This is a genomic window from Micrococcus sp. 140720015-1, assembly GCF_053627595.1.
Genome location: NZ_JBSEYC010000001.1, coordinates 112,184 through 225,278, shown reverse-complemented (window position 1 = coordinate 225,278; position 113,095 = coordinate 112,184). Strand labels below are relative to the sequence as shown.

The following is a 113,095-nucleotide window of genomic DNA, read 5'->3' as shown; positions in this document are numbered from 1 at the left end:
AGATCGCCCGGGGCCAGGGCGCGGAACACCCGTCCGGACCGCAGGCCGAGGTGCGCGGCCCGGGCTGCCAGGGCGGCGGGCAGGCCGACCGCGCCCGAGACCACGAGGGCCTCGACGGGACGCTCGGCCGGCCGCGGGGCCTCGGCGTCGTCGGGCTGCAGGCCCCGGTCCGCGAGCAGGCGCAGGGCGTGCGCGGCCACGAGCGAGCCGTACGAGTGGGCCTCCACGGCCCCGTGCACGGCGGTCCCGCGGGCGCGCAGGGCTGGGGCGGCGTCGTCCTCCTCCCCCGGCCCGTGGCGCAGGAACTCCCACCAGGCCCGCACATCCGCGGCGAGCATCGCGCCGCCGCGCCGGCCGGGGCCGTCGAGCACCACCCGCCAGGGCGTGGGCGCGGGGTAGCCGAGCCACGCGATGACGACGGGGCGGGGTGCGCCGGCGGCGCGCTGGGCGGCGGCGAGGTGGGCGGCCTCCCGGGCCGTCCCCCACATGGCCGTCTGGGGGCGGATGCCCATGCCGGAGACGAGCCAGGTCAGGTGGGTGGCGGTCGCGGGGTCCCCCGCTGCGACCACCGCGCGCGGACCGTCCGGGCCGTCGAGGACGTAGTCCAGCAGATGCCGGGCGGGCAGGTGCGGGTCCATGCCCTCCGGCTTGAGGGCGTGGACGATCCCGTCCAGGGCGCTGCGGGCCTGCCGGCCGAGGCCGTCGCGCCGGGCCATGTCAGCGCGCAGCCGCTCCTGGACGCGGGACCGCGCGGCCGCCCCGAACGACGCCCGGCTCAGTCCTGCTCGGGCTGCCACGTGAGCACCCGTCGGGGGCGGGCGCCGCCGGAGGGCAGCATCCGCAGGACGCCCGGGGAGGCCTGGCCCGCGGCGTCCGCCTCGGTCCGTGCCGCGGCCTGGCGGCGGGCGGCCATCCGGTCGGCGTACCGGGCCGAGACGTCGCCGCCGGAGCCCACGGTGAAGACGCGGGCCAGGCGGGAGGCGTGGTGGAGGCGGTCCACCTGGGCCGCCAGCTCGACCACGGTGTCCTGCAGCTGCTCGACCTCGCGCTGCAGCGCGATCACGCGGCGGATGCCCTCCAGCGAGATGCCTTCGCGGCTCAGGGCCTGCACGGTCTGCAGCCGCTCGACGTCGGCCAGGGAGTAGCGGCGGTGCCGTCCGCCCTGGCGGGCGGGGACCACGAGGCCGAGCCGGTCGTACTGGCGCAGGGTCTGCGGGTGCATGTCCGCCATCTCGGCGGCCACGGAGATCACGAAGACGGGGGCGTTCCGGTCGAGACCCCGCTCGCGGCCCCGGTCCGCGCGGGCGGCGCCGTCGCGGGCGCTCACCAGGCGGCCTTCCGGGCCAGCTCCCGCCGCGGATCGTCGCCGGCCGTGGCGGACTGCAGGGCCTCGACGGCGGCGCGGGCGTCGTCGTCGAGCTCGGTGGGCACGGTGACGTGCAGCTCCACGAGCAGGTCACCCGTCGTCGTCCCGCGCTCGACACCGCGGCCCTTCAGGCGCAGCACGCGGCCGGACTGGGAGCCCGCCGGCACCTTCACCTTCACGGGGCGCTCCAGCGTCGGCACCTCGATCGTGGCGCCGAGGGCGGCCTCGGGGAAGGTGACGGGCACGGTGATGCGCAGGTCGTCCCCGTCCCGGTGGAAGAACTCGTGCTCGCGCACGTGCACGGTGACCAGCAGGTCGCCGCGGCCGGCCGCGCCGGGCGCGCCCTTGCCGCGGGCCCGGACCTTCTGGCCGTCGCGGATGCCCTTGGGGATCTTCACCTCGATCGTCTCGCCGTCCGCGGCGCGCAGGGACACCGTGGTGCCCTGGATCGAGCCGCGGAAGGAGATCGTGGTGGTGGCGGTGCGGTCCGCGCCCTTCGTGGGGCGCGGCCGCGCGTAGCCGGCGTCACCGAAGCCGCCGGGGCCGAAGCCGCCGGTCTGGCCGGCGGCGCCGCCGAACATCCCGCTGAACAGGTCCGACAGGTCGGGCCCGGACTGCGTGGTGCGGGGGCCGCCCCCGCCGCCGAACATGCCGCCGAAGACGTCCTCGAAGCCGCCGCCGCCGGCACCGCCCGGGGCGGAGAACCGGGCGCCGCCGCCCATCGCGCGGATCGCGTCGTACTCCTGGCGCTCCTGGGGGTCGCTCAGGACGGCGTACGCCTCCGAGATCTCCTTGAACTTCTTCTCGGCCGCCTCGTCCCCGGGGTTCTGGTCCGGGTGGTGGGTGCGGGCGAGCTTGCGGTAGGCCTTCTTCACGTCCGCATCGGAGGCGTCCTTGGACACCCCCAGGGTCGCGTAGAAGTCCTTGTCCATCCAATCCTGCGAGGCCATGGTGCCTCCTCTCGTGTGCATCGGTCAGGGGGTCGGCCGGCGGCGGGGCGGGCCGCCGGCCGACGGGGTCACTCGTCTCCGGCGGAGACCATCACCTGGGCGGCGCGCAGCACGCGGCCGTCCCGGACGTAGCCGTTGCGGAAGACCTGGACCACGTGGTCCGCGGGCACCTCTGCGTGCGGCTGGCGCATCACGGCCTCGTGCACGGCCGGGTCGAACTCGACGCCGGCCAGCGCCTCCTGGTCGTGGCGCTCGAGGCCGAGGCCGGCCAGGGCGGTGTCGAGCTTGGTCGCGATGGCGGCGAACGGACCGTCCGTCAGGTCGCCGGCGGCGCGGGCGGCGTCGATGTCGTCGAGCACCGGCAGCAGCGCGGTGACGGCCTTGAGCACGCCGGCGTCCCGGGCCAGGTCGCGGTCGCGGTCCACGCGACGCTTGTAGTTCACGTACTCGGCCTGCAGACGGCGCAGGTCGGTCTCGAGCTCGGCCTCGCGGTCCGAGGCCGCGGGCTGCGGCGCCTCGGCCCCGGCCTCCGCGCCGGCCTCGTCGAGGATGCGCTCGGCCTGGGCGAGGGCGTCGCCGTCCTCGGTCTGCTCGGCCGCGCTCTCGGCGGAGACGCGGGGCTCACCGGTCTCGGGGTCGATGCGGCGACGGTCGTTGAACACGATGGGCTCCTCCTCGGAGCCGCGCTCGGCGTCGGAGGAGCCGTGCGGACGCTGCTGGTCGGCGCTCATGGTGTGTCCTTTCGAAGCGGGTGGTGGGTGCGGCGGGTCCGCCGCGCGGGGGTGGTGCGGGAAGGCCGGCGGGCCGGCCCGGCAGGGGCGCTGCCGGGCCGGCCCGCCGGCGTCGTGGGCCTCCGGGCGGGGCGGGCGTGGACGCCCGCCCCGCCCCGGGGTGTCAGGCCTTCTTCTCGTCGTCCTCGTCGACCACCTCGGCGTCGACGATGTCCTCGTCGTCGCCCTGTGGGGCGGCGGACTCGGCGCCGGCGTCGGCCGACTCCGCGCCCTGCTGGGCGTAGAGGGCCTCGCCGATCTTGACCTGGGAGGCCTGGAGCTTCTCGAACGCGGCGGCGACCTCGTCGTCGTTGTCCTGCTTCTCCAGGGCGGCCTTCAGGGCGTCGACGTCGGCCTGCACCTCGGTCTTGACGTCCTCGGGCAGCTTGTCCGCGTTGTCCTGGAGGAGCTTGTCCACGGAGTACGCGGACTGCTCCGCCTGGTTGCGGCGCTCGGCGGCCTCGCGGCGCTTCTTGTCCTCGTCCGCGTGGGCCTCGGCGTCCTTGACCATGCGGTCGATGTCCTCCTTGGACAGCGAGGAGCCGCCCGTGATGGTCATCGACTGCTCGGTGCCGGTGCCCTTGTCCTTCGCGGAGACGTGCACGATGCCGTTCGCGTCGATGTCGAAGGTGACCTCGATCTGGGGCATGCCGCGCGGGGCCGGGGCGATGCCGGTCAGCTCGAAGGTGCCCAGCGCCTTGTTGTCCCGGGTGAACTCACGCTCGCCCTGGAAGACCTGGATGGACACGGAGGGCTGGTTGTCCTCGGCCGTGGTGAACGTCTCGGAGCGCTTGGTGGGGATGGCCGTGTTGCGCTCGATGAGCTTGGCCATCACGCCGCCCTTGGTCTCGATGCCCAGCGACAGCGGGGTCACGTCGATCAGGAGCACGTCCTTGCGCTCACCGGCGAGCACGCCGGCCTGCACCGAGGCGCCGATGGCGACGACCTCGTCCGGGTTCACGCCCTTGTTGGGCTCCTTGCCGCCGGTCAGCTCCTTCACGAGCTCGGAGACGGCGGGCATGCGGGTGGAGCCGCCGACGAGGACCACGTGGTCGATGTCGGAGACCTTGACGCCGGCCTCCTTGATGACGTCCTCGAACGGCTTGCGGGTGCGCTCGAGCAGGTCCTTGGTGAGGTCCTGGAACTTGGCGCGGGAGAGGTGCTCGTCCAGGTGCACCGGGCCCTCGGGGGTCACGGACAGGTACTGCAGCGAGATGTTGGTGGAGGTGGCCGAGGAGAGCTCCTTCTTGGCCTGCTCCGCGGCCTCCTTCAGACGCTGCAGGGCGATCTTGTCCTTGGACAGGTCCGCGCCCTTGGACTTGGCCTGCTGGAGCAGCCAGTCCACGATCCGCTGGTCCCAGTCGTCGCCGCCGAGGCGGTTGTCGCCGGCGGTGGCGCGCACCTGGATGGTGGCGAAGTCGTCCTCGTCCTTGGCGACCTCGAGCAGGGACACGTCGAAGGTGCCGCCGCCCAGGTCGAAGACCAGGATGAGCTCGTCCTCCTTGCCCTTCTCCAGGCCGTAGGCCAGCGCGGCCGCGGTGGGCTCGTTGATGATGCGCTTGACGTTCAGGCCCGCGATCTCGCCGGCCTCCTTGGTGGCCTGGCGCTCGGCGTCGTTGAAGTAGGCGGGCACGGTGATCACCGCGTCGGTGACCTTCTCGCCCAGGTACTCCTCGGCGTCGTGCTTGAGCTTCATCAGCGTGCGGGCCGAGATCTCCTGCGGGGTGTACTTCTTGCCGTCCACCTCGGTGGTCCAGTCGGTGCCCATGTGGCGCTTGACGGACGCGTAGGTGCGCTCGGGGTTGTTGACGGCCTGGCGCTTGGCGACCTCGCCGACCAGGACGTCCCCGCCCTTGGAGAACGCGACGACGGACGGGGTGGTGCGGGCGCCCTCGGCGTTCGCGATGACGACCGGGTCGCCACCCTCGAGGACGGCGACGACGGAGTTGGTGGTGCCGAGGTCGATGCCGACTGCACGGGACATGGTGGGGTCCTTCCTGTCTGACGGTGAAGCGGGGGCCGGACCCGCGGGCCGGGGGCACCGGCACCGCAGGGACTTGAGCCTTCATGACTCAGGTTGCCACCGGGGTGGTGGACTGTCAAGTGAACCTGAGTCGACTTCACTCACTTCTGCTTCTGCGGGGGTCAACGCGGGCCGTCCACGATCCATTCCCGAGGCCCCGGATTCGCCTGCGCTCCGTTCCGGTGCAGGCGCCCGGCCCTGGCAGCGCGGGGGTCTCGCGCGGTTGGATGGCGGATCACGGGGCGTCGCCGACGGCGCGCCCACCCCGACGGAGAAGGAGCACCACCATGGCCGAGAAGAACGCCGCCGAGTACACCGTCCCGGGCCTGTCCCTGAGCACGGGCCGCCGCACCGCCGAGATCCTCCAGGGCCGCCTGCACGCCCTCAACGACCTGCAGCTCACCCTGAAGCACGCCCACTGGAACGTGGTGGGCCCCGGCTTCATCGGCGTGCACGAGATGCTCGACCCCCAGATCGAGCTGGTCCGCGGGATGGTGGACGTCCTCGCGGAGCGCATCGCCACCCTGGGCGTCTCCCCCGCCGGCACCCCGGGCGCACTCGTGGCAGCCCGCGCGTGGGACGACTACACGCTGGGCCGCGCGTCGACCCTGGAGCATCTGGCCGCGCTGGACCTCGTCTACGACGGCGTCGTGACGGACCACCGCGCCGCCATCGACGCCACCGAGGACCTCGACCCGGTCACGCAGGACATCCTCATCGACCAGGTGGCCCAGCTCGAGCTGTTCCAGTGGTTCATGCGCTCGTTCCTGACCACCGACGACGGCCGGCTGAGCAGCGCAGGCACCACCACCGAGGCCGCCGCCGCGGGCCGCGTGAAGGGCGCCCAGTCCGCGCCCGCCCCGAAGGCCGGGCGCACGAAGAAGTCGGACGCGAAGAAGTCCAAGAAGAAGTGACCGCGCGCCACTGAGGCGCCCGTGCACCGGAGGGGCCCGACCGCACTGACGGTCGGGCCCCTCCCTCCTGCGCGGTTCAGTCGACCTTCGCCGGCCACCACACCTTCGGGCCGATGTCCCGCACGAGCGCCGGGATCAGCAGGGAGCGCACGATCAGCGTGTCCAGCAGGACGCCGAACGCCACGATGAACGCGAGCTGCACCATGAACATCAGCGGGATCACCGCGAGCGCGGCGAAGGTGGCCGCCAGCACGACGCCGGCCGAGGTGATGACCCCGCCCGTGACGGTGAGGGCGCGCAGCACGCCCGCCCGCGTGCCGTGCCGCGGGGTCTCCTCCCGCGCCCGGGTCATCAGGAAGATCGTGTAGTCGATCCCGAGCGCCACGAGGAAGACGAAGCCGTACAGCGGCACGGTGGGGTCGGCGTCCTCGAAGCCGAACACGTGCCGGAACACGAGGGCCGAGACGCCCAGGGCCGCACCGAAGCTGACCACGGTGGCCGCGACGAGCAGCACGGGTGCCAGGAGCGAGCGCAGCAGCACCGCGAGGATGACCAGCAGCATCGCGAGGATCAGCGGGATGACGACCCACAGGTCGCGCTGCGTGGTGACGTTCGTGTCCAGCGCCTGGGCCGCCGGGCCGCCCACGAGGATCTCACCCGACGTCGAGAGGTCCGCGAGCCGGTCGCGCAGGCGGGCCACGGTCTGCTGCGCGGCGAGGGACTCGCCCGGGTCCGCCAGGGTGGCCGAGACCAGCACGCGGCCGTCCACCACGCGGGGCTGCGGCTCCGGCGCGGACGCGGCGCCCGCCCCGCCCTCCGCGTCGGTCACACCCGGGGGTGGGCCCGCGGCGGCCTCGGGGGCGTCCGTGGTGACCTCGGCCTCGGCCACGCCGGGGTCCTCCGCGACGGCGGCGAGCACCGCCTCCGCGTCCCCGGCCGGGGCGAGGATCTGGGCGGGGGCGCCCGCGCCGGCGTCGAAGTGCTCGCTCAGCAGGGCCTGGGCCTGCCGGGCGTCGGAGTCGCCGAGCAGCACGTCCTCCTGGGCGACGCCGTCCGCGCGCAGCTGCAGCAGACCGCCGCAGAGGGCGAGGAGCACGACCGTCGTGGCGACCCAGACGAGACGGGGCCGGCGCGCGACGACGGCACCCACCCGCGTCCACACCCCGTGGTCCTCCTCGAGGCCGGCGACGGGACGGCCCGCCCCGTCGCGCGGCGGGGTGAAGGCCCGGCCCCGGGCGGCGCGACGCTCCGTGCGACGGCGCGCGCGCTCGGGGGACGGGATCGTGGGCCAGAAGGCGGCACGCCCGGTCAGCCGCAGCAGCGCCGGCAGCAGGGTCAGGGCGGCGAGCCACGCGAACGCCACGCCCGTGGCGGCCACGGGGCCGAGGGAGCGCGTCGAGTTGAGGTCCGAGGCCATCAGGATCAGCAGGGCGAGGGCCACGGTCGAGGCGGACGCGGTGATCGCGCCGAAGGACCCGCGCAGGGCGGCCCGCAGCGCCTCCCCGACGTCCGCCCGGACCAGCAGCTCCTCGCGGTGCCGGGCCACGAGCAGGAGGCAGTAGTCCGTGGCCGCCCCGATCACGAGGATCGAGAGGATGCCCTGGGCCTGGCCGTTGAGCTGGATCCAGCCCGCCACGGCCATCCCGTAGACGGCCACGATCGCGCCGCAGAGCGCGGCCACGGCCGTCAGGAGCACGAGGACCGGCAGCAGCACGGAGCGGTAGACCGCCACGAGGATCACGAACACCACGACGAGCGCCACGAGGAGCAGCAGCCCGTCGATCCCCGCGAACGCGCCGCCCAGCTCCGCGACCAGGCCCGCCGGACCGCCCACGTGCCACTCGATGTCCGCGGCCACGGTCCCGGCGAGGGCGGGGTCGGCGGCGGCCGGGTCCGCCACGACCTCCCGCAGGTCGGCCACCACGTCGGCCACGGGCCGCTCGGCCCCGGCCGAGGAGTCGACGAAGGCCAGGAACTGCACCGCCGCGCCGTCGTCGGAGGGGATCGGGCCGGCGACGTCGGCCACGCCCGGCACCTCGCCCAGCCGGCCCGCGAGGTCCGCGAGCGCGGGGAAGGCGGCCGCGGGGTCCGCGGTGCTCGCCGGGCCCACGACGACGGCGGGCACGGCCTCGCCGTCCTGGAACGCCGCCGCCTCCGCCCCCGCGCGGGTGGACTCGGCCGACGCCGGCAGGAAGGTGGCCTGGTCGTTCGAGGAGACGTCGCCGATCTTGCCGAACACGGGCCCGCCCAGGCCGAGCACGGCGAACCAGACCACGGCGAGCGCCACGGCCAGGCCCAGCCGCAGCCCCCGAGGGGGACGCCCCGTGGCGGCGGGGGTGCGGTAGGCGGAGAGGTCAGGCGGGGTGGGCATGCCACCGAGCGTAGGGGATGGTTCGATGATCAAACAACCATGGGGGCTGGCTAGACTCCCGGCCATGACCACGCAGCCCCCCTCCGCCCCCGCGGAGCACCTCGCCGTGGTCCACGCGCTGCGCGTCTTCAGCGAGAGCGCGGAGCACGCCGTCGACGAGGCCGGCCGCGGCGTCGGCCTGCACCGCACGGACCTCAGAGCCCTCGCGTACCTGATGGCCCGCGCGGCGGCCGGTGAGCCCGTCACGGCCTCGGACCTCGGCGCCCACCTGCACCTCACCCGGGCCTCTGCCACCGCCCTCGTGGACCGCCTGGCCGCCGCGGGCCACGTCCGCCGCCGCCGGGACGAGGGCGACCGGCGGCGCGTGCTGGTGGAGCACACGGACACGGCCCGCCGCGACGGACAGCGCGCGTTCGAACCGATGTCCCAGCGACTGAGCGCCGCCCTCGAGGGATTCTCCGCCGCGGAGCTGCGGGCTGCGGTGCGGGTGCTCGAGGCGGCCACCGCCGCACTGACGGACCCCGCCCCGGAGGACCCGTGACCCGACCGGCGCTCATCGGCCTGGACGGCCGCTCGGGGTCGGGCAAGACCGTCCTCGCCGCCGCGCTCGCGGCCCGGATCGCACCGTTCGCGCGGGTCGAGGTGATCGAGATCGAGTCCATGTACCGGGGCTGGGACGGGCTGGCCGCGGCGGTGGGCGACGACGGCCCCTACCCGGCCGTCGTGCGCGCCCTGCGGGAGGGTGGCACGGCGACCTGGACCACGTGGGACTGGCACCGCGCCGCCCCCGGCCCGCCGCGGCGGACCGCGCCGGCCGACGTCGTGGTGTGCGAGGGCGTGGGCGCGCTCAGCACCGCCGCCCGACCGCTGCTCGACCTGGCGGTGTGGCTCGAGCTCGAGACCCCCGCGCGACGCACGCGGGCCCTGGCCCGGGACGGCGAGACCTTCGCCCCGCACTGGGACCGCTGGGCCGCACAGGAAGAGGACTACCTGGCCCGGCATGCCCCGCGCGCCGCGGCGGACCTGGTCCTGCGCCCGCCCTCCGCCTGACCGCGACGCCGCCCGGGGTCGGGGGCGTCGGGGTCTGCGTGCGGGCCGGCCAGGCGCCCGCGCCGGGACCGGAGCGGTTCGCTCCGCTTAGGTGTAGCATCGGAGGCGGCGCGCCGCGTCCGGCCGCGTCCCACCCCAGCGCACGGAGACCTCCCCTTCCCATGGCGACACTGCTCTACCGTCTCGGCCTCGGCGCCGCCCGCCGCCCCCTCCTCGTGATCCTCGCCTGGGTGCTCGCCCTGGCCCTCGCCGTCGGCGGGTTCCTCGCCTTCGGCGGCACGCTCTCCTCCACCGTCACCATCCCCGGCACGCCCACCGCCCAGGTCACGGACCGCCTCAAGGAGGAGTTCCCCGAGGCCTCCCGCGGCAGGGGCCAGGTCGTGTTCACCAGCGAGGACGGCTCCCCCCTGACCGACGCCCAGCGCGAGCAGATCACCGCCCTGCTGGACGACGTCGCCGAGCAGCAGGCCGTGGAGGGCGTCGTGGACCCGTTCGAGGCCCAGGCCCAGCGGGACGACGCCCGTACCCGGCTCGACGAGGGCCGCACCGAGCTGGCCGACGGCGAGCAGCGCCTCGCGGACGGACGCCAGGAGATCGAGGACGGCCGGGCCGAGCTCGAGCGGCGCGCGGCCGAGGCCGACGCGGGCGAGCAGCGCCTCGCCGAGGCCGCCGCCCAGCTGGACGAGGGGCAGGCCACGCTCGACGCCGCGCGCGCCGACCTCGAGGAGCGCGGCCTGGAGGCCCTGCCGGCCGATGCCCTGGCCCCGCTCCGGGAGGCCGAGCAGAAGGTGGCCGACGGCCAGGAGCAGCTCGACGCCGGCCGTGCCGAGCTCGAGGAGCAGGCGGAGCGTCTCGAGGCCGGCCAGGCCGAGATCGACGCGCGGCGTCAGGAGCTCGAGGCCGGGCAGGCCGAGCTCGGCGACCGGTGGACCGAGCTCGAGGCCGGGCAGGCCGAGCTCGACGCCCAGGCCGAGCAGCTGGCCGCGGGCCGCGCCGAGCTCGAGCAGGCCCGGGACGCCGCGCTGGCCGAGGCCGAGGCCGCCGGCATCCCGGCGGAGCAGGTCGCCGCGCAGTTCGCCGACCAGGAGGCGCAGCTCGCCGCCGGCGAGGCACAGCTGGCGGCCGGTCAGGACCAGGCCGACGCCGCCCGCGCGCAGCTGGAGGCCGCCCAGGCCGAGGCCGACGCGGGCGCCGAACAGCTCGCGGCCGCCCAGGCCGAGGCCGACGACGGCGCCGCCCGACTCGCCGCCGGCCGGCAGCAGCTGCTGGAGTCCGAGGCCGAGCTCGAGGCCGGCCGCGAGCAGGTGGCCGCGGGCCGGCAGCAGGCCCTGGACGCGGCCGAGGCCGAGCTCGACGCGCAGCAGCAGAAGATCGACGAGGGCCGGGCCGAGTACGAGCAAGGCGTCGCCGAGCTCGAGGACGGCCGGGCCCAGCTGGCCGCCGGCGCGGAGCGCCTGGACCAGGCCGAGGCCGACCTCGCCGACGGCCGCGCCGAGCTGGACGACGGCCGCGTCGAGGCCGAACGTGGCGAGCGCACCCTGGCCCTCGCGGAGGACTTCCGCACCGTGTCCGAGGACGGCAGCACCGCCGTCGGGATCGTCACCTTCACCACGCCGACCCTGGACGTGACCGCCGAGGACAAGGAGGCGGTCACCGGCGCCCTCACCGGCGCGGACATCGACGGCGTCGCCGTGCATCCCTCCCAGGAGCTCAACGCCACCGTGCCCTCCCTGCTCGGCCCGGGCGAGGTCGTGGGCCTCGTGGTCGCCGCGATCGTGCTGATGGTCATGCTCGGCACCCTCGTGGGCGCGGGCCTGCCGCTGGTCAACGCGCTGGTGGGCGTGGGTGTGGGCGCCGCCGGGGCGCTCGCGTTCTCCTCCGCCGTGGAGATGATGTCCGTGACCCCGGTGCTCGGGGTGATGCTGGGCCTGGCCGTGGGCATCGACTACGCGCTGTTCATCGTCAACCGGCACCGCCAGGAGCTGCGGCGCGGCACGGGCCTGCACGAGTCGATCGCGCTGGCCACCGGCACCTCCGGCAACGCCGTGGTGTTCGCCGGCGTGACCGTGGTGATCGCCCTCGCGGCCCTGAACGTCACCGGCATCGGCTTCCTGGGCCTGATGGGCACGGTGGGCGCGGTCTGCGTGGCCATCGCCGTGCTCGTGGCGGTGACCCTGACCCCGGCCCTGCTGGCCCTGGCCGGCCCGCGCGTGCTCTCCCGCCGGGAGCGCGCCCGGCTCACCGACACCTCCCCGGCCGTCGGCGAGGGCGCCCACGCCGTGCGCCGCGCCCACCGCCGCGCCACGCTGTCCACGCCGACCGCCCTCGCCACGGCGCTCGCCTCCGTGGCCCTGCTCGTCCTCGTGGCCGTGCCGTTCTGGTCCATGCGCCTGGGCCTGCCGGACGGCGGCTCCGAGCCCGAGGGCTCGGACTCCCAGCTCGCCTACGAGCTCACGGCCGAGAAGTTCGGCGAGGGCTACAACGGCCCGCTCGTGGTCACCGTGGACCTGCCCGCCGGCCTCGACGAGGGGCGCGCCACGGACGCCCAGCTCGACGTCGGCGAGCAGCTGGCCGCCCTCGACCACGCGCACGCCGTGGTGCCGGCGGGCTTCAACGAGGACCGCACGGTCGCGATGTACCAGGTGCTGCCCGAGGAGGGGCCCAACGCGGTCTCCACGGAGGAGCTCGTGCGCGAGCTGCGGTCCCTGGACCCGGCCGGCGAGGCCTCGAACCCGGGCGTGGCGGGGGTGACCAGCGGCTTCATCGACGTCTCGGACACCCTGGCGGAGGCCCTGCCGCTCTACCTCGGTGTGGTGGTGGGCCTGTCCCTGCTGATCATGATCCTGGTGTTCCGCTCCATCCTGGTGCCCCTGATCGCCACCGGCGGCTTCGTGCTCTCGGTGTTCGCGGCGATGGGCGGCGTGGTGGCCATCTATCAGTGGGGCTGGCTGGGCGCCCTGTTCGGCGTCCACAATCCGGGGCCGGTGCTCAGCTTCCTGCCGACCATCATGGTCGGCGTGCTGTTCGGCCTGGCCATGGACTACCAGCTGTTCATCGCCTCCGGCATGCGCGAGGCCTACGCGCACGGCCTGCCGGCCCGCCAGGCGGTGCTGTCCGGCCTGCGCTCGGGCCGCGCGGTGGTGATGGCCGCGGCGATCATCATGATCTCCGTGTTCGGCGGCTTCATCTTCGCCGAGGACGCGATGATCCGCCCGATCGGCTTCGGCCTGGCCTTCGGCGTGCTGCTGGACGCGTTCGTCGTCCGGCTGCTGCTGATGCCGGCCCTGATGCACCTGCTCGGGGACGCGGCGTGGTGGCTGCCCCGGTGGCTGGACCGCATCATGCCGGACGTGGACGTGGAGGGCGCCCAGCTCGAGCGCGCCCACGCCCCAGCGCACCCCTCCGGCCCCGCCCCGGACGGCGGCGCCCACCGGGCCTGACCGCCCCCGCCTGACGCCCGCCCCCGGCCCCGATCGGCCGGGGGCGGGCGTCTATCCTGGGCGGATGCGTCCCACCTCCTTCTCCCCCGCCGCCGGCTCGCCCGTCCTCGTCCTGCTCGAGACGGACGCGGACGGCGCCCCCGCCCCGCGGCTCGCGGACCCGGCCGTCCCGCACCTGAGCGTCACGGACCAGGGGGTCACGCGCGGCGACGGCATCTTCGAGACGGCGCTCGCCGTCGCCGACGGGCTCGGGACCCTGCACATGCGCAAGCTCGGAGCCCACCTCGGCCGGCTGGCCGCGTCCGCCGCCGCCCTGCAGCTGGCCGCCCCCGAGGCGGCGGCATGGGAGGCCGCCGTCGCGCTCGGCCTGCGGGCGTTCACCGAGGCCAACGACGTCGCGCCCGGGGACCGCCTCGCCGTGCGCCTGACCGTCACGCGCGGCCCGGACGCGGCCCCCGGCGCGGTGCCCACGCCCACCGCGTGGGCGCTGCTGAGCCCGGCCCCGGCGGTCGAGGACGAGGAGCGGCGGCGGGGGCTGCGGGTGCTGCTGCTGGACCGCGGCATCGACTCGCTGGCCCCCGAGCGCTCCCCGTGGCTGCTCACCGGCGCGAAGACCCTCTCCTACGCCGTGAACATGGCCGCCCTGCGCTACGCCCGCGCCCACGGCGCCGACGACGTCGTCTTCACCAGCGCGGACGGCTACCTGCTCGAGGGCCCCACCTCCACGGTGCTGATCGTGCGCACCGGGGAGGACGGCGTCCGCCGCCTCCTCACCCCGCTGCGCCAGAAGGGCATCCTCGCCGGCACGTCGCAGGCCGTGATCTTCGCGGCCGCCCACGCGGACGGCTGGGAGCTCGGCTACGGCCCGCTCGTCCCGGCGGACCTCCAGGGCGCCGAGGGCGTCTGGCTCGTCTCCTCGGTGCGCGGCGTCCTGCCGGTGCGCGCCGTCGACGGCGTCGAGATCCCCGTGGACCACGAGCTCACCGGCATGCTGCAGGCCCATCTGGACGCCGACGGCGACCCCGGCCGACACGTCAGCGGCGACCCGGTGCCCACCGCGGGCTAGGCTGGGGACCGGCCCGTCCGACGTCGTCGGCCGCGGCCGTAACCGCACGTGAGATCCCCGACCACGGAAGGCGCACCATGAACACGCTCGTCCAGAAGGCCCTGTCCGCCGGCATCACGCTGGTCGGCGGCATCGTCGGCTCCCGCGTGGTCGCGGGCGGCTGGCGGCTCGTCACCGGCCACAGCGCCCCGGACGACGCGGCCGACGAGACGCTGCCCCTCGTCGAGGCCCTGTCCTTCGCGTTCATCTCCGCGGGCGTCGCGGCGCTGCTGAAGGTCGCCGGCCAGCGCGGCGCCGGCGCCGCGATCCGCAAGGTGTCCGAGTCCACCGCGCACCGCGTGGACCACGAGGTCTGAGCCGCCCCGCCACCACCACGACGACGGCCGCCGCCCGGAGGGATCCGGACGACGGCCGTCGTGCTGTGCGGGGTGGTGTCAGCGGCGGCCGCGCGGCCGGGCGCCGGCGCGGCGCGGCCCGGGGTCCGCCGGGGGCTCGGCCCGACGGACGACGGCGGCCAGCTCGTCCCGGTGCAGCAGCTCACGGCGGGCGTGCTTGGTGCGGTAGCCCGTACGGCCCACCAGGTGGGAGGCCACCGGGGCCGTGACCATCTGGGTGACCCACGCCAGGAACAGCACGGGCACCCACACCCACGACCGCCACTCGATCGCCAGCCCGGCGAGCATGAGCAGCAGACCGAGGACCTGCGGCTTGGCGGCGGCGTGCATGCGGGCCAGCAGGTCCGGCAGCACGAGCAGGCCCACGCCGGCCACCAGGGAGAAGAAGGCGCCGCCCACGAGCAGGAACGCGGCCAGCCAGTCCAGGAGCGTGGCGGTCTCGGTCATCGGCCCTCCTCCCCGCCCGGCACGTCCGAGGTGCCGGGCACGCGCGCCTGGTCCTCGAGCGAGTGGTCCGGGCGCCGGTCCTCCGCGAAGCGCGCCACCGTCACCGAGCCGACGAAGCCGACGGCGGCGGCCAGCACCACGAGGACCACGTGGTGCGTGTGGCGGTGCACGGCCATCTCCAGGACGAGCATCCCGGAGAACACCACGAGCAGCACGTCCGTGGCGATCGCCCGGTCCAGCAGCGAGGGGCCGCGCACGATCCGGTAGAGCGCTCCGAGGGCACCGACCGCGAGCAGCGCCCCGCCGGCCCACGTGGCCAGGTCCATCGGGTCCATCAGGACTCCTCCTTCGGGGGGCGGGCGGCGGACGGGTCCGCGGGGCCGCGGCGGTCCTCGGCCCGGGCGGCGGGGGGCGCCGAACTCGGGAAGCGGCGGACCAGCTCGAGGTCCTCCCGCGTGCCGACGGCGCGGATGATGCCCGCCTCCACGTCGAGGGCCGTGGCGCGGAAGCCCTCCACGTCCTCGTCCGTGGTCGCGTCGAGCACGTGCAGGTACAGGACGGAGCGGACCCGGTCCACGTCGAGCACGATCGAGCCGGGCACCAGGGCCAGGGCGTGGCTGACGAGCGTAATGATGAGGTCGTCGTGGCTGCGCAGCGGGACGCCCACGATCGAGCCGCGGGCGCGGCGGCCACGCAGCAGCACCACTCCGGTCACGTGGACCGAGGCGCGCACGACGTCGACGAGGAACCGCACCGTGAACACGAGGGACCACCAGGGGTCCAGCCGGCCGCTGAACGGGATGCTCGGCATCGGGAAGAGCACGAGGATCAGCAGCGCGAAGGCGAGGCCGGCCAGGGCCACGTGCGGGGCGAAGTCCTGCCACAGGGCGCACCACACGGCCACCAGCACGAGGATCAGCGGCCACTGGGCCACGATGCCCCGGATCCGGTCGGGGCGCACCACGTCGCGGCGGGCGGAGTCAGTTCCGGGCATCGTGCACCTCCGTCGGGTCGACGCTGAGGGTGGCCGCGGCCCGCTCCGCCGCGGCGTCGTCGAGCACCGCCGCGATGTAGGGCGAGCGGTCGAGCATGTCCGTGGCGGCCTCGTCGGACAGGGCGAACAGCGGGCCGGCGGCCACCGTGAACACCAGCGTCAGGCCCACGAGCGCCGTGGTGGGCAGCACGAGGCCCGGCTCGAGCGGGCGGGGGCGCTCGCCACGGGCCACGGCGCGTTCGTAGGCGGCCACGAGCTGGGCGGGCGGGTGCTCCACGTCCTCGAGGCGGCGCCAGAACGCGCGGGTCCACACGCGCACCACCACGAGCAGGGTCAGCAGGGACACGAGCAGGGACACGCCCACCAGCGTGTACGCCAGGGGCGTGGCCTGCTCGACGCCGCCGCGCAGCAGGCCGACCTTGCCGAGGAAGCCGGAGAACGGCGGGATGCCGCCGAGGTTGAGCGCGGGCACGAGGAACAGGACGCTCACGAACGGGGAGACCTTCGCCAGGGACCCGAGGCGGTCGATGTTCGCGGTGCCGGCGCGGTTCTCGATCAGGCCCGTGACGAGGAAGAGCGCGGTCTGCACGGTGATGTGGTGGGCCACGTAGTACACGGTGGCCGCCAGCCCCGCCTCCGTGGCCAGGCCCAGGCCGAAGATCATGTAGCCGATGTGGGAGACGAGGATGAAGGACAGGATGCGCTTGATGTCCGTCTGGGCCAGCGCGCCGAGGATGCCCACCACCATGGTCAGCGCGGCCACCACGAGCAGGAGCGCGTTGACGTGCTCCCCGGGGAAGAGCAGCGTCTCGGTGCGGATCATCGCGTACACGCCGACCTTGGTGAGCAGGCCCGCGAACACCGCGGTCACCGGGGCGGGCGCGGTGGGGTAAGAGTCCGGCAGCCAGAACGACAGCGGGAACACGGCCGCCTTGATGCCGAAGCCCACCAGGAGCAGCACGTGCAGGACCATCTGCACGTCGGTGGGCAGCTCGCCCAGCTTCACGGCCAGGTCCGCCATGTTCACGGTGCCGGTGGCCGCGTAGATCATCGCGATCGCGATCAGGAACACCACCGAGGAGAGCACGGAGACCACCACGTAGGTGATGCCCGCGCGGATGCGCTGGGCGGTGCCGCCCATGGTCAGCAGCACATAGGAGGACGTCAGGAGGATCTCGAAGCCCACGTAGAGGTTGAACAGGTCGCCGGCGAGGAACGCGTTGGACACCCCCGCCACGAGGATCAGGAACGTGGGGTGGAAGATCGAGACCGGCCCGCCCTCGTCCCGGTTGATCAGCCCCTGCGCCGAGGCGTACAGCAGCACCGCCAGGGTGATCAGCGCGGACACCACGAGCATCAGGGCCGAGAGCCGGTCCACCACGAGGGCGATGCCCAGCGGGGCCGGCCAGCCGCCGAGGTGGACGGCCGCGACCCCGCTGTCCCAGACCGAGGCCAGCAGCAGCGCGTCCAGCACGAGGGTGAGCACGAGCGCGGAGACCGTGACGGTGATCTGCGCGCGGGGGCGGCGCACGAGCATGAAGGTCACGGCCGCGCCCAGCACGGGCAGCATGACGGCCAGCGGGGCCAGGTCGGTCAGGGGGAGGGTGCCGATGCTCACGGGCGCGGCCCCCCGTCGGCGCGGTGGGCACGGACGGCGGACGCCGGGCCGGGATGGGTGGGTGAGGCGTGGCGCACGTGGGGTCGGGACTCCGTGGCGTGCTCGTAGTGGGCGTTGGGGTCCGCGGCGTCGTCCAGGAACTCGGAGGACTCCTCCACGAGCTCCGCGTCGTCCTCCGCGTCCCAGGCGGGCATCCGGGCGATCTTGACGTCCTCCGCGTCCACCTCGACCTCGTCCTCGCGGATGAGCAGCCACGAGCGGTAGATCATGGCGGTCAGGAACGCGATCACGGCGAAGCCGATCACGATCGCGGTGAGGATCAGCGCCTGCGGCAGGGTGTCCGCGTACTCGCGCGGGTCGCGGCCCGGCACGAACAGGGGGGCCGCACCTGTGCCGCCGGCCGCGAGGAACAGCAGCAGGACGGCGGCGTTGTTGATCAGCATGACGCCGATCAGGATCCGGGTCAGGTTGCGCTCGAGCACGAGGTAGATGCCGCCGGCGAACATCACGCCCATCGCGGCGAGCAGGGCCAGGTCGACGGTCGTCACGGTGCGGCCCCCTCGGGCTTCGGGTTGGACGGGGTGGCCATGCGGGGATGGCGACGGCGGGACGCCGCGCGCGCCCGCGCGCGGCGGGCCTCCTCACCCCGGCGGTCCACTTCGCCGCCGAGCGAGCGCAGCACGTCCATCACGAGGCCCACGACCACGAAGTACACGCCGATGTCGAACGCGGTGGCCGAGACGAGCTTCAGGGAGTCGCCGAACAGCGGCAGGTCGGTGAACTCGACGACGGCAGACTGCAGCACCTGACCGCCGAAGAACAACGGCGCCAGGCCGGTGGCCGTGGCGATCGCCAGGCCCAGGCCGAGCATGGCGCCGGCCGGGATGAGCGAGGCCTCCTGCAGCTCGAAGCGGCCGCCGGCCAGGAACCGCAGCGTCAGGGCCAGCCCGGCCAGCAGGCCGCCCGCGAAGCCGCCGCCCGGCGTGTTGTGCCCGGCCAGCAGCAGGTACACGGACAGCAGCATCATGATCGGGAACAGGAAGCGGGTGACCACCTCCAGGATGATCGAGCGCCGTTCGGGGGCCATCGTGTGCCCCGCCACGAGCCACTGGCCCTTCCGGTCGTCCACGGCGAAGCTGCGCACGACGGACAGTTCGCGGGCGCCGAGCGAGGAGTCGGCGCCGAAGTCGCCGACGGAGCCGGGGGCGACGTCGTCGATGCTGCGGGTGAGCCCGTCCCGGTGCTGCAGGAAGATCAGCGAGGCCACCCCCGTGGCCGCGGCCGCGAGCACCGTGATCTCGCCCCACGTGTCCCACCCGCGCAGGTCCACGAGGGTCACGTTGACCGCGTTCAGCCCGTGGCCGTGGACGTAGGCCTGCTCCGGCATGGCCAGGGAGATGGGCTCGGCGGTGCGGGCGGTCAGGGCGGTGGCGGCGATCCACATCATGGACACGGCGAAGCCGACGGCCACGGTCAGCCGCGGGATCCGCCGCGACCCGGTGCGGCGGGTGTGCCAGTCCGGAGGCAGCACGCGCAGGCCCAGGACCACGGTGACCAGGATGATCGACTCCACGAGCACCTGGGTGATCGCCAGGTCCGGGGCGCCGCGCAGGGCGAACAGGGCGGCCGAGCCGTAGCCGGTCACGGACACCAGGATGATCGCCATGAAGCGGCGGCGGGCGCGGACGGCGAACACGGTGGCCACGGCGATCATGAGGACGACGACCAGCTGCGCCGGGCTCTCCGCCCAGAGGAGGTCCCCGTCGAGGAACGCGGTGGCCAGGACGCGGTCCTCCCGCCCGACGGGGAACAGGAGGAAGGCGACGGGCAGGCCGGCCGCCGTCGTGAGGATGATGGCCAGGTAGCGGCGCAGGGAGCCGGTCTGGGTGCGGCCCGTGACCCAGACGGCGGCCTCGTCGAGGGCGCCGGTGATCTTCCGGTACGTGCGCAGGGCGTCGACCGGGAACTCGACGCGGCGCTGGAACGCCTCGACTCCCGGTCGGCCGAGGGCGAGCAGGGCACCGAGCAGCCACACCGCGGCGGAGACGGCGAGGGCGGGCGTCCAGCCGTGCCAGAGGGCCAGGTGCGCCGGAGAGGCGGCCGGGTCCAGGGCCGGAATCGCGGCCGTGTGGGCGGCCAGCAGGCGCTCGAGGGGCCCGGGCAGGACCGCGAGCACCAGACCGGTGAGCGCCAGCAGCCCGGCGGGGGCCAGCTCGAGGAAGGTCACGCGCGTGTGGAAGCGGGTGGCGGGCACGGCGACGCCGTCGGGGGTGTGCTTGGTGGCGAAGGCGCCCCAGAGGAAGCGCCACGTGTAGGCCACGGTGAGCACGGATCCCGCGGCCATCAGCACGAGGGGCGCCCACGCGAGCAGGCCGCCGTGGGCCGCGCCGTGGTCCGTCAGGCTCTGCAGGACCGCCTCCTTGGCCACGAACCCGAAGAACGGGGGCAGGCCAGCCATGGAGGCGGCGGCCAGGACGGCGACGGCGGCGAGCACGGGGTGGCGGCGGCCGATGCCGGAGAGCTCGCGCAGGTCGCGGGTGCCGGCCTCGTGGTCGATGATGCCGACCACCATGAACAGCGGGGCCTTGAACAGGGCGTGCGCCAGGAGCATCGCGAGGCCGGCCAGCGCCGCGTCGCGGACGCCCAGCCCGTTGGCCACCATGAGGAAGCCGAGCTGGGAGACCGTGCCGTAGGCGAGCACGAGCTTGACGTCGGTCTGCCGCAGGGCCCGCCAGCCGCCCAGCATGAGGGTCCACAGGCCCAGGCCGAGCACGAGCACCTGCCACGTGGCCAGTTCGTGGAAGGCGGGGGCCAGACGGGCCACGAGGAAGACGCCGGCCTTCACCATCGCGGCCGCGTGCAGGTAGGCCGAGACCGGGGTCGGGGCGGCCATCGCGCCCGGCAGCCAGAAGTGGAACGGCGCCTGGGCGGACTTGGTCAGCGCACCGATCAGCACGAGGCCGACGGCGACCTCGAGCAGGACGCGCCCGCCGTCGTCCGCGAGGAGGCCCGGGGCCGCGGCCAGCACGCCGGAGATCCGCCAGGAGCCGGCCATGTGGGCCAGCATGATCAGGCCCGCCAGCATGGCCAGGCCGCCGACCGTGGTGACGATCAGCGCGGTGATGGCCGAGCGGCGCGCGAAGATGCGGTGGCCGGAGTAGCCGATCAGCAGGAAGGACAGGACGGAGGTGACCTCCCAGAAGGTGTAGAGCACCATGAGGTCGTCCGTGGTGACGAGGCCGAACATCGCGCCGGCGAAGGCCAGCAGCTGGCCGCCGAACACGGCGTCCTTCGCCTCGTGCTCCCGGAAGTAGCGGGCGCAGTACGCCAGCACCAGCGCACCGACGCCGAGCACGATCAGGGACATGAACGCGGCGAGCGCGTCCATGCGGAACGCGAGCGTGATGTCCAGGGACGGCACCCAGGGCACGGCCCGGTCCAGGTGCGCCGCCGAGGCCGGGACCGGCCGGCCGGCGTCGAGCGCCTCCTGCAGCGCGAACACGTGCGGCAGCTGGGCGAGCAGCCAGACGAAGCCCGCCGCGGGGGCGGCGGCGAGCAGATAGAACCCCTGACGTCCCGTCCACCGGAAGATCACCGGGGCGGCGAGCGCCACGACGAAGAGCGCGGTCAGGATGACGAGCATGCGGTCCCTTCGTCAGGCACGGGCGAGGGTCCGGTCCAGCCTAGCGGAGGGGTGCGCCCCACCCGGGGTCAGCGGACCGATTCCGCGCTCCGCGTGATCGGCTCCGTGACCCGGGCGAACAGCAGCCCACCGGCCACGAGCACGACGGCGATCACGGGGATGACCACCCGGTTGTCCGGGTGCAGGGCGAGCGCGAGCGTCACGAGCGCGGGCGTGATGAACCCGACCGCGCGGCCCGTGGTGGCGTACAGCCCGAACACCTCGCCGGCCGTCCGCGGCGTGGTGAGCCGGCCCAGGAACGCGCGCGAGGCCGACTGCACCGGGCCCACGAACAGGCACAGCGCCAGCCCGCCGACCCAGAACGCGAGGGTGCCCGAGGCGAAGAACAGCGCCCCGGCCACGAGGACCATGGCGGCCAGCGAACCGAGGATCACCCGGCGCGGGCCGACTGCGTCGTCGAGCCGCCCGCCCACGAAGGCGCCCAGGGCGGCCACCACGTTGGCCGCGATCGCGAACAGGATCACGTCCGAGGCCGCCAGCCCGTAGACCGTGGTGCCCAGGATGGCGCCGTAGACGAACACCGCGCCCACGCCGTCGCGGAACACCGCCGAGGCCACGAGGAACCACAGCGTGTTCCGGTCCTCGCGCCACATCCGGGCCAGCGTGGCCCCGAGCTCGCGGTAGGAGCCCAGCACCGACTCACGGCGCGGCCCGCCGTCCGCCGCCGGGGCGGGGGCCGGGTCCGGCACGGCCACCAGCACGGGGATCGCGAACACGAGGAACCACGCGGCGGCCACGAGCGCGACCACCCGGATGTTCAGCGCCGCGTCCTCCGTGACGCCGAACCAGTGCGCGTCCCCCGAGACGAAGCCCACGAACACGATCAGCAGCAGCAGGATGCCGCCGAGATAGCCCGCACCCCAGCCGATGCCCGAGATCCGGCCGATCGTGGCCGGCGTCGAGATGTGCACGAGGATCGCGTTGACCTGCACCTCCGCGAACTCGAAGAACACCGTGCCCAGGGCGATCAGGGTGACGCCCAGCAGGAGCGAGGACTCCTCCGGGGTGACCCAGAAGCAGGCCGCGGTGCACGCGATCACGGCGCCGGTGGTCAGCCCCAGCCCCCGCCGGCGCCGCCCCGCGCCGTCCGCCCGACGCCCCAGCACGGGCGCGGTGACCGCGATGACGGCGCCGGCCACCGCCATCGCCGTCGAGAGCCAGGCCGTGCCCCGCTCGTCCGGCCCGAACGCGTCCGAGGCCAGGTAGGTGCCGAACACGAAGGTGACCATGACCGCGTTGAACGCGGCCGAGCCCCAGTCCCACAGCGCCCACGCGGCCACCTGGCGGCGCGGGGCGGCCGAGGCGACCGGCGGGAGCGCGGCGCCGGTCATCGCTCGATGCGGGTGAGGTGGAAGTCGCGGTGCGCCCGGGAGGCCGTGGGCCCGCGCTGACCCTGGTACCGGTTCTGGTTGGCCCCGGTGCCGTACGGCGACTGGGCCGACGAGGAGAGCCGGAAGAAGCACAGCTGGCCGATCTTCATCCCCGGCCACAGCGTGATGGGCAGCGTGGCCACGTTGGACAGCTCGAGCGTGACGTGCCCGGAGAACCCGGGGTCGATGAACCCGGCGGTCGAGTGCGTCAGCAGGCCCAGCCGCCCCAGCGAGGACTTGCCCTCGAGGCGGGCGGCGAGGTCGTCCGGCAGGGTGACCTGCTCATAGGTGGAGCCGAGCACGAACTCCCCCGGATGCAGGATGAACGCCTCGTCCGGGTCCACCTCCACCAGCCGGGTCAGCTCGTCCTGCTCCTGGCGCGGGTCGATGTGCGCGTACCGGTGGTTGTCGAAGAGCCGGAAGAACCGGTCCAGGCGCACGTCCACGGACGCGGGCTGCACCATCGCCGGATCGAGGGGGTCCAGGCCCACGCGCCCGGAGTCGAGCTCGGCGCGGATGTCGCGGTCGGAGAGCAGCACGGCTCAGTCCATCCGCACGACGACGGCCAGCGGAGTGCGCTCGCGGCCCTGGCCCAGCGGGTTGTCCGCGAAGGCGGCCTCGAGGACGGCGGCCGATGCGGCGGTGTCCTTGCCGAGGGCGTTGCGGCCGATGTCGTTGGCGTCCATCACGACGGTGCCGGCGAAGGAGGCCTTCGCCCAGGCCGGGATGTCCGCCGCCCGGATCATCGCCGAGACCTCGGCGGCCACCCGGTCCGGCTCGGCCGGCGGCAGCTTGGCGGAGACGTTGGCCGGGAACGTGGAGTAGGTGGTCGGCCCGTCGATCGCGCGGACGTTGCCGCCCACCACGTTGTAGAACACACCGCGCTTGCCGGCGACCTTGCCGGCGGCGCCGGCCGCCGCGGAGAGCACGATGCGCGGCAGGCCGGCCTCCTGGATGGCCAGCTGCATGGTGGTGGGGTCGCCCAGGCCGATGCCCGCGGGCGTGCGGGTGACCAGGCGGGAGAGGACGCGGGCGGCCACGGAGGGGCGGACCTCCCACGTGTAGTAGGAGCGGCCCTGGGTGATGGCCACGATCTTCTCGGACACGGAGAAGTGCCACGGGGCGTCCTGCGGCATCGCGTCCGCGGGCAGGTCGCGGAAGAAGTCCTCGATCTCGCCGCGCAGGTAGGCCTGCAGGTCCGTGTCCCGGTCCACCAGGCCGGTCTGCACCGGGAAGCGGCGGTAGCGGCGGCCGTCCTCGGCGGAGACCAGGTCGAGCTCCTTGCCCGGATTCGGCTCGTGGTCCGGCTTGGCCGGCGCCGGGGCGGCCGCGGCCTCGTCGACCGCGGCGGCGGGGCCGGCCGGGGCGGCGTCCGCGTCCACCGCCTCGCGCAGCCAGAGCTCGAGGTTGAGCAGGCGCCAGAAGCGCTCGGGGTCGTGCCGGCGCGGGTGGGCGAGGAAGTCCTCGAACAGCGCGCGGACGGTGGGCGCGTCGGCGTACGGGCGGGCGGCGAACGAGTCGGAGGCGAACACCTCGCGGACCGGCTCGCGCAGGGTGAGCAGCAGACCGGCCGCGGCGTCGTCGTCCACGGGGCGGGCCGGCGGGAGGACGGCGTCCACCAGGCCGGCGAGCCGCCCGCGCGGCACGCCGCGGTCGGCGGGGCGCTCGTCCGCGTGGGCGTCCACGAAGGCCGAGTTCAGCAGCGCCTCGACGGGCACGTCGGCGCGCTCGCGGGAGTCGGCCAGGCGGGCGGCGACGTCGCGGCGGGTCGCGGTCAGGGTGCGCGCGGCACCGCGCAGGCCGCGGGACGCGTCGGCGGCCGGCGGCGTCGGGACGGGGCGGCCGCACACGTGCGCGGTCGAGGCCAGGGGGCCGCCGTGGGCGCGGATCGCGGCGCGGACCGACTCGAGGTCGGCGACCGGGGACGGCGTCGCGGCGGGGGCCAGCGGTGCGGGCCGGGGACCGCCGACGAGGAAGGGGCGGTCCGCCTCCCCGAACGCGAGGTAGCGGTACACCGCCGCGTCGTCGGGGCGGGCGGGGACCTGGGCCGCGTCGGCCGTGGTGTCGCGCATGGGACGTCCTTCCGGGACAGGGGCTGCCGGACGCGTCCGGCCGCGGCCGGGCGCGGTTCGGACTCTACCAGCGGCCCCTGGTGCGCTTTCGTTCGGGAAACGGCGGCCCCTGGTGCGCTTTCGTTCGGGAAACGGCGTGGCCGGCCGCTGGCGCGCGGGTGCGGCCCTGACCATCCGCGGGGAGTTCTCCCTCGTGATCGCCGGGCTCGCCGCGTCGGCGGGCGGCGTGCCGTCGGAGATGGCCGCGTTCGCGACGGCCTGGGTGCTCGCCCTGGCGGTCGCCGGGCCGGTGCTCACGCGGTACGCGGACGCATTCGGTCGCTCGCGGGCACGGGCGGCGACGCGGCGGGTGCGGGCCCGCGAGGTCGCCGCGGCGGACCCGGTGCACTGACGTACGGGACCGCGGGGCTCGATGACGACGCGGGGCCGGTCGCACGGCCGGGCTGGTGTATGATGGTGCCCGCGCCGCAGGCGGAAGCCCAGCGGCTGCGCGGGCGTAGCTCAATGGTAGAGCGCTTGCTTCCCAAGCAAGATACGCGGGTTCGATTCCCGTCGCCCGCTCCACACCACGGCGACGGCCCCGGGCCCCTCACGCGAGGGACCCGGGGCCGTGTCGCTCAACGCCGTCCCGCCACGGCCGCACCGGGAACGCAAGACGTCGGAATGCGGCCCCATTCCGGCGTCATACCGACCGCTGGCGTTCCAGGTCGCCGCATGGGGTCCCGCTCCCCTCAACGGCCCGCGCGGATCTCGCGCAGCCGGCGTTCCAGGTCGACCGGCAGGTCTGCGGCGAAGCGCGGGTCGAGGTCGGGCCCGGCGTCCGCCAGCCGGTAGACGCCGTCGGTGCGGTCGAGGAACCCGTAGTCCACGAGTTCGCGACGCAGCGTGGCCACGTCCTCGTGGGCGGGGCGCAGCAGGTCGTTGACCTCGGCCTCCGCGTAGGCGCGGCCCGGTCTGAAGCGACGCAGCAGCTCGAGAAGGACGGCCACCCGCGGCTTGCGACGCGCAGGGATGGAGCGCAGCCGGTCCCCGTCGAAGAAGCGGGCGAGCACGGTCGCGTGGTAGCGCTCGGCGGACTGCCACTCGTCGGCGAGGGCCGCCGCCGCGGCGGTGTACCGCTCACCGGTGACGGCCATGCGGGCGCGGATCAGGGTCTTGAGGTCGGACTGACGGGTCATGGTGCATCCTCGCCGGCGCGCTCCCGGCCATGCCGCGCCGCGGGTCGGGAACGACGTCCGTCGCGTGCGGGTGGGCCCGAGGATCCGCTCCCCTTCGCGTCGGGCGGCAGGGCCCTGCCGCGCGGGACCGGGCCGCGTGGCGCGCTCGGCGGTGGGCGCCGCCGTCGTGATCCAGGCTAGCCGAAGCCCGCGGCGTAGGATCGCGCCATGCACCCGACCCCGCCGCGGACCGCCCCGCCCCGCCCCGTGGAGGCCCGTCCGTGACCCAGGTGCTCTCCGGCTTCGCGGTCGTGTGGGTGATCATCCTCGTGGGCGTCCTGGTGGGGCGCACGGGGGTGCTCGGCGAGCACGGCCGCACCGTGCTCTCCCGCGCGGCGTTCTTCATCGGCAACCCGGCGCTGCTGTTCGTCACGCTCTCCCGCGCGGACGTGGGCGCCGTGCTGGGCCCCCAGCTGTGGGTGGCCGCGCTGTCCGCGTTCACCGCGGCCGCACTGTACCTCGCGGTGACGATCCCGCTGCTGAAGGGCCGGCCGGCCTCGGAGCGGATCATGTCCGCGCTCAGCGCCTCGCTCGTGAACTCGGCGAACCTCGGCATCCCCATCGCCGCCTACGTCCTCGGTGACGCCGCCCTGGCCGCCCCGGCGCTCATCTTCCAGCTGGCGATCTACACGCCGCTCTACGTGGCCGCGATGGACGCCGCCACCGCGCGCGAGGCCCGGCGACGCACGACGGCGGGCCGGCGTCGTGCGGTGCGCCGCTCCCCCGGGCGCGCCGTGGCCGACCAGGTCCGCCACACGGTCACCAACCCCCTGATCCTGGGCTCGGTGGCCGGCTTGGTCTTCTCCCTCACCGGCTGGTCGTTGCCGGGCCCCCTCATGGAGTCCGTGGAGCTCATCGGCGGGCTGTCCATCCCGGCGATGCTCCTGGCGTTCGGCATGTCGCTGGTCGGCTCGCGGCCGCTCGAGCGGGCCGGCGGGCGACGCGCGGACGTGCTGCTCGCCTCGGCGGTGAAGCTGGTGGTGCATCCGCTGCTGGCCTGGCTGCTCGCGCAGTTCGTGTTCGGCCTGGACGCGCGGCACGTGTTCGTCGCCGTCGTCCTGGCCTCCCTGCCGACCGCACAGAACGTGTTCGTCACCGCCGTGCGCTACGACACGGGCCTGCGCGTCTCGAAGGACACGATCCTGGTCACCACGATCGTCGCGATCCCGGCGATGATCGCCGTCGCCCTGCTGCTGGCCTGAGGCCGACGACGGCGGCGCCCGGCCCGGTGCCACGCGCCGGACGCCTCGCCGCGGCTCAGACGTCCCGGCGGATCAGCTCGTCCAGCCCCGTGGGCGAGAGCAGGTACGGGGCGACCTCGAGCACGGTGCGCGCCCCCGTCTCCCCCTGGGCCTTCAGACGCGCAGCGGCGCGGCCGTAGGCGACCTGCGCGGCGGCGGTGAAGTCGGGGTTGGACTCCAGCTCCAGCACGAACTCGACCGCGCTGCGCGAGCCGCCGAGGTCGCCCGAGGTGACGACGTGGCCGCCGTGCGGCATGCCCTGGTGGTCGCGCTCGAACTCCTCCTCGGAGATGAAGTGCACGGTGGTCTCGTACGGGGCGAAGTAGTCGGGCATCGTGGTGATGGCCTCGGTGATGGCCGCGTGGTCGGCCTCGTCGGCCACCACGTAGCACTCCCGCACGTGCGCGGAGGCGCCGGTGATCTCGGCGCCCCGACCGGCGCGGGCCTCGGCGATCGCCTCCTCGCTGGGGATCGTGTACTGCACGCCGCGCCGCACGCCGGGGACCCGCCGGACGGCGTCGGAATGGCCCTGCGAGAGACCCTTGCCCCAGAACGTGTTCTGCTGCGGCTGCGGGAACAGCGCCGCGCCCAGCACCCGGTTCACCGAGAACAGGCCCGGGTCCCAGCCGGTGGAGATCATCGCCACGTGCCCGCCCTCCCGGGCCGCGGCGTCCATCTCGGCGCGGTGCCGCGGGATGAGCTGGTGGTTGTCGTAGGTGTCCACGGTGGTGAAGTGCCGCGCGTAGCCGGCCGCCTGCTCGGGGATGTCCGTGGCGCTGCCGAGGCAGAGGAACAGCACGTCGATCTCCCCGGCGTGCTCGGCGGCTCGCTCCGCAGGGAGCACGGGCGTGTCCGTGTCCAGGCCGGTGCGACGCGAGAAGATGCCCACCAGCTCCATGTCCGGCTGGAGCTTCACGAGCTTCTCCACACTGCGTCCGAGGTTCCCGTATCCGACGATGCCGGCGCGGATGGTCATGTGCGTCCTCCTGGTGGGGTCGTGGTCAGGTCGGTCCCGCCAGCCTAGGCCTGGCGCCGCGGGGCGCCGAGTCCGCCCGCCGGACCGCGCAGCAGGAGCACGACGACGGCGACCAGCCCCGGCAACGCCAGCACGCTGACCACGTAGATCGGCCAGGCCCACGGGCTGTGGTCGCCCCCGCCGATGCCGTAGGTGTCCGCGAGCGCCATGCCCGGCCCGAACAAGGCCATGAAGTAGGCCGGGGACGCGGCGACGAGCGAGGCGAGGCCCAGGGCGAGGACCGCCAGCGGGTCGACCTCCTCGCGACGCCACGTGAGGAACCACAGGACCGCGGCCACGCCGAGCCCGGCCGCCAGGATCACGGCCGTAAGGATGAAGGGGACGCCGAGCTGGCCCGCCGCGCTCAGGTCCGCGTAGATCCTCCCGAGGCCGCGGTCGCCGGGCGCGGCGGCCAACGGGTTGAGGACGAACACCTGCAGGGCGGCGAGCGCCGCGACGGCCGCGACGACGCCCGGGACCACCGCGCCCGCGGCGAGCCGCACCCAGCCGGGCCGGTCGGGCAGGGCGAGGGGCGCCGTCGTCGGGCGGGGCCGGGCGGGGCGGGAGGACGCGGCGGGGCGACGGGCGGAAGGGGACATGCGGCCAGGCTAACCGCTCGCCTCCGCCGTCTCGTCGACGAGCGCGGCGGGTGAGGTCAGCGGACGCCGGCGCCGGAGAGGGTCTTGGCCCAGGCCTCGATGGCGTCCCAGTCGCGGTAGTCGCCGTAGTGCTCGTTGCGGGAGAGCTTGAGCTTGAGCTTCTCCAGCCGGCCCAGGCGCTCCTCGACGAGCGCCCCGCGGAAGTAGGCCACCTCGCGCGGACCGTAGGACTCGAGCTTCTCCCGCACCGGCGGGGCCAGCTCGGGCGCGCCGCCGGAGGCCAGGATCACGAGCGGCAGGTCCGCCAGCTCGGCCCGACGGGTGTCGAGGAACGCCCGGGCGGCGGCGGCGAGCGAGCCCGTGTAGACCGGGGCCGCGACGATCACCGCGTCCGCCGTGGTCAGCCACGCGGCGGCGCCCTCGACGTCCTCCACCACGGTCGGGACGGCCTGCGACGTGCGCAGCACCTCCGCGACACGCTCGGCGATCTCTCGCGTGGATCCGTGGGCGGACGAGGTGACGATGAGCGTGGTCATGGTGGGGCGCAGCCTTCGGGGTCGGGGGCGGACGACGCGCTCAGTGTATCCCGCGCAGGTCCAGGTCCAGGCGGGTCTCGGCGCCCTCCGGGGCCCGGTCCGGGGTGTGCACCGTGACCGGGATGCCCCAGTCCTGCTGGTACAGGTGGCAGGCGGCGTGGTCCGGGATCGGCTGCCCCTTCTCCCCGTCGCACGCGGCGGCCCGGGCGGTGATGTGCAGGACGCCCTCCTCGACCTCGGGGTTCAGCCGCAGCGTCCGCTGCAGCCCCGTGGACGTGCCGGCGCCCTCGAGCAGCAGCTCCTCCGGGGAGGAGGAGACCTTCAGCTGCGTGGGGTCGCCCCAGCGGTCGTCCAGCTTCTGCCCCGTGGGCGCGGCGAAGCCGATCGTCAGGTCCAGGTCGCCGGCCACCACCGGGGTGCGGGGACGCTGCGTCTGCCGCGCGCCCTCGTCCACGGTGAGGAACTCCTCGGGCACCGCCAGCCGCGTGAGCCGGTGGGCGTTGGACTCGACCACCACGATCGCGGTGTCGTTCCCGTCCGCGTCGTGCTCCACGAGCACGTCCGAGGGCTCGAGCAGCCCGCGCGCCACCGTGGTCACCGTGGCCGGGACCGCCCGGCCCGCGGCGTCCTCGCCGGCCGGGGCGTACCGGCGGATCGCGCCGTTGTACGTGTCGGCGATCAGCACGGAGCCGTCCGGCAGGGCCGTGACGCCCAGCGCGTGCTGCAGGCGCGCGCGGTCCGCCTCCCCGTCCACGTGGCCGAAGTCGAACAGGCCCGCCCCGACGGCGGTCCCGACCTCGCGGCGCCCGTCCTCCCCGGTCCGCACCCAGCGCACCGCGGAGGTCTCCGAGTCCGCGACCCACAGCGTGCCGTCGGCGCCCACGGACAGCCCCGAGGGCTGCGCGAACCAGGCCCGTCCGGCGTCGCCGTCCAGCAGGCCCTCGAGCGCCGTGCCCGCGTGCACCGCGAGCGCGCCCGTGACGGGGTCGAAGTCGAAGAGCTGGTGCGTGCCGGCCATCGCGATCACCACACGCCCCAGGGCGGGGTGCCACACGACGTCCCACGGGGAGGACAGCGAGATCGCGGTCGGCTCCCCGGGCAGGTCCGCGAGGTCGACGGCGACGTCCCCCTCGTCGTCGACGGCGGCGGCCTCCTTGGCGCGCTCGGAGTCGATGAGCTTCTGCACGCCGTTGCCGGCGAGGGTGCTCACGTGCCCGTCCGACAGGCGCAGGCCCCGCAGCCGGTGGTTGACGGAGTCCGCCACGACCACGTCATAGCCGACGCGCTCCGCGACGTCCTCGGGAAGCAGCGCCAGGCCCTGGGGCTCGTTGAACAGCGCCTCGTCCGGCCCGCCGTCCGCGTGTCCCTTCTCCCCGGGCGTGGGGAATGCGAGCTCGGCCTGGCCCGCGCCCGCCGTGGCAGGGTCCCCGCCACCGAACGCGCGGAGCACCGTGGTCAGGTCCTCGGCGACCTCCAGGAGGCGGTGGTGGCCGGTGTCCGAGACGAGGAACGAACCCGGGCGGGAGCCGCGGCCGCCGAGGGACACGGCCTTGCCGGGGAACGACAGGTCCCGGGCCACGGGCGCGGGCGGGACGTAGGGGCCGGAGCCGCGGTGCAGCGTGCCCTTGGCCTCGTGCTCGGCCACGAGCTCGCGCACGAGGCCGTAGAGCCCGGCCACGTGCCCCTCGCCGGACAGGTGCGCGGCGATGTAGCCCTCCGGGTCCACCACCACGAGGGTGGGCCACGCGCGCGCCGAGTACGCCTGCCACGTGGTCAGCTCGGGGTCGTCCAGCACGGGGTGCTCGATGGCGTAGCGCTCGACGGCGGCCGCGAGCGCGTCCGGGTCCGCCTCGTGCTCGAACTTGGGCGAGTGCACGCCCACCGTGACGAGCACGTCCGCGAACTCCTCCTCGAGCGGGCGCAGCTCGTCCAGGACGTGCAGGCAGTTGATGCAGCAGAACGTCCAGAAGTCGAGGAGGACGACCTTGCCGCGCAGGTCCTCGAGGGCCACCTGCTCGCCGCCGGTGTTCAGCCAGCCGCGGCCCACGAGCTCGGACGCGCGCACCCGGGTGGCCGCGCGCGGCACGGCGGCGGGGGCGTCAGCGGACGGGGCGGGGTTCGGGGTCTGCGGTGCGGTCATGTCCACCATCATGACGCACGCCCCGGACGCGTCAGCCGTGAGCGGACGCCGGCGGCGTCACAGGGGGAAAGACGACGCCGCCTGGCGGGTCCGGCTCAGTCGGCGGCCAGGGCGGCGGCCAGCATCTCCTCGGCGATGAGGGTGAACTCCTTGCGCCCGGCCTCGGGCCGGCCCACGAAGGAGACCATCACCACGGCGTCGGAGGTGACGGCGGTGAGCACCTGGGCCGTGAGCTGAGGCTCGGACTCCGAGGCCACGGTCCGCTCCCACACGAGGGCGGACTGCGCCGGCGTGCCGTCGGACAGCGGTGCGTCGGAGACCTCGAGGCGGTAGTCGACGGTCGCGTCCCCCTCCTGCACGGTCATGGTCATCTCGCGGCAGCCGGCGCGCAGGGCGTTGACGGTCTGGATGTGCCGCTCGACGTCCTGGCGGCCCTGGCCCGTGAGCCGGGCGACCTCCACGGTGCCCGTGCCCGTGAAGGTGTCGGCGCCGACGTCCACGCGCGTGGCCTCGGCCTCGTCGAGGGCGATCGGGGAGAAGTCCAGGGCGGTCAGCGGCGCCTTGCACTGCGCCGGCTGCACGGTGGTCCGGTCCGCGTCCGCGCGCCGGTCCCGGGAGTCCTCGCGGGCCGCGTCGACCTCCCCCGCCGTGGCGGCCCGCTGCCGGACGAAGCCGAACGTGGCCGCACGCTCGGCCGCGGCCTGCGCCATGCGCTCGTCCTGACGGTCGCCCAGGCCGAGCCCCTCCGGGGCCGCCGACTCCGTGGGCGCCGCGGTGCCGGCGTCGCCGTGGACTCCGTCTGCGGGCGCGGACGCGGCGGCCGGATCGCCGTCCCCGGCCCCGCAGCCCGTCAGGGCCAGCAGGCCGGCGGCGACGGCGGCCGCGAGGCGCCGCCGACCACGCCGGGGCGCGGACGGGCGGCCGAGGGGAGGGAGACGGTCAGCGGACATCGCGGGCCTCCTCGGGGCCGGTGGAGGAATCACGGGCCACGGGCTCGGCGCCGCTCGGGGCGTCGGTGACCGGGGTGCCGTGCATGCGGGCGTACATCTCGTTCCAGCGGCGCAGCTCCGCGTCGCCGTCGCGGTCGGCCTGCCGGTCCAGCCGGACCGCGTTCTTGCGGTCGCTGCGATACCAGAGCACGGCCACCATCACCGCCATCATCACGGTGGGGAACTCGCCGATGCCCCACATCACCGCGCCGCCGATGCGCTGGTCCTCGAGGGCGGTGGGGCCCCAGTCGCGGCCCATGTTGCCGAACCAGGACGCCTGCATCAGGCCGGTGGAGGTGGTCATGGCGACGCCGATGAAGGCGTGGAAGATCATCGTGGCCATCAGCAGCACGAGCCGCAGGGCGTACGGGGGCCGGCGCGGCAGCGGATCCGAGCCGATCATGACCAGGGCGAACAGGAACCCGGTCAGCAGGAAGTGGACGTTCATGAACTCGTGGCCCACGTGGGTCTGCAGCGAGAACCGGAAGAAGTCCGTGTAGTAGAACACCAGGATCGAGCCGGCGAAGTTGACCCCCGCAACGATCGGGTTCGTGATGAACCGACCCCACGGGGAGTGCACGATCCACAGGATCCACTCGCGGGGGCCGCGCGTCCCGTCCGTGCGGGACGGCAGGGCCCGCAGCGCCAGGGTGATCGGCGCGCCCAGGACGAGGAAGACGGGGCTGAGCATCGTCAGCGTCATGTGGCCCACCATGTGCGCGCTGAACAGGACGCGGCCGTACACGGCCGGGGACCCGGAGGTCGCCCACAGCAGCACGGCCAGCCCAGCGAGCCACGCGACGGTGCGCAGCACGGGCCAGCGGTCGCCGCGGCGGCGCAGCTGCCACACGGCGCGCAGGTACCAGAGGGACAGGAACGCGATGATCGCGACCCACAGCCAGTCGAACCGCCACATCGTGATCCACCGGGCGCCCTCGAGGGCCGGCGGCAGCTCGTAGCCGGTGAGGATGCGGGCCGGGGAGGCGTCCGGCGCGATCTCCTCCGGCACGGGCGGGGCCGTCCGGGAGAGCACGGAGGAGACGCCCATGACGGCGCCCATGATCACGGCCTCCACGGCGATGAGCTGCCACAGCAGGCGACGCGCGGGGGCGGGGCTGGGACGGTCCGGGCCGGCGTCGAGGCGGGGGATGACCCACCGGCGGTGCAGCAGGCCGATCAGGCCGAGGCCCAGGGCCGCCAGGAACTTGGCCGACACGAGGATGCCGTAGGGGCTCAGCAGCTGGGCCGGATCGTCCATGCGGATCAACGCGTTGACCACGCCGGACAGCGCCACCGTGACCAGGCCCAGCCCGGCGATCACGGAGTAGCGGGTGAGGACCGTGTGCAGCAGGGGCGCCGGGCCCTGCCGGCGCAGGCTGCGGCCCCGCCCCTGCGCCCCGTTGGGCCCCACGAGGGTGTCCGAGATCGCGACGAGCACGAGCAGTCCGCCCACCCACACGACGACGCCGAGCAGGTGCAGGCCGATCGAGTTCACGGCGCCGGTGTGGTCGTCACCGCCCGCCGCGTGCCCGATCAGGGCCAGGGGCACGAGGGCGAGCATCGCCAGGATGCCGGTCCAGAACAGGCCGTTGTGGGAGCGGACGGCGATCGCCAACGTGGTCACGACGGCGGCGATCACGGTGACCCAGAACCACGCCTGGCCCACCGAGATGCCGACCACGTAGGCCGCCAGGCCGTCCGTGAAGCCCTGCCCCGCCGTGACGGGGATGCCGGCGAGATCCGAGTAGGACAGCACGCCGACGGCCAGCGCGGCCACCGTCCACACGCCGGCGCTGACGGCGGCGATCCGCATCACGCGGGTGAACGCGGGGTGCTCGGGCAGCGGTGCGGCGTCCGCGTCCTCGCGCCGCTGCCGGGCGGAGCGGTGCCACCGTTCCGTGCCCGCCGCGTGGGGCGGAAGGACCCCGGCCGCGAAGATCAGCGCGGCGATGGTCAGGGACATCGCCACGTTGGAGACGAGCTCCCCCACGGGCACGCCCCAGCGGGTGATCCACCCCGGGTCGGAGAGCTGGCGCGCGGCAGTGACGCCGGTCAGCCAGCCGGCGGCGGCGAGGCCGGCCGCTCCCGCGGCGGCCACGAGCACCCAGATCCACCGGGGCACACCGACCGGCCCCGACGGACCGGGGCGGGCGGCGTCGTCGTTCTCGGCGGGATGGCTGCCCCGGGCGGGGGCGGTGGCGGCGGACATGGGGTCCATCCTCTCAAAGCATGCGGACGCCCGACGACTACGGGAGCGGCCCCGCCGTCGTCGGGCCCCTGGGTCAGGCGAACAGGGCGTCGCCCACGAACCCGCCCTCGGCGCAGCCGGGCGGGATCGCGAAGACCGCCGAGCCGACGGGCACGGTCCACAGGTTCAGGTGGTCCGACTCCGCGAGCCGGGCCTGGACGGGGACGAACTGCCGGTCCACGTCCGCCTGGTAGGCGGCGAAGATCAGGCCGGAGCCCGCCTCCAGCGCCCCGCGCGGGTCGTCGTAGTTGTAGCCGCGGCGCAGCATCCCGTACTCGGGCTCCTCCCCGCGGGCCCGCCGCAGGTGCGCGATGTCCGAGATGACCGGGAAGCCCGTGGGGCCGACGGCGTCGAAGTCCGGCTCGTCGTGCTCCTGCTCCCCCGTGAGGGGGGCGCCGGTGCCGAGGCGACGGCCGATGACCTTCTCCTTGGCCGGGCGGTCGAGCTCGTCCCACGTGTCCATGAGCATCTCGATGCGCCGGATCACCACGGACGTGCCGTCCGCGATCCACGGGGTGACGCCCACCTGCTCGGCGCCCACGCCCCACACCACGCGGTCGAGGTGTGGGGAGCCCGCCGCCGGGTTGCCGGTGCCGTCCACCTGCCCGAAGAGGTTGCGCATCGTGGTGCCGGTGGGGTGGGCGCCGCGGGCGGAGCGGAAGCCCTCCTGCATCCAGCGCTCGGTGGCGAACGGCCGGGCCGCCTTGAGGAGCATGCGCCGGGCGTGGGCCACGGACATCCGGTCGTCGCCGCAGATCTGCAGCAGGAGGTCGCCGTCGCTGAACGCGGGGTCCAGGCGGTCGATCTGCTCGAACGCCGGCAGCGGGCGCAGCCAGGCCGGGGCCCGGTCCGGGGCCACGCGGCGGACGAGCTCCGGGCCGAAGCCGAACGTCACGGTGAGCCGCGCGGGGGCGGCGGCGAGCTCCGGCTCGGTGTCGGCGATCGTGGCGCGGCCCTGGGTCAGGCGCGCCGCGTCGTCGGTGAGCAGGCGCAGCATCCGCTCGATGCGCACCCGGTCCGCGTCCTCGTGCAGGTCGAGGGCGAGGAAGACGGCGTGCGCCTGGGCGGGGGTGTCGACGCCGGCCTGGCGCGACCCGTGGAACGGCACGGTGTCCGTGCCCACGGGCGAGCTGACGGCCACCCGGGCGGCCTGGCCGCCGGGCTCGGCCCAGCCGGCCCGGCCGACGTCGCCCTCGATGCCGGTGTCGCCCATGACCTCGGAGGGCGAGGCCCCCGCCCCGGGCGCGGCGGACGCGCCCGGGGCGGTCGAGGCCGACGCGTGGCCGGCGCCGTAGCCGAGTGCCGTGCCCAGCAGGCCGCCGCCCACCGCGCCCGCCCCGAGGAGCAGGCCGCGGCGGGAGGGACCCCCCGGGGCCGGGCGGGCGTCCTCGCGCCCGTCCGGCCCGTGGTGGTCGTCCGACCGGACGGCGGGGTCAGTGGTCGGCATGGTCCTCCGATTCGTGGGAGTCGCCGCCGTGGTACGACTCGTTGGCGCCGGTGAAGGGCCGGACCACGGAGGTGACCTCGAGGGTGGAGCCGTCCTCCAGCTCGAGGTCGTAGGTCACGTCCTCGCCCGGCTCGATCGGGTCGGTCAGGCCCATGAACATCACGTGGTTGCCGCCCGGGGCGAGCTCGAAGCTCCCGCCGGCGGGCACGGTGAAGCCGTCGGGGCTCTCCTGCATCACCATCTGGCCGTCCTCGCCGGAGACCATCTCGTGGAGCTCGACCGTCTCGCCCAGCTCCGAGCGGACGCCGACGATGTGCAGGTCCTGGTCCGAGGAGTTCTCGAGCATGCCGAAGGAGCCGGTCATGCCCTCCTCGGTGGCCTTCGTCCAGGGGTCGGTGATCGTGAGGCCGGCGGCCTGGCCGTCCGCGGTGGACGCGGCCGACGAGGCGTCCGTGGCCGGCGCGACGCTCGAGGCGTCCGACGCGCTCGGGGCGGAGCCGGCGTCGTCTCCGGCGCAGGCCGTCAGGCCGAGGGCGGCGACGGCGAGCACGGCGGCGGCGCCGAGGCGGCGAGGGGCGCGGGGGGAGGTGGTGGTCATGTCTGTGGGGTTCCTTGTCATGCGGGCGCGCGACGACGCGCGGGGCGTGCGGGCGCGCCAGGGGGCCGGCCCCCTCAGGGCCGGGCGGGGATCAGAGGTCAGCGGCCGTCGTCGAGGTGGCCGAGTGCGCGGGCGCGGCGGCCCATCAGGAGGAAGGCCACCACGAGCACGGCCAGGCCGGCGATGCCGGCGACCCACACCCAGGCGGGCAGCGCGTCGGTGTCCGCGGGCTGCGCGGCGTCGGAGGCGTCCGCCTGCGCGGTCGCCTCGGCCGAGGCGGCGTCGCCCTGGCCTGCCGTGGCCTCCGGGGAGGCGACGGTCGAGGCCCCGGCGACGGCGGTGCCGCAGCCCTGGGGCGCGGTGCCGGCGGCCGGTGCGGCCGGGTCGTCCACCGCGAAGTCGAACGAACGCTCCTCCGAGTGTCCGTCCGAGTAGACGACGCGGTAGGCGACCTCGTAGTCGCCGTTGGGCAGCCCCTCGCACAGCGGCGCCGAGAAGGTGGGGCCGTCCACGGTGCCGGCGGCGGACTGCCACTGGTTGCCGTCGGCGTCGCGGACCTGCAGGAGATTCTGGATGCCCTCGCCGTCGATCAGCTCGCCGCTGAAGGTCAGCGAGACCTCCGACGGCGCCGTCGTGACGGTCTCGTCGACCGCGGGGGCGGTGCGGATGAGCTCGTCGTGCGCGGCCGCGGGAGCGGCTCCGGCGACGACGAGGGCGGGCAGCAGGGCGAGTCCGGCGGCGGCGCGAGCGGCGCGGCGGACAGGGGTGGTCTGGTGATGCATGGTGGTGTCCTCACGGGTCTGCCGCGGTCCCGGACGGGAGTCGCGGGCGGACCGTTCCGAAGGGTCGTCGGGCGCGGTCGGGCCTCGAGACGCGGGCGGAGCCGGCGTCCTCAGGCCGCGAGGGCGAACGGCGGGCCGCGCCGCCCCGGAGAGCTGAGGAGGGCGAGGGACGTCGCCGGCCGGAGCGCCGGCGGGACGGGGACACGGAGGCGGGCCGGCGTCGGCAGGGGGCCGTGCGCGGCCGGCGGCGGGCAGACGGCGGCCACCACGCGTTCGGCGATGGTGAGCACGAGGGCCTCGCCGCGCCGCAGCACCAGCACGGTGAGGACCGCGGCGATCACGTGGGCTGCGAGCATGCGCAGGTCGGTCAGGTGGCCGGTGGGGGCGCTGGACAGGGCCTCCCCCGGCGCCAGGAGGGCCCCGGCGCCGGGACGGGCGTGGCCGAGGTGGGCCGGGTCGACGCCGGCGGCAGGCGCCACGGCGTGGCCGCCGGCGGCGAGCCCGTAGAGCACGTGGAACAACCCCTGGGCGATCGCGACGGCGGCGGTGGTGCGCCACAGCGAGAGGGCGCGGCCCGCCAGGGCGGTGCAGAGCGGGGCGGCGAGGACGGCCGCGAAGGCGACCACGCCGACCTCGGGGAACCCGTGACCGGGCTCGGCGGCGGTGTGGAACAGCGCGGCCAGGGCGGTCATCGTCAGGGCCCCGGCCCAGCCCCGGGCCAGACGGGCCGGTCCACGCACGACGCGCGGACGGGGGTCCTCGAGGCCGGACGGGGCCCACGGAGCGGCGACGACGGCGCTGCGCATGCCACGACTCCTCTCCTGACGGCCCCGGTCCACGTCGGCCGGACGATCGTCCGCCCATCCTACGCGGCCGGAGACGACGACGGGCGCCCCACCCGAGGGTGGGACGCCCGTCCTGCGGCGTACGGCGTGGGTCCGGGGACGCGCGCCGCGGCCGGGATCACTCGGAGGCCGCGGCCTTGAGCTTGGAGCCGGCGGTCACCTTCACGGAGTGGCCGGCCGGGATGGTGATCTCCTCGCCGGTGCGCGGGTTGCGGCCGGTGCGCTCCTTGCGCTCGGTGCGCTCCACGGCCAGCCAGCCCGGGATCGAGACCTTCTCGCCCTTCTTGACCTGGGCGGTGAACACCTCGAAGAGGGCGTCCAGCACATCGCTGACGGCGGCCTGGGTGTTGCCGGAGCGCTCGGCGACGGCGGCGACGAGTTCCTTGCGGTTCATGGCCATGGGTCCTCCCTATGGGACGTCGGTTACGGTTCCCGGGCCGTTCGGACCGGGCTGCCAGTTGTGAACGTACCACCTCTCCGCGGGCGAATCGCCCCCTGAACCGCGAGAATCCGCGATTTCCCGCGACCCGGGCGGCCCTCATCCCCGGGGCACGACGACGGCGGCGCCCCTCCTCAGGAGGGACGCCGCCGTCGCGGTGGTGCCGAGCGCCCGGAGACCGGGCCTCAGGTCACCAGGAGGACTTGGTCACGCCGGGCAGCTCGCCACGGTGCGCCATGTCGCGGAAGCGCACGCGGGAGATGCCGAAGCGCTGGAAGGTGCCGCGGGGGCGACCGTCGATGGCGTCGCGGTTGCGCACGCGGACCGGGGAGGCGTCGCGGGGCAGCTTCTGCAGGCCCAGGCGGGCGGCCTCGCGGGCCTCGTCCGACGCGTTCGGGTCCACGAGGGTCTTGCGCAGCTCGAGACGCTTCTCGGCGTAACGGGCCACGATGGCCTTGCGCTGCTCGTTCTTGGCGATCTTGGACTTCTTGGCCATCTCAGCGCTCCTCTCGGAAGTCGACGTGCTTGCGGACCACCGGGTCGTACTTCTTCAGGGTGATGCGGTCCGGGTTGTTCCGGCGGTTCTTGCGGGTCACGTAGGTGAACCCGGTGCCGGCGGTGGACTTCAGCTTGATGATCGGACGAACGTCCTTGTCCTTGGCCATGTCAGAGCTTCACTCCCTTCGCGATCAGGTCCGCCACGACGGCGTCGATCCCGCGCACGTCGATGGTCTTGATGCCCTTGGCGGACAGCGTCAGGGTGACGTTGCGGCGCAGGGAGGGGACCCAGTAGGTCTTCTTCTGGATGTTCGGGTCGAACCGGCGCTTGGTGCGACGGTGCGAGTGGGAGATGCTGTGGCCGAATCCCGGCCCAGCCCCGGTTACCTGGCAGTGAGCTGCCATGATCACTCCTCGTGGCAAGTAGTAGTAAAAGGACGGGCGGAACCCGCATGGCGGCGAGCCGCGGACCTGTCCGCGGACACCTGTTGTGAGCCCCGCCCCGGGTGTGGACACCGCACTCTTACTGCGACTTCTCGAAAAGGTGGACCAGGCTGGGTGAGAGCCAACCGAAGTTCCTTATGGGATCGCTGGTGTGGACGGTGAGCCCCGGTCCGCCCTGAGGGCGTCCCGGGATCCGGTCTGCGGGAGCGCGTTGCTTTTCCGACCCGCCGTCCGCCCGGTCACCTGACCGATGGAACGACGAGAACAACGCGGCGTGCGCCGTCCCATCTTACGCGAACCGTGGGCGTCGCTTCAACTCGACGGGGGGCGCCTATGGTATGCGCACGGTCCTCGGCTTCCAGGACCGCTCCGCGCGCGCCACGGCGCGGCCACGGGCGCTGGGCCGGCCCACCCCTCCGGCGTGGATCAGGCGACCGACGCCCCCAGCAGCGAGCCCACCGAGAAGGTCAGGCCGAGCGCCAGGGCGCCGCCGAGGACGACGCGCACGGCCGCCCGCAGCGCGGGCGCGTCGCCGAGCCGGGCCCCGACCCAGCCGGTGACGGCGAGGGCCACGAGGGTGACGCCGAACGTGAACGGGACGCGGAGGCCCACCGGCGCCAGGACGACCGTCAGGAAGGGCAGCAGCGCGCCCACGAGGAACGCGAGGAAGGACGCTCCGGCGGCGGCCCACGGGCTGACGACGTCCTCCTCCGCCATGCCCAGCTCCATGCGCAGATGCGCGGCGAGCGCGTCCTTCTCGGTGAGCTCCCGCGCGGCGGCCTCGGCCGTGGCCCGGCTCAGGCCGTCCGCCTCGTAGAGCTGCACGAGCTCCTCCAGCTCGCCCTCGGGATCCTCCTCGAGCTCGCGGCGCTCCTTGGCGATCAGCGACTTCTGCGAGTCGGAGGACGAGGAGACGGACACGTACTCGCCCAGCGCCATGGAGAAGGCGCCGCCGACCACCGCGGCGGCGCCGGCCAGCAGGATCGGGGTGAGCGCCGTCGTCGCACCGGCGACGCCGACGACGGTGGCCGCGACGGACACGATGCCGTCGTTGGCGCCGAGCACGCCCGCCCGGAGCCAGTTGAGGCGGGCGTGCACGCCGCCGGCGGCGTGCGGTTCGTCGGGACCGCCCGGCGGGACCTGATCGGTCAGGGGCGAGGACTGTTCAGACGTGTGCGACATGTCTCCATGCTCGCGGCGCGGGGCGGGGCGCGCCAGGCAGGTGAGGCGGTCCTTCGGACGGGGACGCCACGACACCCGGTCTCGCTGTTGCCAGGATTGTTCAACAACAGCTACCGTCTCCCCCAGCGCCTCGTGACGCCCGTCACCTCGCCTGGCGCCCTCGACGAAGGTGACCACCGTGTCCCACGCAGACATCCCCCACGCCGGGCCGGACGGCTCGACCCCCTCGGGCACCGCACCGAAGACGGACTCCCGTGCCGCGAGCGCCACCCGGCGCACCGCACTGCTCGGCGCCATGTTCCTCATGGCCACCTCGGCCATCGGCCCCGGCTTCATCACGCAGACCGCCACGTTCACCGTCCGGATGGGCGCCGCGTTCGCGTTCGCCATCCTGGTCTCGATCCTCATCGACATCGCCGTCCAGATGAACGTGTGGCGCGTCATCGGCGTCTCCGGCATGCGCGCCCAGGAGCTGGCGAACCGCGTCCTGCCCGGCCTCGGCTGGGTCCTCGCCGCGCTCGTGTTCCTCGGCGGCATGGTCTTCAACATCGGCAACATCGCCGGCACCGGCCTCGGCGCGAACGCCATGCTCGGCGTCGACCCCCTGATCGGCGGCGGCGTCTCCGCGCTCATCGCGCTGCTGATCTTCCTCTCCAAGCGCGCCGGCGTGGCCCTGGACCGGATCGTGGTGGCGCTCGGCGCCGTCATGATCCTGCTGATGCTGTACGTGGCCATCACCTCCGCCCCGCCCGTGGGCGAGGCCCTGCGCCAGTCCGTGATGCCGGAGGAGGTCGACTTCTTCGTGATCGTCACCCTCGTGGGCGGCACCATCGGCGGCTACATCACCTACGCGGGCGCCCACCGCATGATCGACTCCGGAGTGAAGGGCGTGGACGACGTCCAGGACATCACCCGCAGCTCCGTGGCCTCGATCCTCGTGACCGGCCTGATGCGCGCCCTCCTGTTCCTGGCGATCCTCGGCGTCGTCGCCTCGGGGGCGGTGCTGTCCAAGGACAACCTGGCCGCCTCCGCCTTCCAGGCCGCCGCCGGCGACATCGGCCTGCGCATGTTCGGCATCGTCCTGTGGGCCGCCGCCGTCACCTCCGTGATCGGCGCGTCGTACACCTCGATCAGCTTCGTCACCCGCTCCACCACGAGCGCCCGCACCCGCAACCTGCTGACGGTCGCCTTCATCGTGGTCTGCACCGCCCTCTACCTGGCGCTGCGCCAGGCACCGCAGACGCTGCTCGTGTTCGCCGGCGCGTTCAACGGCATGATCCTGCCGGTCGGCTTCGCGGCCCTCCTCTACGTGGCCTGGCGCCGCCGCGACCTGCTGCACGGCTACCGCTACCCCGGGTGGCTGCTCGTGATCGGCGCGCTCGCGTGGATCGTCTCCGTGTTCATCGCGGTGCGCGGGTTCATCCCCATGGTCGAGATGCTCACCGGTGCCTGAGATGACCACGACGACGCCGCTGCCGCCGCTGGACGGCGCCACGACCCCCGCGCAGGCCCGCGAGCGCTTCCGCGCGGGGCTCGTGCGGCCGACCTCGGGGATCGCCGACGGCTACGCGCAGGCGAACCTCGTCTCGATCCCGCAGGACCACGCCTACGACGTCCTGCTCTTCGCCCAGCGCAACCCCCAGGCCCTGCCGCTGCTCGGCGTGTTCGAGGCCGGCGAGGTCAACGGCCCCGCACTGGACGGCGACGTCCGCACGGACGTGCCGCAGTACGTGGTGTACCGCGACGGCGTCGAGACGGACCGTCCCACGGATCTGCTCGACGTGTGGCGGGACGACCTCGTGACGTTCGTGATCGGCTGCTCGTTCACCTTCGAGTCCGCCCTGGTGGCCGAGGGCATCCGCATGGCCCACGAGGACGCCGGCGTGAACGTGCCGATGTACCGCACCACGCGGCGCTGCGCCCCGGCGGGCCGCCTCTCGGGCCCGCTCGTGGTCTCGATGCGCCCCATCCCCGCCGATCGCGTGGCCGACGCCGTGCGCATCACCTCCCGCTACCCGGCGGTGCACGGCGCGCCCGTGCACGTGGGCGACCCGGCCGGCCTCGGCATCACGGACCTGTCGGCACCGGACTTCGGCGACGCCGTCGAGGTCCCGCAGGGCCACCTGCCCGTGTTCTGGGCGTGCGGGGTGACGCCGCAGGCGGCGATCATGGAGTCCCGCCCGCCGCTGGCCATCACGCACGCGCCCGGGCACATGCTCATCACGGACCTGCCGGACCGGATGTTCCAGGTCCCGTGACCGTCGGGGGCCGGGGAGGCGGTCAGTCCCCCGCGGCGGCGAGGTGCGCCAGGACGAACTGCTCCGCCTCGTCCAGGTAGTCCCCGAACATGGCGTGCACCGCGGACAGGTCACCGGCCAGCAGCCGCTCCACGATCCACCGGTTGCGGTCCGCGAACTGCATGTGCAGGTTCGTCTGCTCGTCCATCGGATGGAACGCCAGGCGCACGCGGGCCTGCACCGACGCCATGAGCCGCGTGAGCTCGGGGGCGCCGGCCAGGTCCACGATGCCGACGTGGACGCGATGGTTGGCGTCGCCCAGAACCCGCTCGGGGGTGTCCGGGCCGCCCGAGAGCAGGTCCTGAGCAGAGCGCAGGTGGCGCACCGCGCCGGGGGTGAGCTCGCCGTGCTCGAGGGCGCCGAGCTGAATCACCCGACGTGTGCGGTACAGCCCGCGCACGTCCTCCGGACCCGGCGCCGCCACGAACACCCCGCGGTGCGGACGGCGCTCCACGAGGCCCTCCGAGGCCAGCATGGTGAACGCCTCGCGCAGGCTGTTGCGGCTGACCTGGAGCTCGGTGGCCAGCGCCACCTCTCCCAGCCGCTCCCCCGGCACGAGCCCGGCCTCCGCGATCCGCTGCCGCAGCTGGGCGGCCGCGGCCACGGGAGCCGGAGACGGGGCGGACTCCCCGTCACCGGAGCCGGGCGCGAGGTCTTCCCCGATGACACCGGCGGGTGCCTGCACCCTCACGCCCCCAGCCGGGCGATCGCCTGGCCGCGCGTCACCGAGGCCGGGGTCTCGGCCACAAGGAGCTGGATCCGGCCCGCACGCGGGGCCCGGATCGGCGTCTCCATCTTCATCGCCTCGACGATCGCGACCGTGTCACCCTCGGCCACCTCGGCGCCGTCCTCGACCTTCCACGAGGCCAGGGTGCCGGTGACCGGCGAGGCCACGGCGCCGTCGTCGTCGGGCGTCCCGGTGCCGGCAGCGCCGGCCGGGACCGCGGCACCCGCGCCGCCGCCTCCGAGGAGGGCCGCGTAGAGATCGGCGGGCAGACCCAGACGCACGGCGCGGCCGTCCAGCTCGACGGTGACGGCGGTGCGGCCGCCGGCGGGCAGTTCGGCACCCAGGTAGGGGGACTCGGCCAGCGGCTCGGCGAACTCGGACTCGATCCACGTGGTGTAGACGCCGAGGCGGTCCCCCGAGGTGAAGGCGTCCTGCTCGAGCACGGCGCGGTGGAACGGCACCACGGTGGGCACGCCGTCGATGCGCAGCTCGGCCAGGGCGTCGCGGGCGCGGGCGATGGCCTGGGCGCGGTCCTCGCCCCACACGATGAGCTTGGCGAGCAGGGAGTCGTACTCGCCCGGCACCACGGAGCCGGTGCGGACGCCGGAGTCCATGCGGACTCCGGGGCCGGTGGGGGCCTCGAAGGCGTCGATCGGGCCGGGCACGGGCAGGAAGCCGTACGCCGGGTCCTCGGCGTTGAGGCGGAACTCGAGGGCGTGGCCGCGCGGCGTCGGGTCCTCGGGGATGCTCAGCGGCTCGCCGGCGGCGACGCGGAACTGCTCGCGCACCAGGTCCACGCCGAAGACCTCCTCGGTGACGGGATGCTCCACCTGCAGGCGGGTGTTGACCTCCAGGAAGCTGATGAGACCGTCCGGGGCCACGAGGTACTCGACCGTGCCGGCCCCGGTGTACCCGGCGGCGCGGCAGATCTCGCGGGCGGAGGTGTGGATGCGCTCGCGCTGCTCGTCCGTGAGGAACGGCGCCGGGGCTTCCTCCACGAGCTTCTGGTTGCGGCGCTGCAGGGAGCAGTCGCGGGTGCCGAGCACGGCCACGTGGCCGTGCTCATCGGCGAGGACCTGGGCCTCCACGTGGCGGGGGCGGTCCAGGAAGCGCTCCACGAAGCACTCGCCGCGGCCGAACGCGGCCACGGCCTCGCGGACGGTCGCCTCGAACGCGTCCTCGACGTCGCCGAGCTCCCGCACCACGCGGATGCCGCGGCCGCCGCCGCCGAAGGCCGCCTTGATGGCGATCGGCAGGCCGTGCTCCTCGGCGAACGCGCGCGCGGCGGCGGCGTCCGGCACGGGGCCGTCCGAGCCCGGCACGAGCGGGGCGCCCGCCTGCTGGGCGAGGGAGCGGGCGGTGATCTTGTCCCCGAGGGCGCGGATCGCGTCCGGCGACGGGCCGATCCAGGTCATGCCGGCGTCGATCACGGCCTGCGCGAAGTCGGCGTTCTCGGAGAGGAAGCCGTAGCCCGGGTGCACGGCGTCGGCGCCGGCGCGGCGGGCGACGTCGAGGACCGCGTCGATCTTCAGGTAGGTGTCCGCCGAGGACGCGCCCGGCAGGTGGAAGGCCTCGTCCGCGACGGCCACGTGCAGGGCGTCGGCGTCCGGATCCGAGTAGACGGCGATCGAGGCGATGCCGTGGTCGCGGGCGGCGCGGGCCACGCGCACGGCGATCTCGCCCCGGTTGGCGATGAGCACCCGCGTGACGGGGCGGGCGGCGGGGGTGGTGGTCATGCGGGGGTCTCCTCGGAGGGCGATGCGGAGTCGACGACGGTCTCGGCGCCGGGGCGGGGATGGGGGACGAAGCGGACGCGGGCGCCCGGCGGCAGCTGGGCCGCCAGGCTGAGGTCCGCGCGGGCCACGACGCCGATCACCGGGTAGCCGCCGGTGACCGGATGGTCGGAGAGGAACAGGACGGGCTCACCGGAGGGCGGCACCTGCAGCGCGCCGCGCACGGCGCCCTCGGACTTCAGCTCGCCCTCGCGCACGCGCTCGAGCGGCGCGCCGTCGTCGGGGGCCGTGAGGCGCACCCCGATCCGGTCGGTCTGCTGGATCACGTCCCAGTCCTGCGTGAACAGGCGCTCCAGGCCCGCCTCGCCGAACCAGTCGTCGCGGGGGCCGGGGACCACGCGCAGCACGGCCACCTGGCCGGGTGCGGGCATGCGGCGCAGCGAGGTCTCCGGGTCCCCCACCATCACGACGCCGGCCTCCTCCGGGGCGGGGGTGCCGGCGGCGGTCGGGCGCGCGGCCGAGGCGCCGGCGGCGCCCCTCGCGTCCGGGCCGACGCGGCGGACGAGGCGGTCCCCCGCCGCCAGCGGGGCGGGGCCGAGCCCGGACAGGGTGTCGGTCGAGCGGCTGCCGAGCACGGGCGGCACGTCGAGACCGCCCCGGAGGCCCACGTACACGCGCAGGCCGCCGACCGGCTCGTCCACCGTCAGCGTCTGGCCGTCCAGCACGACGAACGGGCTGCGGGCGGGCACCCGGCGTGTGGCGCCGTCGGCCGCGGTGATCGTCCCGCCGGCCTCGGCGCCGGCCAGGGCCATCACCTGATGGCCGTGCGCGGTGAGGGTGAGGCCGCCCAGGACGGTCTCCAGCACCGCCTCGCGTGAGCGGTTGCCCACGAGCCGGTTCGCCTGGCGTGCCGCGTCCCGGTCGGCCGCGCCGGATGCGACGACGCCGAGGTCGCCCAGGCCCGGGCGGCCCAGGTCCTGGACCAGGGTCAGGAGCCCCGGGTCCACGACGGTGACGCCGCGGCGGCCGGCCGCGGACGGGAAGCCGGCCGCGGCGTCGGCGGGCGGGGTGGAGTCGACCGCCGCGTCCGTGCCGGAGGTGACGGACGCCGTCGGGCGCACGGGGACGTAGCGGACACGGTCGCCGGGCTGCAGCAGGGCGGGCTGCTCGCGGCCGAGGTCCCACAGGGCCGCGGTGGTGTGCCCGAGCAGCTGCCAGCCGCCGGGCGAGGTGCGCGGGTAGACGGCGGAGAAGGCCCCGGCGACGGCGACGGCGCCCGCGGGGACGGCCGTGCGGGGCGAGCTGCGGCGGGGCGCCTCGAACGGGGCCGCCTCGGAGGCGCAGTACATGAACCCCGGCGCGAAGCCGCCGAACGCGGCGAACCAGTCGGCCTCGCTGTGGGCCCGGATGACGCCGTCGACGCCGAGCCCGGTGAGCCGGCCGACCTCGGCGAGGTCCTCGCCGTCGTAGACCACGGGGATCTCGACGACACGGCCCCCCGTCAGCTCACCGGCGTCCGGGGTGAGGGTGCTGACCCGCGGTGCGGCGTGCTCGGCGGCGGCCTGCGAGGTGAAGGTCACCAGGACGGTCGCGGCGGCGGCCATCACCTGGCGCTGGCCGCGCTCCGGGTGGGCCGTGAGGTGGGCGTGGACGGCCATGACGTCTTCGAGCGAGCCGCACTCGACGAGGAAGCCCTGCGTGCCGACCCAGCGGATCGGGCGGGCCGACGGGGTGGCGGCGGGGTGACGTGGGGCGCTCATGCGAAGGCCTTGATGGACACGCCCGCGCCCTCGAGCGCCCGGCGCACGGCCGCGGCCATGGCCACGGCGCCGGGCGTGTCGCCGTGCAGGCAGATGCTCTCGGCGTCGACGCGCACGTCCGTGCCGTCCACGGCCTCGATGACGCCCTCGGTGGCCAGGCGCACCATGCGGGCGGCGACGGCGTCCTCGTCGTGGAGGACCGCGCCGGGCTCGCGGCGGGAGACCAGCGTGCCGTCCGGGTTGTAGCCGCGGTCCGCGAAGGCCTCGGCGACGCCGCGCAGCCCCGCGGCGGCCGCCTTGTCCAGGGCGACGGAGCCGGGCAGGAGCAGCAGCGGGAGGTCGGAGCCGAACGCCTTGACGCCGTCGACGACGGCCTGCGCGTGCGTTTCGTGACGGACGATCGTGTTGTAGAGGGCGCCGTGCGGCTTCACATAGCGGACCTGGCCGCCGGCCGCACGGGCGAGCGCGTCGAGGGCGCCGATCTGGTAGAGGACGTCGTCGGCCAGCTCGGTGGGCGTGCAGTCCAGGAAACGGCGGCCGAAGCCGGCGAGGTCGCGGTAGCCCACGTGCGCGCCGATCGTGACGCCGGCGGCGACCGCGTCACGGCAGGTCTGGGCGATCCCCGAGGGATCGCCCGCGTGGAAGCCGCACGCCACGTTGGCGGAGGAGACCGAGGGCATGATGGCGGCGTCGTCCCCCATCGTCCACGAGCCGAAGGACTCGCCGACGTCGGAGTTCAGGTCGATCTGCGGCGCGTGAGACACAGTGCAGTCCTCTCGGATCGGGCCGGCTGAGGTGCCGGTCACACAATCTTGAGGCATGAGGGGGCATTGTTCAACAATCCTCGGCGCGTCCTCCTCGCGGGCGGCGTTCCGCACGCCAACGCGGGTTGAGTTATCGCGGGTGTCCCAGCCCGGGACCCGCGACAACTCAACCCGCGTTGCAGGCCGGACCGAGCGACGTCACCGCGGCGCCGCGATGACGCGCTCAGCCCTCGAGCCAGGGCGCGCGGACGCTGGCGGGGGTGAGGTCCGCCGTCGTCGCGGCGCCCATGAGGGACATCGCGACCTCGACCTCCTTCGCGAGCAGCTCGATCACGCGACGCACGCCCTCCTGGCCGCCGGCCATGAGCCCGTAGAGGTACGCCCGGCCGATGAGCGTGAAGTCGGCGCCCAGGGCGAGGGCGGCCACGATGTCCTCGCCGGTCAGGATGCCGGAGTCGAGCACGATCGGCACGTCCGCCCCGGCCTCCTCGCGCACCGCGGGCAACGCCTGCAGGGAGACCGGCGCCCGATCCAGCTGCCGGCCGCCGTGGTTGGACACGACCAGACCGTCCGCGCCGACGTCGAGCGCCCGCCTCGTGTCCTCCCGCGTGAGGATGCCCTTGACCATCAGCGTGCCGGGCCACACCGAGCGGATCCACTCGAGGTCGCGCAGGCTCAGCGTGGGGTCGAACATCCCGTTGATGATGCTGGGCAGATCGCCGGCGGAGTCCGAGAGCGAGGCGAAGGTCAGCGGGTCCGTGGTCAGGAAGTTCCACCACCACTCGGGACGGTACGAGGCGTCCACGACGGTCTTGGCGCTCAGCCGCGGGGGGATGGTCATGCCGTTGCGGACGTCGCGCAGCCGCTGGCCGGCCACGGGCGTGTCCACGGTGACGAGCAGGGCGCCGTAGCCCGACGCGGCGGCGCGCTCGATGAGGTCGCGGGCGCGGTCGCGGTCCCTCCAGAGGTAGAGCTGGAACCACCGGTCACCGTCGCCGGACGCCGCCGCCGTCTCCTCGATCGAGCGGGTGCCCATCGTGGAGAGGCTGAACGGGATGCCCGCGGCGGCCGCGGCCGCGGCGCCCGCGTCCTCCCCCTCGGCGTGCATGAAGCGCGTGAAGCCGGTGGGCGCGATGCCGAACGGCAGCGCGGACCGGGCGCCCGCGATCTCGACCGAGAGGTCCGGGGCGGCCACGCCGTGCAGGATCCGCGGCAGCAGCTCCACCGAGTCGAAGACCTCGCGGGAGCGGCGCGCGGTGACCTCGCGCTTGGCGGCGCCGTCCACGTAGTCGAACGCGGCGGCCGGGGTGCGACGCTTGGCGATCGCGCGCAGGTCCGCGACGTCGGCCGCTCGGGCGAGCCGGGCCTGGCGTCCGAGCCCGGGCGGGGCGAACCGCATCAGCGGGGCGAGCTCGGCGACGTCGGGCAGGCGGCGGGTCAGCGGGGTGAGGCGGGAGGGGCGGGACATGGGGTCCTTTCAGGGTCAGTGGATCGGAGGGGCGACGGCGGGCGTCGACTCAGTGTTCGGCGGCGGGGCGGGCGCGGAGCCAGAGGACGACGGCGGCGGCGGACGTCAGGCAGCACGCCGCGACGAAGCACGCCGCCGGCCACCAGGCACCGCCGGCCTGCCCGACGAGCCACGCGGCGACCATGGGGGTGAATCCGGCGACGACGGCGCCGTTGGCCTCGCGGGCGATGCCGATGCCGGAGAAGCGCTGACGGGGCGGGAACAGCCCGGCGAGGAAGGAGCCCTGCGCGCCCGAGGTCAGGGCGATGACGAATGCGTAGCCACCCGCGATGGCCAGGCCCGCCGTCACAGCAGAACCGCTGGCCATGCCTGCGAACAGCACGAACACGTACCCGGCCCCCAGGAGGGAGCCGAAGGCCAGCACGCGGCCCGCGTCGAAGCGGTCCGCCGCCCAGCCGCCGACGGGGGTGGCGAGGACGCCGGCCAGGGACCCGAGGGTCACGGCGCCGAGCGCCTCGGGCCGGGTCAGGCCCACCGACGCGGAGGTCAGGAACGAGAGGGCGAACACGGCCATGGCGTAGTTCAGTGCGTTGTGGCCCGTGATGGAGAGGAAGCCCACCACGAGGGCCCGCCCCCGCGTCCGGACCAGCTCGACGGCGGGGGTCTTCTCCCGCTCGCCCCGTTCGGCGGCGCGGCGCTGGGCCTCGCGGTATTCCGGTGTCTCGTCCAGCCTGCGGCGGATGAACCAGGCGAGCACGAACAGCACGGCCGAGGCGAGGAACGGCCAGCGCCAGGCGCCTGCCAAGAGCGCCTCGTCGCCCAGGGAGGCCACACCCAGGAACGCCGCGGTGGCCAGCGCGATGCCCGCCGGCGGTGTGGCCAGCACGAAGGAGGTGTAGAGGCCGCGGCGGGCCGGCGGCGCGAACTCCGCCACGAGCGTCATGGCCCCCGCGAGCTCGGCGCCGGCCCCCATGCCCTGGAGCAGCCGCAGGAGGACCAGCAGCACGGGTGCCAGGGCGCCGACCGCCGTCGCAGTGGGCAGGAGGCCGATGCCGACGGTGGCCACGCCCATCATGAGGATCGTGAGCAGCATGGCCGGGCGGCGACCATGGCGGTCGCCAAGATGGCCGATGAGCGCCCCGCCCAGCGGGCGCGCCACGAAACCGACCGCGAAGGTGGCGAAGGCGGCCAGCGATGCACCCGAACCGACGCCGGCGAAGAAGAGCGGGCCGATGACGAGGCCGGCGGCGGCCCCGTAGAGGGCGTAGTCATACCACTCGATGAGCGTGCCCGTGACGGCCGCCGTCAGGGCGCGACGCGCGCCAGGGGTCATGCCGCGGGAGTGGTCCGGGCGGGAGTCGACGGAAGGCTCCGGGGTGCGGGGGTTCACCGCGGATCGAGTGGTGTCCATGAAATATCTTTCTATCAGCACGGTGATACAGTCCACAACATGCATGACGGGACAGGTGGGCGAAGCGACGACGGTCGCGACAGCCCGGCCCTGGGCGCCCCAGCACCGGGCGCCGCCCGGACCCCTCGCGGTCGACGGGTGCTCTCCGAGCTGCGCGGCCTGATCCTGACCGGGGCGATCCGTCCCGGTGAGGTGCTCGTGGAGCCCCAGCTCGCCGCCCGCTTCGCGACCTCCAAGACCCCTGTCCGCGAGGCCCTCCACGTCCTGGCCGCCGAGCACCTCGTGACCGTCCTGCCGAAGAAGGGGTATCTCGTCGCCACGATGACGCCGCAGGACCTCGCCGAGGTGCTCGATCTGCGCATGCTCTTGGAGCCGCACGCCACGGCCGAGGCGGCGCGGTACGCGGACGCCGCGGGCGTGGCCCGTCTGCGCACCCTCCTCGCGGACCAGGGCGCCGCCACCGACCCCCTGGAGCGGATGCGGCACGCGGCCGGCCTGCACCGATCCCTCGCCCTGCTCGGACGGAACGGGCGGCTGTCCACGTCACTGGAGCGGTGCTTCGACGAGACGGCCCGGGCCCATCACGTCCTCGGCGGTCTCAACGCGCACATGGAGTCGGACGTCGAGCTCGACGAGCATGCCCGCATCGTGGACGCGGTGGAGTCCGGAGACGCGGAGGCCGCCGGCGAGGCCATGCGCACCCACCTGCACACGATCCGCCGCGTCACCCTGCGTCAATGGACCGACGGTCCCGGCCTCTGGGACTGACCCCCGCGTTGCACGGCAACGCGGGTTGAGTTCTCACGGGTGTCCCCGCCCAGGACCCGCGACAACTCAACCCGCGTTGCGGGCCGGGCCGAGCGACGTCACCGCAGCGGCGTGTGCTCCGGGTCCACGCGCTCGCCCTCGCGCACGGGCCCGGGTGCGGTGCCGCCGCCCCACGGGTCCCCGCCGAACGCCTCACGCCCGTGCTCGCTCAGCCAGCTCGCCAGCTCCGGGCCCGCGGGCACGATGCGCGTCGGGTTGATGTCCTCGTGCACCACGTAGTAGTGCTCCTTGATCTGCGCGAAGTCGATCGTGTCGCCGAAGCCCGGGGTCTGGAACAGGTCGCGCGCGTAGCCCCACAGCGCCGGCATCTCGGTCAGCTTGTTCCGGTTGCACTTGAAGTGCCCGTGGTACACAGGGTCGAACCGCACCAGCGTGGTGAACAGCCGCACGTCGGCCTCGGTGATCCGCTCCCCCATCAGGAAGCGGCGCGTCGTCAGGCGCTCCTCGAGCCAGTCCATCGCGGTCCACAGCCGCTCGTACGCGGCGTCGTACGCCTCCTGAGACCCCGCGAAGCCGCACCGGTACACGCCGTTGTTCACCTCGGTGAACACGCGCTCGATCACCTCGAACATCTCGTCCCGCTCCGACCCGGCGTCGGGGATCAGCTGCGGGGCGCCGTCGCGGTGGAACGCGGTCCACTCCGTCGAGAGGTCGAGGGTGATCTGCGGGTAGTCGTTGGTCACGACGCCGCCCGTCGGCACGTCCACAATCGCCGGCACCGTGATGCCCCGCGGGTAGTCGGGGAACCGCGTGAAGTAGTTCTCCTGGATCCGCTCGGTGCCGAGCACGGGGTCCTTCCCGCCCTCGTCGAGGTCGAAGGTCCAGGAGCGCTCGTCGTGGGTCGGCCCCGGGGTGCCCAGCGAGATCGCGTCCTCCAGGCCGAGCAGGCGCCGCACGATGATCGTCCGGTTCGCCCACGGGCACGCCCGCGCCGCCACGAGCCGGTAGCGGCCCGCCTCGACTGGCCACGCCTCGGCCCCCTCGGTGAGCCCGCCGCCCACGCGGCCGACCGTGGACGGCTCGGCCACGGGCAGGGCCCGCACGGCCTCCGGGTCCGCCACGATCCGGTCCGCGATGTAGTTCGTGTCCCGCGTGAACTCCGCCCCGGACTGCACGTAGTTGCCCGTGAGCCCCTCGCGCGTGTCGATGGTGCCGCGGTCCGCGGCCTGGCCGGTCTGCTGGTTCTCCATACACTCGAGCCTATGACGACGACCACCGCCACGCCCGGCCTCACGCCCGTCCCGTTGGTGCGCTGCGTGACCGCCCAGAACCCCTCCCCGATGACCCTCGCGGGCACCAACACGTACGTGGTCGCCGCGCCGGGCTCGGACGCGGCCATCGTGGTGGACCCGGGCCCGGAGGACGACGTCGCCGCCCACCTCGAGCGCGTCCGCGCGGCGGCCGAGGGGCGCCGGATCGCGCTCATCCTGGTGACGCACCGGCACGCCGACCACACCGGCGGGGTGGACGCGTTCCACGCGGCCACGGGCGCGCCCGTGCGCGCCGCGGACCCGGACTGGTGCCGCGGCGGGGCCGCCGTCCTGACGCCGGACGAGCGGATCGACGTCGCCGGCACCCCGGTGCTGGCGTGGCCCACCCCGGGCCACACCTCGGACTCCTACTCGTTCGTCGTCCCGGACGCGGGCGCGCATGGCGCGGTCATCACGGGCGACACCATCCTCGGCTCGGGCACCACCATGCTCGACCACCCGGACGGCACCCTCACCGACTACCTGGCCAGCCTGCGCCGTCTCGAGGCGGCGGGCCCGCTCACGGTGCTGCCCGCGCACGGGCCCGTGCCGGAGCCGCTGGACGTCGTCGCCCGCGACTACCGGCACCACCGCGAGGGCCGCCTGGAGCAGATCCGCGCCGCCCTGGCCGCGTTGCCCGAGACCGAGGCGGCGACGATCACGCCCGAGGACCTGGCCCCGCGCATCTACCCCGGCCTCACCGGCACCGTGGCCCGCGTGGCCGTCCAGACGGTGGCCGCGCACCTGCGCCACCTGCGCGAGGGCTGAGCCCCTCCGCCGCGGGCCCGGCCCGCACTACGCTGACCTCAGACCCGTCCCTCGACCCCGCGGAGGCACCCCATGACCATCCTCGTCGGCTACGCCCCCTCGAAGGCCGCGGACGCCGCGCTGGACACCGCCCTGGACATCGCCCGCTCCACCGGCGAGCGCGTGGTGGTGGTCAATGCGGGCCCCGGCGGCGAGCACCGCACCAAGTCCCTCGTCACGGAGGAGCAGCAGCGCGGCGTGCAGGCCCGGCTGGACGCCTCCGGCGTGACGGCCGAGTTCCGCCAGTACGCACGCGGCCGGTCCACGGTGGAGGAGATGAAGGACGTGGCCGCGGAGCTGGACCCGTCCATCGTGGTCATCGGCGTGCGCCGCCGCGGCGGCTTCGGCCGGTTCGTCATGGGATCGGTCTCGGACGAGCTGCTGCAGGAGATCGATCAGCCCGTGCTGTGCGTGAAGGAGTACCGGCAGTACGGGGACCACACGCCCGAGGCCGTGAGCCACGTCGCCGAGACGGACCCGGGCACCCACGGCCTGCCCGCGTCCGAGCCGATGGCCGAGCGGCGTCGGCTCACGCCCGTCGATCCCGGGGACCCGACGCTCGAGCGCTGAGCGCTCCCGCCGGGCCTCAGTCCTCGTCGTCCTGACGGCGGCGCGTGACGGCGTCGTCGAGGAGGCCGTCCGCGTGGGAGCCGGCGCCGCTGCGCCGCCCGGCCTCGTCCGCCGCCGCGGCCTCCGCCGCCTGCTTGGCCTGCTGGGCGCGCCGCTCGGCGAACGCCTCCTCGCCCGGGCCGGCGAGTTCGCGGTTGCGCTGCACCGCCGTCATCGAGCCGGTGTACAGGCCGGAGCGGTCGCCCACGCGGGTCAGCGGTGTGGTGACGGTGTCCGGGCGCGGATCGGCGCCGTCGACGCGCGGCAGCGGCGCGGTACGCGGGCGCGGCTCGCGGGCCGCCACCCCGGAGCCGTCCGGGCCCGGCTCGCCCGCCCGGTCGCCACCGCGGGCCCCCGCATCGGATCCCTCGGAGGCGGGCGCCGCGTCGTCGTGGGCGGGGTGTCGGTCCACCATGCGCTGCACCACGATGCCCTCGGGGTGCTCGTGGCGCAGGAAGGCCACGAGGTCCTCGCGCACGAGGCAGCGCAGGTCCCAGAGGTCGCCGGAGTTGCGGGCGGAGACCACGGCGCGGATGCGCACGACGCCGCCGGTCGCGTCGGTCACCTGCAGCGCGTGCTCGCGCCCGTCCCACAGGTCCGTGGACTCGAGCAGCTGGGTGAGTCGTGCGCGCAGCGCGTCCATGGGCACGCGCCAGTCCACGTCCAGCTCCACGACGCCGGAGACCTCGGCGCCCACCCGCGTCCAGTTCTCGAACGGCTGGGTGGTGAAGTGCGAGGACGGGTAGACCATGCGGCGGCCGTCCCAGAGCTTGAGCACCACGTTGGACAGGGTGATCTCCTCGACGGTGCCGAACACGCCCTCCATGTCCACCACGTCGCCCACCCGGATCGCGTCCGTGAAGGCGAGCTGGAAGCCGGCGAACACGTTGGTCAGCGTGGACTGCACGGCCAGGCCGGCGATCACGGAGATCACACCGGCGGAGGCGAGCAGGCCGGCCCCGAGCGAGCGCACCTCGGGCACCCCCAGCAGGACGACGGCGACGGCCACCACCACGATCACCGCGTTGAGGATGCGTCGGATCAGGATGGTCTGCGTGCGGATGCGTCGCTCGCGGCGGTGCTCGACGCCGGTCTCCTGGTAGCGGCCGAGGATCCCCGCCTCGATCACGCCGACCAGGCGCCACGCGGCCCACGCGCCCGCGGCGGCCACGGCGATGAGCATCAGGAACGACGCCGGCCGGTACCAGGTCTGCTCCTCGGCCATGACCCCGAGCCAGATCCGGGAGGCCAGCAGGCCTGCGGCGACGGCGGCCGGCAGGCTCAGCCGCGCGGCGCCGTGCTGGAACGCGGGGCGGCGCACGAGCACGACGCGTGCCACCTGCAGGGCCAGGTACACGACCGCCGCGCCGATCGCGAACGCCATCAGCACGGTCAGCAGCGTCCCCCATTCCACGCCGAAGGCCCGGGTGGTGGCGGCCGCCCCGTCCTGGATGTCCCCCTCCACCCCGGACGGCACGGTCTCGCCCGCCAGGAGGCGGTCCAGGGCGGTCAGCAGGGGCGGGGTCGCGAGGGCGGGCAGCGCGGGGAAGACCATGACGACAGTCTGACACCCGCCCCCGGACGCACCCCGGAGAAGAGCACAATGGAGCCTGACCGTCCGCGCGGTCCGGGCCCGGCCGTCGTCGTGCCCCGTCCCGCCGGCCCGCCGCCGCCCCCCCTGGAGGAATCCGTGCTCTCCGTCACCGACCTGCGCCCGCTCGACACCGCCACCGCGGACCTGTCCCGCATCATCCCGCGGGCGAACGTGGACGTGTCCTCCGTGGTGCCGGCGGTTGCCCCGATCATCGAACAGGTCCGCCACGGCGGCGAGCAGACCCTGCTGGACCTGGCCGAGCGGTTCGACGGCGTCCGCCCGCCCGCCCTGCGCGTGCCCGGCGAGGCGCTCGAGGCCGCCCTGGCCGGGCTCGACCCGCGGGTGCGCGCCGCCCTGGAGGAGTCGATCCGCCGAGCCCGGCTCGTGCACGCCGCCCAGCACCCCCAGGACTCCACGGTCGAGCTCGGCGAGGGCGCCGTCGTGGAGAACCACTGGATCCCCGTGGGCCGCGTGGGCCTCTACGTGCCCGGCGGCCGCGCCGTGTACCCCTCCTCGGTGGTGATGAACGTGGTGCCCGCGCAGGCGGCCGGCGTGGGGAGCCTCGCGGTGACCTCGCCTCCGCAGCGGGACCACGGCGGCCTGCCCCACCCCACCGTGCTCGCCGCCTGCGCGCTGCTGGGCGTGGACGAGGTCTACGCGGCCGGCGGCGCCCAGGCCGTCGCCATGCTGGCGCACGGCGTCCAGGACGACGACGGCGGCTGGCTCTGCGCGCCCGTCGACCTGGTGACGGGGCCCGGCAACGTGTACGTGGCCGCCGCCAAGCGCGCGCTCCAGGGCGTGATCGGCGTGGACGCCGAGGCCGGGCCGAGCGAGATCGCCGTGATCGCGGACGGCACCGCCCGCGCCGACTGGGTGGCCTCGGACCTGATCAGCCAGTCCGAACACGACCCGCTGGCCGCCTCCGTGCTCATCACGGACTCCGAGGACCTGCTCCGGGACGTGCAGGCGGCGATCGAGGCGCAGGTGCCCGGGGCGTTCCACGAGGACCAGATCCGCGAGGCCCTCACCGGCCCCCAGTCCGGCGTGCTGCTGGTGCGGGACATGGACCAGGCCGTGGAGGTCTCCGACCGCTACGCCACCGAGCACCTCGAGATCCAGACGCGCGACCCCGAGGCCCTCGTGGGGCGCATCCGCAACGCCGGCGCCGTGTTCGTGGGCCCGCACGCCCCCGTGCCGCTGGGCGACTACTCGGCCGGGTCCAACCACGTGCTCCCCACCTCGAGGACGGCCCGGCATTCCTCCGGTCTGAACACCGTGACGTTCCTGCGCCTGCAGCAGCGCATCCGCTACACGGAGACCGGGCTCAAGGAGGTCGCGGACGGGATCGGCGTGCTGGCCGAGGACGAGCGCCTGCCCGCGCACGGCGCCGCGATCCGCGCCCGTTTCGCGTGAGGGGGCGGGCGTGAGCGGCGTCCGCGTCGACGCGTGGCTATGGGCCGTCCGGCTGTACAAGACCCGGTCGGCGGCCACGGCGGCCGTGCGCGCGGGCCACGTGCGCATCGACGGCGAGCCCGTGAAGGCGGCGACGCCCGTCGTCGTCGGGAACCGGGTGCGGGTGCGCCAGGACGGACGTGAGCGGATCCTCGAGGTCACGGGGCTGATCGCCAAGCGGGTGGGCGCCCCCGTGGCACGGCAGCAGTACGTGGACCGCTCCCCGCCGCCCGTGCCGCGTGAGCTGCTCGCGGTGCCGTACCGCGAGCGCGGCGCGGGCCGGCCCACCAAGCGGGACCGCCGGCAGCTGGACGCGCTGCGGGGCCGCGACCGACGCTGAGCGTCTCAGTCCTCCCCGCGCCGTCATCCGCCGCCGTGATGATGGCCTCATGCGGAGGGTGCGGTCAGCACCATCCGGAACGGCTTGTCATTGTCCACCGTGACGGTGAACGTCATCGGCCCCGCCTCATCCACAGGGGGAGTCGCCGCCGACCAGCCGCCGCACAGCGCCTCCGACCCAGCCATCCAGGTCTTCGTCCCCCCGCCACCCCGTGAGGTCAGGATCTCCGTCTCACCGGTGGCATCCGAAGGACACAGCACGATGACCCGAAGGACCGCACCCTGTTGGGCGTCCACGGTGATCTGCTGTGTGCCCGTGCCGACCGCCTCCTCCAGGACGGACTCCTTCTCCGGGTCGAGATGGTCCGCATCCGGATGCTGGCGCGTGTACTCGACCAACGTCATCCCGTCCTCCTCGAACAGCGCGGCGGGGAGTGCTTCTTCGCCGGCGGGTGACGACACGGACGAACCGGTGGCGGAGGCCGACCCGGCTGCCGAGGGGGCCGCTGACGTCGGGGCGACGGAGGACGCCACAGCGGTGGACGCCTTCGCGGTGGAGGAGACGCTGCCCTGGGAAGCGGAGCATCCCGAGATGGCGGCACCGAGGAGAGCGGCGGCGACCACGGTGGCCGACAATGCCGAATGCTTCTTCTTGATGTCCCTCCGCATGATCTGATCCCTCTCAGAGAACCGTCTGCGGGGCCGCGGGCTGCGGTCTCGAGCTCCCCCCCTCTCGAGTGAGATGATCCTGGCTGGGGACGTGTGGTGTGTCAAGCATCACATTGAGGCAACTCTCATGACGCCGCGCGACCGCCGCGCTTTGACCGCCCCACGGACCCCTCCGTAGGCTGGTGCCCAGAATCACGAGTTCCCGTCATTCACGGCCCTGGCCGGCGGGACGGCAACCCTCTCACGCAGTAGTGGGGTGCTCCAGGTGATGATTCGGCCCCTCGGACACCCCGACGGGCAAGTACCGCGTCTCCGCGGATCCGGGCGATCCGCGTTCCCGCCGTCTGCGGAGCCGCGTCAGTCATCGGAAGAGGACGCGCGCCATGACCCTGACCCACGAACCCCACACCGCCACGTGGGACACCGATCTGTCCCTCGGCAACCTCCGCTCCGGCCTCTCGGCCTTCCCCACCGGGGTCGTCGCGCTGGCGGGCCTCGCCGACGACGTCCCCGAGGTGATGGTCTCCTCCTCCTTCGGCGTGGGCATCTCCTGGGAGCCGGCCCTCGTGTCCTTCTCCGCGCAGAACAGCTCCCGCACCTGGCCGCGCCTGCGCCGGGCCGGGGCGATCGGCGTCTCCCTGCTCGCAGCGGACCAGACGCCGCTGTGCCGTCAGCTGGCCTCCCGCGAGGGCGACCGCTTCGCCGGTCTGGACGTGCACCGCAGCCCGCACGACGCCCTGCTGATCGGGGGCTCCTCGCTCTGGCTCGAGACGCGGGTGCACGCCGAGGTCCCGGCGGGCGACCACACGGTGGTGCTGCTGGAGGTGACGGCCTTCGCGGATCACACGGACACCGCTCCCCCGGCCGCCCTGCACCGCAACCTCTTCCACGGCCTGCGCGCGCTCTGAGCGAACTCCAGGTGAACAATCGGGCCCCTGGTTCCCGGTCGTCGAGATCCGTGCAATGATGGAGCCTGAAGTTGATCAAGCTGTATCCCGCCATCTTCACTGCTCGTCAGCCCGGCATCGCCGGCGTCGATGAGTGTTGGGCAAGCGGTTCAGTCTCGCCGCTTCACCCGCGTCCCACATCCGGGCCGCGGTCCAACACCGCCACCGCACCGCGGGGCACATCGAAAGGACACCATCATGGCTGTCGGTACTGTCAAGTGGTTCAACGCTGAGAAGGGCTACGGCTTCATCGCCCCCGAGGACAACTCCGCGGACGTGTTCGTGCACTTCTCCGCCATCCAGGGCTCGGGCTTCAAGGAGCTCCAGGAGAACGACCGCGTCGAGTTCGAGACCCAGGACGGCCCCAAGGGCCTCCAGGCCGCCAACGTGACGAAGCTCTGATCTTCGCCTGACGCACGGCTTCCGACGCCCCCGGTCCGCACAGACCGGGGGCGTCGTCGTGTGCGCTTCCGTGCGCCCTGCACGCCCCCGCACTCCGCCGCACGCCGTTCGACCGCGGCGCTGCGACATCGCCGCAGGGCAGCACTGCGGTGATGTCGCTGAGGCGCGGTCCTCCGCGGTGGGTCTCGTCCTGGCCCTGCGCGTCAGGCCGCGTTCCGCCGGCCCACGTGGCGACGCAGCAGCAGCACCACGCCCAGGGCCAGCAGATACCCGGCCTCGACGACCGCGAAGCCGGCCCGGTAGTCGCCCGTGACGTCGCGCAGCACGCCCATCAGCAGTGGGCCCAGGGCGAAGCCGGCGTACATGCCCATCGAGTTCGCCCCGGTCGCACGGCCGAGCCGCTCTGCCGGCACCTCGCTCAGCAGGCCCGCGTTGATCACCACGTTGGCGCCCAGCACCGTCAGGCCGTGCACCGCGGCGCCCACCCACAGCAGGGCCGGCAGGTCCAGCAGGTCCGCGGCGAGGAACACCACGACGCCGGCCACGGCACCCAGGCAGATCACGGTCAGCAGGGTGGTGGGCCGGTCTCCGGAGCTCATCCGCCGGCTCCACCCGATCCGGGAGAGCACCCCGATCACCCCGGACACGGCCGCAGCGGCGCCGCCGGCCACGAGCGTCATCCCCAGCGTCTCGACGGCGAACAGCGGCAGGTACGTGTTCGTGGCCTGCATGCCCAGGCCGGTGAGGAACGCGATCGCCGCGAAGATCCAGACCGTAGCCGGCAGGGGCGAGGTGTCCCGCCGTCGTCGTCCACCGGCGGGGCCGGTGGCCGGCGGCGCCCCGGGCAGCGGCGGGGCGGCGACCAGGGCGAGCACCCACAGCGCCCCGATGAGCGCCGCTGCCCCCAGCGCGGCGCCCGTCCAGCCGAGGGCGAGAGACGCGGCCGGGAAGAACAGGCCGCCGACCAGCTGGGCCGCCTGCACGCCGGACTGCTTCACGCCGACCCACCCGATGCGCTTCTCCGGCGGCACCACGGTGCGGATGATCCGGTTCGTGGTGGGGTTGGAGATGGCCTGCGTGACGCCCGCGACGGCGGCCGCCGCGTACAGCACGGGCAGGGACGGGGCGACGGCGCCGAGCACGAGCGCCGCGGCGGTGCCCCCGAAGATGATGCTCAGCTGCGCGCGGGCGGACAGGCGGTCGGCGGCCCGGCCGAGGCCGAGCGAGGTGACGGCCGCCGCCGCGAACACGACCGTCATCACGGTGCCGAGCTGGCCCGAGGTGACGTCGAGCCGCTCCATCACGACCGTGGAGGACGCGGAGACGCCGTAGTTGAACAGGGGCCCGGCGCCCATCGCCGCCAGCAGCACCCACAGCAGGGCTGCGGAGGGGCGGCGAGCGGTGGGGGCGGGCGGGGTCACGGCCCCAGGCTACGACCCCTCACGCGACGAGGCGGGAAATCCATCTCATGGGCGCCCGGGGGCGTCGTGTGAGGTGGATTTCCCGCCTCGAAAGGGGCGGGGATGACTGCGGGGGCGGGTCAGCCGACGCGGCCCTCGCCGCGGTGCTCGCCCTCCACGCGGCCGGTGGTCCCCCGCCGGGTGACCTCCTCGCCGTCCTGGCGCTCGGGCCGCTCGCCGGCCTCCGCCGGCAGGCCCTCGTTCTCGTCGGTGGGCGTCTCGCCGGCGGTGGCGGCGGGGGCCGGGTCCTGCGGGGCCCGACGACGGCCGCCGTGCGTGCACAGCGACTCGCCCTCACCCAACGAGCTGACGCGCGGCATCGGCGACGTGGTCAGCGGCACGGACTCGGTCCGCCGGGCGTCGACCAGCGTGGAGCCCGTCCCGGAGATGGGCGAGCCCTGCACGGGGGCGCCGCCCGCCTCGCGGCCCGGGATCAGCAGCTCGGAGCGCCATTCGGGGTCACGCTCGGTGAGGTAGTCCACGCGGGCGTGCTCGCCGAAGTGGTCCGCGTCCGCCTCCTCCCAGTCCATGGCCCAGCCGGCGGGCGGGTCGTTGAGCAGCTCGTCCGTGCGCAGCCAGTGGTAGATGGACGCGTACGAGCGGGTGCTCAGGTGGTCCACGCGGCGGCGCAGCATGCGGGTGTTCAGCTGGGACGGATGCGTCAGACCCATGGACGCCATGATCTGCACGGCCTCGCGCACGGTCAGGCGGTGGTAGTTGAAGACGCGGTTGCCCTTGTCCTCCACGTCGATGGCGCGCATCAGACGCGGGTCCTGCGTGGCCACCCCCACGGGGCACTCGTTCGTGTGGCACTTCTGCGCCTGGATGCACCCGGTGGCCATCATCATCGCGCGGGCGGACATGGTGAAGTCCGCGCCCTGGATCAGACGCTTGACGATGTCCGAACCGGTGGCGACCTTGCCGGCCGCGCCGAGCTTGATCATGTGGCGCAGGCCGGTGCCCACGAGTGCGTTGTGCACGAGCATGAGGCCCTCGGTCAGCGGGGTGCCCACGCGGTCCGAGTACTCGAGCGGGGCGGCGCCGGTGCCGCCCTCGGAGCCGTCCACGATGATGAAGTCGGGGGCGATCCGCTCCTCCCAGATGGCCTTGGTCATGGCCAGCACGTCCACGCGGGAGCCCACGCAGAACTTGATGCCGATCGGCTTGCCGTCCGAGAGCTCGCGGAGCTGCTCGATGAACTTGACCATCTCGCGCGGGGTGCGGAACGCGGAGTGGGACGCCGGGGACAGGCAGTCCTTGTCCATCGGGATCTCGCGGGCCTCGGCGATCTCGGGGGAGATCTTCTCCTTGGGCAGCATGCCGCCCAGGCCGGGCTTCGCGCCCTGGGAGATCTTGATGGTGATGCCCTTGACCTCGGGCAGCAGCGCCTTCTCGGCGAACTTCTCCGGGCTGAAGGTGCCGTCCTCGTTGCGGCAGCCGAAGTAGCCGGAGCCGATCTCCCAGAACAGGTCCGCGCCGTTGCCGCGGTGGTACTTGGTGAGGCCGCCCTCGCCGGTCTCGTGGATGAACCCGCCCAGGCCGGCGCCCTTGTTCATGGCGATCACGGCGTTGGCGGAGAGGGAGCCGAAGGACATGGACGAGATGTTCATCAGCGAGATGTCCACGGGCCGGCGGCAGTCCGGGCCGCCGATCCGCACCGTGGGGGGCTCCTCCGGCGGGTTGACCGGGGCGGTGGAGTGCAACAGGAACTCGTAGCCGATCTCCGAGGTGTCCCGCTCGGTGCCGAACGCCTTGTGGCTGTCCAGTCCCTTCGCACGGGCGTAGACGATCGAGCGGGTGTCCCGGTCGAACGGCTTGCCGTCGAAGTTGCGCTCGATGAAGTACTGCTGGATCTCGGGGCGGATCGACTCCAGCAGGTACCGCATGTGGCCGAGCACGGGGTAGTTGCGGAGGATCGCATGCCGCTTCTGGGTCATGTCCCACACGGCGAGCACGAGCAGCGCCACCAGGAGGACCGCCAGCACCCACCACGCGCCGCCGCCGATGGCGGCCACCAGCACGACGACGAGCGCGGCCAGCGAGAGGGTCGCGACGATCAGGAGTCTGTTGTTCACCCGACCATCGTGCCCTATATCACTCGAACCTTCATCCTCGCCGCACTGTGTCGAGGTCCCACGTGTGGGGCAGGGGCGTCCGGGCCGACGGCAGGGTCACGCTGCGCCGCCACTCGTGCAGCCACTCCGGAAGCGTCGGCTCCTCCGCGAGGTCGTGGCCGGCCGCCGCCGCGATCGCCCGGACCTCGTCGTTCTCCACGGGGCGGCCGTCCTTCTTGCGCAGGCGCGTGCAGATGTACGCGCGCACCGCGACGTCGCCGTCGACCACCGCGCGCTGCTCGAACCACACCGCGCGCTCGTCCAGGCCGATCAGCCGCGTCTCCACGTCGAACCGCTGCCCCAGGGTCACGGAGCGGCGGAACGCGATCTGCTCGGCCTGCACCACGGGCGTCCAGTCGCGACGGCGCACCTCGTCCCAGAGGCCGGTGCGGACCATCGCGTCGAAGCGGCCGAGGTCGAACAGCCCGAAGTACTGGCCGTTGTTGACGTGCAGGGCGATGTCCACGTCCGTGGGCAGGGCGCGCATCGGCAGCGTCGTCGGCTCCCAGAGCCCGACGCGCGGGCGGCGGCGGGCGCGCGCGACGACCCAGATGGTGCGGGGGATCAGATGCATCGGAGGTTCCTCCTCGGGGTCACAGGACCCCCTCGGTCAGATGGTCCGGCGTGCCGAACCGGTGGGCGGTCACGGACACGGCCTGTTCGTGCAGGAACGGCAGCAGCTCCACCTCGCCGGCGCTCACGACGGGGCCAGCGTAGACCGCGACGTCGGGGGTGTCGCCGAGCGCCGCGTGGAGCGCGCTCCGCGCCGCCTCGGCCGCCTCCCGGTCTCCGGTCCAGTCGGCGACGAGCCGGATCCGTGCGTCGCCGCCGCCCTCCGCCGCGGGCGGGACCAGGGCCAGCCGCCGGGCGCGGTCGTGGAACGCGGCGTCGTCCTCGACGACGACGTCCACCGGCGCGGACGTGCCGGCACCCTCCGTGCGGACGGACCGGACCAGCTCCTCCACCCGGCCGCGCACGGCCTCGGCCGAGAGCCCGTCCGCGTCGGGCCCCTCCGCGGTGGGGGTCGGGCCCAGGCTCACGGTCATGGGCGCCCCGGCGCGCAGGCCGGCGGAGACGATGCGCAGCAGGTGGTCGGCGGGCCCCGAGTGCCGGCGCACGAGGACCGGGGTGGGGACGTGACGCAGCACGTTCCGCTCGGCCTCGAGCGCGGAGACGTCCGTGGCCACCCCGAACACGGTGGTCCACGCGTGGGTGTCGAGGGCGCGGGCGGTCTCGAGCCAGGACGCGCCCGCGCCGTCGGACTCGGACCCGGGCCGTCCCACTCCCCCGGCCCACGTGGGCGCGTCCTCCCAGTCCACGAGGCCGTGCAGGTAGTGCGGCCCGCCGGCCTTCGTGGTGGGGCCGACGACGGAACGCTTCCAGCCGCCGAAGGGCTGGCGGCGCACGATGGCCCCGGTGATGCCGCGGTTCACGTAGAGGTTGCCGGCGCGCACGCCGCGCAGCCACACGTCGATCTCCTCCCGGTCCAGCGAGTGCAGCCCGGAGGTGAGGCCGTAGTCCACGGCGTTCACGATCCCGATGGCCTCCTCGAGCGTCTCGGCCGTCATCACGGACAGCACGGGGCCGAAGTACTCGGTGAGGTGCGCGTCGGCGCCGGGGCGGACGCCGGAGCGGATGCCCGGGCTCCACAGGCGACCCGTCTCGTCCAGCTGCCGCGGACGCAGGGCCCACCGCTCCCCCGGGCCGAGCTCGGTGAGCCCGCGACGCAGCTTCTCGCCGGGGGCCTCGATCACGGGGCCCATCTCGGCGCGCGGGTCCGCGGGGTGCGCCACGTGCAGGGACGAGGCGGCGTCCAACAGCTGCCGGTGGAAGCGCTCGGAGGTGCCCACGGAGCCGACGAGCACCACGAGGGAGGACGCCGAGCACTTCTGGCCGGCGTGACCGAACGCGGACTGGACCACGTCCTTCGTGGCCAGGTCCAGATCCGCGGACGGGGTCACGATCACGGCGTTCTTGCCGGAGGTCTCGGCGAGCAGGTGCAGGTCGGGGCGCATCCCCTTGAACAGCCGTGCGGTGTCCCAGCCGCCGGTGAGGATGAGCCGCTCGACGGCCGGGTCGGTCACGAGCGCCGCGCCGACCTCCGCTTCGTCCCCGTCCGCCAGCGTCACCAGGCGCACGAGGTCCGCGGGGTCGTGCCCGGCGAGCGGGCCGCCGTCGTCGAACAGGCCCGAGTCCCGCAGCCCGGCCACGATCAGCTCCCACGCGACCGCGCCCGTCCGCTCGGACTGCGGGGCCGGCTTGAACACCACGGGCGAGCCGGCGCCGAGCGCGGCGAGGACGCCCCCGACCGGGATGGCCACGGGGAAGTTCCACGGCGGGATCACCAGGGTCAGCCGGACGGGCACGGCGCGAGCGCCCTCCACCGCGTCCAGGCCGCGGGCCAGGCGCGCGTAGTAGTGCGCGAAGTCCACGGCCTCGGAGACCTCGGGGTCGCCCTGGTCCAGGGTCTTGCCGGACTCGGCGGCGGCCACCTCCAGCAGCCGGGCCCGGCCGGCATGCAGGGCCCGTCCGACGGCGTCCAGCGCGTCGGCGCGCTCGTGGCCGGTGAGCGCGCCCCAGCGGGCGCCGGGGTCGGCGGTGGCGGCGATGGCGGCGCGGGCGTCGTCGGCCGTGGTGGCGCGGTGGGCGTGGACGGTGTCCGTCCCGAGGTCCGAGCCCGGGACGGCCGTGAGGATCCGGCGGGCCCACTCCCGGTTGCCGGGCAGCGCGGGGTCCGTGTCCGGGGTGTTGGCGAAGCCGTCCACGGGGGCGGGGGTCGGCCCGTCCTCCCCGCGGGACCGGTCCTGGACGCGGTTCGGACGGGGCACGGCCGCGTCCAGGTGGCGCAGCGAGGCGCGGAAGCGCTCCTCCTCGCGGGCGAACAGGTCCGCGTCCGCGTCCAGGTCGAACACGGCGGACATGAAGTTCTCCGGGGAGGCGCCCTCCTCGAGGCGACGCACGAGGTAGGAGATCGCCACGTCGAACTCCTCGGGCCGCACCACGGGCGTGTAGAGCAGCAGGGCGCCGACGTCGGCCCGGACGGCGGCGGCCTGGCCGGTGGCCATGCCGAGCAGCATCTCGAACTCCACCGCGGCCGGGTCGAGGCCGCGGCGCTCGATCAGCCGGTGGGCCAGGGCGACGTCGAAGAGGTTGTGCCCGGCCACGCCGATGCGCACGTGGGCCAGATGCTCCGGGGTGAGCGCGTAGTTGAGCACGCGCTTGTAGTTGGTGTCCGCCTCCTGCTTCGAGCCCACCGTGGCCAGCGGCCAGCCCGTCAGGGAGGCCTGCATCCGCTCCATGGGCAGGTTGGCGCCCTTGACCACGCGCACCTTGACCGGGGCGCCGCCGGTGGCGACGCGGCGCGCGGCCCACTCCTGCAGGCGCACCATGGCCGCGAGCGCGTCCGGCAGGTAGGCCTGCAGCACGATGCCGGCCTCGTAGTCGCGCAGGCCCGGCTGCTCGAGCAGGGCGGTGAACACGTTGAGCGTGAGGTCGAGGTCGCGGTACTCCTCCATGTCCAGGTTGATGAAGGTGTCCCGATCCCGGGCGAGCTCGAACAGCGGGGTGAGCCGCTCGGTGATGTCCGCGACGGCCTCGTCGAACGCGTAGGGCGCGTGCGGGGCGGTGGCGGCGGAGACCTTCACGGACACGTAGTCGACGTCGTCGCGGCGGATCAGCGCGGCGATGCCCTCGAGCCGGCGGTCCGCCTCGCCCTGGCCGAGGATCGCCTCGCCCAGCAGGTTGATGTTCAGCCGGGTGTGCTCGTCGCGCAGGGCCGCGATGGCGTTGCCGAGCTGTCGGTCCCGCGCGTCGACGATCAGGTGGGAGACCATGTGCCGCAGCACGCGGCGGGCCGTGGGGACGGCGATGCGCGGCACGAGCGGGGCCGCGCGGCCGCCGACGCCGAGGACGGCGCGCAGTGCCGGGGGCAGGAAGCCGGGGGCGCGGCCGGCGAGCTCCCGCAGCGCCCGGGCGGCGATCGCGGGGTCCTCGGGGCGGACCACGTGGTCCACGAAGCGCACGATGAAGTCGAGTCCGCCCGGCTCCTTCAGGGCGCCCGCCAGCTGGCGGGCCGCGAAGTCGGCCTCATGGTCGCGGGACTCGGCGAGCCAGCGCCGCACCTGCGCGACGGCGTCGTCGGCGAGGGCGTGCAGGTCGGCGGGGTCGGGGATCCCGCCGGTCGCGCCGAGGACCCGGTCGAGATCGTCGTGGTCCTGTGCGGAGAACATCGCGGTCATGGCCGCACTCTGCACGTGTGCCGGGTCACAGGTCAAACCGCCGCGGTTTCCTGTCCGACGCCTATGCTCGATGGACATCCCCTCGACGCGTCCGCGCGTCGCCGCCGTCTTCCCAGGAGCCCGTCCGCCATGGCCGCCGTCGACCCCGCCCCCACCGACGCGCGGGAGCGCCGGGACGTCGTCGTGCCCGTGCCCGGACCCGAGGACCCGCCCGAGCGGGCCTGGCTCGTCCTGCCCCACCGCCACCCGGTGCCGACGCTGCTGGACGAGACGCGGGACGCCGTCGTGGGCCTGGCCGAGACGCTCGCCGCCGTCCTGCCGGTCACCGTGCTCGCCCACCCGCGCGACGCCGGGGCGGCGCGGCTGGTGCCCCCGGAGGTGGACCTGCTGCGCGCGCCCGTGGGCTCACCGCTGCTGGGCCGCACCGGGCCGAGCTTCGTCCGCCGCCCCGAGGGCCTGGCCGCCGTCGCCTGGCGCAGCGCCGCAGGCCTGACCGGGACCGGCCCGCTGGACGGCGCGGCCGCGACGGCCGTGGCGGAGGCGGCGGGACTGCCGCTGCTCACGCCCCTGCTGTGCGCCCCGCGCGGGGCCTGGCTGACCGACGGCGAGGGGACGGCCGTGGTGACCGCGGACCCCGTGCTGGACGGGCGGATCAACGGCGCGTGGACCCCGGGCCAGGTGGCCGCCGAGTTCGCCGCCCTGCTGGGGATCACCCGGGTGCTGTGGCTGCCGCCGGCACCGCGGCCGGACACCGGGCCGTGGGGCGGGCCCGGCCACCTGGCCTCGTGGGTGCGGCTGCGGGGCGACGGCGAGGCCGCCGTGCACTGGCGCGGCGACCGGTTCCACCCCGAGCACCCGTACGCCGCGGCGGCGCTGCGCTTCCTGCAGGGCGCCGACGACGCCGCCGGCCGGCCCCTGCGCGTGCGCACGGTGACCGGGGCGGCGCAGCCCGCCGCGTACGACCCGGCCGAGCGGGGCCCCCGCTCCCTCCTGGACACCCTGCCGCTGGGCCCGGCGGTGCTGCGGCCGGCGTTCGAGGACGCCGCGGGCGAGGAGGCCTCGGCCGCCGCGTGCGCGGCACTGCACCCGGGGCTGCCCCAGCTGTCGTTCCCCGCCCCGCCGCTGCTGCGGCTGGCCGGCGCGCTCAACGACCTGGTGCTGCTCCAGCCTCGCCCGTGACCTCGTCCGCCGCGGGGCCGTCGTCGTCCCCGCCGTCCGCCGGGGCGCGGTCCTCGTCCTTCCCGTGCGCGTCGGACCGCCAGGCCGCCGGGCGCAGCCGTTCCAGGAGCGAGGACTGACGGCGCTCCATCCCCCTCAGGTCCGAGGCGATGAGCGCGTTGATCCAGCGGGCGTTCGGGTCGGCGTCGATCAGCACGGCCTTGGCCAGCAGCGTGCAGGGCAGCGCGAGGATGGCGCCGAGCGGCCCGAGGACCCAGGCCCAGAAGAGCAGGGAGAGGAAGCTGACGGTGGGGATCACGCCGATCGCGTCGCCGGCCACCTTGGGCTGGATCACGGACTGCAGCACGAAGTTCAGCACCGAGTAGCTGACCACCACCCACAGGAAGTCGGACCAGCCGCCCGCCGCCAGGCCCAGGACGGCCGGCGGCAGCAGGCCGATGATGAAGCCGATGTTCGGGATGTAGTTGGTGAGGAAGCTGAGCACGCCCCACACGAGCGCGAGCGGGACGCCGATCAGCATGAGGGCGATCACGTCCAGCACCGCCACGATCAGGCCGAACACCGTGGTGACCACCCAGTAGCGGCGCACGCCCTGCGCGAACTCGACCAGGGCGTGGCCGAACTCGTGGCGAGCGGTGCTGAGCAGGCGGACGCGGCGTTCGACGTCCATCGAGTCCATCGCCAGGAAGAACATGCCCATGATCACGGTGACGAGCAGGCCGAAGACCGCGTAGACGTTCGTGGCGATCTTCGTGACGGCGCTGACGGCCGTCCCGGTCACGGCGCTCATGTCGATCGAGGCCAGCTGCTGGGACACCATGTCCGGGGTCACGCCGCGCTCGTTGAGCCAGTGCGAGACGTCCAGGACGATCTGCTGGAAGCGGTCCGTGTACTTCGGCAGCTCCGCCACCAGCTCGAGGCCGGACCACACCATCATGCCCCCGAACACGGCCATCACCGCGACGACCAGCAGGACGGTGGTGGTGGCCCCGAGCACGGGGTGCAGGCCCCGGCGGATGAGCCAGGCCTGCAGCGGGTAGGCCACGATCACGAGGTTCAGCCCCAGGAACACGGGCGCCGCGATGGAGGCGATCCCCTGGAAGAACTGCACCACCAGCACCAGGCCCGCGAGCGTCAGGACGATCACCAGCATGCGCGGCCACATGCGGTGGGGGCGGCGGATGTCCCAGTCGGAGGCGGGGCTGGACGAGACGGGCGGCGGGGTCACCCCCGGGGGCTGTGCGGCGCTCACGCGGGCAGTCTATGCGCGGGCCGGACGGGGTAGGGTCGGGACCAGTCCACATCGACAGGGGAGCGCCCGCGCGGCGCTGAGAGTGCGGTCCGCCGCAGACCCTCGAACCTGCTCCGGTCCGCACCGGCGAAGGAAGTCGAGTCTCCCGGTCGACGTCGTCCCGGGATTCCGGTGGCGGCCTCGTCCCGGCCCCTCTGCCGTCCCAGACAGAGGAGAACCGCCATGTCCCGCACCTCGCACCGCGCCCTCGCCGCCCTCTCGGTGGCCGCCCTCGCCCTCACCGGCTGTTCGGTGTCCGGCTCGTCCGGCGACGGGGCGTCGTCGTCCGCCTCCGGGGCCGGCGGCGGCGAGTCGACGACCGTGACGATCATGACGCACGACTCGTTCAACCTGCCCGAGGAGCTCGTCCAGAAGTTCGAGCAGGAGTCCGGCTACACCCTGAAGACCACGGCCCCCGGCGACGCCGGCAGCGTGGTGAACCAGCTCCTGCTGGCCAAGGACGAGCCCACCGTGGACGGCGTCTACGGCGTGGAGGACCACTCGGCGCACCGTCTCGTCCGCGAGGGCGTCGTCGCCGCCTACACCCCGAAGGACCTGCCCGCCTCCGCGCAGGACCGGATGGTGGAGGACCGCATGACCCCGGTGGACCAGGGCCAGGTGTGCTTCAACACGGATCCGGCGTGGTTCACCGCCCACGACGTCGAGGCCCCCACCTCGATCGACCAGCTCGACGACCCCGAGTACGCGGAGCTGACGGTCGCCACCTCCCCCGTGGCCTCCTCCCCCGGCCTGGCGCTGCTCGCGGCCACCACGGAGAAGTACGGCGACGACGGCTGGCAGGACTGGTGGCAGGGCCTGATGGAGAACGGCGGCAAGGTCGCCGACAGCTGGTCCGACGCCTACAACTCGGACTTCTCCGGCGGCGAGGGCAAGGGCCAGTTCCCGGTGGTGCTCTCCTACTCCTCCTCCCCCGCGTTCGCCCCCGAGACCGAGGTGATCGAGGACTCCTGCACCCCGCAGGTCGAGTACGCCGGCGTGCTCGAGGGCGCGAAGAACCCCGAGGGCGCGCAGGCGTTCGTGGACTTCATGCTCACCGAGGAGGTCCAGTCCGCCCTGCCCGAGTCGATGTACATGTACCCGATCGACGAGTCGGTGCAGCTGCCCGAGGAGTGGGCGCAGAACGCGCCGCTCGTCGAGGACGCCGTCACCCCGGACCCCGCCCGCATCGATGAGCGCCGCGAGGACCTGCTGAAGGAGTGGACCGCCCTGTCCGAGGCCTCCCGACGCTGATGTCCGCGCTCACCGAGGTCGCGGCCCCCGGCACGGACCTGCCGCGCCGGCGGGCCCGCGGCCGGGGGGACGGGCTCGGCCCGTGGTGGCTGGTGGCCGCCGTCCTGCCGGTCGCCTTCCTGCTCGTCTTCTTCGCGTGGCCCGTGGCGGCCATGCTCTGGCGCGGGATCGGCGGCGATGCCGACGCGTTCACCGGCGCCGTGGACCTCACCGCCTTCGGGGAGACCCTCGCCCGCGAGCGCACGTGGCGCATCCTCGGCCAGACGCTCGGGATGGCCGCCGCCGGCACGGTGGTCTCGGTGGCGCTCGGCCTGCCGACCGCGTTCGTGCTGCACCGGCGTCGCGTCCCGGGGCGGGCCGTGCTCCGCGCCCTCGTGCTCGTGCCGTTCGTGCTGCCCACGGTGGTGGTCGGCGTCGCGTTCCGCGCCCTGCTCGCCCCCGGCGGACCGCTGGGCTTCACCGGGCTGGACCAGACGACCACCGCCGTCGTGCTCGCCATGGTCTTCTTCAACGTGTCCGTGGTGGTGCGCCAGGTGGGCGCGCTGTGGAACGCGCTGGACCCGCGCCAGACCGAGGCCGCCCGCACCCTGGGCGCCTCGCCGTGGCGGGCGTTCCGCACCGTGACGCTGCCCCAGCTCGCCCCGGCGATCGCCGCGAGCGCGGCGCTGGTGTTCCTGTTCTGCGCGTCCGCGTTCGGCATCGTCCAGACGCTCGGCCGGCCCGGCTACGGCACGCTCGAGTCGGAGATCTGGGTGCAGACCTCCGTCTACCTGGACCTGCGGACCGCGGCGGTGTTCTCCGTGCTGCAGTTCGCGGTGGTGCTGGCCGCCGTCGTGGTCTCCGGCGTGACGGCGGCGCGCACCCAGCGGGCGCTGCGCCTGCGGGAGACACCGCCGGCCCGGCTCACGCGCGCGGACGCGGTCCCGGTGGCCGTGATGCTCGCGGTGGTGACGCTCGTGGTGGCCCCGATCCTCACGCTCGTGGTGCGCTCCTTCCACACCCGCCACGGCTGGGGGCTGGGCAACTATCGGCTGCTGTCCACGAGCGCGGGCAGCGGGTTCGTGGGCGGGTCGACGCCGGCCCAGGCGCTGGAGCAGTCCCTGCGGGTGGCCGTGGACGCCACGCTGGTGACGCTCGTGGTGGCCGTGCCGCTGGCCCTGCTGCTGACCCGGCCCTTCCGCTCACGCGCGGCGCTGGCGGCCCAGCGGGCCCTCGACGGCGCCCTGCTCCTGCCGCTCGGGGTGTCCGCGGTGACCGTGGGCTTCGGCTTCGTCGTGTCCCTGCGGGCCGCGTTCCCGGAGCTGGCGGCCTCGGGCGTGCTCGTGCCGCTGGCCCAGGCGGTGGTGGCGCTGCCGCTCGCGGTGCGGGCGCTCGTGCCCGTGCTCGCGGCGGTGGACCCGCGGCTGCGGGAGGCCGCGCGCACCCTCGGGGCGGGCCCGTGGCGGGTGCTGGCCACGGTGGACGGCCCGTTCCTCGCCCGCGGCGTGGGCGTGGCCGCGGGCTTCGCGTTCGCGGTGTCCCTGGGCGAGTTCGGGGCCACGAGCTTCCTGGCGAGCCCGTCCGCGCCCACCCTGCCGGTGCTGATCGCCCGGCTGCTGGGCCGGCCGGGCGCGGACAACTACGGGATGGCGCTCGCGGCGGCCACGGTGCTGGCCCTGCTGAGCGCCGGGATCATGCTGGTGTGCGAGCGGCTGCGCCCCCGGGGCCCGGCCGGGGCGGGAGGTCTCTGATGACGCCGACGACGACGGGGGCCTCCCTCCGGCTGCGGGACGTGGCGATCCGCTACCCGGACGGCTCCACCCCCGTGCGGGGGACGGACCTGGACGTGGCCGCCGGGGAGATCGTGGCGCTCGTGGGCGCCTCCGGCTCGGGCAAGTCCACCATCCTGCGCGGGATCGCCGGGCTCGAGGACGTCGTGGCGGGCACGGTGGAGCTCGACGGGCGGGACGTGGCCGCGGTGCCGACGCACCGCCGGGGCGTGGGGATGGTGTTCCAGGACGGGCAGCTGTTCCCGCACCGGACCGTGGGGCGGAACGTGGCGTACGGCCTCGAGTCCGCCGGCTGGGACCGGGCCCGGCGGCGGGCACGCGTGGCCGAGCTGCTGGACCTGGTGGGCCTGGCCGAGCTCGCGGACCGGCCCGTGCAGCGGCTCTCCGGCGGGCAGGCCCAGCGCGTGGCGCTGGCCCGGTCGCTGGCCCCGGCCCCGCGGGTGCTCCTGCTGGACGAGCCGCTGTCCGCGCTCGACGCGGACCTGCGCCGGCGCCTGGCCGAGGACATCCGGACGGTGCTGCGGGCGGCGGGCACGACCGGCGTCGTCGTCACCCACGACCTCGCGGAGGCCGCCGTGATGGCCGACCGCACCGTGCGCCTCGGCGCGGGGGGACGCATCGCGGCGGAGGAGGACGGCCCGGCGGTAGCCTCTCAGGCATGACCCCGCCCGCACCCCGCCCCCGGCTGACCGCCCAGGACGTGGTGGACGCCGCCGTCGGGATCCTGCAGGACTTCGGCATGGGCGACCTGTCCATGCGGCGCGTGGCCGGGGTGCTGGGCGTGCAGGCCTCCGCGCTGTACTGGCACGTGCCGGACAAGCAGTCGCTGCTGGCGCGGGTGGCGGACCGGATCGTCGCCGAGGCGGAGGAGACCGTGCGCGCCCGCCGCGTCACGGACCTGGCGGGCCGCGCCGAGGCCGCGGAGGCCGCCCTGCTGCGGCACCGGGACGGGGCGGACGTGGTGCTCTCCGCCCTCGCGCTCGGGCTGGGCGGCCTCGGCCTGCACCGTCTGCTCACCGAGGCGGCGGACACCCCGGAGGACGGGGAGCGGGCCCTGGCGCTGCTGCTGGGCACCGTGTCCCTGCGGCAGCAGCGCGCGCAGGCGCAGGCGCTCGGCGTGCCGACCGGCCCGGACGTGCAGCGGCACCGCACGGACCCGCTCTGACCCCTCGTCCGACGCCGCCGCGCGGGAGGCCGAGGAGAGGAGACCTGCCTCCTCACAGGTGCGCTCGGTAAGGTCGCCCAGAGCAGAACAGGTCGGGACGGGTCGTCCCCTTCGTCCACGGCGATCCCGCCCGACCGCCGCAGGACCAGCATGGCCCGCCGGACCCGGCTCACAGTTCCGGCGCGGTCCCCTTCGACACAGCCGGCGAAGCCATGGGAGCACGGATCAACCACCCGCGGACGGTCGTGGACCGGACGCTGCATCACGACGTCGAGGCCGCACACCCCGCGGCGCTCGTCGACGTGGGCTGGGACTTCCGTGGCCCGGGCGCCAAGGCGGAGGAGCAGCACCGCCCGTTGCGCGTGGTCCGTGCCCGCCGACCCCGGGGCACCCCGCGGGACCGGAACGGCGTCGACCTCACGCGCACCGGCCCTGTCGTCCCCCGCCCCTCCCCGCCGCGCACCCGGATCCGCCGGGACGGCGTCCGCGTGGTGGCCAGCCCGCTGGCCATGCTGCCCGGCGTGGACCACGGCCCCGCCCTCCGCCTGGACCTGCACCCGACGACGGGGGGCATCGTCTACGTGGCCCGCGAGCTCGAGCTGCGCGAGCTCGGCGACGACGTCCGCGGCCACGTCTACACCGGCATGATCGGCACGGCGCACCTGAGCGCCTTCTGGTCCACCGTCACGGTCGAGCTGCCGCCGGAGCGGCCGGTGATCGTGCGGCTGCGCTCGGACCGGGACGCCGAGCTGCTCGCCCTGCTCGAGGTCCTCGCCCCCGTGGACACGCGCGTGGTCTCCTACCGGCTCGACGAGTCCCCCGTGGGCACGCAGCGCTCCAGCTACCTGCTGCCGGACGTGGACCCGGAGACGGTCGCCCAGACGGGCGCGGCCCGGATCCCGCTCGAGGCCATCGAAGCCGCCCAGGAGGAGGAGGACGCGCTGCGCCGCTCCTCCGGCGTCTTCCTCTCCCGGCGCCGCACAGACCGCTTCCTGCGCCGCAACCTGCCCGGGGTGACCCACAGCCTCACGTTCGCGGACGAGGCGGACGTGACGGACGTGTACGTGGACGGCTCCGTGCTGCGCGGCTCCCGCATCGGCGGGGCGGCCGCCGTCGCCGGGCCGAGCATGTGGGCCGTGCAGGCCGTGGCCGGGGCCACGATGCCGCTCGAGGTGGAACTCGAGGCGCTCGTCCTGGGGCACGTGATCTGCGCGTGGGCGGGCACCCCCGGCGGCCGGGTCACCATCCACTCGGACTCGCGCGCCGCGCTGGCCATGCTCAACGCCGCCCGCCGCGAGCGGCTCACCCTCGGCGGCGCCCGGGGCGAGCGCATCCGCCGCACCCTGCGGCGCCTGCTGGCCGCCGTCGACCTGGCGCAGGCCGCGGACGTCCAGGTGGACACCACGTGGGTCAAGGGCCACGTGGGCGTGCACGGCAACGAACTGGCCGACGACCTCGCCCGGGCCGCCGCCCGCCACGCCAGCGTCGGCACCCCCGAGGGGGACCTGCCCGAGCGGATGGGGCAGCTGATCCAGCTCCGCGTCGAGGACGACGCCGCCGCCGGCTGACCCCGGCCCCGATTCCGCGTCCTCCGCCCCAGCCTCTAGGGTGGGGCTGTGGAAGCGACAGTGGAACAGATCACAGCGGCCGTCACCGCCTTCAACGACAAGTACTGGTACGTCGTGATGGCGCTGCTCTTCGTGGCCGGGGTGTGGTTCACCATCCGGACCGTGGGCGTGCAGGTGCGCATGCTCCCGGAGATGCTGCGGTCGGTGACGGCCAAGTCCCAGACCGGATTCGAGAACGACGGCGTCAGCCCGTTCCGCGCCTTCACCATCTCGGCGGCCTCGCGCGTGGGCACCGGCAACGTGGCCGGCGTGGCGATCGCGATCGTGATCGGCGGCCCGGGCGCCGTGTTCTGGATGTGGATGCTGGCGATCATCGGCGGCGCCACCGCGTTCATCGAGTCCACGCTGGCCCAGCTGTACAAGCAGAAGGGCGCGGACGGCTACTTCGGCGGCCCCGCGTACTACATCCGCGACGGCCTGGGCGCGAAGTGGCTGGCGGCCGTGTTCGCCGTCGCCATCACCGTGACCTACGGCTTCGTGTTCAACGCCGTGCAGTCCAACTCGATCTCCGAGTCCGTGCAGGCCAACTGGGGCGCGTCCTCCACCACCGCGTGGATCGTGGGCCTGGGCCTGGCCGCCCTCACCGGCCTCGTGATCTTCGGCGGCGTGCGCCGGCTCTCCGCCGTGACCAACGTGGTGGTCCCCGCGATGGCCACGTTCTACATCTTCCTGGCCCTGATCGTGATGGTCGTCAACATCACCGAGGTCCCGGGCATGATCGCGTTGATCGTGGGCCACGCCTTCGGCCTGCGCGAGGTCGCGGGCGCCGCCGTCGGCATGACGATGGTGATGCAGGGCGTGCGCCGCGGCATGTTCTCCAACGAGGCCGGCATGGGCTCCGCCCCGAACGCCGCCGCCACCGCGGCCGTCTCCCACCCGGCCAAGCAGGGCTTCGTGCAGTCCCTGGGCGTCTACTTCGACACCCTGATCGTGTGCTCGGCCACCGCGTTCATCATCCTGCTCTCCGACCCGGCCTACGGACGCGGGGAGGCGCTCGGCATGCAGGTGACCCAGGGTGCGCTCCAGCAGGCCGTGGGCGCGTGGGCCGGCCCGGCGCTGACCGTCATCATCTTCTTCCTGGCCTGGTCCTCCGTGCTGGGCAACACCTACTACGGCGAGGCCAACATCCGGTACCTGGCCGGCCGCCACGCGGGTCCGGCCATCACCGTGTTCCGCGTGCTCGTGCTGGTGTGCGTGGTCGGCGGCGCGCTCGGCTCCGTGGCGCTGGTGTGGAACCTCGCGGACACGTTCGCGGCCCTCATGGCGACCATCAACCTCGTGGCGATCATCCCGCTGGGCGGACTGGCCGTGAAGCTGCTCCGGGACTACGAGCGCAAGCTCAAGGCGGGCATGGACCCGGGCTTCCACATCTCCGACCTGCCGGGGGCGCGGAACGTGGCCCTCTGGCGGGACGAGCCGAAGACCTCCCCGCTCCAGGACTGACGCCCCCTCCCTCCCCCGCGTTTCGAGGCGGGATATCGACCCCATCCGGCTGCCGCGGGCGGCCGTGGGGTGGATATCCCGCCTCGATGCGTGAGGAGGCGCGGTCTGGACACCGCGCGGGGGTCGGCGCCTAGGTTGAGGCGCACCCGACCGGCCACGCCCGAGCGGCCGGCACGACGTCCGAGGAGGACACATGGGCATCCTCTCCAGCATCACCCGCACTCTCGGCGGCGGCGGCCGCCGCTCCAGCCGGCCCACCATCGGTGCGCACGTCGGCCGGTCCGCCGGCTTCGGCCGGCAGGCCCGCGCTCAGGGACGCCGGTCCAGCGGCCTGGGCGGTGCCCTCCTGGGCACACTCGGCGGTCTGGCATTGCGTGAGCTCTCGCGCCGCGGCGCCGGGGGCACGACGCGCGGGCGCCGCTCCGGTGCATACCGCGGCGGTTTCGGGCCCTCGGCCCGGTCCACGGGCGGCCTCGGCACCGGCCTGCTGGGCGGGCTGCTCGGCGGGGCACTCGCCTCCCGCGGCCGGTCCGGCGCCGTCGGCCGACGCGCGGCGGGTGGCCGCCGGACCGTGGGCGGCGGCTTCTGACCGCTGCGCGGGCGCGGAGTCGTCGCTGAACGGCATCACCGCGGAGCGGACACGAGACGGGGCGGGCACCGACGGATCGGTGCCCGCCCCGTGGTCGTGGCGTGCCCCAGGCGTCTGCGCCGCGGCTCAGCCGAGGCCGGCGACGCGGCCCAGGATGAACAGCAGGACGCCGATGACCACGAGGGCGATGATCAGCCCGAGCACGATCTTGCCGACCGAGCGCTCGCCGGTCTGCTCCACGTCCATGCCCGGGTTGTCCGGGCCGACGCCCGCGCCCTCGGCGGGGGGCGTGTCGCCGTCGAACGCAACACCGGAGGTCTCGTCCGTCGCCTCGCGTGCGCGCCGGGCGTCCTGGGGGTCGGGGGTGTGCGGGGTGGCCATGGCCGGCTCCTCTCGTCTCGGCGGCACGGGTGCGCGCCGCTCGCCCTCACGCTAGGCCCGGGGCAGGGGGTCCTGACCAGGGCGAGGCGACGCCCGCCCCCAACGCTTTCGTGGCCGAAACGGCGCGCCCCGAGCCGCTTTCGTGGCCGAAACGGCGCCCTCCGCCATGCCCACGCCGCCCGACGGATCCCGTCACCCTCTTGATCGTTGGACGTCCAAGCAATAGCGTGATCGGCGTCACGTCCCCGCCGTCCGGAGGAGCCCCCATGCCCGAGGCCTACATCATCGACGCCGTCCGCACCCCCGTGGGTCGCCGAGGGAAGGGGCTCGCCGGCGTGCATCCCCTCGACCTGGCGGCCGCGCCGCTGCGCGAGCTCGTCGCCCGCCAGGACATCGACTCGGCCGAGTACGACGAGGTCATCCTCGGCTGCATCGACCAGCTCGGCCCGCAGGCCATGGACGTGGCGCGCAACGCCTGGCTCGCGGCCGGGCTCTCCGAGGACGTCCCCGGCACCACGGTCGAACGCCAGTGCGGCTCCGGCCAGCAGGCGGTCCACTACGCCGCGCAGGCCGTCATGAGCGGGACGGCGGACCTCGTCGTGGCCGGTGGCGTGCAGTCCATGAGCGCCATCCCGCTCTCCCGGTCCAACACGGCCGCCCGCGAGCTCGGCTTTCCCGACCCGTTCACCGGCTCCGAGTCCTGGGCAGCCCGCTACGGGGACGAGGAGATCTCCCAGTTCCGCGGGGCCGAGATGATGGCCCGGCACTGGAACCTGGACCGCGAGACCCTCGAGGAGTTCGCGGTGCGCTCCCACGAGCGCGCGCTCGCCGCCCAGGCCGACGGTCGCTTCGACCGCGAGATCATCCCGCTCGCCGGCCTCACCGCGGACGAGGGGCCGCGCACCCCGGACGCCGCGAAGATCGCCTCGCTCGACCCGATCGTCCCCGGCGGGCTGCACACGGCGGCGTCGGCGTCGCAGATGTCCGACGGCGCGGCCGCCCTCCTGCTCGCCTCCGAGGAGGCCGTGCGCCGCCACGGCCTCACCCCGCGAGCCCGCATCCACCACCTCTCCGCCCGCGGCGCCGACCCCGTCATGATGCTGTCCGCCCCCATCCCGGCGACGGCGTACGCGCTCGACCGCATGGGCCTGACCATCGACGACATGGACCTCGTGGAGATCAACGAGGCGTTCGCCGCCGTCGCGCTGGCCTGGCTGACCGAGACCGGCGCGGACCCCGCGAAGGTCAACGTCAACGGCGGGGCGATCGCCCTGGGCCACCCCATCGGCGCCACCGGCGCCCGCCTGATGACCTCCCTGCTGCACGAGCTCGAGCGCAGCGGCGGCCGCTACGGCCTGCAGACCATGTGCGAGGGCGGCGGCCAGGCCAACGTCACCGTGATCGAACGTCTCTGACCCATCCCCCGGAGGTTCCCATGCCAGGCCAGATCACCCACCCCACCGATACCGCCGCCCACCTCTCCCCCGCCCCGGAGGACACGATCGGCCGCGTGTTCGCCCGCGCGGTCGCCCGCTCTCCGCAGGCCGTCGCCCTGCGCTTCGAGGACCGCGACTGGACCTACGCCCAGCTCCGGGACGGAGCGCACCGCGTGGCCCGCCGCCTCCAGGACACCGGCCTGCCGGCCGGCACCCGGGTGGCCGCCTACGCCACCAACTCGGACGCCTACGCGCTGCTCTTCCTGGCCTGCGTCACGGCCGGCTACGTGCACGTGCCCGTGAACTTCGCGCTCAAGGGCAGCGAGCTCGCCCACGCCCTCGAGGACTCCGGCGCGGAGCTGCTCGTGGCCGACGCCGGCATGCTCGAGCGCGTCGACCAGGTCCGGGCCGAGGGCCGCGCGTCGGCTCTGCGGCACGTGTGGACCATGCTCCCCGCCGGCCACGCCGAGCCCTCCGTGCTGGAGACCGCCCAGGACGAGACGTTGGACGCCGCGGCCCCGGAGGCGGAGGTGTCGGCCACCGACCTGGCCCAGCTGCTCTACACCTCCGGCACCACCTCCACCCCCAAGGGCGCGATGATGTCCCACCGGGCACTCGTGGCCGAGTACCTCTCCTCGATCATCGCGCTGGACTTCACGGCCGAGGACCGCCCCCTGGTGGCCATGCCGCTGTACCACTCGGCCGCGATGCACGTGTTCCTGCTCCCCTACCTGAGCCTCGGCGCCACGGTGCGCCTGCTGGCCGCCCCGGACATCCCCCGGATGCTCGAGCTGGTGGAGACCGAGCACATCGGCTCCCTGTTCCTGGCGCCCACCGTCTGGGTGCCGCTGGCGAATCATCCGGACCTGGCCACGCGCGACCTCTCCTCGCTGCGCAAGGCCCAGTACGGCGCCTCGATCATGCCGGTGACCGTGCTGCAGCGCCTGCGCCAGAGCCAGCCGGGCATCGGCTTCTACAACTGCTTCGGCCAGTCCGAGCTGGGCCCCCTGTGCACCGTGCTGCGCCCCGAGGAGCACGACGCGCGGCCGGCCTCATGCGGCCGCCCCGTGTTCCACGTGGAGGCGCGGGTGATGACGGCCGACGGCGTCCCCGCCGCGCCCGGCGAGCCCGGCGAGATCCAGTACCGCTCGCCGCAGCTGCTCTCCGGCTACTGGAACCGCCCGGATGCCACCGCGGACGCGTTCACCGACGACGGCTGGTTCCGCTCCGGCGACCAGGTCACCCAGGACGCGGCCGGCTACATCCAGGTGGTGGACCGCATCAAGGACGTCATCAACACGGGCGGCGTGCTGGTCGCCCCGCGCGAGGTCGAGGACGCGATCTACGAGCTCGACGAGGTGGCCGAGGTCGCCGTCATCGGCCTGCCGGACGAGCGCTGGATCGAGGCGGTGACCGCCGTCGTCGTGCTCAAGGAGGGCGCCGAGCTGACCGCGGAGACCGTGCGCACGCACGTGAAGGAGCGGCTGGCGGGCTTCAAGGTGCCCAAGCGCGTGGACTTCGTGGCGGAGCTGCCGCGGAACCAGTCGGGCAAGTTGCTCAAGCGCGCGCTGCGCGCCGAGCGCACGCAGGAGGCCCGGTGATGCGCATGCAGAAGCCGACGTACGACGTCGTCACGCCCCTGGACATCGACTATCTGGACGCGTTCGGGGAGGCCACGGACGAGGACCGCGCGCACTGGGACCGCGCCCGTGCCTACGGCCGCGAGGTGCTCGAGCGGATCGACGGGCACTGGGACCGGGCGGAGTACCCGTTGGACCTGGTGGCGCGGGCGGGTGAGCTGGACCTGCTCACCGACGGGCTGGAGGTGCCGGGCCACGCGGTGATGTCGCCGTTGGCCGCGGGCCTGGTGGCGATGGAGATCTCCCGGGCGGACGGATCGATGGCCGCGGCTGCGGCCGTGCAGGGCGGGCTCGTGCTGCGCGCCCTGGTGCACTGCGCCGGCCCGGAGCAGAAGGAGCGGTACCTCGAGCCGGTGGCGCGCGGCACGCTGCCGGGCGGGTTCGCGCTCACGGAGCCGCTGCACGGCTCGGACTCGGTGTCCCTCGAGACGTCCGCGCGGCCCGACGGCGCCGGCGGCTGGGTGCTGAACGGCGCCAAGAAGTGGATCGGCAACGGGGCCGCCGGGGGCATCACGATCGTGTGGGCCCGGGACACCGAGGACGGCCAGGTCAAGGGGTTCGTGGTGGAGCAGTCCACGCCCGGTTACGAGGCCGAGGTGATCACGGGCAAGGGCGCGCTGCGGGCCATCCACCAGGCGGAGATCACGCTGACCGACGTGCGGGTCGGCGACGACGCGCAGCTGCCGGACGTGGCGACGTTCAAGGACGCCGCGCGCGTGCTGGTGGCCACCCGCGTGAACGTGGGCTGGTCCGCGCTGGGCCACGCCACGGCGATGTTCGAGGCCGCACTGGCCTACGCCCGGCAGCGGGAGCAGTTCGGCAAGCCGCTGGGAGCGCACCAGATGGTGCAGGAACGGCTGGCGCAGATGCTGGATGAGGTGACCGCGATGCAGACCCGTTGCGTGGCCGTGGCCCGCCTGCAGGCGGCCGGGCGGCTGCGTGACGAGCAGGCCTCCCTGCTGAAGTACGCCTGCACGCGGGGCGCGCGGCGGGTCGCGCAGATCGCCCGGGACATGCTCGGCGGCAACGGCATCCTGCTGGAGCACCGGGTGATGCGGCACTTCGCCGACGTCGAGGCGCTGCACACCTACGAGGGCACCGAGTCCGTGCAGGCGTTGATCCTCGGCCGGGACCTGACGGGGTACAGCGCGTTCGCGTGATCCCCGGCCGGCCGTTCCCGTGGCCGACACCCACACACCCCCACCTTCCGACCCCCAGGAGCTGACATGACCACCGCACCCACCCCTTCTTCCTCCGACGACGCCCCGGCCGTCCTCGTCGAGACGCGGCCCGGCGTCGTGCGGCTGACGCTGAACCGGCCCGCGAAGGGCAACGCGCTCGGACTGACGATGGCACGCGACGTGCTCACGGCGATCGCCGCGGCCGAGGCGGACGAGTCCGTGCACGTGCTCACGCTGACCGGCGCGGGACGGATCTTCTGCGGCGGCGGGGACGTCCAGGCCATGGCCGCCTCCCCCGCCGGGCCGGAGCGGCGCGCGATGATCCAGGAGCTCGGCGAGGCGGCGGGCGAGGTCGCGGTGGCGCTGACGGGCTCTCGCCTGCTGGTGCTGGCCGGCGTCAACGGGACGGCCGCCGGGGCGGGGCTCGGGCTCATGCTGGGTGGCGACGTCGTGCTGGTGCGCGAGGATGCGCAGCTGGTGACGGCGTTCTCCGCGCTCGGGATGACGCCGGACACGGGCGTGTCCTACTGGCTGCCGCGGGTGCTCGGGCCGGTGCGCGCGACGCAGCTGCTGCTCGGCGGGCGGCGCCTGAACGGGGCCGAGGCCGTCGCGTGGGGCCTGGCGACCGAGGCGGTGGCAGGCGACGCGTTCGCGGCACGTCTGGCGGCGCTCGAGGACGAGCTGGTGGCCGGTCCAGCGCACACCTATGGGCCGACCAAGGCGCTGGCGCGCGGGGCCGACGTCGAGGCGCTGCGCGCGCACGTGCGGCAGGAGGCGGCGTCGATCGCGGCGGCGTCCGAGCATCCGGAGGCTGTGCGGCGGGTGGAGGCGTTCGCGGGCCGGTGAGGGGTGGGCGGCGGCCCGGGCCGTCAGTGGCCAGGCCGCCGGCGCGCCTCCACCGGGCCGACCCCGGTCAGGTGCGCGAGGGCGGGGAGGTCACTTGAACATCTTCAGGACGTCGCCGAGGCCGACCGTGGTGCGCCGGTAGACGGCGTTGTAGGCGGCGCGCTTCGGATCGCGCAGCCAGCCCATCCCCTTGCGGCCGTAGCCGGGGATGACCTTGCGCTTGATCGCACGCTTGGCGCGGCCCGTGGTGCGGGCCTTGATGGACTTCTTCAGGCTGGGCTTGCGGAGACCGATCTTCATGGGGCGAGCGTACTGGGTGGGGTGGACGGGGTGAGGGGGTCAGGTCAGCGGCCACCGGATCCGCAGCGCCTAGGGCGTGTCTGACAATTGATCCAGGGGCTGGCTGACACCCTGGAGCGCACGTCCCGCTTCCAGGCGCTGTCCGATGCCCAGTGGGAACTGATCGCCCCGATGCTCCCGACCCGGACCGGCAGGGCCAGCAGGCCGTTCTCCGATGCCCGCACGATAGTGGAGGCGATCATCTACCGACACAGGTGCGGGATCCCCTGGAGGGACCTGCCCGAGGTCTACGGACCCTGGCAGACCGTATGGACGGGGCATCGGCGCATGGCCGAAGAGGGGCACCTGGGACACGGTATCGGCGACGCTGACCGCTGCCGCGGACGCCGAAGGTCTGGTGGACTGGTCGGTCTCGGTGGACTCCACTATCGCCCGCGCTCACCAGCACGCCACGAACACCACCCGACACACAGGGGGCTGGCTCGAGTTACAAGAATCTGCGTGAGTAGCCGGCCTATCACGGGATCGGGCGCTCTCGTGGCGGGTTGAGTACCAAGATTTATCAGCTCGTCGATGGCGCCGGGATGCCGCTGGTCAGCCTGATCACCCCCGGTCAGGCAGGGGACTCCCCGATGCTGTTGCCCCTGCTGGGACAGCTGCGTGTGGCACGGCCTGCAGGCCGGCCTCGCACTCACCCCGAGGCGGTGCTGGGCGACAAGGCCTACTCCTCCCGGGCGATCCGCGCCCATCTGGGTGCCCGCCGGATCAAGGCGGTCATCCCTGAGCCGGCCGACCAGCAGGGCCATCGCAGACGCCGCGGTGCCCGCGGCGGGCGCCCCGACGGCCTCGACGCAGCCGCTTACCAGGGCCGGAATGTCGTCGAGCGCCAGTACGCGCACCTGAAGCAGTGGCGGGGCCTGGCCACCCGGTATGACAAGTACGCGACCGTCTACCGGGCCGCCGTTCTCTTGAACGCGGTGATCGCGTGGTCGAAACTACTGTCAGACACCCCCTAGGCGAGAGTGACCCGCCGCACGGCGGAGCTCGGCTCGACCTCGTCGCCACTCATACCCTGCGCCCGTTAGGGTGCTGACATGCGAGGTCAGGTCAGCGGCATCCTCTCCGTCTACGGCAACGTCGACCGGGAACTCATCATCCCCGTCTACCAGCGCAACTATGACTGGCGGGAGAAGCACTGCGCGCAGCTCCTCGAGGACCTCTCGGCGCTCATCCGCGAGGACCGGGGCGCCCACTTCTTCGGGTCGGTGGTGGGAGATCCTGAGTCGTTCCGGTGGGTGGTCATCGACGGCCAGCAGCGCCTCACCACCGTCAGCCTCCTCCTGCTCGCCCTGGTGCGTCTACTGGAGGACGGCACCCTGGAGACCTCAGAGGACGGCCTGGCGGAAAGGATCCGCCGCAACTACCTCGTCCGCGATGGTGAGACGGCTTCTCCTCGGTTCCGCCTCAAACCAGTGAAACACGACGCTGAGGCGTATCGCTGCCTCTTCCGCGCCGACAGTGCCTCGCTAGAGACCTCCACCATCACTAAGAATTACCGGTACTTCCTCGAGCAACTCCCCGGCCTCGGGCTGAGCGGGGACCAGATCTGGAAGGCCGTACAGGGCCTGGAGGTCATGATCCTCGACCTGGAGAAGCAGGACGACGCCCAGCGAATCTTCGAATCGTTGAACTCGACCGGGCTTGCATTAAGCGAGGCCGACAAGGTCCGGAACCTCGTTCTCATGGGCCTGCCGAGCAAGGTTCAGGAGCAGGTCTACACCGATCACTGGAACCGAATCGAGGAGAATGTCGCCTACGACACGTCCGTCTTCCTCCGCTGGTTCCTTGTCACCAAAACAGGCAAGACACCGAAGATCTCCGACGTGTATGAAGCGTTCAAAGCCTACGCCCGTTCCGTCGGAACGACTGGGGCAGAGCTGCTGGCGCCGGTCCGGGCATACTCGGACTACTACCGTCAGTTGCGGGACTCCGCCACGGGCCACAGCGCCGTGGACCGCAGGCTTCACCGGTTGAATCTGATGAACCGTGAAGTCCTATTGCCGCTTCTCATGCCCATGGTGGAGGAACTTCATCGGGGCACCATCACGCCGGATGACTTCGCCGACGCAGTACGAGTGCTGGAGTCTTATCTCTTCCGGCGTCTTGCTGTGGGACGGGCTTCGAACGCTCTCAACAGCATCTTCGCGACCCTGCACCGCGAGGTGTCCCGCATCCGCCCCGACGACGCCCGCTTCACCGACGCGCTGGTCTACTCCCTCCGGCGCCGGAGCGGTTCTGGCGAATTCCCCCTGGACGAGGACTTCGTCGAGGGCTTCCGCGCCGCAAATATGTATCGCCTCCCGGCCTCGGACCGGCGCTACCTCTTCGAGAGTCTGGAGAACGGTGAGTCCCAGGACACCCGAGACATCGCGGGGGGTCTCATCGCGGGAGACCTCACCGTCGAGCACGTGATGCCCCAGACCCTCACACCCGAGTGGCGACAGGAGCTGGGGGAGGAAGCGGATCGAGTGCACGCCCAGTGGCTGCACCGCATCGGCAACCTGACCGTGACCGGGTACAACTCCACCTATTCGAATGCGTCGTTCACGGAGAAGAAGACTCTCACTGAGGGGTTCAATTTCTCCCCCTTCCGCCTCAATGCGGAGATGAAGGAGCGGGTCCGATGGGATGAACATGCGATCGAAGCACGCACGGAACGGCTGATCGAGCAGGCGCTAACCATCTGGCCGCTTCCGTCCACGGACTTCAAACCTCCCCGCCCCCAGCTCCCGGTTGAGCCCATGGGGACAGAAGGCAACTTCAAGGGCCGCTACATCGTGGCGTACGAGTTCCAAGGGCGGCGCCACGTCGTGAACACGTGGCGAGATTTCGCCGTGCTGGTGCTGCGTGACCTCCTGGAGATCGACCGTGCCCGGGTGCTGGCAATGGCCAAGCAGAGCGACGCCTACCGTGTGGAGGGCCAGGAGGTCCCCCCAGGCAGAGAGAAGAACTTCGTCGAGATCGAGCCCGGCCTGCTCTGGAACCTCTGGAGCGACACCATGACCAAGGTGAATGCTCTCCGGCGCATGTGCGAGGCGGCCGGGGTAGATCCAGACGACATCATGATCACGCTTCGGCCGTCGGAAGAGGATGCCGCTCCCGATGAGTCGGTGGAAGATTCCCTCGGCGGGCAGTACGACGACGTAGTGAAGTTCCTGCCGCTCCTCGAGCGGGCCGCTGGTTCGAGTAGTACCGACCCGGAGGTGGTCCAGCTAGCTGACGAGATCGAGAACGCTTTCGAGGGCCGCCTGGTCGAGGCGCCGGCGAAGGTTCTCGGTCTCGCTCCCGCCAAGTTCGCAGCAGACACGAAACGCATGACGGAGGCGACGCCTGACCAAGCTGCGGCAGTGATCAGCGGGGTCATCGTGACCAAGCGTCAGCTCGACCCGGACGCCGTCCGGGACGCCGTGGCCAACGGGTCTATGGCCGCGTTCGTCCGTCGTCTCGCCTGACCACAGGACAAGGGCTCACCACACCCCGCCTTTCGTCGCGAGAACGTCGACACCGTCCGCGGCCCCCTCCTCCTGCTCCGCCGTGTAGTCGGCATGCACCGCGTGCCACATCGCCCGGGCGAAGTCGACGCGCATCGACCGCTGCTCGTCCCCATCACGGCTGAAGAACTCGCTCATCCCCACCTGGTTCTGCACGAGCTCCCACATGGCCAGGGTGATGGCGTTCTCGACGGTGACGACGTCCACGAACTGGTCCTCGGTGTTGTCGCGGGCCTGGTTGCGGATCTCCTCCTTGGCCACCACCCGCTCGACGGCCCGGCGCGTTAGGCCGTGAGCCTCGCGGCCTGAGACCCCACCTGTCCCCTATCCGTGCAGCAGTCCCGTTTTACTTTGGCCCGATCGAGGCTCAACTGCCCTACGTCCTTTTTGAGAGAGCGGATCGCCAAAGCCCGAGGAGCCTCTCATCAGTTGGAACCGACGAGAGGCTCCTCGGGCGGGAACTGCTGGGACGCCAGTCAGTTCGAAGGGCGCCTAAAGGCATCCCTTGCATGCAGCAGTGCAGCAACCACCAGGGCTACCCCTGCTGAGATGGTCCACCCGTCCAAAGAAGGATCGGCGAGAGAGGGCACGGCGGCCTTCAGGTCGTTTATTGTCGTGAAGTAGTTGATCACGCCCGACGCCAGAAGTGCAATGCTCACCAAGCACGCAACCCCGGCGCTTGCCAACGCAATGCACCTGGTGGTCGAGAGATCGACGACAATTCCACTGAGGACGATTGCCCCTGCACCGAGCGTGATAACCACGCCCATGATCGCCCCCGACATCAAAGAGCTTGTCAGGTTGATCAGTGCCTCTCGCCCTGCTTTCAAAGCGTCTTCCTTAGAAGCACTTCCATCTGCACCGGTGAAGGCAGCGGCTGCTTCTTCGATGAGCGAGTAGTGCTGGTAAGTCGTCCTCACGAGCGACTGCATGGCCAGGAACGAACTAAGAGCCAGACACACACTCGTCCAATGGGCCAGCGAGATTTTACGGATCTGCTCAAGCATCTGCACGCACCCACTCGACCTTGCCCTTGAGGGCTTCCTGAATGAAGTCACCCAACTTGCGGAAGTCCTGGGCGCGGGAAGTCGGAGAGAGGGACCCCTTCTCGTTGGCGGGGAACAGGCCCGTCGCGAACCACGAGTCCTCCGGGTCAGGGAAGACAGGGGCGTCCATGTGCGCGGCCATCTTCTTCATCGCTGCGGTGATCTGCTCACTCGTCCAACCGGCTTCCCGCAGGTTGTGCCAGGCCAGTGCGAAACCTCGCAGCATCACGTTGGAGCCGATGAGGCTGCTACGGCGCAGCTCATTTGCTGCCAGATCCCCGTCCATCAGTTCCTCGAACTGGGGGAACGCGTCGATCAGCCCGGTCTCGAACTCAGCGAACTTCTTGACGATCTCCCGGTCATCCAACTCGGCCTCCAGGCGCTTACCGATCCGGCCCGAACCGACCGTCAGGGCACGCAGGATGTCAGCGACGTGCTTGGCGCCCAGGAGGAACTCCGAGTTGGCGGTGACGCGATCGCTTTCCAGGTCCACCCGGTCATCCAGCAGGTCGGAATCGTGGAGGACGGTGTTGAGGGCGCGGGAGAGGACCTTGCGGTCATCGAAGCGTCCTCGGACAGATCCGGAGATGCCCTTGGCGTTGTCGTTGATGTCCACGAAGATCCGTCGCGCTGCGTTGGGGCTCTCGATCACCATGATCTGGACGGAGACACGCTCACGAGCGAGGCGGTCCCGGCGGTCCACCCACTTCTGCAGGGCGCCCTCGCAGTTCCGGATCCGCAGCGGATCCCCCTCGTCCTTGGCGCGTGCCAGATCAGCCCGCGCCTTCTCGATGTAGGTGGCGATCTTCTCCCACGCGATATGGAAGCCCAGGGTGCGGTGCTGTCCATCCACGATCGAGATGTCGGCCTTCGCATGCTTGGGCACCCCCAGCGTCCCCAACTGGGTCGAACCCGTGTTCGCCTTGGCTGCCTCGAACTGGAAGATGTCGGGAGCACGGAGCAGCAGGGCCGGCGAAACCCACTCGGAGTCGTTGATGACGTAGTCAGCGAACCCGGTGGCGTGCGACACGACGATGCGACGCTGAGTGGAATCCGCATCCAGCGGCTTGTCGGGATCCGGCTTGGGGAGGAAGGCCACCAGCTCGGCAACCGACCAGTCGAGGGAGTAGACCGTGCGGCCGCCCTGCTTGAAGCGCGTGGCGAAGAACCGCTCGTACGGGTCGTAGCCGGTGGTGTGGATGTTGGACAGGTCCAGGCTCATGAGGAGCACCCTTCTAGGAGTAAGTGGATGAGATAACTTCTTGATCGACTTGATCTAGCTGTAGTCTTCCACGTTACAAGGTTGTTGTCAACATCAAGATCTTAATTTTCAGATTTAGGCCCTGACTTGGGGCTTTGCACTTCCCTGCGCCTCCTGGAGCCGCCCACCCGAGATGCTCGAACGCCTCGACGCACTGGCCGCTCCCGCGGCGTGTACCTACGCATGGCACTCACCGCGATGCGCCCCCAGCTGGAGAAGGAACGCTGGACGCAGGCCACGGCCCGCTTCGAGGACGACGCCTGAAGAAGACATTCCGCGACATCACCACACAGCTGCTGGACTCACCCGAGACCGACTAACCCTGCCGACCAGCTCGGCCCGGTCACACCGAGAAGAAGCGGCTCGCCGATGACCACGGCAAAGACCCGGTGGCTTGCACCTCCGAGGTGAGCTCGAAGACCTGCTCGGGATCACTCCTGGGCGCCAGGCGTCTGCAGGGCCTTGTAGATCGTCGGGCGGCTCACCCCGAACGACCGCGCCACCGCGGCCACGGGCTGGCCACCTGCCACCGCCGCACGCACGGCCTCCACCTGCTCAGCATTCAGCTTCGGCCTCGGCCCAGGCCGGCGCCCATCAGCCCGGGCACGGGCCACGCCCTCCCGGGTGCGCTCCCGCAGCAGATCCCGCTCCCACTCAGCCAGCATCAACAGCATGTTCAGCATCAGCCGGCCCGAGGCCGTGGAGGTGTCTAGCTGCACGTCCAGGGCCTGCAGGCCGATTCCCCGATCGGCCAGGGTCTGCACGGCGCGCAGTGCGTCCGGCAGGGAACGGCCCAGTCGGTCCAGGCGCGCGACGACCAGGGTGTCCTCGCCATCGCGCAGGTACTCCAACGCGTCTTTCAGACCAGGCCGGTCGGCCGTGGCCCCGGAGAGACGATCCTGGAAGACCTTGGAACAGCCGGCGGCCCTCAGAGCAGCCTCTTGCCCCTCACGGGAGCCCTCCTGGTCTCGGCTACTCACGCGGGCGTAGCCGACCTTCACTTGAGCAGCTCGTACTTCCAGAGGAGCGGTGCCACCGCGGCCGCGTGGTACTCCATCGTCTGCTTGCGCATCGCCTTCACCTCGCCGTTGAGCACGGGGTAGTCGTAGACCTTGATCCTCTTCTGACCCACCAGCTCGTAGTGGAACGTGTTCAGCTCCTCCTCGATCTGGAAGGTGCCGTAGGTCTTCTGCGGGTTGTAGTTCGTGGTCTGGCGAGCCAGGTCGAGCACACGGCCCCACTGGGTCATGAGCACCTGCTCCTGGGCCGTGAGCTTCATACCAGCCAGGTCACGGCTGGCCTGCGTGCCAGCGTCGAAGCACAGCTCGTTGCGGTACTCGCGCCCGTCGGAGCCCGTGAAGGATCGACACTTGTTGTGATAGGCCAGGCCCGTGAAGATCAAGCACGCCTTGAGGAACTCCTGGTCATGGCTGAAGTTGTCGCCGTTGTCCGCGTTGCGGTTCACAACACCGCGAATCCAGTACCGTCCTTCGGAGGGGATGCGCGCCATTGCAAACAGCGGCAGCTTCGTCAAGTAGTTGTCGCGGCGCAGGTGGAAACCGTTGCCGTTGTAGGCGGTGCACCGGGCGAGCTGGGAGTACAGGTCGATGTTCTCGAACGAGTTCCCGTATGCGCGCAGGTACCCCAGGATGTTGTCGTTGTAGACCGCGGTCGAGATCGCCTTGCGGCTCTCATCCGACTCGCGGCCATTGGTCTCGCCGTAGATGCCGGTCTCGTCGTCCGGGAACTTGCGGGTGTCGAAGAGTTTCGACAACACCGACGACGTGGTCTTCACATCCACCACGGGGAGCCCGTCGGCGCCGGCCCGCACATTGCCGACCCCCACCTGGAAATCCTTGTGAACAGCGCCCGGGACCAGCTGATCCGTCTTGGGATCGATGTCAAACGCGCGCAACGGATAGACGGTGCGCCCCGTTTCCGGCTCGTTGGCCCACAGGATGCAGGAGACCCCGGCATCCTTCGTGGCGTGGAACCGCTTGCGGTTGAATAGGAAGCCGTCGATGAACTTCCGGTTGATCAGCCCCTGGGACTTGAAATACTTGGAGGGGGAGTAGACCACGTAGGAGTCGGTGGGCTGGCGCAGGTAGTACTTGAAGACCGACCAGATGAACAGGTTGGTCAGGGTCGCGCAGGGGCTTGGTGCCGTTGCGGCTGATTGCCGGCTCGGCGGCCATCTGAGCCTTCACCCATGACGCCTGCCATCCGAACGCCTTCTTCTTGCCACTCACGTTCGACTCCACCCCGGCGGCGTCCGCGTATGGCGGGTTCTCAAAGAGGATGACCGTGCAGTTCGGGTCGGCGACGTGCTTGTGGATCTCGTTCGGCATCCGCGATCCGTCAGCGGCCATGAGTCCCAGAACGAACCGGTCGGAGAGCGCGTCGCCGTTGAGCAGCACACCCAGGGCGGGGTCACCAGCCTTGTAGGTCGGCGGGATCACCGCACGCACGCGGTCGCCGTACTCGCGAGCCAGCTCCAGGTACTCGAACTGCTCGTAGGTGTTCACAATGACATGGCTGAGTTCCTCGTCACTCAGGCCCTCGATCAGGTTGCCCGAGCCGGCGCAACGGTCCACGATCACGTAGTCGTTACCGGCCGGCACCCGGGCGATGGCTTCCCGCAGCAGTTCGTGCGACTTCTGCACGTACGGCTGGGGCGTATAGAAGGCGCCGAGCTCGATCTTCTTCAGCTTGTCGTTGAGCCGGTCGAGGATGTGCGCGAAAGCCTCGTAGTCGTCACCTTTGTAGGGCAGGATCAGACCATCGAAGTGCTTGGGGGCCTTCAACTCGCCCAGCGGACCCTTGCGCGGGTCGTTGGCCAGGAAGCTCTCCTTGTTGGACCCGGGGACCTCCCGGTAGTACCGCTCGGCCCACGCCACCACGCAGTCCTCGGTGATCTCAATGGGAACGAAGTCGTTCTCCTTGAGCAATGCGGCCACCTGTCCCGCCCCGGCTCCGAAGTAGTCCTTGATCACGACCGGGTTGGACTTCGCCTGGAACCCCTGGACCGCGCGACTTGCTGAGGTGGTGTAGATCTGGTGGATCTCGGCGAAGTAGTCGGCTGAGTCGAACTTGAAGATCGTCTGCTTGTTGAGGTCGACCAGCAGTATGTTGGCTGGGACGTTGTGGCCGCGCACGCGCAGGCGAGAGAGATACTTGATGGCCTGGAACAGCACCTTGTTCACGTCTCCGATGGAGACCTTGAACTCCAGCAGGTTGCCGCGGTGGACGCCATCCGTGTTCTGGACCAGCGAGATGTCCGGGTCGATCTTGAACTCTCTGAAAAAGTCGAGCTACCCGTCGACCTCGTTCGAGTAGTAGTAGCTACTGCGCTCTGCGGTGCTCATGACGACCCTCCATGTCTCCGTGCGACCGTCAAGCGATCGGTCGACCTCTTTGCAGTCTGACACGAGGGCAATCGACAGCCTGGCGCGGCGCGTAGACAGTCAAAAATCTGCGTCGAGGACGCGCCTGTCAAGAAACCCGTCCCCATGCCCCATCTCTTTACACATCGCCCCCTCTGCCGCAGGCATCCTCAAGGAACGAAACAGTGTTTCGATCGAAGTATGCTTGATTTCAGAGGTAAAGTGGTCGCAGTATGGATACACCGAAGCCTTAGAGCTGAAGCACCCGAGAAATACAGGCTAGGCGATAGGTGAGTTTCATGACTGAGAACGCAGCTGATCTGCAGGCGTGCGCGGTGCTGGAGTACCGCGCGAAGGATGCCGAGGAGTTCAAGAGCCTGGCGATGTGGCTCGAAGGCCAGCGCGTGGACTTCTACCCCCAGGTCCGTGCCGGGACGGATGACGATGGCCCGGCGACCGCCTTGGCGGAGCTCGAGGTCGAGGACGATGGCCGGTGGCGGGACGCACCCGCCACCGGGTGGACGAAGGAGCTGGTCCAGCTGCTCTTGAAGTACCTGGAGGAGGGCGGCAGCGGGGTTCAGGCCGAGGGGATGCGCCAGGGGATCGCCAATGGTGGATTCCTGCCACGGGTTCAGATCTACGAGATCGGCGGTTACCCCCCGGAGCGCCGGCTGAACCACTGGAGCACCCCGTTCGGGACGACGATGCGCACCCTGGTCGAGCGGCACGGTCTGCCTGCTGAGGCCGCCGACGCGATGACCACCCGGTACGACGAGAGCATCAGCAGCTACCAGCGCACCCTGGGCTACGACGTGGCCCCCGAGATCGTCCGATTGATGCGCCAGGACTAACCCCTTCCAGCAAGACGAAGCACCGAAACCGGCCGTCCCCGGGACCTTGTGAAGCGCGCCGGGTTTCGTTCCCAGACGGAGCCAGCGAGGGTCCACGGGGAGGTGGCAGAGCCTTTCGGAGCACGGCGATGTGGCAGTCGGCCTCATTCTGGCACGGCGACATCCCCAGGCCTCGGCTCCCGCCCGGCACGGCCGATCCCCACTCCGTCTCAGTTCGTTGCGCGAACCCTCCGACAGTCAGACCCACGCGACGAGGCCCCAGTCTGCGTCGCACTGGGCGATGCATCCCGGGGCCTCGGTCGACGGCTGCGGCCCGTGAGACGTCAGCTCTCGGCGGCCTGGCCCTCCTGCGCGCGGAGCATGGCCTCGAAGGTGGCATCCGGCTCCCCGCGGAAGAAGTCCCGGCCGTAGACCACGAGGCAGAGGATGACGCCCGTCGCCAGGCCCCATGCCGCACCGTTGGACGCCAGCACGGCCGCGGTGACTCCCGCGATTCCGAGATCCTTGAGGCTGCGAGCCTCCATGATGCCGACCTTCACGGACACGAATCCCTGGATGAGCAGGGTCAGGGCCAGAGCCACCCCGAGCACCGGCTGCACCAGCGTCACGATCGGCAGCAGCAGGAGCCCGGTGTTCGTCCCCCACCGGAACGACCCTGCCCCGCCGAAGATCGACTTCATGGCCTTGCGGCCCTCCTTGTATCGCTCCACGATCACGACGTGCATGGCAGACCAGATCGGACCGCACATGGCCACGTCCGGACCGATCATGGACATGAGGGTGTTGCGGCCGCCGAAGATCAGGTGCGCCCGGTCCGGGTTGTACACGACCGCCTCATCCGTGCGGATCTGGTCGGCCTCCTTGAGGATCGCCCGGGACTGGAGGACGTCACCGAACACGACGATGTAGGTCGCGAGCACGGTGGGCAGCGCGGTGAGGAACATCGAGGCCGGCGGGAGACCGATGCCGAAGATCGTGTACCCGGCGAAGAGGCCCGCGAAATCCGGGGTGTTGAACCCCCACTCGATGGTCGGCCACGGCGCTTCGCCGGCCAGGGGTGCGATGACCACGGCCAGGAGGATCACCGGGAGGATGCCCAGGTTGCCGATCGTGCGCCACATCGGGTTCTTGGTCCGCATCGCGGCGAACCGGCTGGAGAAGAGCAGGAGGAAGGCGATCCCCACCGCGATCGTGATGGTGACCGGGAAGGTCTCGAAACGACCTCCCTCGACGAAGAGGGACTGGACAGCGGCGATACCCGCACCCACCAGGACGCCCGCCTTGATGGCGGAGGGGATCATCGAGACCACCTTGGAGGCCAGTCCCGTCGCACCCAACGTGATCGAGAAGACGCCCAGCATGAACTGGAACGCGATGAGTGCATGCACACGCTCCTCCCCCTCGGAGAACGCGGAGCAGTAGGCCATGACCAGCGGGATCGCCGGGGTGATCCACCCGGGAACCACCGGATCGCCGAGGAGGTGATGCGTGAGGTACAGGAGGCCGTTGAACACCACGACGGCGAGGGCCACCTCGAACGGCATGCCGAGCAGTTCGACCATCAGAGGAATGGCCGCGAGGTCCACGGCGCACATCAAGAGGCCCTGGACGTAGTCCGGCCACTCGAAGCGGTAGTGCACGAACGGCAGGCGAATCTGGAAGGGCCCTGCCTTCCAGTGCGGGGAGACTTCCCCGATGCCTTCCTCGTCCAGCGAGTGATGCGCAGCAGTCGTCATGTCCGTGGCCTTCAGTATTCGATGATCTGACGGACCGCACGGCCATCGGCCAGCTGGTCCATCGCTTCGTTGATGTCGTCGAGCCGCATGGTCGCGGAGACGAGCTTCTCCACGGGCAGCCGACCTTCACGCCACATCTGCTCGTATCGCGGGATGTCGCGAGCGGGCACAGAGGTTCCCAGGTACGAGCCGATGATCGTGCGGGCCTCACCCGTGATGGTGAGCGGTGAGATCTCCGCCGTCTGCTCCGGCGAGGGAAGCCCTGCCGTGACGGTCCGGCCACCCGGCGACGTCGCGTTGAACGCCGTCGTGAAGGCCGCCGGATGGCCGGCGCACTCGACGGCGTGGGTGGTCTTGATGCCGCGCTCCGCCATCTCTTCGGGCGAGTAGGCGGCATGCGCGCCATAGCTGAGGGCGAGCTCCCGCTTCTCCTCGGACATGTCCACGGCGATGATCTCCTGCACACCGCTCGCCACCGCCGTCAGAAGGCAGGCGACCCCCACGCCGCCGAGGCCGACGATCGCGATGGAGTCCCCCTCTTCCGGGGCCGCGGCGTTGAGCAGGGCGCCGCCGCCGGTCAGCACGGCACATCCCAGGACCGCAGCGACGGCGGCCGGCACGTCAGAGCCGACGGGCACCACGGACTTCCGGTTCACGACCGCGTGGGTCGCGAATCCGGAGACGCCCAGGTGGTGGAACACCTCGTCGCCGTCGCGGTGGAGTCGGACCCCGCCGCCCAGGAGGACGCCGGCGTTGTTCGCCTCCGTGCCGGGGGTGCAGGGCAGGCGACCGTCGGTCTTGCACGCATCGCATTTGCCGCATCGAGGCAGGAACGTCATGACGACCCGCTGGCCGATCTCCACGTCGTCGACACCCTCGCCGAGCTCCTCGACGATCCCGGCGGCCTCGTGGCCGAGCAGCATGGGGACGGGCCGAACGCGATGGCCGTTCACCACGGAGAGATCCGAGTGGCACACGCCCGAAGCCTCCATGCGGACGAGGATCTCGCCTGCGCCCGGGGGATCGAGCTCCAGGTCCGAGATGGTGAGGGGACGGGACGAGGCGTACGGCCGCTGCCGGCCGATCTCCTCGAGAACAGCTCCACGGATCTGCATGTGAGCGCCTTCCACGACGGGGATGGGTGATGCAGGCCTCAAGGCCTCCTCTCATCCCACCAGCGCTCCCCGTCAAGCGCTATAGACATCCAGTCCATCTCCAACCGAATAAAGTTGGCAGAGTGACCACTGACGCCCTCGACCACCGCCTCCTCCGAGCCCTGCTCGACACGGCTGCCGACCTCGCGGAACTGGCCGACACCGAATCCGTCCTGGCGTCCATCGTTCGGCGCACTCGAGCCCTCGTCGGAACGGACATGGCGTATCTCAGCCTCAATGACCACGCAGCAGGTGAGACGTACATCCGCCGGGCTGAGGGCGTCGTGACCCACGCGTACCGGACGATCCGCATGCCCATCGGCACAGGAGTGCTCGGGAAGGTGGCGGAAGGTCTGGCACCCTTCCAGAGCCTCGACTACTCCAACGACCCGACGATCACCCACATCCCCGAGGTGGACCACGCGGTGCAGGCCGAGGGCGTCCATGCGATCATGGGCTCACCCCTCGTCGTCGACGGCCGACCGCTCGGCGCCCTGATGGTCGCCGAACGTCGCGCCCGGAGGTTCACCCACTCCGAGGTGACCATCGTCGAGTCACTCGCCAAACATGCCGCCATCGCGATCCAGAACGCACACCGCTACACGGAGGCACTCAACGCCGCGGGGCGCGCGGACGCAGACCGGGATCACGAACGCCAGTCCCTGCGTGAGCTCACTCGCCTGGAGGAGCTCTCCTCGCGCCAATGCCAGGCCCTGCTGGAGGAGCCCAATGAGACGGCCGTGCTCAATCGGGCCGCCGAGCACTTCGGGGTGGAGGTGGAACTCCTCTCCCCCGAACGTCCGACGTCGCCGCTGCGGCCCGCCCCCGCCCTCCCCTCCCGTCACGCGGCGGGCGTGGCCCACCAGGTCGTGGCGCCGGACGGCTGCACCTGGACGCTCGTTGCCGCAGATCGGGACGCGCACGACTGGCTCGCCGTCCGCCGCGCCCTCGACCCTGCCGAGGAGAAGGCCCTGGTCAGGACCGCGCAGCACCTCCTGCTCGCACGACGGCTCCGCAGCGCGCGGCGCGCCACCGAGCTCGAGGCGGGCGCCGGCCTGCTGGCCGAACTCGTCGACGATTCCGCCGGTGGAATCGTGCGACGGCGTCGGGCGCTCGCCGAGCTCGGCCTGCGCGAGGATTCACAGGTCAGCTTGGTCGTCATCGATCTCGCCGCCGTACCCGAACCCCAGTTCGCAGAGCGAGTGCTCTCACCCGTGGCGGGAGTGCGCCTCAGCGCCCCGCGGGGAGGCACATGGTGCGTGGTCGGCGACCGCCCGGATGTGCCTGCCCGCGTGGAGGCGGCGGTTCGGCACGCGACGGAGGCCGTATGGCAGATGGCCTTCCTTGGGCCGGGCGAGCACTTCCGCGATCTGCCGGGAGCGTTCCGCACGCTCGAGAACGCCCTCGCCGTCAGCCGGGTGGCCGGAGGGCTCCACGCCGTGGACGCGTCGACCGTGGGCGCCGTGGGCATGGTCCTCGCCGGGGCCGGCGAGGCGAGCAAGGACGTGACGGCCCGCCCGCTGGCGCCGTTGCGCAATCTGCCGCCCCAGCGTGCCTCGGCACTCCGAGAGACCGCACTGGCCTACCTGGACGCTGGAATGAACGTGGCCGAGACGTCCCGCCGGCTCTTCCTCCACCGCAACACGGTCCTTCAACGACTGGAGCAGCTTGGCGCCGTCCTGGGTTCCGACTGGCACACGCCTCCGCGATCGCTCGACCTCCATCTCGCCCTGCTCTCGGCAGCACGCGATGACGGCGGCGCCCCGGGCGCACCACCCGTGCGAAGCCAACCCCGTCGTCGCGCCGAGGAGCTCCGCCGTTCCCGGAAGCGGACCCGGGAGTGACAGCCCCAGCCTCGGGAATCGTCTGCGCATCTGACCCTTCTGACCCGGCCACGGCCGACGAGAAGGGTCAAATGCGCAGAAGATCCCTGACACACGCCCCCGCCCCCCACGAGACAAATACACAACACTCGCCTTGCGTATCTCACTGAGGTGTGCCTTACTGGTTTCCGGACCCCCGCCGGAAGGACCCCCATGGCCCACGCCTCCACGCACCCCGCCCATCCGCTGCCGCCCGTGGCGTCCCGTCGCCTGCTGCTGGCCCAGCGACTGCTCCGTGGCGAAGGCTCCGTCGAGGTCACGGCCTTCCGCGCCGGCGAGACACTCACGACGGCCGTCCACGGCGTGAGCGCGGACGGCCGTCTCGTGGTCGCCCACGTCCCCAACCTCCTCGGTTCGCTCGGCGCGTTCCACACGCCCGCGCCGCTGGACGTGCGCGTAGACGTCCTGCGCGACGCCCTGGACCTCACGCTCCCCACCCGCCTGGCGTCCGTGCATCTGCTCGGCACCCTGCGCTGGTGCCGGGACTCGGCCGAGGTCGCGGAGCTGGGGCTGCGGGGTCGCGTCGCGGACCTCGTGGCCGACGTCGGCCCGCGGGTGCGCGTGGGCGTCGTCGAGACCCAGCGGATCCTGTTGCACGACGTCGACGGCGTCGCCGTATTCTGCCGCCACACCCTGCCGCTCACGTCGCGGGGGCTCATCGACCAGGCTGAGCTCGCAGACCTGGCGGACGACGTGCTGGGCACCGCCCCCGAGGTGCTCGCGGACCTGGCCGACGCCGTCGCCCTGGGCCTGCTGCCGGGCGAGAGCACCCCATTGCAGGTCGACACCGAACCCCTGCCCGAGTCCCCCGCCCACGCCCTCGACGCGGACGAAGCCGGGGTGACCCTGCTGCGCGTCCGCGACGGCGAGGCCACCGCGGCGCACGTGGCCCTGCCCGGTGCGGGCCGGCTCGACCACAGCCCCCGGCACGCCTGGCGGCGGCTGCTGGATGCGATCCCGGCGCGGGTCGCCCACCCCTGAGGGGCGGCGTCAGTCGATCGTGTAGGTGGCGCAGGTGGCCACGTCCGTGACCTCGATGCCCTCGGCGGTGCAGGCGAGGTCGGCGTTGTACGTGCACTCGAGGCGGTGGCACGCACCGACGGTCGAGGCACCCGCGGTCACCGGGCGACGGACGTCCAGCTGGACGAAGGTGCCGCAGCCGGGCGTGCGGTCGGAGCCGGCGACGGTGATGGCCAGGGCGTTGCAGGACGACTCGGCATTGAAGGCGCAGGCGCTGGCGGCGCAGGTGCGGACGGCGGTGGTCATGGCGTGATCCTCCCGGTTCAGGCCCGCCCCGGACTGGGACGGTGCTGCTGGAATCGAGATTACTCCGGACCACGAATAGCACAAGAGGGGCGAGCCTTAGCCGATAGACGATTAGCGCAAATGAATTTTGCGCATTGTCGCGTGTCGTATGGACCGACGTCACGCCCGCCGGCCGCCCACCCCGCCGTCACCGCCCGGTCACGTCCGCGTCACCCGCCCCTGCCACCCTGCACGGGTGACCTCGCACGATGACCCCGCGCACCCGACCGCCCACCCCGTCTCCCGCCGCACCCTCCTCGGCGGGGCGGGCCTCGTCGTCGCCTCCGCGGCGCTGCTGTCCACGCCGGCCGGCACCGCCCGCGCCGCCACCGGTCCCACCCCGTTCACCCTCGGTGTGGCCTCCGGCGACCCGCGGCCGGACGGCGTGGTCCTGTGGACCCGCCTGGCCGTGGACCCCCTCGCGCTCGACGGCCTCGGCGGCATGCCGGACCGGTCGTTCCGGGTGGAGTACCAGGTGGCCACGGACGAGGGCTTCCGCAAGGTCGTCCGGTCCGGCGCCGTCACCACGGACCGCACGCAGGGCTACGCGGTGCACGTGACGCTCACCGGCCTCAAGCCCGGCCGCGAGTACTTCTACCGGTTCCGCGCGCTCGGCCACCTCTCGCGCGTCGGCCGCACGGTCACCGCGCCCGCCCGGGGCTCGGACCCGGGCCGGATGACCATGACGGTCGCCTCGTGCGCCAACTGGGAGCACGGCTACTTCACCGCCTACGGCCACATGGCCGCCGAGCGTCCCGACCTCATGGTCCACCTGGGCGACTACTACTACGAGATCATGCCGTACGGGTACCCGGTCTCCTCGGGCGTCCCGCGCGCCCACCGGAACGGGGAGTCCCGCACCCTCGCCCAGTACCGGGCCCGCATGGCGCAGTACAAGACGGACCCGCACCTGCAGGACGCGCACGCCGCCGCCCCGTGGCTCGTGATCTTCGACGACCACGAGCTCGAGAACAACTGGGCGGACGAGACCCCGGAGATCTGGGACCCGAACTTCCTCGCACGCCGCGCCGCCGCGTTCCAGGCGTACTACGAGAACATGCCGCTCCGCGCGTCGTCCGTGCCCCGCGGCATCGACATGCAGCTCTACCGCCGCATCCACTGGGGCGACCTCGCCACGTTCCACCTCCTGGACACACGCCAGTACCGCTCGGACCAGGCCAACCTGGACCTGGTGAAGGTCGTCGACGCCGATGCACGGGACTCGCGGCGCACCATCACGGGCGCGGCCCAGGAGGCGTGGCTGCGCGAGGGCTTCGAGACCTCGACGGCGCGCTGGGACCTCATCACTCAGCAGGTGCCGTTCGTGCAGTACGACCGCACCTCCGGCCCGCTCCTGTGGGGCGACATGGACACGTGGGACGGCTACGTCGCCTCGCGCGACCGCGTGGTCAGCGCGTGGACCGCGGCGGGCGTCCGCAACCCCGTGGTGCTCACCGGCGACATCCACGAGGCCTTCGCCTCGGACATCAAGCGGGACTTCAACGACCTCTCCTCGGAGTCCGTGGGCGTCGAGCTCATCACCACGTCGATCACCTCGAGCGGCGACGGCTCGGACGCCGCCGCGGACGCACTCGCGTGGAACCCGCACATCAAGTTCAACAACGACCTGCGCGGCTACCTCCGCGTGGACCTCTCCGCCCAGCTGCTCGAGGCCCGCTTCCGCGTGGTCGACTACGTGAGCGAGCTGGGCTCGTCGGTGCGCACGCGCGCGGTCTTCGGCGTCGGCGACGGCGAGCATCGGCTCCACCGGATCGCCTGAGGCGAGGGGCCGTCGTCGGGCCCGCCGAGGATCTTCTGCGCATCTGTCCCTTCTGAGCAGGCCCGCGGTCGCCAGAAGGGTCAGATGCGTCGACGATTCCCCGCCTCCTGAGCAGCCCCGGCAGCCCCACCACCCTGGCCGAGTCAGCCCCGCGCTCCTATCGTGAGGCCATGAGCACCCATCGCCTGTCCTCCACCGCCCTCGGGTTCGCCGCCGGACTGGGCACTGCGGCCGCTGTCACCGCAGCCCGCAAGATCGCCCTCATGGGCGCCGTCGGGAAGGGCCACCCGCTCAAGCACCGCCTCCTGGACGCGGCATCCGGCCTGGTCCAGCCGAAGTACCCCATGGGCGCGATGAGCACCTATCTCAACGGACTGCACTTCTACGCCGACGACCTCGGCCGACAGGTCGAAGCCAGCCACTTCTGCATCCACCTGCGCCACGACCTGCACCAGTGCGTGATCTTCGACCGCAACGCGCCGGACGCGCGGCTGATCGGCATCGAGTACATCATCAGCGAGGAGCGGTTCCGCAGCCTCCCCGACGAGGAGCGGCGTCTGTGGCACAGCCACCACTACGAGGTGAGCTCCGGTGCCCTCACGGCCCCCGGGGTGCCCGAGCTGGCCGAGCACAGTTACTTCGAAGACCTCATCCACACCTACGGGAAGACGTTCCACACCTGGCAGTACGACCGGGACGACTTCCCGTACGGCATCCCCCAGCTGATGATGGGCCTCACCGGCGACGGCCAGGTGGACGAGGCCCTCCTGCGCGCCCGGGACGAGCGCGTGGGCGTGGACACCGCGGCCAAGCGGCGCAAGCGCGCGGACATCCCGGTCCCGGACGTGGTGCCGGGCGCGAACAGCTGGGAGCGCGGGCGGGTCGTGCAGACCACGCTCGAGGAGCGCCCGGTGCGGGGCCGCGACGACTGAGGGCGGCGTCGTCGGCCGGGCGCCGTTTCCCGAACGAAAACGATGCGACACGCCGCCGTTTCCCGAACGAAAACGCTCGGCGGGCCGGCGCCGTCATCCGGATCGGGCCGGGGCGCCCCGCGAGGGACAGCACGTCCGCCGCACGTGTCGCGTCAGCGAGAGCGCTGGGCTCAGACCTTCCCCTTGAGCAGTCGGTGCCAGTAGATCCGGGGCTGGCCGAAGCGGTCGAACGCCGCCGTGCTCTTCCGCGGCTTCGTCAGGTCCACGCCGGGGACCGACCGGTCCTCGGAGCCGTCGCGGACGTGCTCGTCCAGGACCAGCTCGTCCCGGCTGACCATCACCGGGATCACGGTGTAGCCGTCGTACCTCTGGAACGGCTTCCCCGCGTCCGCGGCCTGGATGTTCTGCGCCAGGACCTTGACCTGCCGGCGCAGGGCACCGCCGGAGGGCCGCGTGCCCAGGGCGGCGGCGTCGCCCAGCGCCCACACGTGCGGGTGCACGGGATGCAACAGGGTCGCGGGATCCGCGGCCGCCAGGCCGGCCTCGCCGTCGTCCGCCAGGCCCGCCTCGGCGATGAACTCCGGGGCCCGCACCACGGGCGTGATGTACGCGGCCGCGACGTCGGTGATCCGCTCACCGGTGTTGAGCACCACCTCGCGGGCCTCGTGGTCCACGGCGTTCACCTCTGCGTCGGCGTGCACACGGATGCCGTACCTCGCCACGGCCTCGGCCAGAGCGGGGTCGATGGTCTGCCGGTCCAGGATCCGGCCGTACGGGGTCACCAGGTGGACATCCACGTCCGGCAGGATCCCCGTGCGCTCCCACGCCGCGCAGGCCAGGAACAGCGCCTTGAGCACGGTGCCGCCGCACGAGGAGGGCTCAGCCGGCACATTCGCCACCACACGGTCCCCCGCGGCCACACGCGACAGCAGCGCCCGGGCGGCGTCCACGTGCTCGGGCACGTGCGCACTCGCCGCCCATCCGGCGGCGTAGGCCTCACGCAGCCCGTCGATCGCACCCCACCACGGGGTCAGCCCCGGGCAGAGCACCAGGTGGCGGAAGCCCACGGTCAGCCCGGTGGTCGTCACCGCGGTCCGTTCCTCGGCGTCCACGGCCACGACGTGGTCCGGGATCCATTCGACCCCGTCCGGGATGACGGCCCGCATCGGCCGTTCGAACCGGGCCATGTCCGCCTGCCCGCCCGCCGCGTAGTTCAGCATCGGCCGGTAGCGGTGCAGCTGTTGGCCGTCGGCGATGGCGACCCGACCCTGCCGCTTCCGCCGCAGTGCGGCGGCCAGGGACACGCCGGCGTTACCGCCACCGACGATCAGGATGTCGTACTGCTCGGTCACGTGGTCCTCCGTGGGGGTGACGGGGTCAGGGGAACGGCACGACCGCCCCCGCAGACGTGCTCCGCGGCAGACGGGACGTGCCGCCCATCCTCCACTGGGGGCCGGGGCCGGCGCTAGCCGGCGAGGCCCAGCAGCCGCAGCTGGTCGGCGTACTTGCGCATCCCGACCTCCACGGCCTGCGGGTTCTGCGCGTACCAGTCCAGGTGGGTCTGCCGCAGCTGCTCGGCCGGAACGGTCTGTCCGGCCACGGTCCAGTCCTCGGTCGGCTCGGCGTCGAGGTCGAGGGCCTCGACCACGGCCGCCTCGAGGGGCGCACGCACCCCGCCGAGGAGCACGCGGGAGGCGGGCACGGGCTGGACGGCGACGTCGCCCGGCAGGCGCTCGGCCACGCGCTCGGCCACGCGGGTCAGCACCGTGTTGGTCGGGTGGTTCACCGTGTAGAAGCCGACGCCCCGCTCCGCCGCCACCAGATCCGCCATGGACAGCGTCCCCTTCGCCTCCTCCCGCGCCCGCAGCGCCTGCACGGACGCGGCGGCGGCCTCGCGGATCCCCGCCGGCGCCACCTCCCGACGACGGCCCGTCGCCGCCTCGGCCAGCACGCGCAGGTCGTGGTACGGCACGACGGGCGGGTCCTCCCCCGGCCGCTCGGCCGCCCCGGGCGCGAACTTCCAGTTGCGGAGGGTGACCTGCCAGGGGAAGCGCGAGACGTCGTACACCACGGGGATTCGCACCACCACGGCGTCCTCGGGCAGCCGGGCCACGAGCTGGTCCGTGCCGATGGGCATGCCCCGGTAGTCGTGCGGGATCGGCTGGGCGACGAGCGCCTTCACGCGCGGCAGCAGCCGCTCCAGGTGCTCGACCTCGTCCGGCTGGACCTCGAAGGCGGGCGGCACGCGGACGCTCACCAGGTCCGCCCCGTGCAGCGGTGTGCCGGGCTCCCCGCCGAGCAGCCGCCGATACGACTCGCCCTGGCAGTTGCCCCACACCAGCAGCAGGTCGCCCTCGGGCAGGTCCTCGAGCCCGTAGAAGTGCCCGTAGTGCCGGCGTCGTCCCTCGTCCTCGTGCACGCCTGCGTCCTCTCTCCTCAGCCGTCCTCGCGCCGGATCCAGTCGACGCCCGTCTTCCCGAACCACCAGGCCAGGAACGCGGAGAGCGCCGCGATGCCCATGCCCACGGTGGCGTCCGAGCCGCGCCCGTCCTCCAGGTACTCCATGATCACCGAGACGCTCGCCACGAAGAACAGTGCGGCGCCCAGCGCGATCCCCACCATGGCCGTGCCCGCGAGCTTCCAGCCCACGCCGCCCCCGCGCGCGGCCGGTGCCGCGGACGCCGCGACGGGTGCCGGCGGCGCCCACCGGTGCGCACCCGCGGGCGGCACGGACGGCTCGGCACCGTGGCGCTGGCGCAGGGACTCCGGGATGATCGGCTCGTCCGGGGTGGGCGGGGCCGCCTCGCTCCACAGCCGGCGCACGGTGCCCCGCCCGCTCTGACGGGCGAGCGCCAGCACCACCTCGGCGGTCCGCACGGCCTCGGACCCGGAGCCGGTCGGGTGTCCGCCGTCGGGGATGCCGAGGGCCTGGGCCGCGGTCGCGATCCGGGGCGGGGCGACGTCCGGACGGAGACGGCCCACCAGGGCCAGGGCGTCCCGCCACTCGTGCTCCTGCGGCGCCCCGCCGGTCGCGCGGGTGGCCGCCTCGTACGCGCCCCGGTCCCGGTCCGCCCCGGACGCCACGAACGGCAGGTGCTCTCCCAGCAGGTCGAGCTGGGCGGCCACCTCGGGCCAGTCCGGCGCGTCGGCGACGGCGGCCTCGTCCACCCCGTGCAGCTGCGTGTGCAGGCGGGAGAAGGACGTCGGCCCGGTCGGCGGGCGCACGGGCCACCGTTCGGCGGCGACGATCTCGCCGCCACGCACGAGGGCCATGTCCACGGCGCACACGGACGCCGGGTCGGCCCCCGCGGTGTGGATCTCCACGGCCACGAAGTCCAGTTCGTCCAGCTCGCTCATCGGTCCTCCCGTGTTCCGTCCTGTCCGCGATTGTGTCAGCCCCGCCCCGCGGGCACCGGCCCGCTCAGCCCCAGCCGCCCCACCACGCCTCGAGGTCCGGCACGGCGGCCACGGGCGCCCAGCCCAGTCGGGAGGCGGGCACCCGCCACACCCGCGACGTCCCGCCCCGCCGGCGCCGCCACCGCGCCCGGGCGCACGTCAGCACGGCGAGCACGGCGCGCTCGCCCAGCACCTCCACACGCTCGACGCCGGCCCGTTCCAGGCGCAGCAGCCACGCGGCGACGGCGTCCGCGTCAGGCCGGGCTCCGGCCGCGGCGGGCCGCAGCGGCATGCGCACGTCCACGGACCAGTCGGGCACCGACCGCACGGCCTCGAGGTCGCCGCGCGCCGGCGACGGCGGCAGGTCCTCGGGCGCCGCCGCGCCGCCGTCGGGCTCGCCCAGCAGCCGCACGCGGGGGTCGCCGAGCGCGCGCGCCGCCGCCTCGTCGAGGTCGCCCACGACGCTGACCCGCGCCCCCGGTGCCGCGCGCAGCACGGCGTCCACCGCCACCACGGCCGCCGCCGCGCCGTCTGCGCCCTCCGGCACCCGCACGCGCGCCTCGACCCGCAGCGGGCCGGCCAGGGACAGGCCGTGGCCGCGGGCCGTCGTCGCGGGGATGCGGAAGGCCAGCACGAGCGCCTCGCGGGCCTTCACCCGGGCAGCCTCGGCGGCGTCGCCGCGTCCGCCGAAGTCGGCACCGGCCTGCCACGCCACCGCGTCCGGCGCGTGGCGCAGGGCCGCCCCCACGCGCCACAGCCGGTGCGCCAGCTCCCAGTCCTCCCCGCCGTAGCCCACGAACGCGGGGTCGAAGCCGCCGGCGTCCTCGTAGACCTCGCGCGCCACCGTGAGCACGGCGGAGATGACGTACCGGTAGCCGGTGGAGTCGGCGCGGTGCAGGTCGTCCGTGGCGCGGTACCCCTCGCGCAGCCAGGCCGGCTCGGCCAGGCGGGCGTCCGCGGGCACCTCGTCCCCGGGCCGCCAGCCGTCCGCCCAGGCCCGCTCCAGCCAGGCCTCGGCCAGGTGCCGCCGCCGGCCCACCACCGCGGCGTCCCGGGGCGCCGCGGCCACCGCCGCCAGCGCCGCGGCGAGGTACCCGGGCTCGGGGAGCATGTCCCCGTCGAGGAAGGCGAGCACGTCGCCGTCGGCCGCCTCCGCCCCGAGCACCCGGGCCGCCGAGGCGCGGAACCCACGGTCCTGCTGGCGCACGGTCACCACGTCGAACGGCAGGCCCGGGTCCACCCGGGGCGGAACGGGCGAGCCGTCGTCGGCCACCACGAGCTGCAGCCCCCCGGTCAGGCCGCGCTGGGCCGCGAGCGCGGCCGTGAGCCGGTCGAGGTCCGCCTGGGCCCGGTAGTAGGGCACCACCACGGAGACGGCGGCGCTCACGTCCACCTGTGCACGCGGCGGAGCACGTCGAAGAGCATCCGCGCGCAGTCCTCGGCCCCGGGCGAGAGGTCCACGCCGGGGTCCAGCCACGTGCGCTCGGGGTCCTCGACCGCTTCGGCGATCGCCTCGGCCATCGCGAAGGCCGGCGACCCGTTCGGGTGCACGAGCCGCAGGGTGCCCGGTCGCAGGCGCGCCATCTCCTCGGTGTAGCGGCCGGCGGAGGCGATGGCCCGCCGCCCCACCGAGGTCCACGCCGCCAGGGACCCGGACGCGGACACGTTGCGGTGCGCCGCGAACGGGATGCCCGCCGAGAGCAGGGCCGCGTCCGCGAACTCGTCCGGCACGAACCCGGTGACGCGGAACTGCAGGCCGCGCGCCTCGGCGTCGCGGGTCAGCTCCGCCACGAGGTCGTCGTGGCCGGCGCTGACCGGTCCAAGCGCTGTCAGCCGGCGCGGCGCCCCGGAGTCCGGGCCCCACTGGCGGTGCAGCTCGGTGAGGGCCTCCAGGGCGAGGGCGTGCCCCTTGCCCGGGTAGACGAAGCCGAAGAGCACGACGTCCTGGTCGAGGCCGGCCATGCTCTCCGGCACCACCGGCTCGGCGCGGGCGGCCGCGGCCCGGCGGTCCTCCACGGGCAGCGGGACCACGTCCGCGGCCACGTCCACCAGGTCCGCCAGCAGCGCCCGCTCGTGCTGCGAGGAGACCACGACGCCGGCCACCGCCTGGGCGAGCCGCGCGTACGCCTCGCCGCGGCGGCGATAGCGGCCGTCGCCCTCGGCGGGCTGCGGGATGTCGTGCAGGGTGAGCGTGGCGCCCTCGGGCAGGACGTCGACGAGCAGGTCCGCGGCGGCGGTCGCGGTGGGGCCGAACAGCGCGTCCGTGACGTCCAGGTGCACGGCGGCGCCCAGCGCGCGCGCCTCCTCCAGCAGGGGCACGAGGCCCCGGAACGCCGCGACGTCCTCCGCCGTGAGCAGCTCCACCTCGGCGCCCACCCGCCGGAGGGCGGCGGCGGTCTGCCGGCCATGGCGCACCACGCCGTGCTCCGGCGCGCCCACGGTCACGTACAGCACACGTCCCTGCGGCTGCGAGTCCACGTCCACGATCCCCTTCACCTGCGGCGGCGCTCCTCGACCCGGCGGCGCGCCGGAACGGGCAGGATGCCGCTGCTCCGATTCTCCGATCCTGCCCTGACAGACTAGATTTCGCGACCCCCGACCCGGGACGGGGACACGCCGCCCGCACGGCATCGCATCCCCCAGGTCAGGAGGCCCTCCCCCGTGAGCATCACCGTCCAGCACGTGCCCGCGCAGCACCCGTACACCCGCGCGATCCGCCCCCTCGACCCGGGCGCCGCGCCGGACGTGGAGTTCCTGCCGGACCCGCCGGTGCCGGACGCGCCCGCACACCAGTGGTGGCCGCCCCGGGCCCTGGACGCGGAGTGGCTGGCCGAGCACCGCCCGGACGTGCTGCACGTGCACTTCGGCTTCGAGCACTTCAGCCCCGCCCAGCTGGCCGCCGCCCTGGACGCGCAGCACGCGCACGGCGGCGCCGTCGTCGTGACCGTGCACGACCTCGAGAACCCGCACCTGACGGACCAGGGCCCCCACCGGGACCGCCTGGCCGTGCTGCTGGGCCGCGCGGACGCCGTGCTCACGCTCACTCCCGGCGCCGCGGCCACCCTCGCCCGCGACTACGGCGTGCGCGCCCTCGTGGTCCCCCATCCGCACATCGTCCCGCTCGAGGACCTCGCGGCGCGGGGCGACGACGACGCCCCCGGCGTGCTGCCCCCCGACGCGTCCGACGACGGCGACGGCGCGGCCGCCCCCGCCCGCCTGCTGGTGCACGCCAAGGACCTGCGGGCCCAGGTGGCCCCGGTGGCGCTGCTGCCGGTGCTCGCCGCCGCCGTCGGGACGCTGGCCGAGCGCGGCGTCGACGCGCGGGTGACCGTGGAGGTCCAGGACACCGTGCAGGACGAGGACGCCCTGGCCGCGCTGCGCGCAGGCTGCGCCCACCACGGCTTCGAGCTGTGGCAGCACGACCGGCTCGACGACCCCGCTCTGCACGCGCTGCTGCGCGACGTGGACGTGTCCGTGCTGCCGTACCGCGTCGGCACCCACTCGGGCTGGGTGGAGATGTGCCGGGACCTGGGGGTGCCGGTGGCCGTCGCGGACATCGGGCACATCGCGGACCAGTCCGGCGCCTGGTTGAGCCCCGACTCGCTCGCCGCGTTCGACCCGGAGGACTCCGACTCCCTCGCCGACGCGCTCGAGACGCTGGTGCGCGCCCGGGAGCGCACGGCCCCCGCCGACCCGGCCGCCCGGGCCCGGCAGCGCCGTCGCGTGGCCGCCGCCCACGTGGCCGTCTACCGCGAGGCCCTCGCCCGGGCGCGCGGGGCGCTGCCGGGCGTGTCCGTGCTGGTCATCACGGGGCACCGGGACGAGCACCTGGCCCGCGTGATCGCCGGGCTGGAACGCTCCCACCGCCGCCCGGACCAGGTGGTCGTGGTGTTCATGGGCCAGCCGGACGGGCGCGTCCCGGCCACGGACCTGCCCGTCACGGTGGGGCACGTGGCCGCCGAGGCCGGCCTGCCGCTGGCGCAGGCCCGCAACCGCGCGGCCGAGCTCGCCACCGGCGAGATCCTCGTCTTCCTCGACGTGGACTGCATCCCGGCGGCCGAGACCGTCGGCGTGCTGGCCACCGAGGTCGCGGCCCACCCCGGGTCCGTGGTGATGGGCCGGCCCCGCTACCTGCGGCCGGGCTGGACCCGCGACGTCGGGGAGGCCGACCTGACCTCGCATCGCGCCGACGCCCTGCTGCGCCGCCTCTCCGTGCCCCACCGGGCGCGCGCGCACCTGACCGCCGGCCCCTCGGACGAGTGGCACCTCGTGTGGACGCTGATCCTGGCGCTGCGCCGCGCGGACCTGGCCCGCATCGGCGGTTTCGACGCGGGCTTCACCGGCTACGGCGCCGAGGACACGGACCTGGCCTTCCGCGCCCGCGACGCCGGCCTGACGCTGCGGTTCAGCCCCGCCGAGGCGTTCCACCAGCACCACGGCGTGATGACCCCGCCGCTGCACCACCTCGAGGACATCCTGGTCAACGCACGCCGCTTCCGGCAGGTGCACGGCCGATGGGCCATGGAGGGGTGGCTGCGCGCGTTCGCGGACGCGGGGCTGATCGCGTGGGACCCCGAGGGCGAGCGGCTCGAGCTGCTGCGTCACCCCACGGAGGCGGAGCTGACGGTCGCCCGCCGCGACGACGCCGCGTACTGAGGGGCGCGGCGGCGGGCGCGGGCCGGACTCAGCCCAGGGCGCCCTCGATCGCCGCCTCCCAGCGCCGCCGGTACTCGCCCGGCGCCACGAGCAGCAGGCCCGCGAGCCGGTCGGCGGCGGCCGGGTCGGCGAGGGCGCCGCGCACCGCGCCGGCCCAGTCGGCGTCCGGGTCCTCCCACGCGCACCACGGCACGCCCGCGGCCCGGTGGATCTCGCGGACGAACACGCGCTGCTCGTCGAACGGCCGCGGCTCGGGGGCGAGCACCACGGGGCGGCCGGAGCGGGCGGCGTCCACCACGGCGTTGTGCCCGGCCGAGACCACCACGACGTCGGCCTCCGCGGCCCGGCGGGCCGGCGCCTGGACCCAGCCGTGCAGCGTCACGGTGGCGGGCATCGCCTCCGCCGCGAGCCCGCCCGGCGCCGCCGGCTCGCCCACCCCGGCGATCGGACCGTACACCTCCCACGTCGCCTCCGGCACGGCGGACGCCGCCCGGGCCAGGTCCGCGGCCCGCACCCCGCCGCCGCCCGTCCCGGCGATCACGGCGACGCGCGGGGCGGCGCCGGTGGACGCCGTCGTGGTGGCGCGGGTGCCGAGCCGGCCGGTGACGTCCGCGACCCCGAGGTAGGCGACCCGGCCCGCGTGGGCGGCGCGCCAGGCGGGGACCTCGAGCTCGGCGGCGTAGTGGGCGAAGAGGCCGTCGGCCTCGGCGTAGACGAGGGCGTGTGCGGGGTCGGTGCGCTCGCCGTGCATGCGGCGGTGCAGCACGGGCCAGCCCGCCAGGCGCAGGAACAGGGCCGCCTCGACGGACACGTCCACCACGCACACGTCCGGGTCCACCCGCTGCGCCGCCGCGTGGAGGGCGTCGAAGCGCGCCCGGATCTCGGGCCCCACCGGGGACCAGTGCAGGGGCGAGCGCGCCGGCTGCTCGTGGCCGGGCACGAGGTCCGACGGCAGCGGGATGACGGGGACGTCCGCGGGCAGCAGTGCGGCCGCCCGGGGGTGGGCGGTCACGACCGTCACGTCGAACGCCCCGGTCGACGCCAGGCCGGCGGCGTGCCGCAGGTGCCCCGCCCCGTGCTGGTGGGCGTAGTAGAGGACCCGTCTGCGGGCCGGGGCCATCAGAGGGACTCCAGGTCCGCCGCCTTGGCGGACGGGCGCGGGGCCTCCTGGGGGTCGAACCCGTACGCGTCCTCGGCGGCGGCGAGGTCGCGGGCGTCCTCGGCGGCCTGCTCGAGCAGGTCCACGTAGCCCTCCACCATGGTCTCCGCGCTGAACCGGCAGGCCCACGCACGCACGCGTCCCCGGTCCTTGCGGCGGGCGTGGCGGATCGAGACCGCGAGCTCCTGCGCCGTGTGGTGCACGGCCAGCGCGCCGGCCTGCGGGGCGACGATCTCCCCCATCGCGCCGCTGAGCAGCGCCGCCACCGGCACGCCGAGCGCCATGGCCTCGACCACGGCGAGCCCGAACGGCTCGGCCCACAGGGGCGTGGCCAGGAAGACCTCGCCCGTGGCGAGCATGTGCGGCAGCGTCTGGTGGTCGAGGTGGCCGTGGTAGACGGTGTCCGGGCCGAGCCGCGGCACGACCTCGCGGGCGTGGTATTCCTCGTCCGAGATCGGCCCGGCGAAGTGCAGCTCCATGCCCGCGAGCCGCGCGGCGTCGATCGCCACATGCAGGCCCTTCTCCGCCGTGATCCGGCCCGACCACACGGCGCGGCCGCGCACGGGGACGGCGTCGGAGACCCAGTGGTGCAGCTCGATCCCGTTGGGCACCACGTCCACCCGCGGCAGCCGGTGCTGCCAGGCCAGCGCGTTCGACGCGGACACCGAGGCCCACCGGTGGTGGTCGGGGGCCGTCCAGCCCGGGGCGTCGACGACGGCCAGCACCTCCGCCAGCGTGGCCGGCGTGTGCAGCACGGTGACCATGGGGCGGGCACGCAGCAGCTCCAGCGGCGCCGGGGAGAGGGAGTTGTTCAGGACGGCGTCGGAGTCGTCGTCGAGGATCAGCGCGCAGGCCCGGCGGGCGGCCGCCTCGCGCACGCGGGCGCCCGCGCGTCCCGGGCCGGCGCCCTCGGCGGGCAGCACGGCGACGACGTCGCCCGGCAGCCGGGTGCCCTCCCGCGCGTAGACGGTGACGTCGTGGCCCCGGCGCACGAGGTGCTCCACGGTCATGGCCGTGTGCATCTCCAGCCCGCCTTCGTAGGGCGAACGGATGGGGTGGAGCATGTGGGTGAGCACGCTGATGCGCATCGGCGTCCCCTTCCCGGCCCGGGCCGGGCCGAACGGCCCCGTGCGGGGCGGCAGAAGCGCGACTGACCTGCGGTGAGACGACCGCATCACGTCCGCGCTGACGTACCCCGGCACTGTAGACACCCGGGGGGTCCCCCCGGAAGCGCCGGCCCCCCTCCCGGAGGTGAGGGCAGGGCA

Annotated in this window: 99 protein-coding genes, 1 tRNA gene, 2 pseudogenes and 2 riboswitches (1 of these 104 only partly in view); of the genes and pseudogenes, 39 read left to right on the top strand and 63 right to left on the bottom strand. The window is 73.5% G+C overall.

From position 1 onward, the window contains the following. The 5 genes from ACUXPL_RS01040 to dnaK all read right to left on the bottom strand — a co-directional run. Positions 1-797, bottom strand: the 5' portion of a protein-coding gene (locus tag ACUXPL_RS01040; protein WP_454181324.1) for an alpha/beta hydrolase. It extends 271 nt beyond the left edge of the window; only the first 797 of its 1,068 coding nucleotides appear in the window; its start codon is at positions 795-797; its stop codon lies beyond the left edge, outside the window. Next, positions 776-1,327 carry a heat shock protein transcriptional repressor HspR gene (locus ACUXPL_RS01035; RefSeq protein ID WP_255166791.1) on the bottom strand — a complete coding sequence of 184 codons (552 nt, stop codon included), beginning with the start codon at positions 1,325-1,327 and terminating at the stop codon, positions 776-778. The genes ACUXPL_RS01040 and ACUXPL_RS01035 overlap by 22 nt, the downstream gene beginning before the upstream one ends. Beyond that, complete coding sequence (locus tag ACUXPL_RS01030) at positions 1,324-2,316, bottom strand: DnaJ C-terminal domain-containing protein (RefSeq protein WP_454181322.1); 993 nt, start codon at positions 2,314-2,316, stop codon at positions 1,324-1,326. The genes ACUXPL_RS01035 and ACUXPL_RS01030 overlap by 4 nt, the downstream gene beginning before the upstream one ends. 68 nt (positions 2,317-2,384) lie before the next feature. Next, the gene (locus tag ACUXPL_RS01025; RefSeq protein ID WP_180536097.1) at positions 2,385-3,047 is read right to left on the bottom strand and encodes a nucleotide exchange factor GrpE; all 663 of its coding nucleotides are present in this window, start codon (positions 3,045-3,047) and stop codon (positions 2,385-2,387) included. Between the two features lie 163 nt (positions 3,048-3,210). Beyond that, positions 3,211-5,070, bottom strand: a complete 1,860-nt coding sequence (dnaK, locus tag ACUXPL_RS01020) for a molecular chaperone DnaK (RefSeq protein ID WP_454181320.1) — start codon at positions 5,068-5,070, stop codon at positions 3,211-3,213. A gap of 326 nt (positions 5,071-5,396) precedes the next feature. Between dnaK and ACUXPL_RS01015 the strand changes: the two genes are divergently transcribed. Beyond that, on the top strand, positions 5,397-6,023 hold the full coding sequence (locus ACUXPL_RS01015; protein WP_036317229.1) for a Dps family protein: 627 nt from the start codon (positions 5,397-5,399) through the stop codon (positions 6,021-6,023). 76 nt (positions 6,024-6,099) lie between these two features. Here the strand turns inward: ACUXPL_RS01015 and ACUXPL_RS01010 are convergent, their stop codons facing one another. Continuing rightward, positions 6,100-8,394 carry an MMPL family transporter gene (locus ACUXPL_RS01010; RefSeq protein WP_454181318.1) on the bottom strand — a complete coding sequence of 765 codons (2,295 nt, stop codon included), beginning with the start codon at positions 8,392-8,394 and terminating at the stop codon, positions 6,100-6,102. 64 nt (positions 8,395-8,458) lie between these two features. Here ACUXPL_RS01010 and ACUXPL_RS01005 point away from each other — a divergent pair, with 64 nt between their 5' ends. The 5 genes from ACUXPL_RS01005 to ACUXPL_RS00985 all read left to right on the top strand — a co-directional run bounded on the left by ACUXPL_RS01005 (position 8,459) and on the right by ACUXPL_RS00985 (position 14,306). Beyond that, positions 8,459-8,935, top strand: coding sequence for a MarR family winged helix-turn-helix transcriptional regulator (locus ACUXPL_RS01005; protein ID WP_123244407.1), 477 nt, complete (start codon positions 8,459-8,461; stop codon positions 8,933-8,935). Continuing rightward, a complete protein-coding gene (locus tag ACUXPL_RS01000; RefSeq protein WP_454181316.1) occupies positions 8,932-9,444 on the top strand; it encodes a hypothetical protein in 513 nt (170 codons plus the stop codon). Before ACUXPL_RS01005 ends, ACUXPL_RS01000 begins: the two co-directional genes overlap by 4 nt. 161 nt (positions 9,445-9,605) lie before the next feature. Continuing rightward, complete coding sequence (locus ACUXPL_RS00995; protein WP_454181314.1) at positions 9,606-12,884, top strand: MMPL family transporter; 3,279 nt, start codon at positions 9,606-9,608, stop codon at positions 12,882-12,884. 64 nt (positions 12,885-12,948) lie between these two features. Beyond that, positions 12,949-13,950 carry an aminotransferase class IV gene (locus ACUXPL_RS00990; protein WP_454181312.1) on the top strand — a complete coding sequence of 334 codons (1,002 nt, stop codon included), beginning with the start codon at positions 12,949-12,951 and terminating at the stop codon, positions 13,948-13,950. A 77-nt stretch (positions 13,951-14,027) separates the two neighbouring features. After that, positions 14,028-14,306 carry a DUF4235 domain-containing protein gene (locus ACUXPL_RS00985; protein WP_036317169.1) on the top strand — a complete coding sequence of 93 codons (279 nt, stop codon included), beginning with the start codon at positions 14,028-14,030 and terminating at the stop codon, positions 14,304-14,306. Positions 14,307-14,384: 78 nt separating this feature from the next. Here ACUXPL_RS00985 and mnhG read toward each other — a convergent pair whose 3' ends face one another. The 9 genes and pseudogenes from mnhG to ACUXPL_RS00940 form a co-directional block, all read right to left on the bottom strand. Beyond that, entirely contained in the window at positions 14,385-14,792 is a 408-nt protein-coding gene (gene mnhG, locus ACUXPL_RS00980) for a monovalent cation/H(+) antiporter subunit G (protein ID WP_454181310.1), read from the bottom strand. After that, positions 14,789-15,127 (bottom strand): monovalent cation/H+ antiporter complex subunit F, encoded by a 339-nt coding sequence (locus ACUXPL_RS00975; protein WP_180536110.1) that lies wholly within the window; start codon positions 15,125-15,127, stop codon positions 14,789-14,791. Before ACUXPL_RS00975 ends, mnhG begins: the two co-directional genes overlap by 4 nt. Then, complete coding sequence (locus ACUXPL_RS00970; RefSeq protein WP_454181308.1) at positions 15,127-15,786, bottom strand: Na+/H+ antiporter subunit E; 660 nt, start codon at positions 15,784-15,786, stop codon at positions 15,127-15,129. Before ACUXPL_RS00970 ends, ACUXPL_RS00975 begins: the two co-directional genes overlap by 1 nt. Next, positions 15,773-17,404, bottom strand: a complete 1,632-nt coding sequence (locus ACUXPL_RS00965) for a Na+/H+ antiporter subunit D (RefSeq protein ID WP_180536112.1) — start codon at positions 17,402-17,404, stop codon at positions 15,773-15,775. The genes ACUXPL_RS00970 and ACUXPL_RS00965 overlap by 14 nt, the downstream gene beginning before the upstream one ends. Beyond that, positions 17,401-17,952: an NADH-quinone oxidoreductase subunit K gene (locus ACUXPL_RS00960; protein WP_454181305.1), complete on the bottom strand. Its 552-nt coding sequence runs from the start codon at positions 17,950-17,952 to the stop codon at positions 17,401-17,403. Before ACUXPL_RS00960 ends, ACUXPL_RS00965 begins: the two co-directional genes overlap by 4 nt. Beyond that, a complete protein-coding gene (locus ACUXPL_RS00955; protein WP_454181303.1) occupies positions 17,949-21,047 on the bottom strand; it encodes a Na+/H+ antiporter subunit A in 3,099 nt (1,032 codons plus the stop codon). The genes ACUXPL_RS00960 and ACUXPL_RS00955 overlap by 4 nt, the downstream gene beginning before the upstream one ends. A gap of 68 nt (positions 21,048-21,115) precedes the next feature. Continuing rightward, positions 21,116-22,477: pseudogene (locus ACUXPL_RS00950) on the bottom strand (MFS transporter); the annotation flags it as partial. After that, the gene (gene dcd / locus ACUXPL_RS00945; protein WP_002858370.1) at positions 22,435-23,016 is read right to left on the bottom strand and encodes a dCTP deaminase; all 582 of its coding nucleotides are present in this window, start codon (positions 23,014-23,016) and stop codon (positions 22,435-22,437) included. The gene dcd and the pseudogene ACUXPL_RS00950, both read right to left, overlap by 43 nt. Before the next feature lie 3 nt (positions 23,017-23,019). Next, entirely contained in the window at positions 23,020-24,549 is a 1,530-nt protein-coding gene (locus ACUXPL_RS00940) for a hypothetical protein (protein WP_454181301.1), read from the bottom strand. A gap of 136 nt (positions 24,550-24,685) precedes the next feature. Between ACUXPL_RS00940 and ACUXPL_RS00935 the strand changes: the two genes are divergently transcribed. Continuing rightward, positions 24,686-24,940, top strand: coding sequence for a hypothetical protein (locus tag ACUXPL_RS00935; RefSeq protein ID WP_454181299.1), 255 nt, complete (start codon positions 24,686-24,688; stop codon positions 24,938-24,940). 99 nt (positions 24,941-25,039) lie between these two features. Further along, positions 25,040-25,113 (top strand) — tRNA-Gly (locus tag ACUXPL_RS00930). A 167-nt stretch (positions 25,114-25,280) separates the two neighbouring features. Here the strand turns inward: ACUXPL_RS00930 and ACUXPL_RS00925 are convergent. Next, positions 25,281-25,727 (bottom strand): DUF2087 domain-containing protein, encoded by a 447-nt coding sequence (locus ACUXPL_RS00925; protein WP_454181297.1) that lies wholly within the window; start codon positions 25,725-25,727, stop codon positions 25,281-25,283. A 260-nt stretch (positions 25,728-25,987) separates the two neighbouring features. Between ACUXPL_RS00925 and ACUXPL_RS00920 the strand changes: the two genes are divergently transcribed. Beyond that, complete coding sequence (locus ACUXPL_RS00920) at positions 25,988-26,968, top strand: AEC family transporter (RefSeq protein WP_454181295.1); 981 nt, start codon at positions 25,988-25,990, stop codon at positions 26,966-26,968. Positions 26,969-27,023: 55 nt separating this feature from the next. On the opposite strand, the gene ACUXPL_RS00915 is transcribed toward ACUXPL_RS00920, so the two are convergent. The 15 genes from ACUXPL_RS00915 to ACUXPL_RS00845 all read right to left on the bottom strand — a co-directional run bounded on the left by ACUXPL_RS00915 (position 27,024) and on the right by ACUXPL_RS00845 (position 40,769). Next, positions 27,024-27,983: a diaminopimelate dehydrogenase gene (locus tag ACUXPL_RS00915; RefSeq protein ID WP_036385002.1), complete on the bottom strand. Its 960-nt coding sequence runs from the start codon at positions 27,981-27,983 to the stop codon at positions 27,024-27,026. A 44-nt stretch (positions 27,984-28,027) separates the two neighbouring features. Then, positions 28,028-28,621, bottom strand: coding sequence for a hypothetical protein (locus ACUXPL_RS00910; protein ID WP_454181293.1), 594 nt, complete (start codon positions 28,619-28,621; stop codon positions 28,028-28,030). A gap of 56 nt (positions 28,622-28,677) precedes the next feature. After that, positions 28,678-29,157 (bottom strand): flavodoxin domain-containing protein, encoded by a 480-nt coding sequence (locus ACUXPL_RS00905; protein ID WP_454181291.1) that lies wholly within the window; start codon positions 29,155-29,157, stop codon positions 28,678-28,680. A gap of 40 nt (positions 29,158-29,197) precedes the next feature. Beyond that, positions 29,198-31,297, bottom strand: coding sequence for an NHL domain-containing thioredoxin family protein (locus ACUXPL_RS00900; RefSeq protein ID WP_454181289.1), 2,100 nt, complete (start codon positions 31,295-31,297; stop codon positions 29,198-29,200). Positions 31,298-31,392: 95 nt separating this feature from the next. Further along, entirely contained in the window at positions 31,393-32,247 is an 855-nt protein-coding gene (locus ACUXPL_RS00895) for a hypothetical protein (protein WP_454181287.1), read from the bottom strand. Beyond that, entirely contained in the window at positions 32,237-34,495 is a 2,259-nt protein-coding gene (locus ACUXPL_RS00890; protein ID WP_454181285.1) for a cytochrome c oxidase assembly protein, read from the bottom strand. The genes ACUXPL_RS00895 and ACUXPL_RS00890 overlap by 11 nt, the downstream gene beginning before the upstream one ends. 73 nt (positions 34,496-34,568) lie before the next feature. After that, the gene (locus ACUXPL_RS00885) at positions 34,569-35,981 is read right to left on the bottom strand and encodes a Dyp-type peroxidase (RefSeq protein WP_454181283.1); all 1,413 of its coding nucleotides are present in this window, start codon (positions 35,979-35,981) and stop codon (positions 34,569-34,571) included. Further along, on the bottom strand, positions 35,968-36,579 hold the full coding sequence (locus ACUXPL_RS00880) for a copper chaperone PCu(A)C (RefSeq protein ID WP_454181282.1): 612 nt from the start codon (positions 36,577-36,579) through the stop codon (positions 35,968-35,970). Before ACUXPL_RS00880 ends, ACUXPL_RS00885 begins: the two co-directional genes overlap by 14 nt. 98 nt (positions 36,580-36,677) lie before the next feature. After that, the gene (locus ACUXPL_RS00875) at positions 36,678-37,361 is read right to left on the bottom strand and encodes a copper resistance CopC family protein (RefSeq protein ID WP_454181280.1); all 684 of its coding nucleotides are present in this window, start codon (positions 37,359-37,361) and stop codon (positions 36,678-36,680) included. 110 nt (positions 37,362-37,471) lie between these two features. Next, the gene (locus ACUXPL_RS00870) at positions 37,472-38,167 is read right to left on the bottom strand and encodes a hypothetical protein (protein WP_454181278.1); all 696 of its coding nucleotides are present in this window, start codon (positions 38,165-38,167) and stop codon (positions 37,472-37,474) included. A gap of 157 nt (positions 38,168-38,324) precedes the next feature. After that, positions 38,325-38,606, bottom strand: coding sequence for an HU family DNA-binding protein (locus ACUXPL_RS00865; protein WP_002858339.1), 282 nt, complete (start codon positions 38,604-38,606; stop codon positions 38,325-38,327). A 229-nt stretch (positions 38,607-38,835) separates the two neighbouring features. Further along, entirely contained in the window at positions 38,836-39,141 is a 306-nt protein-coding gene (gene rpsN / locus ACUXPL_RS00860) for a 30S ribosomal protein S14 (protein ID WP_002858338.1), read from the bottom strand. A gap of 1 nt (position 39,142) precedes the next feature. Further along, a complete protein-coding gene (gene rpmG, locus ACUXPL_RS00855; protein ID WP_002858336.1) occupies positions 39,143-39,310 on the bottom strand; it encodes a 50S ribosomal protein L33 in 168 nt (55 codons plus the stop codon). A gap of 1 nt (position 39,311) precedes the next feature. Further along, positions 39,312-39,548: a 50S ribosomal protein L28 gene (gene rpmB / locus ACUXPL_RS00850; RefSeq protein WP_002858335.1), complete on the bottom strand. Its 237-nt coding sequence runs from the start codon at positions 39,546-39,548 to the stop codon at positions 39,312-39,314. 465 nt (positions 39,549-40,013) lie between these two features. After that, on the bottom strand, positions 40,014-40,769 hold the full coding sequence (locus ACUXPL_RS00845; protein WP_454181276.1) for a VIT1/CCC1 transporter family protein: 756 nt from the start codon (positions 40,767-40,769) through the stop codon (positions 40,014-40,016). 169 nt (positions 40,770-40,938) lie between these two features. Between ACUXPL_RS00845 and ACUXPL_RS00840 the strand changes: the two genes are divergently transcribed. Next, positions 40,939-42,222 (top strand): NRAMP family divalent metal transporter, encoded by a 1,284-nt coding sequence (locus tag ACUXPL_RS00840; protein WP_454181274.1) that lies wholly within the window; start codon positions 40,939-40,941, stop codon positions 42,220-42,222. Then, a complete protein-coding gene (locus ACUXPL_RS00835) occupies positions 42,215-43,027 on the top strand; it encodes a putative hydro-lyase (RefSeq protein WP_454181272.1) in 813 nt (270 codons plus the stop codon). The genes ACUXPL_RS00840 and ACUXPL_RS00835 overlap by 8 nt, the downstream gene beginning before the upstream one ends. Before the next feature lie 22 nt (positions 43,028-43,049). On the opposite strand, the gene ACUXPL_RS00830 is transcribed toward ACUXPL_RS00835, so the two are convergent. From ACUXPL_RS00830 to ACUXPL_RS00805, 6 genes are all read right to left on the bottom strand, one after another. Continuing rightward, on the bottom strand, positions 43,050-43,757 hold the full coding sequence (locus ACUXPL_RS00830) for a GntR family transcriptional regulator (RefSeq protein ID WP_454181270.1): 708 nt from the start codon (positions 43,755-43,757) through the stop codon (positions 43,050-43,052). Next, the gene (locus tag ACUXPL_RS00825) at positions 43,754-45,529 is read right to left on the bottom strand and encodes an acetyl/propionyl/methylcrotonyl-CoA carboxylase subunit alpha (protein WP_454181268.1); all 1,776 of its coding nucleotides are present in this window, start codon (positions 45,527-45,529) and stop codon (positions 43,754-43,756) included. Before ACUXPL_RS00825 ends, ACUXPL_RS00830 begins: the two co-directional genes overlap by 4 nt. Next, entirely contained in the window at positions 45,526-47,286 is a 1,761-nt protein-coding gene (locus ACUXPL_RS00820; protein ID WP_454181266.1) for a 5-oxoprolinase subunit B/C family protein, read from the bottom strand. Before ACUXPL_RS00820 ends, ACUXPL_RS00825 begins: the two co-directional genes overlap by 4 nt. Beyond that, on the bottom strand, positions 47,283-48,050 hold the full coding sequence (locus tag ACUXPL_RS00815; RefSeq protein WP_454181264.1) for a LamB/YcsF family protein: 768 nt from the start codon (positions 48,048-48,050) through the stop codon (positions 47,283-47,285). Before ACUXPL_RS00815 ends, ACUXPL_RS00820 begins: the two co-directional genes overlap by 4 nt. A 223-nt stretch (positions 48,051-48,273) precedes the next feature. Next, entirely contained in the window at positions 48,274-49,518 is a 1,245-nt protein-coding gene (locus ACUXPL_RS00810) for an alpha-hydroxy acid oxidase (RefSeq protein WP_180536130.1), read from the bottom strand. 49 nt (positions 49,519-49,567) lie between these two features. Next, on the bottom strand, positions 49,568-50,929 hold the full coding sequence (locus ACUXPL_RS00805) for an MFS transporter (RefSeq protein WP_454181262.1): 1,362 nt from the start codon (positions 50,927-50,929) through the stop codon (positions 49,568-49,570). 138 nt (positions 50,930-51,067) lie between these two features. Here ACUXPL_RS00805 and ACUXPL_RS00800 point away from each other — a divergent pair, with 138 nt between their 5' ends. Further along, positions 51,068-51,697: a GntR family transcriptional regulator gene (locus ACUXPL_RS00800; protein WP_454181260.1), complete on the top strand. Its 630-nt coding sequence runs from the start codon at positions 51,068-51,070 to the stop codon at positions 51,695-51,697. A gap of 98 nt (positions 51,698-51,795) precedes the next feature. On the opposite strand, the gene ACUXPL_RS00795 is transcribed toward ACUXPL_RS00800, so the two are convergent. Continuing rightward, positions 51,796-52,947 (bottom strand): glutathione S-transferase family protein, encoded by a 1,152-nt coding sequence (locus ACUXPL_RS00795; protein ID WP_454181258.1) that lies wholly within the window; start codon positions 52,945-52,947, stop codon positions 51,796-51,798. Between the two features lie 12 nt (positions 52,948-52,959). On the opposite strand from ACUXPL_RS00795, the gene ACUXPL_RS00790 reads away from it, so the two are divergent. Then, entirely contained in the window at positions 52,960-53,775 is an 816-nt protein-coding gene (locus tag ACUXPL_RS00790; RefSeq protein ID WP_454181256.1) for an MBL fold metallo-hydrolase, read from the top strand. Between the two features lie 72 nt (positions 53,776-53,847). Continuing rightward, a complete protein-coding gene (locus tag ACUXPL_RS00785; protein ID WP_041102665.1) occupies positions 53,848-54,384 on the top strand; it encodes a universal stress protein in 537 nt (178 codons plus the stop codon). A gap of 16 nt (positions 54,385-54,400) precedes the next feature. Here ACUXPL_RS00785 and ACUXPL_RS00780 read toward each other — a convergent pair whose 3' ends face one another. Further along, positions 54,401-55,978, bottom strand: a complete 1,578-nt coding sequence (locus ACUXPL_RS00780; protein WP_454181254.1) for a mechanosensitive ion channel family protein — start codon at positions 55,976-55,978, stop codon at positions 54,401-54,403. A gap of 135 nt (positions 55,979-56,113) precedes the next feature. On the opposite strand from ACUXPL_RS00780, the gene hisD reads away from it, so the two are divergent. Next, positions 56,114-57,430 (top strand): histidinol dehydrogenase, encoded by a 1,317-nt coding sequence (gene hisD / locus ACUXPL_RS00775; protein WP_454181252.1) that lies wholly within the window; start codon positions 56,114-56,116, stop codon positions 57,428-57,430. A gap of 10 nt (positions 57,431-57,440) precedes the next feature. Continuing rightward, entirely contained in the window at positions 57,441-57,809 is a 369-nt protein-coding gene (locus tag ACUXPL_RS00770; protein WP_454181250.1) for an RNA-binding S4 domain-containing protein, read from the top strand. A 47-nt stretch (positions 57,810-57,856) separates the two neighbouring features. Here the strand turns inward: ACUXPL_RS00770 and ACUXPL_RS00765 are convergent, their stop codons facing one another. After that, positions 57,857-58,213: a hypothetical protein gene (locus ACUXPL_RS00765; RefSeq protein ID WP_406895743.1), complete on the bottom strand. Its 357-nt coding sequence runs from the start codon at positions 58,211-58,213 to the stop codon at positions 57,857-57,859. On the opposite strand from ACUXPL_RS00765, the gene ACUXPL_RS00760 reads away from it, so the two are divergent. The 3 genes from ACUXPL_RS00760 (at position 58,194) to ACUXPL_RS00750 (ending at position 59,826) form a co-directional block, all read left to right on the top strand. After that, on the top strand, positions 58,194-58,484 hold the full coding sequence (locus ACUXPL_RS00760; protein ID WP_454181248.1) for a hypothetical protein: 291 nt from the start codon (positions 58,194-58,196) through the stop codon (positions 58,482-58,484). The genes ACUXPL_RS00765 and ACUXPL_RS00760 overlap by 20 nt on opposite strands. 183 nt (positions 58,485-58,667) lie before the next feature. Then, positions 58,668-58,787: riboswitch (SAM riboswitch) on the top strand. Between the two features lie 73 nt (positions 58,788-58,860). After that, positions 58,861-59,385, top strand: a complete 525-nt coding sequence (locus ACUXPL_RS00755) for a flavin reductase family protein (protein ID WP_180536137.1) — start codon at positions 58,861-58,863, stop codon at positions 59,383-59,385. A 237-nt stretch (positions 59,386-59,622) separates the two neighbouring features. After that, positions 59,623-59,826 (top strand): cold-shock protein, encoded by a 204-nt coding sequence (locus ACUXPL_RS00750; protein WP_002855790.1) that lies wholly within the window; start codon positions 59,623-59,625, stop codon positions 59,824-59,826. Positions 59,827-60,029: 203 nt separating this feature from the next. Here ACUXPL_RS00750 and ACUXPL_RS00745 read toward each other — a convergent pair whose 3' ends face one another. The 4 genes from ACUXPL_RS00745 to ACUXPL_RS00730 form a co-directional block, all read right to left on the bottom strand. After that, a complete protein-coding gene (locus ACUXPL_RS00745; protein WP_454181246.1) occupies positions 60,030-61,247 on the bottom strand; it encodes an MFS transporter in 1,218 nt (405 codons plus the stop codon). A 119-nt stretch (positions 61,248-61,366) separates the two neighbouring features. Then, a complete protein-coding gene (locus tag ACUXPL_RS00740; protein ID WP_454181244.1) occupies positions 61,367-63,361 on the bottom strand; it encodes an FMN-binding glutamate synthase family protein in 1,995 nt (664 codons plus the stop codon). Positions 63,362-63,392: 31 nt separating this feature from the next. Further along, on the bottom strand, positions 63,393-63,974 hold the full coding sequence (locus tag ACUXPL_RS00735) for an acyl-CoA thioesterase (RefSeq protein ID WP_454181243.1): 582 nt from the start codon (positions 63,972-63,974) through the stop codon (positions 63,393-63,395). A gap of 19 nt (positions 63,975-63,993) precedes the next feature. Continuing rightward, positions 63,994-67,638 (bottom strand): proline dehydrogenase family protein, encoded by a 3,645-nt coding sequence (locus tag ACUXPL_RS00730; RefSeq protein ID WP_454181241.1) that lies wholly within the window; start codon positions 67,636-67,638, stop codon positions 63,994-63,996. A gap of 129 nt (positions 67,639-67,767) precedes the next feature. Between ACUXPL_RS00730 and ACUXPL_RS00725 the strand changes: the two genes are divergently transcribed. After that, positions 67,768-68,817 (top strand): agmatine deiminase family protein, encoded by a 1,050-nt coding sequence (locus tag ACUXPL_RS00725; RefSeq protein ID WP_454181239.1) that lies wholly within the window; start codon positions 67,768-67,770, stop codon positions 68,815-68,817. On the opposite strand, the gene ACUXPL_RS00720 is transcribed toward ACUXPL_RS00725, so the two are convergent. After that, positions 68,783-70,069 carry an AI-2E family transporter gene (locus ACUXPL_RS00720; protein WP_454181237.1) on the bottom strand — a complete coding sequence of 429 codons (1,287 nt, stop codon included), beginning with the start codon at positions 70,067-70,069 and terminating at the stop codon, positions 68,783-68,785. The genes ACUXPL_RS00725 and ACUXPL_RS00720 overlap by 35 nt on opposite strands. Positions 70,070-70,115: 46 nt before the next feature. After that, a riboswitch (TPP riboswitch) is annotated at positions 70,116-70,221 on the top strand. A 70-nt stretch (positions 70,222-70,291) separates the two neighbouring features. Here ACUXPL_RS00720 and ACUXPL_RS00715 point away from each other — a divergent pair. From ACUXPL_RS00715 to ACUXPL_RS00685, 7 genes are all read left to right on the top strand, one after another. Further along, positions 70,292-71,359 carry a thiamine ABC transporter substrate-binding protein gene (locus ACUXPL_RS00715; RefSeq protein WP_454181235.1) on the top strand — a complete coding sequence of 356 codons (1,068 nt, stop codon included), beginning with the start codon at positions 70,292-70,294 and terminating at the stop codon, positions 71,357-71,359. Next, entirely contained in the window at positions 71,359-73,089 is a 1,731-nt protein-coding gene (locus ACUXPL_RS00710; RefSeq protein WP_454181233.1) for an ABC transporter permease, read from the top strand. The genes ACUXPL_RS00715 and ACUXPL_RS00710 overlap by 1 nt, the downstream gene beginning before the upstream one ends. After that, positions 73,089-73,790: an ABC transporter ATP-binding protein gene (locus ACUXPL_RS00705; protein WP_454181231.1), complete on the top strand. Its 702-nt coding sequence runs from the start codon at positions 73,089-73,091 to the stop codon at positions 73,788-73,790. The genes ACUXPL_RS00710 and ACUXPL_RS00705 overlap by 1 nt, the downstream gene beginning before the upstream one ends. Beyond that, a complete protein-coding gene (locus ACUXPL_RS00700) occupies positions 73,787-74,293 on the top strand; it encodes a TetR family transcriptional regulator (RefSeq protein WP_002857997.1) in 507 nt (168 codons plus the stop codon). Before ACUXPL_RS00705 ends, ACUXPL_RS00700 begins: the two co-directional genes overlap by 4 nt. Positions 74,294-74,505: 212 nt before the next feature. Continuing rightward, positions 74,506-75,861 (top strand): RNase H family protein, encoded by a 1,356-nt coding sequence (locus ACUXPL_RS00695; protein ID WP_248103832.1) that lies wholly within the window; start codon positions 74,506-74,508, stop codon positions 75,859-75,861. Between the two features lie 60 nt (positions 75,862-75,921). Next, positions 75,922-77,364 carry an alanine/glycine:cation symporter family protein gene (locus ACUXPL_RS00690; protein ID WP_454181229.1) on the top strand — a complete coding sequence of 481 codons (1,443 nt, stop codon included), beginning with the start codon at positions 75,922-75,924 and terminating at the stop codon, positions 77,362-77,364. A 193-nt stretch (positions 77,365-77,557) separates the two neighbouring features. Then, positions 77,558-77,953, top strand: coding sequence for a hypothetical protein (locus tag ACUXPL_RS00685; protein ID WP_454181227.1), 396 nt, complete (start codon positions 77,558-77,560; stop codon positions 77,951-77,953). A 126-nt stretch (positions 77,954-78,079) separates the two neighbouring features. On the opposite strand, the gene ACUXPL_RS00680 is transcribed toward ACUXPL_RS00685, so the two are convergent. Continuing rightward, positions 78,080-78,334, bottom strand: coding sequence for a DUF6480 family protein (locus tag ACUXPL_RS00680; RefSeq protein ID WP_454181225.1), 255 nt, complete (start codon positions 78,332-78,334; stop codon positions 78,080-78,082). A 266-nt stretch (positions 78,335-78,600) separates the two neighbouring features. Between ACUXPL_RS00680 and ACUXPL_RS00675 the strand changes: the two genes are divergently transcribed. The 4 genes from ACUXPL_RS00675 to ACUXPL_RS00660 all read left to right on the top strand — a co-directional run bounded on the left by ACUXPL_RS00675 (position 78,601) and on the right by ACUXPL_RS00660 (position 83,437). Then, the gene (locus ACUXPL_RS00675) at positions 78,601-79,749 is read left to right on the top strand and encodes an acetyl-CoA C-acetyltransferase (RefSeq protein WP_454181223.1); all 1,149 of its coding nucleotides are present in this window, start codon (positions 78,601-78,603) and stop codon (positions 79,747-79,749) included. Between the two features lie 20 nt (positions 79,750-79,769). Further along, entirely contained in the window at positions 79,770-81,371 is a 1,602-nt protein-coding gene (locus ACUXPL_RS00670) for a fatty acyl-CoA synthetase (protein WP_454181221.1), read from the top strand. A gap of 5 nt (positions 81,372-81,376) precedes the next feature. After that, complete coding sequence (locus ACUXPL_RS00665) at positions 81,377-82,570, top strand: acyl-CoA dehydrogenase family protein (protein ID WP_454181898.1); 1,194 nt, start codon at positions 81,377-81,379, stop codon at positions 82,568-82,570. A gap of 66 nt (positions 82,571-82,636) precedes the next feature. Further along, on the top strand, positions 82,637-83,437 hold the full coding sequence (locus ACUXPL_RS00660; RefSeq protein WP_454181219.1) for an enoyl-CoA hydratase/isomerase family protein: 801 nt from the start codon (positions 82,637-82,639) through the stop codon (positions 83,435-83,437). Positions 83,438-83,527: 90 nt separating this feature from the next. On the opposite strand, the gene ACUXPL_RS00655 is transcribed toward ACUXPL_RS00660, so the two are convergent. Further along, positions 83,528-83,737, bottom strand: a complete 210-nt coding sequence (locus ACUXPL_RS00655; RefSeq protein ID WP_002857973.1) for a hypothetical protein — start codon at positions 83,735-83,737, stop codon at positions 83,528-83,530. A 171-nt stretch (positions 83,738-83,908) separates the two neighbouring features. Here ACUXPL_RS00655 and ACUXPL_RS00650 point away from each other — a divergent pair. Together ACUXPL_RS00650 and ACUXPL_RS00645 are read left to right on the top strand one after the other, a co-directional pair. Continuing rightward, positions 83,909-84,753, top strand: a pseudogene (locus tag ACUXPL_RS00650) (IS5 family transposase). Positions 84,754-84,831: 78 nt separating this feature from the next. Then, positions 84,832-87,249 (top strand): DUF262 domain-containing protein, encoded by a 2,418-nt coding sequence (locus ACUXPL_RS00645; RefSeq protein WP_454181217.1) that lies wholly within the window; start codon positions 84,832-84,834, stop codon positions 87,247-87,249. A gap of 15 nt (positions 87,250-87,264) precedes the next feature. Here ACUXPL_RS00645 and ACUXPL_RS00640 read toward each other — a convergent pair whose 3' ends face one another. The 6 genes from ACUXPL_RS00640 to ACUXPL_RS00615 form a co-directional block, all read right to left on the bottom strand. Beyond that, on the bottom strand, positions 87,265-87,549 hold the full coding sequence (locus ACUXPL_RS00640) for a hypothetical protein (protein WP_454181215.1): 285 nt from the start codon (positions 87,547-87,549) through the stop codon (positions 87,265-87,267). Between the two features lie 215 nt (positions 87,550-87,764). Further along, on the bottom strand, positions 87,765-88,301 hold the full coding sequence (locus ACUXPL_RS00635) for a hypothetical protein (protein WP_454181213.1): 537 nt from the start codon (positions 88,299-88,301) through the stop codon (positions 87,765-87,767). Continuing rightward, the gene (locus ACUXPL_RS00630; RefSeq protein ID WP_454181211.1) at positions 88,288-89,556 is read right to left on the bottom strand and encodes a DNA sulfur modification protein DndB; all 1,269 of its coding nucleotides are present in this window, start codon (positions 89,554-89,556) and stop codon (positions 88,288-88,290) included. Before ACUXPL_RS00630 ends, ACUXPL_RS00635 begins: the two co-directional genes overlap by 14 nt. A gap of 470 nt (positions 89,557-90,026) precedes the next feature. Next, positions 90,027-90,596, bottom strand: coding sequence for a recombinase family protein (locus ACUXPL_RS00625; protein ID WP_454181209.1), 570 nt, complete (start codon positions 90,594-90,596; stop codon positions 90,027-90,029). Next, the gene (locus ACUXPL_RS00620; RefSeq protein ID WP_454181207.1) at positions 90,593-91,441 is read right to left on the bottom strand and encodes a hypothetical protein; all 849 of its coding nucleotides are present in this window, start codon (positions 91,439-91,441) and stop codon (positions 90,593-90,595) included. The genes ACUXPL_RS00625 and ACUXPL_RS00620 overlap by 4 nt, the downstream gene beginning before the upstream one ends. A gap of 55 nt (positions 91,442-91,496) precedes the next feature. After that, a complete protein-coding gene (locus tag ACUXPL_RS00615) occupies positions 91,497-92,798 on the bottom strand; it encodes a hypothetical protein (protein ID WP_454181205.1) in 1,302 nt (433 codons plus the stop codon). Between the two features lie 479 nt (positions 92,799-93,277). On the opposite strand from ACUXPL_RS00615, the gene ACUXPL_RS00610 reads away from it, so the two are divergent. Next, entirely contained in the window at positions 93,278-93,829 is a 552-nt protein-coding gene (locus ACUXPL_RS00610) for a hypothetical protein (RefSeq protein ID WP_454181203.1), read from the top strand. Between the two features lie 323 nt (positions 93,830-94,152). Here the strand turns inward: ACUXPL_RS00610 and ACUXPL_RS00605 are convergent, their stop codons facing one another. Both ACUXPL_RS00605 and ACUXPL_RS00600 read right to left on the bottom strand, forming a co-directional pair. Further along, positions 94,153-95,565, bottom strand: a complete 1,413-nt coding sequence (locus ACUXPL_RS00605) for a hypothetical protein (protein ID WP_454181201.1) — start codon at positions 95,563-95,565, stop codon at positions 94,153-94,155. 11 nt (positions 95,566-95,576) lie between these two features. Beyond that, a complete protein-coding gene (locus tag ACUXPL_RS00600) occupies positions 95,577-96,680 on the bottom strand; it encodes an alcohol dehydrogenase catalytic domain-containing protein (RefSeq protein WP_454181199.1) in 1,104 nt (367 codons plus the stop codon). A gap of 122 nt (positions 96,681-96,802) precedes the next feature. Between ACUXPL_RS00600 and ACUXPL_RS00595 the strand changes: the two genes are divergently transcribed. Next, complete coding sequence (locus ACUXPL_RS00595; RefSeq protein WP_454181198.1) at positions 96,803-98,563, top strand: helix-turn-helix domain-containing protein; 1,761 nt, start codon at positions 96,803-96,805, stop codon at positions 98,561-98,563. 192 nt (positions 98,564-98,755) lie between these two features. Continuing rightward, positions 98,756-99,583, top strand: a complete 828-nt coding sequence (locus ACUXPL_RS00590) for a hypothetical protein (RefSeq protein WP_454181196.1) — start codon at positions 98,756-98,758, stop codon at positions 99,581-99,583. Positions 99,584-99,592: 9 nt separating this feature from the next. On the opposite strand, the gene ACUXPL_RS00585 is transcribed toward ACUXPL_RS00590, so the two are convergent. Beyond that, on the bottom strand, positions 99,593-99,868 hold the full coding sequence (locus ACUXPL_RS00585; RefSeq protein WP_180536165.1) for a DUF1540 domain-containing protein: 276 nt from the start codon (positions 99,866-99,868) through the stop codon (positions 99,593-99,595). Positions 99,869-100,103: 235 nt separating this feature from the next. On the opposite strand from ACUXPL_RS00585, the gene ACUXPL_RS00580 reads away from it, so the two are divergent. Further along, positions 100,104-101,687, top strand: coding sequence for an alkaline phosphatase D family protein (locus ACUXPL_RS00580; protein ID WP_454181194.1), 1,584 nt, complete (start codon positions 100,104-100,106; stop codon positions 101,685-101,687). Positions 101,688-101,857: 170 nt separating this feature from the next. Further along, positions 101,858-102,619 carry an OBAP family protein gene (locus tag ACUXPL_RS00575; protein ID WP_454181192.1) on the top strand — a complete coding sequence of 254 codons (762 nt, stop codon included), beginning with the start codon at positions 101,858-101,860 and terminating at the stop codon, positions 102,617-102,619. 170 nt (positions 102,620-102,789) lie between these two features. Here the strand turns inward: ACUXPL_RS00575 and ACUXPL_RS00570 are convergent, their stop codons facing one another. The 5 genes from ACUXPL_RS00570 to ACUXPL_RS00550 all read right to left on the bottom strand — a co-directional run bounded on the left by ACUXPL_RS00570 (position 102,790) and on the right by ACUXPL_RS00550 (position 108,511). Then, a complete protein-coding gene (locus ACUXPL_RS00570; RefSeq protein WP_454181190.1) occupies positions 102,790-103,971 on the bottom strand; it encodes an NAD(P)/FAD-dependent oxidoreductase in 1,182 nt (393 codons plus the stop codon). A gap of 113 nt (positions 103,972-104,084) precedes the next feature. Then, the gene (locus tag ACUXPL_RS00565; protein ID WP_454181188.1) at positions 104,085-105,038 is read right to left on the bottom strand and encodes a WcbI family polysaccharide biosynthesis putative acetyltransferase; all 954 of its coding nucleotides are present in this window, start codon (positions 105,036-105,038) and stop codon (positions 104,085-104,087) included. A 17-nt stretch (positions 105,039-105,055) separates the two neighbouring features. After that, entirely contained in the window at positions 105,056-105,976 is a 921-nt protein-coding gene (locus ACUXPL_RS00560) for a hypothetical protein (protein ID WP_454181186.1), read from the bottom strand. Positions 105,977-106,040: 64 nt separating this feature from the next. Further along, entirely contained in the window at positions 106,041-107,402 is a 1,362-nt protein-coding gene (locus tag ACUXPL_RS00555; protein ID WP_454181184.1) for a glycosyltransferase, read from the bottom strand. Then, on the bottom strand, positions 107,399-108,511 hold the full coding sequence (locus tag ACUXPL_RS00550; protein ID WP_180536172.1) for a glycosyltransferase family protein: 1,113 nt from the start codon (positions 108,509-108,511) through the stop codon (positions 107,399-107,401). The genes ACUXPL_RS00555 and ACUXPL_RS00550 overlap by 4 nt, the downstream gene beginning before the upstream one ends. A gap of 165 nt (positions 108,512-108,676) precedes the next feature. Between ACUXPL_RS00550 and ACUXPL_RS00545 the strand changes: the two genes are divergently transcribed. Further along, positions 108,677-110,671, top strand: a complete 1,995-nt coding sequence (locus tag ACUXPL_RS00545; RefSeq protein ID WP_454181182.1) for a glycosyltransferase — start codon at positions 108,677-108,679, stop codon at positions 110,669-110,671. Positions 110,672-110,699: 28 nt separating this feature from the next. Here the strand turns inward: ACUXPL_RS00545 and ACUXPL_RS00540 are convergent, their stop codons facing one another. Together ACUXPL_RS00540 and ACUXPL_RS00535 are read right to left on the bottom strand one after the other, a co-directional pair. Then, positions 110,700-111,791, bottom strand: coding sequence for a glycosyl transferase (locus tag ACUXPL_RS00540; protein ID WP_454181180.1), 1,092 nt, complete (start codon positions 111,789-111,791; stop codon positions 110,700-110,702). After that, positions 111,791-112,918 carry a glycosyltransferase gene (locus ACUXPL_RS00535; RefSeq protein WP_454181178.1) on the bottom strand — a complete coding sequence of 376 codons (1,128 nt, stop codon included), beginning with the start codon at positions 112,916-112,918 and terminating at the stop codon, positions 111,791-111,793. The genes ACUXPL_RS00540 and ACUXPL_RS00535 overlap by 1 nt, the downstream gene beginning before the upstream one ends. Positions 112,919-113,095: the final 177 nt, after the last annotated feature.

Excerpts from the sequence above, each read along its gene's own strand:
- ACUXPL_RS01030 (WP_454181322.1), bottom strand. The coding sequence starts at position 2,316 with ATGGCCTCGCAGGATTGGATGGACAAGGACTTCTACGCGACCCTGGGG.
- ACUXPL_RS01025 (WP_180536097.1), bottom strand. The coding sequence starts at position 3,047 with ATGAGCGCCGACCAGCAGCGTCCGCACGGCTCCTCCGACGCCGAGCGC.
- dnaK (WP_454181320.1), bottom strand. The coding sequence starts at position 5,070 with ATGTCCCGTGCAGTCGGCATCGACCTCGGCACCACCAACTCCGTCGTC.
- ACUXPL_RS01015 (WP_036317229.1), top strand. The coding sequence starts at position 5,397 with ATGGCCGAGAAGAACGCCGCCGAGTACACCGTCCCGGGCCTGTCCCTG.
- ACUXPL_RS01010 (WP_454181318.1), bottom strand. The coding sequence starts at position 8,394 with ATGCCCACCCCGCCTGACCTCTCCGCCTACCGCACCCCCGCCGCCACG.
- ACUXPL_RS01005 (WP_123244407.1), top strand. The coding sequence starts at position 8,459 with ATGACCACGCAGCCCCCCTCCGCCCCCGCGGAGCACCTCGCCGTGGTC.
- ACUXPL_RS00995 (WP_454181314.1), top strand. The coding sequence starts at position 9,606 with ATGGCGACACTGCTCTACCGTCTCGGCCTCGGCGCCGCCCGCCGCCCC.
- ACUXPL_RS00990 (WP_454181312.1), top strand. The coding sequence starts at position 12,949 with ATGCGTCCCACCTCCTTCTCCCCCGCCGCCGGCTCGCCCGTCCTCGTC.
- ACUXPL_RS00985 (WP_036317169.1), top strand. The coding sequence starts at position 14,028 with ATGAACACGCTCGTCCAGAAGGCCCTGTCCGCCGGCATCACGCTGGTC.
- mnhG (WP_454181310.1), bottom strand. The coding sequence starts at position 14,792 with ATGACCGAGACCGCCACGCTCCTGGACTGGCTGGCCGCGTTCCTGCTC.
- ACUXPL_RS00975 (WP_180536110.1), bottom strand. The coding sequence starts at position 15,127 with ATGGACCCGATGGACCTGGCCACGTGGGCCGGCGGGGCGCTGCTCGCG.
- ACUXPL_RS00970 (WP_454181308.1), bottom strand. The coding sequence starts at position 15,786 with ATGCCCGGAACTGACTCCGCCCGCCGCGACGTGGTGCGCCCCGACCGG.
- ACUXPL_RS00955 (WP_454181303.1), bottom strand. The coding sequence starts at position 21,047 with ATGCTCGTCATCCTGACCGCGCTCTTCGTCGTGGCGCTCGCCGCCCCG.
- ACUXPL_RS00940 (WP_454181301.1), bottom strand. The coding sequence starts at position 24,549 with ATGCGCGACACCACGGCCGACGCGGCCCAGGTCCCCGCCCGCCCCGAC.
- ACUXPL_RS00925 (WP_454181297.1), bottom strand. The coding sequence starts at position 25,727 with ATGACCCGTCAGTCCGACCTCAAGACCCTGATCCGCGCCCGCATGGCC.
- ACUXPL_RS00915 (WP_036385002.1), bottom strand. The coding sequence starts at position 27,983 with ATGACCATCCGCGCCGGCATCGTCGGATACGGGAACCTCGGACGCAGT.
- ACUXPL_RS00910 (WP_454181293.1), bottom strand. The coding sequence starts at position 28,621 with ATGTCCCCTTCCGCCCGTCGCCCCGCCGCGTCCTCCCGCCCCGCCCGG.
- ACUXPL_RS00905 (WP_454181291.1), bottom strand. The coding sequence starts at position 29,157 with ATGACCACGCTCATCGTCACCTCGTCCGCCCACGGATCCACGCGAGAG.
- ACUXPL_RS00900 (WP_454181289.1), bottom strand. The coding sequence starts at position 31,297 with ATGACCGCACCGCAGACCCCGAACCCCGCCCCGTCCGCTGACGCCCCC.
- ACUXPL_RS00895 (WP_454181287.1), bottom strand. The coding sequence starts at position 32,247 with ATGTCCGCTGACCGTCTCCCTCCCCTCGGCCGCCCGTCCGCGCCCCGG.
- ACUXPL_RS00890 (WP_454181285.1), bottom strand. The coding sequence starts at position 34,495 with ATGTCCGCCGCCACCGCCCCCGCCCGGGGCAGCCATCCCGCCGAGAAC.
- ACUXPL_RS00885 (WP_454181283.1), bottom strand. The coding sequence starts at position 35,981 with ATGCCGACCACTGACCCCGCCGTCCGGTCGGACGACCACCACGGGCCG.
- ACUXPL_RS00880 (WP_454181282.1), bottom strand. The coding sequence starts at position 36,579 with ATGACCACCACCTCCCCCCGCGCCCCTCGCCGCCTCGGCGCCGCCGCC.
- ACUXPL_RS00875 (WP_454181280.1), bottom strand. The coding sequence starts at position 37,361 with ATGCATCACCAGACCACCCCTGTCCGCCGCGCCGCTCGCGCCGCCGCC.
- ACUXPL_RS00870 (WP_454181278.1), bottom strand. The coding sequence starts at position 38,167 with ATGCGCAGCGCCGTCGTCGCCGCTCCGTGGGCCCCGTCCGGCCTCGAG.
- ACUXPL_RS00865 (WP_002858339.1), bottom strand. The coding sequence starts at position 38,606 with ATGGCCATGAACCGCAAGGAACTCGTCGCCGCCGTCGCCGAGCGCTCC.
- rpsN (WP_002858338.1), bottom strand. The coding sequence starts at position 39,141 with ATGGCCAAGAAGTCCAAGATCGCCAAGAACGAGCAGCGCAAGGCCATC.
- rpmG (WP_002858336.1), bottom strand. The coding sequence starts at position 39,310 with ATGGCCAAGGACAAGGACGTTCGTCCGATCATCAAGCTGAAGTCCACC.
- rpmB (WP_002858335.1), bottom strand. The coding sequence starts at position 39,548 with ATGGCAGCTCACTGCCAGGTAACCGGGGCTGGGCCGGGATTCGGCCAC.
- ACUXPL_RS00845 (WP_454181276.1), bottom strand. The coding sequence starts at position 40,769 with ATGTCGCACACGTCTGAACAGTCCTCGCCCCTGACCGATCAGGTCCCG.
- ACUXPL_RS00825 (WP_454181268.1), bottom strand. The coding sequence starts at position 45,529 with ATGACCACCACCCCCGCCGCCCGCCCCGTCACGCGGGTGCTCATCGCC.
- ACUXPL_RS00820 (WP_454181266.1), bottom strand. The coding sequence starts at position 47,286 with ATGAGCGCCCCACGTCACCCCGCCGCCACCCCGTCGGCCCGCCCGATC.
- ACUXPL_RS00810 (WP_180536130.1), bottom strand. The coding sequence starts at position 49,518 with ATGTCCCGCCCCTCCCGCCTCACCCCGCTGACCCGCCGCCTGCCCGAC.
- ACUXPL_RS00805 (WP_454181262.1), bottom strand. The coding sequence starts at position 50,929 with ATGGACACCACTCGATCCGCGGTGAACCCCCGCACCCCGGAGCCTTCC.
- ACUXPL_RS00795 (WP_454181258.1), bottom strand. The coding sequence starts at position 52,947 with ATGGAGAACCAGCAGACCGGCCAGGCCGCGGACCGCGGCACCATCGAC.
- ACUXPL_RS00790 (WP_454181256.1), top strand. The coding sequence starts at position 52,960 with ATGACGACGACCACCGCCACGCCCGGCCTCACGCCCGTCCCGTTGGTG.
- ACUXPL_RS00785 (WP_041102665.1), top strand. The coding sequence starts at position 53,848 with ATGACCATCCTCGTCGGCTACGCCCCCTCGAAGGCCGCGGACGCCGCG.
- ACUXPL_RS00780 (WP_454181254.1), bottom strand. The coding sequence starts at position 55,978 with ATGGTCTTCCCCGCGCTGCCCGCCCTCGCGACCCCGCCCCTGCTGACC.
- ACUXPL_RS00765 (WP_406895743.1), bottom strand. The coding sequence starts at position 58,213 with ATGACGTTGGTCGAGTACACGCGCCAGCATCCGGATGCGGACCATCTC.
- ACUXPL_RS00755 (WP_180536137.1), top strand. The coding sequence starts at position 58,861 with ATGACCCTGACCCACGAACCCCACACCGCCACGTGGGACACCGATCTG.
- ACUXPL_RS00750 (WP_002855790.1), top strand. The coding sequence starts at position 59,623 with ATGGCTGTCGGTACTGTCAAGTGGTTCAACGCTGAGAAGGGCTACGGC.
- ACUXPL_RS00735 (WP_454181243.1), bottom strand. The coding sequence starts at position 63,974 with ATGCATCTGATCCCCCGCACCATCTGGGTCGTCGCGCGCGCCCGCCGC.
- ACUXPL_RS00730 (WP_454181241.1), bottom strand. The coding sequence starts at position 67,638 with ATGACCGCGATGTTCTCCGCACAGGACCACGACGATCTCGACCGGGTC.
- ACUXPL_RS00725 (WP_454181239.1), top strand. The coding sequence starts at position 67,768 with ATGGCCGCCGTCGACCCCGCCCCCACCGACGCGCGGGAGCGCCGGGAC.
- ACUXPL_RS00715 (WP_454181235.1), top strand. The coding sequence starts at position 70,292 with ATGTCCCGCACCTCGCACCGCGCCCTCGCCGCCCTCTCGGTGGCCGCC.
- ACUXPL_RS00710 (WP_454181233.1), top strand. The coding sequence starts at position 71,359 with ATGTCCGCGCTCACCGAGGTCGCGGCCCCCGGCACGGACCTGCCGCGC.
- ACUXPL_RS00705 (WP_454181231.1), top strand. The coding sequence starts at position 73,089 with ATGACGCCGACGACGACGGGGGCCTCCCTCCGGCTGCGGGACGTGGCG.
- ACUXPL_RS00700 (WP_002857997.1), top strand. The coding sequence starts at position 73,787 with ATGACCCCGCCCGCACCCCGCCCCCGGCTGACCGCCCAGGACGTGGTG.
- ACUXPL_RS00695 (WP_248103832.1), top strand. The coding sequence starts at position 74,506 with ATGGGAGCACGGATCAACCACCCGCGGACGGTCGTGGACCGGACGCTG.
- ACUXPL_RS00685 (WP_454181227.1), top strand. The coding sequence starts at position 77,558 with ATGGGCATCCTCTCCAGCATCACCCGCACTCTCGGCGGCGGCGGCCGC.
- ACUXPL_RS00680 (WP_454181225.1), bottom strand. The coding sequence starts at position 78,334 with ATGGCCACCCCGCACACCCCCGACCCCCAGGACGCCCGGCGCGCACGC.
- ACUXPL_RS00675 (WP_454181223.1), top strand. The coding sequence starts at position 78,601 with ATGCCCGAGGCCTACATCATCGACGCCGTCCGCACCCCCGTGGGTCGC.
- ACUXPL_RS00670 (WP_454181221.1), top strand. The coding sequence starts at position 79,770 with ATGCCAGGCCAGATCACCCACCCCACCGATACCGCCGCCCACCTCTCC.
- ACUXPL_RS00665 (WP_454181898.1), top strand. The coding sequence starts at position 81,377 with ATGCAGAAGCCGACGTACGACGTCGTCACGCCCCTGGACATCGACTAT.
- ACUXPL_RS00660 (WP_454181219.1), top strand. The coding sequence starts at position 82,637 with ATGACCACCGCACCCACCCCTTCTTCCTCCGACGACGCCCCGGCCGTC.
- ACUXPL_RS00655 (WP_002857973.1), bottom strand. The coding sequence starts at position 83,737 with ATGAAGATCGGTCTCCGCAAGCCCAGCCTGAAGAAGTCCATCAAGGCC.
- ACUXPL_RS00645 (WP_454181217.1), top strand. The coding sequence starts at position 84,832 with ATGCGAGGTCAGGTCAGCGGCATCCTCTCCGTCTACGGCAACGTCGAC.
- ACUXPL_RS00630 (WP_454181211.1), bottom strand. The coding sequence starts at position 89,556 with ATGAGCCTGGACCTGTCCAACATCCACACCACCGGCTACGACCCGTAC.
- ACUXPL_RS00610 (WP_454181203.1), top strand. The coding sequence starts at position 93,278 with ATGACTGAGAACGCAGCTGATCTGCAGGCGTGCGCGGTGCTGGAGTAC.
- ACUXPL_RS00605 (WP_454181201.1), bottom strand. The coding sequence starts at position 95,565 with ATGACGACTGCTGCGCATCACTCGCTGGACGAGGAAGGCATCGGGGAA.
- ACUXPL_RS00600 (WP_454181199.1), bottom strand. The coding sequence starts at position 96,680 with ATGCAGATCCGTGGAGCTGTTCTCGAGGAGATCGGCCGGCAGCGGCCG.
- ACUXPL_RS00590 (WP_454181196.1), top strand. The coding sequence starts at position 98,756 with ATGGCCCACGCCTCCACGCACCCCGCCCATCCGCTGCCGCCCGTGGCG.
- ACUXPL_RS00585 (WP_180536165.1), bottom strand. The coding sequence starts at position 99,868 with ATGACCACCGCCGTCCGCACCTGCGCCGCCAGCGCCTGCGCCTTCAAT.
- ACUXPL_RS00575 (WP_454181192.1), top strand. The coding sequence starts at position 101,858 with ATGAGCACCCATCGCCTGTCCTCCACCGCCCTCGGGTTCGCCGCCGGA.
- ACUXPL_RS00560 (WP_454181186.1), bottom strand. The coding sequence starts at position 105,976 with ATGAGCGAGCTGGACGAACTGGACTTCGTGGCCGTGGAGATCCACACC.
- ACUXPL_RS00540 (WP_454181180.1), bottom strand. The coding sequence starts at position 111,791 with ATGGCCCCGGCCCGCAGACGGGTCCTCTACTACGCCCACCAGCACGGG.
- ACUXPL_RS00535 (WP_454181178.1), bottom strand. The coding sequence starts at position 112,918 with ATGCGCATCAGCGTGCTCACCCACATGCTCCACCCCATCCGTTCGCCC.